Annotated in this window: 100 protein-coding genes and 4 pseudogenes (1 of these 104 running past the window's edge); 60 read left to right on the top strand and 44 right to left on the bottom strand. The window is 67.6% G+C overall.

Annotated elements, in window-relative coordinates; genetic code table 11:
• The 3 genes in view from MBENS4_RS06510 to MBENS4_RS06500 are tightly spaced (at most 30 nt apart) and all read right to left on the bottom strand, a layout consistent with a single transcriptional unit that may run on beyond the window.
• Positions 1-171 carry the beginning of an acyl-CoA dehydrogenase gene (locus tag MBENS4_RS06510; protein WP_039389553.1) on the bottom strand. Its footprint begins 2,034 nt before the window's first position, so only the first 171 of its 2,205 coding nucleotides appear in the window; its start codon is at positions 169-171; its stop codon lies beyond the left edge, outside the window.
• A 3-nt stretch (positions 172-174) separates the two neighbouring features.
• A complete protein-coding gene (locus MBENS4_RS06505) occupies positions 175-996 on the bottom strand; it encodes a coniferyl-alcohol dehydrogenase (RefSeq protein ID WP_039389551.1) in 822 nt (273 codons plus the stop codon).
• A 30-nt stretch (positions 997-1,026) separates the two neighbouring features.
• The gene (locus MBENS4_RS06500; protein ID WP_242404810.1) at positions 1,027-1,272 is read right to left on the bottom strand and encodes a ferredoxin; all 246 of its coding nucleotides are present in this window, start codon (positions 1,270-1,272) and stop codon (positions 1,027-1,029) included.
• A 223-nt stretch (positions 1,273-1,495) separates the two neighbouring features.
• Between MBENS4_RS06500 and MBENS4_RS06495 the strand changes: the two genes are divergently transcribed.
• The 6 genes from MBENS4_RS06495 to MBENS4_RS06475 all read left to right on the top strand — a co-directional run bounded on the left by MBENS4_RS06495 (position 1,496) and on the right by MBENS4_RS06475 (position 6,383).
• Positions 1,496-2,746, top strand: a complete 1,251-nt coding sequence (locus MBENS4_RS06495; protein ID WP_039389549.1) for a cytochrome P450 — start codon at positions 1,496-1,498, stop codon at positions 2,744-2,746.
• Positions 2,743-2,997 carry a Zn-ribbon domain-containing OB-fold protein gene (locus MBENS4_RS27280; RefSeq protein ID WP_304413559.1) on the top strand — a complete coding sequence of 85 codons (255 nt, stop codon included), beginning with the start codon at positions 2,743-2,745 and terminating at the stop codon, positions 2,995-2,997. Before MBENS4_RS06495 ends, MBENS4_RS27280 begins: the two co-directional genes overlap by 4 nt.
• 8 nt (positions 2,998-3,005) lie before the next feature.
• Positions 3,006-3,152, top strand: coding sequence for a hypothetical protein (locus tag MBENS4_RS26505; protein ID WP_304413558.1), 147 nt, complete (start codon positions 3,006-3,008; stop codon positions 3,150-3,152).
• On the top strand, positions 3,152-4,315 hold the full coding sequence (locus MBENS4_RS06485) for a thiolase family protein (protein WP_039389547.1): 1,164 nt from the start codon (positions 3,152-3,154) through the stop codon (positions 4,313-4,315). Before MBENS4_RS26505 ends, MBENS4_RS06485 begins: the two co-directional genes overlap by 1 nt.
• A complete protein-coding gene (locus MBENS4_RS06480) occupies positions 4,315-5,010 on the top strand; it encodes a DUF2889 domain-containing protein (protein ID WP_039389546.1) in 696 nt (231 codons plus the stop codon). The genes MBENS4_RS06485 and MBENS4_RS06480 overlap by 1 nt, the downstream gene beginning before the upstream one ends.
• Before the next feature lie 248 nt (positions 5,011-5,258).
• Positions 5,259-6,383, top strand: a complete 1,125-nt coding sequence (locus MBENS4_RS06475; protein WP_242404809.1) for an amidohydrolase family protein — start codon at positions 5,259-5,261, stop codon at positions 6,381-6,383.
• Positions 6,384-6,492: 109 nt separating this feature from the next.
• Here MBENS4_RS06475 and MBENS4_RS06470 read toward each other — a convergent pair whose 3' ends face one another.
• Positions 6,493-7,290: a helix-turn-helix domain-containing protein gene (locus MBENS4_RS06470; protein WP_039389544.1), complete on the bottom strand. Its 798-nt coding sequence runs from the start codon at positions 7,288-7,290 to the stop codon at positions 6,493-6,495.
• Positions 7,291-7,431: 141 nt separating this feature from the next.
• On the opposite strand from MBENS4_RS06470, the gene MBENS4_RS24640 reads away from it, so the two are divergent.
• A complete protein-coding gene (locus MBENS4_RS24640; RefSeq protein WP_242404808.1) occupies positions 7,432-8,397 on the top strand; it encodes an enoyl-CoA hydratase/isomerase family protein in 966 nt (321 codons plus the stop codon).
• Here MBENS4_RS24640 and MBENS4_RS06460 read toward each other — a convergent pair.
• The 5 genes from MBENS4_RS06460 to MBENS4_RS06440 all read right to left on the bottom strand — a co-directional run bounded on the left by MBENS4_RS06460 (position 8,317) and on the right by MBENS4_RS06440 (position 13,941).
• Positions 8,317-9,768 carry an amidohydrolase family protein gene (locus tag MBENS4_RS06460; protein ID WP_039389540.1) on the bottom strand — a complete coding sequence of 484 codons (1,452 nt, stop codon included), beginning with the start codon at positions 9,766-9,768 and terminating at the stop codon, positions 8,317-8,319. The two genes, MBENS4_RS24640 and MBENS4_RS06460, sit on opposite strands and share 81 nt — an antisense overlap.
• The gene (locus MBENS4_RS06455; protein ID WP_052322052.1) at positions 9,762-10,844 is read right to left on the bottom strand and encodes a CoA transferase; all 1,083 of its coding nucleotides are present in this window, start codon (positions 10,842-10,844) and stop codon (positions 9,762-9,764) included. The genes MBENS4_RS06460 and MBENS4_RS06455 overlap by 7 nt, the downstream gene beginning before the upstream one ends.
• A gap of 4 nt (positions 10,845-10,848) precedes the next feature.
• Positions 10,849-12,339: a class I adenylate-forming enzyme family protein gene (locus tag MBENS4_RS06450; protein WP_039389539.1), complete on the bottom strand. Its 1,491-nt coding sequence runs from the start codon at positions 12,337-12,339 to the stop codon at positions 10,849-10,851.
• Positions 12,340-12,357: 18 nt separating this feature from the next.
• Complete coding sequence (locus tag MBENS4_RS06445) at positions 12,358-12,645, bottom strand: hypothetical protein (RefSeq protein ID WP_039389536.1); 288 nt, start codon at positions 12,643-12,645, stop codon at positions 12,358-12,360.
• 66 nt (positions 12,646-12,711) lie between these two features.
• A complete protein-coding gene (locus MBENS4_RS06440) occupies positions 12,712-13,941 on the bottom strand; it encodes a CaiB/BaiF CoA transferase family protein (protein WP_039389533.1) in 1,230 nt (409 codons plus the stop codon).
• Positions 13,942-14,156: 215 nt separating this feature from the next.
• On the opposite strand from MBENS4_RS06440, the gene MBENS4_RS06435 reads away from it, so the two are divergent.
• Both MBENS4_RS06435 and MBENS4_RS23910 read left to right on the top strand, forming a co-directional pair.
• Complete coding sequence (locus tag MBENS4_RS06435; RefSeq protein WP_039389531.1) at positions 14,157-14,951, top strand: SDR family oxidoreductase; 795 nt, start codon at positions 14,157-14,159, stop codon at positions 14,949-14,951.
• A 257-nt stretch (positions 14,952-15,208) separates the two neighbouring features.
• Complete coding sequence (locus tag MBENS4_RS23910; RefSeq protein WP_144400861.1) at positions 15,209-15,553, top strand: hypothetical protein; 345 nt, start codon at positions 15,209-15,211, stop codon at positions 15,551-15,553.
• A 208-nt stretch (positions 15,554-15,761) separates the two neighbouring features.
• Here MBENS4_RS23910 and MBENS4_RS06425 read toward each other — a convergent pair whose 3' ends face one another.
• A complete protein-coding gene (locus MBENS4_RS06425) occupies positions 15,762-16,277 on the bottom strand; it encodes a MarR family winged helix-turn-helix transcriptional regulator (RefSeq protein WP_242404807.1) in 516 nt (171 codons plus the stop codon).
• Positions 16,274-17,530 (bottom strand): acetyl-CoA C-acetyltransferase, encoded by a 1,257-nt coding sequence (locus MBENS4_RS06420; RefSeq protein ID WP_039389529.1) that lies wholly within the window; start codon positions 17,528-17,530, stop codon positions 16,274-16,276. Before MBENS4_RS06420 ends, MBENS4_RS06425 begins: the two co-directional genes overlap by 4 nt.
• 253 nt (positions 17,531-17,783) lie before the next feature.
• Here MBENS4_RS06420 and MBENS4_RS06415 point away from each other — a divergent pair, with 253 nt between their 5' ends.
• The 9 genes from MBENS4_RS06415 (at position 17,784) to MBENS4_RS06375 (ending at position 28,803) form a co-directional block, all read left to right on the top strand.
• The gene (locus MBENS4_RS06415) at positions 17,784-19,496 is read left to right on the top strand and encodes an MFS transporter (RefSeq protein ID WP_242404806.1); all 1,713 of its coding nucleotides are present in this window, start codon (positions 17,784-17,786) and stop codon (positions 19,494-19,496) included.
• 89 nt (positions 19,497-19,585) lie between these two features.
• Positions 19,586-20,755: a cytochrome P450 gene (locus tag MBENS4_RS06410; RefSeq protein WP_039389528.1), complete on the top strand. Its 1,170-nt coding sequence runs from the start codon at positions 19,586-19,588 to the stop codon at positions 20,753-20,755.
• 149 nt (positions 20,756-20,904) lie between these two features.
• Entirely contained in the window at positions 20,905-23,097 is a 2,193-nt protein-coding gene (locus MBENS4_RS06405) for a TonB-dependent receptor (RefSeq protein WP_039389526.1), read from the top strand.
• A 5-nt stretch (positions 23,098-23,102) separates the two neighbouring features.
• Entirely contained in the window at positions 23,103-24,497 is a 1,395-nt protein-coding gene (locus MBENS4_RS06400; protein ID WP_052322050.1) for a spinster family MFS transporter, read from the top strand.
• The gene (locus MBENS4_RS06395) at positions 24,497-25,153 is read left to right on the top strand and encodes a carboxymuconolactone decarboxylase family protein (RefSeq protein WP_039389523.1); all 657 of its coding nucleotides are present in this window, start codon (positions 24,497-24,499) and stop codon (positions 25,151-25,153) included. Before MBENS4_RS06400 ends, MBENS4_RS06395 begins: the two co-directional genes overlap by 1 nt.
• 139 nt (positions 25,154-25,292) lie before the next feature.
• On the top strand, positions 25,293-25,523 hold the full coding sequence (locus MBENS4_RS06390; RefSeq protein ID WP_039389519.1) for a biotin/lipoyl-containing protein: 231 nt from the start codon (positions 25,293-25,295) through the stop codon (positions 25,521-25,523).
• A 10-nt stretch (positions 25,524-25,533) separates the two neighbouring features.
• Positions 25,534-26,661, top strand: a complete 1,128-nt coding sequence (locus tag MBENS4_RS06385; protein ID WP_039389517.1) for a Gfo/Idh/MocA family protein — start codon at positions 25,534-25,536, stop codon at positions 26,659-26,661.
• Between the two features lie 130 nt (positions 26,662-26,791).
• Positions 26,792-27,787, top strand: a complete 996-nt coding sequence (locus tag MBENS4_RS06380; protein ID WP_039389516.1) for a thiamine pyrophosphate-dependent dehydrogenase E1 component subunit alpha — start codon at positions 26,792-26,794, stop codon at positions 27,785-27,787.
• On the top strand, positions 27,784-28,803 hold the full coding sequence (locus MBENS4_RS06375) for an alpha-ketoacid dehydrogenase subunit beta (protein ID WP_052322049.1): 1,020 nt from the start codon (positions 27,784-27,786) through the stop codon (positions 28,801-28,803). Before MBENS4_RS06380 ends, MBENS4_RS06375 begins: the two co-directional genes overlap by 4 nt.
• Positions 28,804-28,919: 116 nt before the next feature.
• On the opposite strand, the gene MBENS4_RS06370 is transcribed toward MBENS4_RS06375, so the two are convergent.
• The 3 genes from MBENS4_RS06370 to MBENS4_RS06365 are packed head-to-tail and all read right to left on the bottom strand — an operon-like array spanning position 28,920 to position 31,076.
• The gene (locus tag MBENS4_RS06370; RefSeq protein WP_242404805.1) at positions 28,920-29,600 is read right to left on the bottom strand and encodes an acyl-CoA dehydrogenase family protein; all 681 of its coding nucleotides are present in this window, start codon (positions 29,598-29,600) and stop codon (positions 28,920-28,922) included.
• A complete protein-coding gene (locus MBENS4_RS26500) occupies positions 29,548-29,895 on the bottom strand; it encodes an acyl-CoA dehydrogenase family protein (RefSeq protein ID WP_242404804.1) in 348 nt (115 codons plus the stop codon). The genes MBENS4_RS06370 and MBENS4_RS26500 overlap by 53 nt, the downstream gene beginning before the upstream one ends.
• Positions 29,892-31,076, bottom strand: a complete 1,185-nt coding sequence (locus MBENS4_RS06365) for an acyl-CoA dehydrogenase family protein (protein WP_039389514.1) — start codon at positions 31,074-31,076, stop codon at positions 29,892-29,894. The genes MBENS4_RS26500 and MBENS4_RS06365 overlap by 4 nt, the downstream gene beginning before the upstream one ends.
• Positions 31,077-31,180: 104 nt before the next feature.
• Between MBENS4_RS06365 and MBENS4_RS06360 the strand changes: the two genes are divergently transcribed.
• The gene (locus MBENS4_RS06360; protein WP_039389513.1) at positions 31,181-32,326 is read left to right on the top strand and encodes an acyl-CoA dehydrogenase family protein; all 1,146 of its coding nucleotides are present in this window, start codon (positions 31,181-31,183) and stop codon (positions 32,324-32,326) included.
• Positions 32,326-33,237, top strand: coding sequence for an acyl-CoA dehydrogenase family protein (locus tag MBENS4_RS06355; protein WP_039389510.1), 912 nt, complete (start codon positions 32,326-32,328; stop codon positions 33,235-33,237). The genes MBENS4_RS06360 and MBENS4_RS06355 overlap by 1 nt, the downstream gene beginning before the upstream one ends.
• A 111-nt stretch (positions 33,238-33,348) precedes the next feature.
• Here MBENS4_RS06355 and MBENS4_RS06350 read toward each other — a convergent pair whose 3' ends face one another.
• The gene (locus MBENS4_RS06350; protein ID WP_039389507.1) at positions 33,349-34,572 is read right to left on the bottom strand and encodes an MFS transporter; all 1,224 of its coding nucleotides are present in this window, start codon (positions 34,570-34,572) and stop codon (positions 33,349-33,351) included.
• A 10-nt stretch (positions 34,573-34,582) separates the two neighbouring features.
• The gene (locus MBENS4_RS06345; protein WP_039389505.1) at positions 34,583-35,503 is read right to left on the bottom strand and encodes an SDR family NAD(P)-dependent oxidoreductase; all 921 of its coding nucleotides are present in this window, start codon (positions 35,501-35,503) and stop codon (positions 34,583-34,585) included.
• Between the two features lie 134 nt (positions 35,504-35,637).
• Between MBENS4_RS06345 and MBENS4_RS06340 the strand changes: the two genes are divergently transcribed.
• Positions 35,638-36,993: an aromatic ring-hydroxylating oxygenase subunit alpha gene (locus MBENS4_RS06340; protein WP_039389504.1), complete on the top strand. Its 1,356-nt coding sequence runs from the start codon at positions 35,638-35,640 to the stop codon at positions 36,991-36,993.
• Positions 36,994-37,179: 186 nt separating this feature from the next.
• On the opposite strand, the gene MBENS4_RS06335 is transcribed toward MBENS4_RS06340, so the two are convergent.
• Positions 37,180-38,025, bottom strand: a complete 846-nt coding sequence (locus MBENS4_RS06335; RefSeq protein WP_039389503.1) for a TauD/TfdA dioxygenase family protein — start codon at positions 38,023-38,025, stop codon at positions 37,180-37,182.
• 97 nt (positions 38,026-38,122) lie between these two features.
• Positions 38,123-38,869, bottom strand: a complete 747-nt coding sequence (locus MBENS4_RS06330; RefSeq protein WP_039389502.1) for an SDR family NAD(P)-dependent oxidoreductase — start codon at positions 38,867-38,869, stop codon at positions 38,123-38,125.
• A 169-nt stretch (positions 38,870-39,038) separates the two neighbouring features.
• Between MBENS4_RS06330 and MBENS4_RS06325 the strand changes: the two genes are divergently transcribed.
• From MBENS4_RS06325 to MBENS4_RS06310, 4 genes are all read left to right on the top strand, one after another.
• Positions 39,039-40,640 (top strand): AMP-binding protein, encoded by a 1,602-nt coding sequence (locus tag MBENS4_RS06325; protein WP_052322048.1) that lies wholly within the window; start codon positions 39,039-39,041, stop codon positions 40,638-40,640.
• Between the two features lie 95 nt (positions 40,641-40,735).
• Entirely contained in the window at positions 40,736-42,148 is a 1,413-nt protein-coding gene (locus MBENS4_RS06320) for an aromatic ring-hydroxylating oxygenase subunit alpha (protein ID WP_052322047.1), read from the top strand.
• 1 nt (position 42,149) lies between these two features.
• Positions 42,150-42,926 carry an SDR family NAD(P)-dependent oxidoreductase gene (locus tag MBENS4_RS06315; protein WP_039389501.1) on the top strand — a complete coding sequence of 259 codons (777 nt, stop codon included), beginning with the start codon at positions 42,150-42,152 and terminating at the stop codon, positions 42,924-42,926.
• A 29-nt stretch (positions 42,927-42,955) separates the two neighbouring features.
• Positions 42,956-44,455: a CoA-acylating methylmalonate-semialdehyde dehydrogenase gene (locus MBENS4_RS06310; RefSeq protein ID WP_039389500.1), complete on the top strand. Its 1,500-nt coding sequence runs from the start codon at positions 42,956-42,958 to the stop codon at positions 44,453-44,455.
• A gap of 161 nt (positions 44,456-44,616) precedes the next feature.
• Here the strand turns inward: MBENS4_RS06310 and MBENS4_RS06305 are convergent, their stop codons facing one another.
• The 7 genes and pseudogenes from MBENS4_RS06305 to MBENS4_RS06275 all read right to left on the bottom strand — a co-directional run bounded on the left by MBENS4_RS06305 (position 44,617) and on the right by MBENS4_RS06275 (position 52,025).
• Positions 44,617-45,711, bottom strand: a complete 1,095-nt coding sequence (locus MBENS4_RS06305; protein WP_052322046.1) for a CaiB/BaiF CoA transferase family protein — start codon at positions 45,709-45,711, stop codon at positions 44,617-44,619.
• Entirely contained in the window at positions 45,708-46,697 is a 990-nt protein-coding gene (locus tag MBENS4_RS06300) for an NAD(P)H-dependent flavin oxidoreductase (protein WP_039389499.1), read from the bottom strand. The genes MBENS4_RS06305 and MBENS4_RS06300 overlap by 4 nt, the downstream gene beginning before the upstream one ends.
• Positions 46,697-47,857: an acetyl-CoA C-acetyltransferase gene (locus MBENS4_RS06295; RefSeq protein WP_039389498.1), complete on the bottom strand. Its 1,161-nt coding sequence runs from the start codon at positions 47,855-47,857 to the stop codon at positions 46,697-46,699. The genes MBENS4_RS06300 and MBENS4_RS06295 overlap by 1 nt, the downstream gene beginning before the upstream one ends.
• Entirely contained in the window at positions 47,854-48,615 is a 762-nt protein-coding gene (locus MBENS4_RS06290) for an SDR family NAD(P)-dependent oxidoreductase (protein WP_039389497.1), read from the bottom strand. The genes MBENS4_RS06295 and MBENS4_RS06290 overlap by 4 nt, the downstream gene beginning before the upstream one ends.
• Positions 48,616-48,647: 32 nt before the next feature.
• Positions 48,648-49,779, bottom strand: a pseudogene (locus MBENS4_RS06285) (acyl-CoA dehydrogenase family protein).
• A gap of 285 nt (positions 49,780-50,064) precedes the next feature.
• Positions 50,065-50,862 (bottom strand): enoyl-CoA hydratase/isomerase family protein, encoded by a 798-nt coding sequence (locus tag MBENS4_RS06280; RefSeq protein ID WP_039389496.1) that lies wholly within the window; start codon positions 50,860-50,862, stop codon positions 50,065-50,067.
• Positions 50,859-52,025, bottom strand: a complete 1,167-nt coding sequence (locus MBENS4_RS06275; RefSeq protein WP_340140796.1) for a CaiB/BaiF CoA transferase family protein — start codon at positions 52,023-52,025, stop codon at positions 50,859-50,861. Before MBENS4_RS06275 ends, MBENS4_RS06280 begins: the two co-directional genes overlap by 4 nt.
• A gap of 182 nt (positions 52,026-52,207) precedes the next feature.
• On the opposite strand from MBENS4_RS06275, the gene MBENS4_RS06270 reads away from it, so the two are divergent.
• From MBENS4_RS06270 to MBENS4_RS06255, 5 genes are read left to right on the top strand one after another with little or no spacing between them, the layout of a single operon-like run.
• The gene (locus tag MBENS4_RS06270; protein ID WP_039389495.1) at positions 52,208-53,374 is read left to right on the top strand and encodes an acyl-CoA dehydrogenase family protein; all 1,167 of its coding nucleotides are present in this window, start codon (positions 52,208-52,210) and stop codon (positions 53,372-53,374) included.
• Positions 53,375-53,404: 30 nt separating this feature from the next.
• Positions 53,405-54,286, top strand: coding sequence for an HpcH/HpaI aldolase/citrate lyase family protein (locus tag MBENS4_RS06265; RefSeq protein WP_039389493.1), 882 nt, complete (start codon positions 53,405-53,407; stop codon positions 54,284-54,286).
• Complete coding sequence (locus MBENS4_RS26495) at positions 54,283-54,585, top strand: hypothetical protein (RefSeq protein WP_242404803.1); 303 nt, start codon at positions 54,283-54,285, stop codon at positions 54,583-54,585. Before MBENS4_RS06265 ends, MBENS4_RS26495 begins: the two co-directional genes overlap by 4 nt.
• Before the next feature lie 32 nt (positions 54,586-54,617).
• Positions 54,618-55,553, top strand: a complete 936-nt coding sequence (locus tag MBENS4_RS06260) for an acetyl-CoA hydrolase/transferase family protein (protein WP_242404802.1) — start codon at positions 54,618-54,620, stop codon at positions 55,551-55,553.
• A 2-nt stretch (positions 55,554-55,555) separates the two neighbouring features.
• Positions 55,556-56,326, top strand: a complete 771-nt coding sequence (locus tag MBENS4_RS06255) for an enoyl-CoA hydratase/isomerase family protein (protein ID WP_039389491.1) — start codon at positions 55,556-55,558, stop codon at positions 56,324-56,326.
• Between the two features lie 10 nt (positions 56,327-56,336).
• Here MBENS4_RS06255 and MBENS4_RS06250 read toward each other — a convergent pair whose 3' ends face one another.
• Positions 56,337-56,804: a MarR family winged helix-turn-helix transcriptional regulator gene (locus tag MBENS4_RS06250; protein ID WP_052322045.1), complete on the bottom strand. Its 468-nt coding sequence runs from the start codon at positions 56,802-56,804 to the stop codon at positions 56,337-56,339.
• A 284-nt stretch (positions 56,805-57,088) separates the two neighbouring features.
• On the opposite strand from MBENS4_RS06250, the gene MBENS4_RS06245 reads away from it, so the two are divergent.
• The 4 genes and pseudogenes from MBENS4_RS06245 to MBENS4_RS26490 all read left to right on the top strand — a co-directional run bounded on the left by MBENS4_RS06245 (position 57,089) and on the right by MBENS4_RS26490 (position 62,057).
• Positions 57,089-57,958: an SMP-30/gluconolactonase/LRE family protein gene (locus MBENS4_RS06245; protein ID WP_242404925.1), complete on the top strand. Its 870-nt coding sequence runs from the start codon at positions 57,089-57,091 to the stop codon at positions 57,956-57,958.
• Between the two features lie 126 nt (positions 57,959-58,084).
• Positions 58,085-59,935 (top strand): hydantoinase B/oxoprolinase family protein, encoded by a 1,851-nt coding sequence (locus MBENS4_RS06240; protein WP_039389487.1) that lies wholly within the window; start codon positions 58,085-58,087, stop codon positions 59,933-59,935.
• 47 nt (positions 59,936-59,982) lie between these two features.
• Positions 59,983-61,400: pseudogene (locus MBENS4_RS06235) on the top strand (hydantoinase/oxoprolinase family protein); the annotation flags it as partial.
• Positions 61,380-62,057 carry a hypothetical protein gene (locus MBENS4_RS26490; RefSeq protein ID WP_242404924.1) on the top strand — a complete coding sequence of 226 codons (678 nt, stop codon included), beginning with the start codon at positions 61,380-61,382 and terminating at the stop codon, positions 62,055-62,057. The pseudogene MBENS4_RS06235 and the gene MBENS4_RS26490, both read left to right, overlap by 21 nt.
• A 26-nt stretch (positions 62,058-62,083) precedes the next feature.
• Here MBENS4_RS26490 and MBENS4_RS06230 read toward each other — a convergent pair whose 3' ends face one another.
• Positions 62,084-63,142, bottom strand: coding sequence for a helix-turn-helix transcriptional regulator (locus MBENS4_RS06230; protein WP_039389485.1), 1,059 nt, complete (start codon positions 63,140-63,142; stop codon positions 62,084-62,086).
• Between the two features lie 135 nt (positions 63,143-63,277).
• Here MBENS4_RS06230 and MBENS4_RS06225 point away from each other — a divergent pair, with 135 nt between their 5' ends.
• The 7 genes from MBENS4_RS06225 to MBENS4_RS06200 all read left to right on the top strand — a co-directional run bounded on the left by MBENS4_RS06225 (position 63,278) and on the right by MBENS4_RS06200 (position 73,255).
• On the top strand, positions 63,278-64,264 hold the full coding sequence (locus MBENS4_RS06225; protein WP_039389484.1) for an enoyl-CoA hydratase/isomerase family protein: 987 nt from the start codon (positions 63,278-63,280) through the stop codon (positions 64,262-64,264).
• A 162-nt stretch (positions 64,265-64,426) separates the two neighbouring features.
• On the top strand, positions 64,427-65,458 hold the full coding sequence (locus MBENS4_RS06220) for a helix-turn-helix transcriptional regulator (protein ID WP_052322044.1): 1,032 nt from the start codon (positions 64,427-64,429) through the stop codon (positions 65,456-65,458).
• Between the two features lie 7 nt (positions 65,459-65,465).
• Entirely contained in the window at positions 65,466-68,957 is a 3,492-nt protein-coding gene (locus tag MBENS4_RS06215) for an indolepyruvate ferredoxin oxidoreductase family protein (RefSeq protein WP_039389481.1), read from the top strand.
• A gap of 41 nt (positions 68,958-68,998) precedes the next feature.
• Positions 68,999-69,352, top strand: a complete 354-nt coding sequence (locus MBENS4_RS26485; protein WP_242404801.1) for an aromatic ring-hydroxylating oxygenase subunit alpha — start codon at positions 68,999-69,001, stop codon at positions 69,350-69,352.
• On the top strand, positions 69,349-70,335 hold the full coding sequence (locus MBENS4_RS06210) for an SRPBCC family protein (protein WP_242404800.1): 987 nt from the start codon (positions 69,349-69,351) through the stop codon (positions 70,333-70,335). The genes MBENS4_RS26485 and MBENS4_RS06210 overlap by 4 nt, the downstream gene beginning before the upstream one ends.
• Before the next feature lie 11 nt (positions 70,336-70,346).
• Complete coding sequence (locus tag MBENS4_RS06205) at positions 70,347-71,543, top strand: MaoC family dehydratase (protein WP_039389480.1); 1,197 nt, start codon at positions 70,347-70,349, stop codon at positions 71,541-71,543.
• Positions 71,540-73,255, top strand: a complete 1,716-nt coding sequence (locus MBENS4_RS06200; RefSeq protein ID WP_052322043.1) for a class I adenylate-forming enzyme family protein — start codon at positions 71,540-71,542, stop codon at positions 73,253-73,255. Before MBENS4_RS06205 ends, MBENS4_RS06200 begins: the two co-directional genes overlap by 4 nt.
• Before the next feature lie 22 nt (positions 73,256-73,277).
• Here the strand turns inward: MBENS4_RS06200 and MBENS4_RS06195 are convergent, their stop codons facing one another.
• Positions 73,278-73,592 carry a Rieske (2Fe-2S) protein gene (locus MBENS4_RS06195; protein WP_039391863.1) on the bottom strand — a complete coding sequence of 105 codons (315 nt, stop codon included), beginning with the start codon at positions 73,590-73,592 and terminating at the stop codon, positions 73,278-73,280.
• Positions 73,593-73,730: 138 nt separating this feature from the next.
• On the opposite strand from MBENS4_RS06195, the gene MBENS4_RS06190 reads away from it, so the two are divergent.
• From MBENS4_RS06190 to MBENS4_RS06180, 4 genes and pseudogenes are all read left to right on the top strand, one after another.
• Positions 73,731-74,198 (top strand): VOC family protein, encoded by a 468-nt coding sequence (locus tag MBENS4_RS06190; protein ID WP_039389478.1) that lies wholly within the window; start codon positions 73,731-73,733, stop codon positions 74,196-74,198.
• A 53-nt stretch (positions 74,199-74,251) separates the two neighbouring features.
• Positions 74,252-75,064, top strand: a pseudogene (locus MBENS4_RS27155) (FAD-dependent oxidoreductase); the annotation flags it as partial.
• 95 nt (positions 75,065-75,159) lie between these two features.
• On the top strand, positions 75,160-75,957 hold the full coding sequence (locus tag MBENS4_RS27150; RefSeq protein WP_340140795.1) for an FAD-binding protein: 798 nt from the start codon (positions 75,160-75,162) through the stop codon (positions 75,955-75,957).
• The gene (locus MBENS4_RS06180) at positions 75,954-76,739 is read left to right on the top strand and encodes an SDR family NAD(P)-dependent oxidoreductase (RefSeq protein WP_039389476.1); all 786 of its coding nucleotides are present in this window, start codon (positions 75,954-75,956) and stop codon (positions 76,737-76,739) included. Before MBENS4_RS27150 ends, MBENS4_RS06180 begins: the two co-directional genes overlap by 4 nt.
• Positions 76,740-76,745: 6 nt before the next feature.
• Here MBENS4_RS06180 and MBENS4_RS06175 read toward each other — a convergent pair whose 3' ends face one another.
• The 4 genes from MBENS4_RS06175 to MBENS4_RS06160 are packed head-to-tail and all read right to left on the bottom strand — an operon-like array spanning position 76,746 to position 81,842.
• Positions 76,746-77,954 (bottom strand): CaiB/BaiF CoA transferase family protein, encoded by a 1,209-nt coding sequence (locus MBENS4_RS06175; RefSeq protein WP_039389474.1) that lies wholly within the window; start codon positions 77,952-77,954, stop codon positions 76,746-76,748.
• Positions 77,951-79,081 (bottom strand): CaiB/BaiF CoA transferase family protein, encoded by a 1,131-nt coding sequence (locus MBENS4_RS06170; protein WP_039389472.1) that lies wholly within the window; start codon positions 79,079-79,081, stop codon positions 77,951-77,953. The genes MBENS4_RS06175 and MBENS4_RS06170 overlap by 4 nt, the downstream gene beginning before the upstream one ends.
• Positions 79,082-79,105: 24 nt before the next feature.
• Entirely contained in the window at positions 79,106-80,530 is a 1,425-nt protein-coding gene (locus MBENS4_RS06165) for an aromatic ring-hydroxylating oxygenase subunit alpha (RefSeq protein ID WP_039389470.1), read from the bottom strand.
• Between the two features lie 25 nt (positions 80,531-80,555).
• On the bottom strand, positions 80,556-81,842 hold the full coding sequence (locus tag MBENS4_RS06160) for a metal-dependent hydrolase family protein (RefSeq protein ID WP_039389468.1): 1,287 nt from the start codon (positions 81,840-81,842) through the stop codon (positions 80,556-80,558).
• Between the two features lie 283 nt (positions 81,843-82,125).
• Between MBENS4_RS06160 and MBENS4_RS06155 the strand changes: the two genes are divergently transcribed.
• The 5 genes from MBENS4_RS06155 (at position 82,126) to MBENS4_RS06135 (ending at position 86,727) form a co-directional block, all read left to right on the top strand.
• The gene (locus MBENS4_RS06155) at positions 82,126-82,455 is read left to right on the top strand and encodes a 2Fe-2S iron-sulfur cluster-binding protein (RefSeq protein ID WP_039389466.1); all 330 of its coding nucleotides are present in this window, start codon (positions 82,126-82,128) and stop codon (positions 82,453-82,455) included.
• Between the two features lie 124 nt (positions 82,456-82,579).
• On the top strand, positions 82,580-83,902 hold the full coding sequence (locus tag MBENS4_RS06150) for a cytochrome P450 (protein ID WP_242404799.1): 1,323 nt from the start codon (positions 82,580-82,582) through the stop codon (positions 83,900-83,902).
• A gap of 2 nt (positions 83,903-83,904) precedes the next feature.
• A complete protein-coding gene (locus tag MBENS4_RS06145) occupies positions 83,905-84,744 on the top strand; it encodes an SDR family NAD(P)-dependent oxidoreductase (RefSeq protein WP_039389463.1) in 840 nt (279 codons plus the stop codon).
• Positions 84,745-84,772: 28 nt separating this feature from the next.
• Positions 84,773-85,927 (top strand): cytochrome P450, encoded by a 1,155-nt coding sequence (locus MBENS4_RS06140; protein ID WP_039389461.1) that lies wholly within the window; start codon positions 84,773-84,775, stop codon positions 85,925-85,927.
• Positions 85,928-86,046: 119 nt separating this feature from the next.
• The gene (locus MBENS4_RS06135) at positions 86,047-86,727 is read left to right on the top strand and encodes an SDR family oxidoreductase (protein ID WP_039389459.1); all 681 of its coding nucleotides are present in this window, start codon (positions 86,047-86,049) and stop codon (positions 86,725-86,727) included.
• 144 nt (positions 86,728-86,871) lie between these two features.
• Here the strand turns inward: MBENS4_RS06135 and MBENS4_RS06130 are convergent, their stop codons facing one another.
• Together MBENS4_RS06130 and MBENS4_RS06125 are read right to left on the bottom strand one after the other, a co-directional pair.
• A complete protein-coding gene (locus MBENS4_RS06130; RefSeq protein WP_052322042.1) occupies positions 86,872-88,284 on the bottom strand; it encodes a sensor histidine kinase in 1,413 nt (470 codons plus the stop codon).
• The gene (locus MBENS4_RS06125) at positions 88,274-88,939 is read right to left on the bottom strand and encodes a response regulator (RefSeq protein WP_039389457.1); all 666 of its coding nucleotides are present in this window, start codon (positions 88,937-88,939) and stop codon (positions 88,274-88,276) included. Before MBENS4_RS06125 ends, MBENS4_RS06130 begins: the two co-directional genes overlap by 11 nt.
• Before the next feature lie 351 nt (positions 88,940-89,290).
• Between MBENS4_RS06125 and MBENS4_RS06120 the strand changes: the two genes are divergently transcribed.
• Complete coding sequence (locus MBENS4_RS06120) at positions 89,291-90,790, top strand: OprO/OprP family phosphate-selective porin (RefSeq protein WP_039389455.1); 1,500 nt, start codon at positions 89,291-89,293, stop codon at positions 90,788-90,790.
• A gap of 135 nt (positions 90,791-90,925) precedes the next feature.
• On the opposite strand, the gene MBENS4_RS06115 is transcribed toward MBENS4_RS06120, so the two are convergent.
• A complete protein-coding gene (locus MBENS4_RS06115; protein WP_052322041.1) occupies positions 90,926-91,525 on the bottom strand; it encodes an MFS transporter in 600 nt (199 codons plus the stop codon).
• Here MBENS4_RS06115 and MBENS4_RS06110 point away from each other — a divergent pair.
• Positions 91,509-91,826: a hypothetical protein gene (locus MBENS4_RS06110; RefSeq protein WP_144400859.1), complete on the top strand. Its 318-nt coding sequence runs from the start codon at positions 91,509-91,511 to the stop codon at positions 91,824-91,826. The genes MBENS4_RS06115 and MBENS4_RS06110 overlap by 17 nt on opposite strands.
• An 82-nt stretch (positions 91,827-91,908) precedes the next feature.
• Here the strand turns inward: MBENS4_RS06110 and mqo are convergent, their stop codons facing one another.
• The 8 genes from mqo to MBENS4_RS06070 all read right to left on the bottom strand — a co-directional run bounded on the left by mqo (position 91,909) and on the right by MBENS4_RS06070 (position 101,537).
• Positions 91,909-93,597, bottom strand: coding sequence for a malate dehydrogenase (quinone) (gene mqo / locus MBENS4_RS06105; RefSeq protein ID WP_039389452.1), 1,689 nt, complete (start codon positions 93,595-93,597; stop codon positions 91,909-91,911).
• 302 nt (positions 93,598-93,899) lie between these two features.
• Entirely contained in the window at positions 93,900-94,907 is a 1,008-nt protein-coding gene (locus tag MBENS4_RS06100; protein WP_144400858.1) for an FAD:protein FMN transferase, read from the bottom strand.
• A gap of 5 nt (positions 94,908-94,912) precedes the next feature.
• Positions 94,913-95,770 carry a DUF4198 domain-containing protein gene (locus MBENS4_RS06095; RefSeq protein WP_039389449.1) on the bottom strand — a complete coding sequence of 286 codons (858 nt, stop codon included), beginning with the start codon at positions 95,768-95,770 and terminating at the stop codon, positions 94,913-94,915.
• A 64-nt stretch (positions 95,771-95,834) separates the two neighbouring features.
• Positions 95,835-96,332 (bottom strand): DUF2271 domain-containing protein, encoded by a 498-nt coding sequence (locus tag MBENS4_RS06090; protein ID WP_039389447.1) that lies wholly within the window; start codon positions 96,330-96,332, stop codon positions 95,835-95,837.
• A 24-nt stretch (positions 96,333-96,356) separates the two neighbouring features.
• Positions 96,357-97,043 carry a PepSY-associated TM helix domain-containing protein gene (locus tag MBENS4_RS06085; RefSeq protein ID WP_084591981.1) on the bottom strand — a complete coding sequence of 229 codons (687 nt, stop codon included), beginning with the start codon at positions 97,041-97,043 and terminating at the stop codon, positions 96,357-96,359.
• Positions 97,044-97,221: 178 nt separating this feature from the next.
• A complete protein-coding gene (locus MBENS4_RS06080) occupies positions 97,222-99,327 on the bottom strand; it encodes a TonB-dependent receptor domain-containing protein (RefSeq protein WP_039389443.1) in 2,106 nt (701 codons plus the stop codon).
• A 360-nt stretch (positions 99,328-99,687) separates the two neighbouring features.
• A complete protein-coding gene (locus tag MBENS4_RS06075; RefSeq protein ID WP_144400857.1) occupies positions 99,688-100,320 on the bottom strand; it encodes a hypothetical protein in 633 nt (210 codons plus the stop codon).
• Positions 100,321-100,493: 173 nt separating this feature from the next.
• Positions 100,494-101,537 carry a rod shape-determining protein gene (locus tag MBENS4_RS06070; protein ID WP_039389442.1) on the bottom strand — a complete coding sequence of 348 codons (1,044 nt, stop codon included), beginning with the start codon at positions 101,535-101,537 and terminating at the stop codon, positions 100,494-100,496.
• A 266-nt stretch (positions 101,538-101,803) separates the two neighbouring features.
• Here MBENS4_RS06070 and MBENS4_RS06065 point away from each other — a divergent pair, with 266 nt between their 5' ends.
• From MBENS4_RS06065 to MBENS4_RS06035, 8 genes and pseudogenes are all read left to right on the top strand, one after another.
• Positions 101,804-102,706: a 3'-5' exonuclease gene (locus MBENS4_RS06065; RefSeq protein ID WP_052322332.1), complete on the top strand. Its 903-nt coding sequence runs from the start codon at positions 101,804-101,806 to the stop codon at positions 102,704-102,706.
• Between the two features lie 159 nt (positions 102,707-102,865).
• A complete protein-coding gene (locus MBENS4_RS06060) occupies positions 102,866-104,971 on the top strand; it encodes a PQQ-dependent dehydrogenase, methanol/ethanol family (RefSeq protein WP_052322039.1) in 2,106 nt (701 codons plus the stop codon).
• Positions 104,972-105,026: 55 nt separating this feature from the next.
• Positions 105,027-106,352: a spinster family MFS transporter gene (locus tag MBENS4_RS06055; RefSeq protein ID WP_199904346.1), complete on the top strand. Its 1,326-nt coding sequence runs from the start codon at positions 105,027-105,029 to the stop codon at positions 106,350-106,352.
• A gap of 120 nt (positions 106,353-106,472) precedes the next feature.
• Complete coding sequence (locus tag MBENS4_RS06050; protein WP_039389438.1) at positions 106,473-107,564, top strand: NAD/NADP octopine/nopaline dehydrogenase family protein; 1,092 nt, start codon at positions 106,473-106,475, stop codon at positions 107,562-107,564.
• A 1-nt stretch (position 107,565) separates the two neighbouring features.
• Positions 107,566-108,116: pseudogene (locus tag MBENS4_RS26480) on the top strand (3-hydroxyacyl-CoA dehydrogenase NAD-binding domain-containing protein); the annotation flags it as partial.
• 99 nt (positions 108,117-108,215) lie between these two features.
• Entirely contained in the window at positions 108,216-108,593 is a 378-nt protein-coding gene (locus tag MBENS4_RS26475) for a 3-hydroxyacyl-CoA dehydrogenase family protein (RefSeq protein WP_242404923.1), read from the top strand.
• Positions 108,590-109,963, top strand: coding sequence for an FAD-binding oxidoreductase (locus tag MBENS4_RS06040; protein WP_039389436.1), 1,374 nt, complete (start codon positions 108,590-108,592; stop codon positions 109,961-109,963). The genes MBENS4_RS26475 and MBENS4_RS06040 overlap by 4 nt, the downstream gene beginning before the upstream one ends.
• Entirely contained in the window at positions 109,960-110,373 is a 414-nt protein-coding gene (locus tag MBENS4_RS06035; RefSeq protein ID WP_052322038.1) for a c-type cytochrome, read from the top strand. The genes MBENS4_RS06040 and MBENS4_RS06035 overlap by 4 nt, the downstream gene beginning before the upstream one ends.
• Positions 110,374-110,431: 58 nt before the next feature.
• Here the strand turns inward: MBENS4_RS06035 and MBENS4_RS06030 are convergent, their stop codons facing one another.
• Positions 110,432-111,385, bottom strand: coding sequence for an AraC family transcriptional regulator (locus MBENS4_RS06030; protein WP_052322037.1), 954 nt, complete (start codon positions 111,383-111,385; stop codon positions 110,432-110,434).
• Between the last annotated feature and the right edge of the window lie 30 nt (positions 111,386-111,415).

Raw genomic sequence — 111,415 nt, 5'->3', positions numbered from 1 at the left:
TTCGGGAACGCGCAGGAGGAAGGCGCCCAGCTCGGCCATCTCGCCCCACAGTGCAGCATCGAAGCCGACCTGTTCGTTGGCGCGCAGCCGTTCGGGCGTCAGGTGGTCATCGAACAGCCGCGCGAAGCTTTCGCGCATCATCTCCTGTTCGGCGGTGATCTCGAAGTTCATGGCCTATCCCTGCCGCTTGCCCATGAGCTTGGACATGTCGATCTGGCCGGTGGCGAGCGCCCCCATGAAGCCGCCGTCGACGGGCAGGACCACGCCGTTGATAATGGAGGCCAGCGCCGAGTTCAGGAGGACGAGGCCGCCCGCCTGTTCCTCGGGCGTCGAGTAGCGGCCCATCGGTTCGGCCGCAGCGTCGACCACGTCCTTGCCCGAGGCTTCGTGGAAGGTTTTCATCATCGGGGTCTGCGTGGGACTGGGCAGGGTGCAGTTGATGCGGATGCCCTGCTTGATGAGCTGCGCGCCCATGAACTGGGTCCACACGATCACGTTTTCCTTGGAGAAGGCATAGCCTTCCGCAACCGTTTCGGCGTTGGCCTCGCACCATGCGAGCGCGGCGTCCCAGCCCTTTGTCGTCACGAAGCCCATGTTGTCGGGAATGCGCCGGCTCCAGCCGAGCCCCCCGGTCGAGGCGATGTTGGCGATGGCGCTGCCCGCCTGCATCTTGGGCAGGAGCTGTTCGGTGAGGTGGCGAAGGCCAATGAAGTTCACCTTCATGATGTCCAGCGGCGGAAACGAGGTGGGCAGGCCTGCACAGTTGAACAGCGCGTCGATCGGTCCCTCGATGGCACCGGCGGCGGCCTCGATGGAGGCGGGGTCGCGCAGATCCTCGGTGTGGAAGCTGGCGAGCGGCAGGTCGCAGGCCTTGAAGTCCAGCCCGTGCACCTCGGCGCCAAGATCGAGCAGCAGCTTGGCCGTTGCATGCCCCATGCCGGAGAAGCAGCCCGAGACCACCACGCGCTTGCCCGCATAGCCCAGGAAATCGCTCATTTTCTTTCTATCCTCTCTTGCGCTGGGGAATCAGGATTTGACCGGCGGCCAGACCTGGCGCTCGGTGCCGTCGTCGTCCTCGAGAACGAAGATGATGCGTTCCGGGCAGGCCCGGGCGCCGTTGAGCGCGGCCTTTTCGTCTCCCGCAGAAACAGCAAAGCCCTCGGTGTCGATGTAGCCTTCCTCGTCGAGCGGGTAGAGCGCCGGAGCGATCGCCTGGCAGCGCGCGTTCCCGACACATTCGCCCTTCCTGATCCGCACTTTCATGGCAGCCATGGTCTCCTCTTCCAGCCTTCAGCTAGACCGCAAGACCCCTGGGCGATCAACGGTACGGGACGCCTCATCGCTCGCACGATAGGCGCGGAGGAAGGCGGGCAAGTGGGGATTCCCGCAAGGGCAATCGCGCGGGCGGTATCGGGCGGGGCCGTGCTGAAATTCCCAGCATGCCATGCAACATGACGGACAAACAGGTTCACACTGCACTTTGCGGAGAGTTTCGATGGCATCGCATCCGGTCAGCCCAGCTGTCGGCAAGCCCGACCATGTCCCCGACGCACTGGTCTACGATTTCGACTTCCACTACGACCCGGGCCTTCTCAGCGAAGGTCATGCGCGCATTGCCCAGATCGCGCGGGAGGCGCCGCCGGTCTTCTGGACCCCGCGCCAGGGCGGGCACTGGATCGTGGCCAGCCACGCGGCGGTCTACAGCGCGCAGCGCAGCCCCGAGATCTTCAGCAACGGACCTGTTCCCTACGAGATGATCGCGGCCCACAACGCGACGCTTCCCGACGAGAAGAAGTCTCTGATCCCGCTGCCGATCACGGTCGATCCGCCGGTGCACGATACCTACCGCAAGCCGCTCAACAAGACGTTCAGTCCCAAGAACATGCTGGCCCTGAAGGACCGCATCCGCGCGCTTGCCGCCGAGCTGGTCGCCAAGGTCAAGGACAAGGGCCACTGCGAATTCATGTCCGAGGTCGGCGAGCCGCTGCCAACCACGATCTTCCTCGACATCTTCGGAATGCCCCAGGACAAGCAGCGCGAATACCGCGACCTTGTCTCGCAGCACCTCCATTCGACCGACATGAACCCGGCCGCGGTGCAGCAGCGCCTGCGCGAAGTGGCCGATGTCATGCGCGAGACGATTCTCGCGCGCCGGGACGCGCCGCAGGGCGACGTGCTTTCGATGCTCTGGCAGTCCGAGTTCGACGGGCGCCCGGCCACGCTCCACGATATCGAGAACTACGCCGTCATGCTCTTCGTCGCCGGGCTCGACACGGTGATGAACGGGATGGGGCTGGGCGTGCGCCACCTCGCGATGAACCCTGACCTCCAGGCCCGCCTGCGCGCCGACATGGCGCTGGTGCCCGAGGCCGCCGACGAGATCCTGCGCCGCTATACTTTCACCGTCCCCCCGCGTTTCGTCCACCAGGACGCCGAGTTCGAGGGGGTCGCGATGAAGAAGGGGGAGATGGTTCTGATGTTCCTGCCCTCGGCCGACCTCGACCCCAAGGAGTTTCCCTCGCCCGAGGCGTACGATCTGGCGCGCGAGAACAAGGCGCACATCGCCTTTGGCACCGGGCCGCACCGATGCCTGGGCTCGCACCTCGCGCGCATCGAACTCCAGGTCCTCTACGAGGAAATGCTGAAGGCGCTGCCCGAATTCCGGCTCGATCCCGAACAGTCCGTCACCTTCCACGGCGGCAACGTGATCGGCCCCGACCAGCTCCACCTCGTCTGGGACGCATGAGCCTGGGCGTTCCCCGGCCCCGCCCACGTCTCGACCGCGACAACCGCGCGTTCTGGACCGGTGGGGGCGAAGGCCGGCTGATGATCTGCCGCTGCGGCGATTGCGGGCAGTGGCTTCATCCCCCGCAGCCGGTGTGCCGGGCCTGCTGGAGCGAGAACGTGGCGCCCCAGCCCGTCTCGGGGCGGGGCACCATCGATAGCTTCACGGTCAACCACCAGCCTGGATGCCGGGCCTGGCGGTGCCTTTCGTGATTGCCCGCGTGGCGTTGGAAGAAGAGCCCGCGATCTATCTCACCACCAATATCGTGGGCTGCCCGGTCGAGGACGTCGCGGTGGGCGATGCGGTTCATGTCACGTTCGAGGAAGAGGACGGCATCTTCTTCCCGCTGTTCGAGAAGGACGCCTGATGGCTCGCGGCGAAGCCTATATCACCGGGATCGGGATGTCCGAGGTCGGCGTCCGGCTTGAACGCCACCCGCTGCTCTTGACGCTTGATGCGGTGCGCGAGGCGCTGGCGGATGCCGGTCTGAAGCCGGAGCAGATCGACGGGGTCGCCACCTATCCGGGCAAGATGCCAAGCTTCCTCGGCTTCTCGCCGGTCTCCTCGGACGACGTGATCGAGGCGCTGGGCCTTACCACCCGCTGGCACTTGGGCGGGGCCGAGATGACCGCGCAACTGGGCGCGATCTCGGCGGCCGCCATGGCGGTGAAGGCCGGCCGCGCGCGCCACGTGCTGTGCTTCCGCACGGTCTACGAGGCCGCCGCGATGGCCAACCCGACAGACTATCCCCCGCCGCGCCGGACCGAACTGACCGGCGCTTCGCAGTGGACCGCCCCGTTCTTTGCGATCTCGGCCGCGACCTGGGTGGCGCAGTACGCGACGCGCCACATGGCCCGCTATGGCATGACTCGCGAGCAGTTGAGCGAGGTCGCTCTCAACGCCCACCGCAACGCCGCGCGCAACCCCCGTGCGCTGGTCAAGGAGCCGCTGAGCGCCGAGAAGTATTTCTCTGCGCGCATGATCTCTTCGCCTTTCTGCCTCTACGATTGCGACCGTTTCACCGATGCTGCGACCGTCATCATCGTCTCGGCGGGCGAAGCACTGGACGAAGTCACGGCCACCCCGATCCGGATTGCGGCGAGCGCCGGTTCGGTCGAGCGCTACAGCTGGGACCAGGCCGAGTGGCCGGGCTCCTATCCTACCGGAAAGGCGCTGTGGGAACACTGCGATTACGGACCTGCCGATATCGACGTCGCGCAGTTCTACGATGGCTTCGCGTTCCACCCGATCACCTGGCTCGAAGGGCTGGGCGTGTGCGGGATCGGTGAGGGGCACCGTTTCATCGAAGGCGGCACGCGCATTGCGCTCGATGGCGAACTGCCGCTCAACACGGGCGGCGGGCAGCTCGGGGCAGGGCGCCTCCACGGCTTCGGGTTCGCGCATGAAAGCGTGGTGCAGCTGCGCGGGGAAGGCGGCGAGAGACAGGTACCGGGCAGCCCCCGCGTGGCGGTGGCGACGAGCGGGGGCGGTCCGATGGCCGCCGCCCTGCTGCTGACGCGCGAAAGCTGATGGTCCGTCCGGCCTTCCACCGCGCCATCGTGATCCGGCCCGTGGCGGGGCAGGTGACCGCGCTGGTCGAGGATGACCTGCACCATATGCAGGTTACCCTCGTCCACGACGGGGAGGCCATTACCCGCGTCGAGAGTGAAATGATCCGTGCGCCCTGGTCGACCTGTCCGGGAGCCGTTCTGGCTCTTGCGCGCACCTTCACCGGCGCGGCGCTGGACACCGCAGCGGGTGTCGGCGCGAAGAAGCAGAACTGCACCCACCTTTTCGACATCGCCGTGCTGGCGGCGGCCCATGCCCGCGACACCGAGCCTACCCGCTATGATCTGTGCGTCGAGGATCCGGTCGACGGCGTGCGCCATATGGACATCGCGCGCGGCGGAAAGCTCTGCATGGCGTGGAGCGAAAAGGACAAGCGCTTCCTCGCGCCCGCCAGCATCGCGGGACTGGGCTACAAGGAGATGGGGCCCTGGATCGCCTCGCTCGGGCCTGCGGACGCGGAAATGGCGCGGCTCCTGCGCGGTGTGGCGGTGATCTCGCATGGACGGCAGATCCCGATGGAGAAGCAGTCCGATGCCACGCGCATCCCGCCCAATTGCCACACCTTTCAACCCGGGCAGCGCGAACATGCCGTGCGCGTCAGCGGGATCCACGATTTCACCACCGCGATCCATGGGCCGCTCGATGGGCTTCCCTGAGGGCGCGCGCTAGACTGCGACGAAACCATAAATACGTGCTGGAGAGATGGTCATGGAAATGAACGACATGGTGCTGATCAGCGTCGACGATCACATCAGCGAACCGCCCGACATGTTCAAGAATCACCTGTCGGCCAAGGACCTGGAGGACGCGCCGCGCTTCGTGACCGATGCGAACGGCAAGGCAGCCTGGGAGTACCAGGGGATGTACCTTCCCTCGGTCGGCCTCAACGCCGTGGTCGCGCCCGATGAACGAATACGGGATGGAGCCGACCGCGCTCGAACAGCTGCGCGAAGGCGTCTACGATGTTCACGCGCGTGTCGGCGACATGGACGTCAACGGCATCGCGGCCTCGGTCAATTTCGGCAGCGTGTTCGACTTTGCCGGTGGGCGCCTCCACCGCGCCAAGGACAAGGACCGCGCGCTGGTGCACCTGCGCGCCTATAACGACTGGCACAAGGACGAATGGTGCGATGCCTATCCGGCCCGCTTCATTCCCTGCGGCATCCTGCCGACTTGGGACATGGACGCCTGCGTCGCGGAGATCCATCGCCTTGCGAAGAAGGGCTTCAAGGCCGTTTCGGTCAGCGATGCGCCCACCGTCCAGGGCCTGCCCAGCATTCACAACGCATACTGGGAGCCGTTCTGGAAGGCGATCGTCGACACCGACCTCACCATCTGCTGCCATATCGGTGCGGGCAACCCGGCGCCCCACGCCTCGGAGGAAACCCCGATCGAGGCCTGGATCACGACCATGCCGATGTCGATTGCCTATGGCGCGGCGGACTGGCTCCAGCTCCAGGCTCTTCACAAGTACCCCAGCCTGCGCATCGCGCTGTCCGAGGGCGGGATCGGCTGGGTGCCCTATTTCCTGGAGCGGTCCGACTTTTCCAACTGGCGGCACAAGGCCTGGACCAATTCGGTGTTCCAGGACCTGAAGCCCAGCGAGATGTTCAGGCGTCACTTCCTCAACTGCTTCATCGACGACCAGTTCGGCCTGCAGAACATCGAGTACATCGGCGAGGACAACATCGCCTATGAGACCGATTACCCGCATTCCGACACGCTCTGGCCCGAGGTGCCCGAGCATCTCTACAAGTCGCTGCGGCATTTGACCGATGCGCAGATCGACAAGATCACGCACCAGAACGCGATGCGTTGGTTCAACTTCCCGCTCTTCGACCTGGGCCGCAAGGAGGACCTCACCGTGGGCGCGCTGCGCCAGCGGGCCGAGGACGCCGGGGTTGATACCGCGCCCAAGAGCTCGGGCGGCGATCGCCCGGTGGAAGAGGGTACCACGCGTCCGATCACCTCGGGCGATCTCATGCGCATGTTCTCCCAGCATGACCGCCGCAAGAAGGAGAGCGCCTGAGGGAGAGCGCCTCTGGGCGCCTCCTTTTACACCTGCTGGGCACGCCATGAAAAAGGGGCCGGGTCTTGCGATCCGGCCCCTTCTCGTTGGGACTGTAGAAAAGAAAGGGTCAGGCCGCCGCGACGAGCGGGGTAACCGAATGGTTGTCCTCGCGCTCCACCGCCTGGTTGATCGCATCCTTGAGCATGTCGCCCAGCGCTTCGACGTCGATATTGGCCGAAGGGCGGTAGACGAAGCCGATGGCCATGGGCTGGTCCACCGCGTAGGCCGGAAGCAGCGCGGCGCAGATCTCGGCCTCGATGCCGAAGCCCGCTTCGCCCACGACCATGCCCTTACGCTCGTACTGGTCGAGCAGGGTGAGCATGTCGGCATAGGGGATATGCTGTCCTTGCGCTTCGGCGTTGAGGCGGCGCACGATGCCTTCGCGGCGCGGACGCGACAGAGTGGACAGCAGCAGGCGGCCCACGGCGCTGTCGGTCAGGCGCTCGGTCTGGCCGCCGGTGAAGCTTTCGCAGAACATGCCGACACGGCGGTTGCCGGCCGAGCGGCAGTTGAAGACCTGCGCTTCCACGCCGACGAGGCCGAACAGCGCCACGGTCAGGCCCGACTGCGCCTGCAGGCGATCGAGCAGAACGGTAAGGCGGCCATCGCGGATGATCGGAGCCTGCGTCGAACCGCCCAGCATCGCGGCGCGCGGCGTCGGGCGGTACGAGCGGTTCTGGCCGTCCTTGTAGAGAATGCCCAGTTCGACGAGGCTCGAAAGCAGTTCCGAGGTGCTCGACTGCGGCCGGTCATAGCGCCGCACGATATCCATCACGGTCGCGTGGGGATGGGCCTCGTCGAAGAACTGCAGGACTTCGACAACACGACGCGCGATTTTCGCCTTATTCGATGATTGTGCCAGCATATCTCTCTCCTCAACTCTCTTATTGAACAGCAGTGTTGACTTGCTGGCGGGGGAAGTCAACAAAAATGACACCATATCGTTTTTGTGGCGCGGCGTGATCGGAAGAGTGGATCGAAAATGGCGGAAGAGCTAGGGTTCAGTGTGGATCACAGCGATTACAATTTTGACGTCGCCGCGCTCGCCGAAGGGGCCGGGCCGGTTCACAGCCCTGTCGTGGTGCTCGATCTTGACCGGATCGACCCTTGCGATCCGGCGTGTAGACGACTGTCCTTGCCGCCGTGTCCGGTCATTGGCCTGGGTGATTCGCGCCATCCACTCGCCGCGCAAGCCGATTGCCTGGTCGAACCGCCCGTGCGTTTGGACGGGCTCATCGCCGCGATCCGTGCGCGCCCGCTGGCGGCGAGCGTTCTCGTTCAGCTTCTGCGCCTGATCGAGGGCATGGACCCGGCCCGTGCGCTGGTGGCGGAATCCTTGGCCTATGCGACCTTGCAGGGCGGCGATGAGCACACTCGGTGGCTCGCCGAACGACGCACCGCTCCAAAAGATCATCCGGCAGGACGGCTCCACGTCACGCGCAAGGACGATGTGCTGCACCTGGAAATGGACCGGCCCGGGACCCACAACGCCATCGATGCCCCGCTGCGCGATGCCCTTCGCGAGGCGCTGGACCTGGCGGTTCTCGATCCCACCATCGCGCGCGTGGAGCTTCGCGGTGGGGGGCGCGCGTTCGGGGTGGGGGCGGATCTGGCCGAGTTCGGGACCACGCGCGATCCGGCCCGGGCCCATGCCATCCGGATGCAGACGCTGCCCGCCCTTGCGGCGGTGCGCTGCGGCGAGCGGCTGGTCAGTCGGGTGCAGGGCCTGTGCGTAGGCGCCTCGCTGGAACTTGCCGCCTTCGGGCGTATCGAGGCGCGCCGGGACGCGATCTTCCACTTGCCGGAACTGGCGATGGGGCTGCTGCCAGGAGCAGGCGGATGCGTGTCGCTGTCGCGCCGGATCGGCCGTCAGCGCACCGCGCTCATGGTCCTATCCGGCCGCCGCATCGGCGTGGAGACAGCGCTCGCCTGGGGCCTTGCCGACTCGTGTGTCGACGCGCTCGTGCACTAGTCGTCCGGCAATCAGGGTGGCGCGGACCATGGCGGTGTCGAGGACCTTGCGGGCAACTTGCCAGGGGCGATCGAGCAGGCACAGGTCAGCCGGGGCGCCCACGGTGATGCGACGCCTGCGCGCAAGGTCGGCCGGATCGGCCAGGAACAGGTCGAGCGCCTCTTCGGGAGAGAGGCGTTCGTCCAGGCTGAGGACCTTGCCCGCCCGGGTTTGCCGGCTACAGGCCGCACGCATGGCGGCCCAGGGGTCGAGCGTGCCGTAGGGGGCATCGCTTCCTGCCGCGAGGGTTACGCCTGCCTCGCGAAAGGCGCGCAGGCGGTAGAGGTGTGGCCAGTCGGACGCGGGGACGTCGGCGCGGTAGCGGTCGCCCCGCTCGGCAATGAAGGCGGGCTGGCTCACCACCTGCAGGCCCAGCTCGGCGATCTGCGCGATGAGCGGATCGGGCGCGATCCCGGCGTGTTCGATGCGGTCGCCAGGGCGCGCGCCGGCGCTGCGCAGAAGAGCGAGTGCGAAGACCAGTTCGACTTCGGTGGTGCAGTGGATCGCGACCGCCCGGCCGCGCGCGTGGGCGGCCCGCGCCGTCTCCGTCACCACATCCAGATCGGGCAGGGCGTTTTCGTGAAGGTGGAGCTTGACCGGGCCCAGGGTCAGCCCCGGAGGGAGCCGGATATCGCTCAGTTCCGGCGTTCCCGCGACCATGATCGCAGGGGCGAAACCGGTCGTGCGTGCGGCGTGCAGCCAGGCCACGGTGTCGCGCGCGTTGGCGGGCGACATGTCGGTCACGCCGGTGATGCCCCCCGCCGTCAGACGCGCGCCCAACGCGGTGAGGTCGGGGGGGCTGGCGGCAAGGGTGGTGCGAAGCCAGGAGTCTTCGTCGAAGAGGCGTCCTGTCCAGTTGCCGTCGATGCGCTCCAGACCCGGCGGCGGGGCGGCGCGCTCCAGGAGCTGCGCAAGCGCGGCGCTGTTGAGGAACCACATGCGCCCGGATCGGTGCTGGATGCGCACCGGACGGGTCGGCAGCCATGCGTCGAGCTGGTGGCGCGAGAGCATTCCGGCAACCGCCTCGTGGTAGCCGGTGCCGCGAAGCCAGTCGGAGCCCGGCGCGGCGCGAAGGACGCGCCGCAGGGTTGCGGCGTCGTCCACTTCGGGAGGGCCGCAAGGCACCGAGTGGACAGCCGCGGCACTTGCGGCAAGGTGGATGTGATGGTCGTGCAGGCCGGGCAGGAGCGCGCCGCCCTCGGCCTCGAGAATGGACTCGCCCGGCAGGGGAGAAAGGGCGCCGATGGCGGTGATCCGGCCGTCTGCGATACGGACATCGGCGCGCGGGCCATCGATGGGACCCGAGGCAATCCGGGCATTGCGGATCAGCATGGGACCGCCTCGGGCGCGAGGATCGGCTGGCCGCGTCGCGCGTTCCAGGCAACAAGGTCCTGCGATAGGTGCGGATCCTGGGCCACGGCCTCCCCGACAAGGCCACTCATGGCGACGATCAGGCGGCCGCCGTGTCCGGTGCGATAGCGTTCGAGCGCGGCGCGGGCGGCGAAGATGCCGGTGAGCGGATCGGCAATGGCATCGCCGACGAAGCCGACCTGGCCGGTCTGCGCGTGCAGCCGGGCCGAGAGGCCCCCGGCCACGCTGGTGTCGTCGCCAAAGCCCACCCAGTTGGTCGCCTCGCCCGCTATCCCGTGCCCGGTGATGGTCAGCCAGACGAGGCCGGGCCGCGCGCGCACGAGGGCCTCGGCGTCGAACCCAAGCTGGCGCAGCGCGCGCGGGCGGGCGGCCTCGATTACGATGTCAGCCTGTGCGATCAGCTGGGTGAGCAGGTCGCGGCCCGCAGCGGTGCGCAGGTCGAGCGCGACGGTGCGCTTGCCCTCGGCGAGGCGGGTGAAATGGCGGGGGTCGGTTTCGCGCAGGCGGTCCTCGCGGCCCCGGCTCTCGATGCGCGTGACCTCGCCGCCGCACAGGCGCAGGAGGCGCGCGGCGAGGGGACCGGCCCAGAGCGCGGAGAGGTCGAGCACGCGCGGCGGGCGATTTTGCGCCGGTCGGTCATGGCCCAACGCGCTGGGGGCAAGCGCGGGGGAGGCGGGGCGCTCGGAAAGGCCCGCGATGGCCATGCCCAGGAGACGCCCGCGTGCGACCGCCTCGGCCTCGTCCAGCAGCGCGAAGCCGGTGGCAAGGTCGATGGGGGCGTCCGTCTGGAAGAGCGCGGGCAGCAATTCCCGGTCGCTGGGCCGCGCGAGATTGAGCGCCACCCAACCATCGCGGGTGCGATGAAAGCGGCAGCCGCCCCGGCAGGACACCGCACCTGGTACCGTGAGGCCATGCAGCACGGCACGTTCGGCGAGCAGAGCTCCGGCCTCGGGCAGGTGCGCGGCCGGGCTCAAGGCGGCGAGGGCATCAAGCTGCCCCTGCGCCCAGCGCGTCAGCGGGATGGCGGGCGCGATCACGGCTTCACGCGCCGAACCAGCCCTTCACCTCGCGGCGCAGGAGCTTGCCCATCTCGTTGTAGGGGAGGGTGTCGACCACCAGCGTCCGCTCGGGCACGCGGCTGGAGCGCAATCGGGCGCGCACCAGCTGGCAGAGTTCGTCATGCGGCGGGCAGTCGCAATCAGGTGCGGTGACGATGGCGATCCCGACCGCTTCGCCCCATTCGAGGCTAGGCACGCCGGTCGCGCAGGCATCGGCAATTGCGGGGTGGGTGAGCAGGACGTCCTCGATCTCGCCGGGCGAGATGTTCTCGCCGCCGCGCACGATCACATCGTCCGCGCGGCCCGAGAGGAAGAGATAGCCCTCCTCGTCGAGATAGCCTGCATCGCGTGTCGGGAACCAGCCATCGGCGGTCAGCGCGGAGCGTTCCTTGTACTCGCCCGAAACCTGTTCGCCGCGCACGAAGATCTCGCCCGCCTGGTTGGGGCCCAGAACCGTGCCGTCCTCGTCGCGGATCTCCAGTTCGATGGTTGGGAGCGGGCGACCGACCGAGGCGAGCCGGGCGCGCACCTTGGGATCTTCGGAGGCTTTCGCCGCGCGGTGGTCTTCGGGGCCAAGCAGCGCGATGGTCGAACTCGTTTCGGTAAGCCCATAGGCGTTTGTGAAGGCGGTTTCGGGAAAGAGGTCCAGAGCGGCCTCGATGAGCTCGCGCGGCATCCTGCCTCCCCCATAGGAAAGCGCGCGCAGCGAGGACACATCGCCCGGCGCACCTGCGCGGATGGCCTCGACAACGCGGGCGAGCATGGTCGGCACGACGAACGCGTGGGTGACCTTCTCCTTCGCCACCAGATCAAGCCAGCTCTCGGGGGTGAAGGCGGGCAGGAGTACGATCCGACACTGCGCGTAGATCGAGGTCAGCAGGGCGGCAATCCCGGCAATATGGTAGGGCGGGACGGTGACGAGCCGGGCCATGTCCTCCTCGGCCGAACCGAACTCGACAGTGCCGATCACGTAACTCGACAAATTGGTGTGGCGCAGGATCGCGGCCTTGGGCGCTCCGGTCGTGCCGCTGGTGAAGAGCTGGACGGCAGCGCCGAGCCCCGGATCGGCGTCTTCCAAGGGCGGTGCCGCGCGCGCCCGGGTCACGAAATCCGCGCGTTCCAGCAGGGTATTGGCCGGGTCTTCGCAAAGCGTCCCAGCCCGCGCGGCATCGCCCACCAGCAGGCAGGGCGTGATCCGGGCGAGCAGCGCGGCAAGGTCGGGATCGGCCAAGCGATAGTTCAGCGGCACATAGGGCACGCCGGCCAGCGCCGCGCCGAAGAGCGCGAGCACGGCGGCCTCGCTCGATTCGTCGAGCAGCGCGACATATTCTGCGCCCGACTGGCGGATCGTGTTCGCCGCGCCTTGCGCAGCGGCGAAGAGTTCGGCGTAGGTGAAACGTGCGCCGTCGCACACCAGCGCGGTACGGTCGGGGGCGGCCTGCGCGGCCATCTCGAGGAAGAGGGCGATGTTCATCGCGCGGGGGCCTTTCGTTCAGTCCGAGGCCGGAAGGGGCTTCGCGTCCTTGGTGACGAGCGGCGTGCCGTCGACCGCGAGCGAACCCTTGCCCGGTTTCACGCAGAGCAGTTCAAAGGCGGCGTCGGCATCGACGTAGCGCTTGCCGATGAGTGTACCTCCCGCGTGATCGGCGGCAGGCTCGCCCACACTCTGCTTGTCCTCGGCCATGGGGGCACCGCCGCACTCGATGGTGCCTTGTCCGGCACGGATGACCATCACTTCGGTATCGCAGGTCGCGCTCTTGAGGCGGGTTCCGGGTTTCATGGCTTGTTCCTGTCGTGCTTGCTGCGCAAGGCCGCTGGCGGCCCGGCGTCGGGGGTGGGGCGGGGATCAGGCGATGGCGCCTGTCGCCTTCAACTGTTCGATGCGCTCCCATTCCAGGCCCAGTTCCATCAGCACCAGTTCGGTGTGCTCGCTGGGCTGGGGGGAGCGCGTGGTGGTGATGGGTTCGTGGTTCCACTCGACCGGACTGCGTGATAGCTTGAGCGGCTTGTTGCTGCCGTCGGCGGCCTCCACTTCGAGGATGTGGTCGTTGGCCTGAACCTGTTCCTCCTCGGCGAGTTCGAGGAGGTTGAGGATCGGCGCCCACTGGCCCTTCATCGTGCGCAGGTGCTCGCGCCAGTAGGCGAAGGGCTGCGCGGCGAAGGCTTCGACGAGGATCGCACTGGCTGCCGCGGCGTTCGTGATGAGGCTCAGGGGGTCGGCAAAGCGCGGGTCCTGAGCCGCCTCGGGGCAGCCGACGTGGGCGAAGGTATCCTCGATCAATCCGGTCGGGCTCACCATGCACAAGTTGATCGTGCGCCCGTCGCTCGTGCGGAAATTGCCCATGAAGGGATTGCGCGCGTTGCCGCCGGAACTGGGCATCGGGTTGCGGGTGATGATCCCGGTCTCAAGGGCCTGGGCCATGTTTGCGCCCGCCGCCCAGGTCGCGGTCGAGAGCAGCGAGACGTCGAGTTCCTTGGCTTCGCCCGTGCGTTCGCGGTGGAACAGCGCGGCCGAGATGCCGCCTGCGATGAACATGCCCCCGATCGAATCGCCGAAGGCCTGGATGCCCTGGCTGAGCGGGCCGTCCATCTCGGTGGGGGTCATGCAGTCGGCGATGCCGCTGCGGCTCCAGAAGGCGGTGCCGTCAAAACCGCCCAGTTCGCGTTCGGGCCCCTTGTCGCCCCAGGCGCTGCCGCGCGCGTAGATGATATTGGGGTTGGCCCGGCGGATGTGCTCGACATCGAAATTGTACTTGCGGCGGTGCTTGGGGAGGTAGTTCGTCAGGAACACGTCGCAGTGTTTCGCCAGTTCGTAGAGCACTTCCTGGCCCTCGGGCGTGGTGAAGTCGACGCCGACCGAGCGCTTGCCGCGGTTGGGATGCTCGAACAGGGTGTGGCGCTGCGGATCGAGAGTGACACCGCCCATGTTGAGGAAGCCGCGCTGCGTGTCGCCGCGCACCGGGTGCTCGATCTTGATGACGTCGGCCCCCCAGTCGGCGAGGACGGCTCCTGCCGCGGGGACGAACGTGAACTGCGCCACCTCGAGCACTCTCACACCTTCCATGACTCTCGCCATCTGCACGTCTCCCCGTTTCTGTCTTGGCTTCAGGGATAAGGCGGCGGCGGCGCAGCGTCACCCTTTCGGGGGGCTGCGAGGCGCGATCATCGCTCCAACGATAGCGCGGGCCGGGGCACGCGCCGTGGCGATATCCCGCCGCTCCGGTGGATTTCGCACAGTGGTCCCCGCAAGCAGGGCAGCAAAGGCAACATCCGGACGTGGGAGAGCAGCAGATGGAACTGGGCAGCGCGACGAGTGCGATCGTGACGGGCGGCGCTTCGGGGCTTGGCCGGGCAAGCGCGGAGGCGCTCGCGGCCAAGGGCGTGAAGGTGGCGATCTTCGACCTCAACGAAGAGGCGGGCGCTGAAGTCGCCGCGTCCATCGGCGGGACCTTCCACAAGGTCGACATCCTTGATGAGGACAGCGTGGAGGCGGGCTTTGCCGCCGCGCGCGCCGCGCACGGGCAGGAGCGCGTGCTGGTTCACTGCGCGATGGTCGCCAAGGGCGGCAAGACGGTGAGCCGGGACAAGGAAACCGGCGCCTGGAAGCGTCTCAGCACCCAGGACTATGCCTTCTCGGCCGAGGGTATCCTGGTCGCGAGCTACCGCGTGGCCTCGATCGCGGCGCTCGGCATGGCGGCAAGCGACCCGCTAGGCGAGGACGGCGAGCGCGGTGCGATCATCCTCACCTCCAGCGCGGCCGCGCAGGACGGGCAGGTCGGACAGGTCGCCTATGGCTCTCTCAAGGCGGGGGTGAACGGGCTTGTCCTGCCCATGGCGCGCGATCTCATGGACTTGGGGATCCGGGTCAATTCGATCATGCCGGGCATCTTCGCGACGCCTCCGATGCTGCGCTTCAAGGACTTCAACGCCAAGATGTGGGACGCGCTCAACGCGTCTGTTCCCTTCCCCAAGCGGCTGGGGCGGCCCGAGGAATTTGCCAGTCTCGTCGTCGAGATTGCCGGGAACAGCTACCTCAACGGGCAAGGATTTCGCATCGACGGCGCGATCCGGATGCCGCCGCGCTGACCCGGTCGGGGAGGCGCAGGCGCTCGTTTCCCGATTTCATTTCAGAACGTTGCGAGCTTCTTTCTCGGTGTCCGCTTTGGGTTCACTAAGCCGGTTTGCGAAAATTGCATTCGCAGTTGCACAAAGAAATACTAAGCTAGGTTGACATTTCGCCTCGTTTGATACTAACCTTGCTTAGCTTTTCGGGGCGAGGCGCCAGACAGATCTCGCTACCAGATCCCAACGCGGACCAGCAGGTCCAAACCAAAGTGAGGTCCATGATGAACACCAAGATGCTCGCATCGCTCTGCGCCGCCGCTGCGTTCCTGCCGCTCAGCGCGCAGGCCGCCACCTCCCAGGAAGAGGCCACCACCAGCGCCGCCGCGATCGTTCAGGTCGCGCAGGGCACGCAGGCCCAGGCTCCGGCGGTCGAGGCGCGCAAGGGCTCGATGATCTACAGCGATGGCAAGCGTATCGGCCAGGTCTTCCGCGTGCGCGAGAACGGCGATGCGCAGGTTGTCATCAATGGCCAGAGCCACATCGTTCCTGCCGAGACGCTGATCGAGAAGGACGGCAAGCTCGCCACCACGCTCAGCCGCTCGCAGGTCGTGTCCGGCCGTTAAGAATCTTCTCCCGTGGGGCCTTGCTGACGCCCCCGAGAATCCGCGCAGGCGGATATGGGCTGCCGATCCTTCGGCAGCCCCTTTTCGTGTCGATCCCAAAGACGGCTATCTCGCTCGGTTAGGCCAAGGCTGCGTGCGAATGGTGCGCCAGACAGTTCGGGGAGCCCGAGGGCGATGGCCCGTGAGGACGGCTCTTCTTTCCGACTTGCTACTGGATGTTCCCGAGGTTCGCCGAGATCGCCTCGAGCGTGGCATTGATCTGTCGCAGTTGCTCGTCGGACAGGCCGGCAAAGGTCGCCTCTTCGCTGAGCGTCGCAACATCGCTCAGCGTGCCGGTCAGTTCCTGGCCCTTGGGCGTCAGGTAGATGGCATGGGCGCGGCGGTCGTCGTGCTTGCGTTTGCGTTCGACCATGCCCTCGGCGATCAACCGGTCGACCAGGCGCCCGGCGGAGACTTCGGAAATTTCCAGTGCTTCGGCGATGACTCGCTGGGTGGCCCCGGGGCGCGAGGAGACGACGGCAATGACCGTCCATTGCGAGCGGGTGACGCCCAGTTCGGCAATTGCCTCGTCGAAGTGTTTGCGCATGAGCCGCGAGACGATCGCCATCTTGAGCGCCACGTCGCGCTTGAGCGTGTCGGGCGCGGCCTTGCGGCCGTCCGTCCCGGACGTATCCGGAAGGCCCGGGCAGGTGGCCGAGGCCGAAGCGGGCAGCGAGCCGCTCACACCCTTTCGATGATGATCGCGGGGGCCATGCCGCCAGCCGCGCACATCGTGACGAGGGCGTAGCGTCCGCCGGTGCGTTCCAGTTCGTCGAGCGCGGTGCCGAGGAGGACCGCGCCCGTCGCCCCGATGGGGTGGCCCAGCGCGATAGCGCCGCCATTGGGGTTCACCTTCTCGCGCGCAAGGCCAAGATCGCGGATGAACTTCTCGACGACGACCGCGAAGGCCTCGTTCACTTCCCACACGTCGATGTCGTCCGGGGTGAGCCCGGCGCGGGCAAGCGCCTTGCGCGCGGCAGGCACCGGCCCGTTCAGCATCAGGGTGGGATCATCGCCGATGTTGACCGCCGTTACCACCCGCGCACGCGGTGTGAGGTCATGGGCCCTGGCGTATCCGGACGAGGCGAGGAGCAGCGCGGCGGCCCCGTCGACCACGCCCGAGGACGTGCCGACATGGTGGACGGGCGTGAACTCGAGATCGGGATAGCGCCTGCTGATCTGGCCGGCAAAGCTGGTGCCTTCGCGCGTGGCGGGCAGATCGTAGAACATGGCAAAGGCGGGTTTCAGCTCGGCAAGCCCCTCGGCGGTGGTCTGGGGGCGAGGGTACTCCTCGTGGTCGAGCAGGACCTTTCCGTCTGCGTCGGTCACGAAGGCGAGCGAGCCGTCAAAGCGGCCTTGTGCGACGGCCTGTGCCGCGCGGCGCTGGCTTTCGAGCCCGAAGGCGTCGAGCTCGGCGCGCGAGATCCCTTCCATCGCGGCAATGGCATCGGCGGCAACGCCCTGGTTGGTCTGGGGGTGGCGGGCATCGAGCGAGGGGTTGTTGGTGCCAAGCCCCCCGGCAATGTGCACCTTCTTCTCGCGCAGCATCGTGCCGTAGTCGACGACATGGCTCATCATCTCGCTGCCCCCGGCAACCACGCAGTCTTCCAGGCCCGCCATGATCTGGCCCGCCGCAAGGCTGGTGGCGGTGAGGCCCGAGGCGCAGAAGCGGTCAAGCGTGACGCCGCTGACCGTCACGTCGTAGCCCGCATCGAGCGCGGCCATGCGGCCCAGGTCGCCGCCCTGCAGGCCCATCTGCGCGCTGGTGCCCCAGATCACGTCGTCGATAGTGGCGGTGTCGAGGCTGTTGCGCGCGCGCAGCGCGGCCAGCACCGTGCGGGCGAGGTGCTGGGGGTGCAGGCCCGAATAGGCGCCCTTGCCGGTCTTCCCGATGGCGCGCGGCGTGCGCACCGCGTCGATGATGTAGGCCTCGGCCATGCAAGCTCTCCCCTGGCAATTGGCGGTCCCTGCCGCGCGCCCCTTTTCCGCTGGACGGACTGCAGGCGCGTGCATCTTGGTCTGGCACCACAGGCGGGATAGGCCAAGGCTCGGGCGCGTGTGCGGGGCACATCTCCGCCCGGGCGATGGCGCGTCGAATATGGCTGGACCTGTCAGGCACAGGGCCGGATCATCGCGGGATCAAACAAGAATGCGCACCAGGGATGGGCGAGCTGGAAATGGGGCAGGGGTGATGGCTGAGGACGCGAAGGACGTGCAGGGGACAGCGCCCGGCGCCATGGCAGGTACCGTGAGCGCGTCTCAGGCGCCGCCCGGGACATTCGCGCCGCTGGCCGTGGCACCCTTCCGGCGTATCTGGTCGAGCAGCGTGTGTTCCAACCTCGGGCACCAGATCCTGGGCGTGGCGGCGGCCTGGGAAATGACCCGACTCACCGATTCGCCGGCCATGGTGGCTGGGGTGCAGACAGCGCTCATGCTGCCGCTCATGCTGGTGGCGCTGCCGGCGGGCGCGCTCGCGGACATGTTCGACAGGCGCGTCGTGGCCATGTGCGGCCTGGCCTTTGCGTGCCTTGGCGGCAGCGTCATGGCGCTGTGTGGGCTTCTGGGGCTGGTCACGCCCTGGCTGATGCTGGGCCTCATCTTCGCAATCGGCTCGGGCGTTGCGCTCTTCGGTCCGGCCTGGCAGGCCTCGATCAGCGAACTGGTCCCGCCCCGCCTCCTGCCTCCTGCAGTCGCGCTGGGTTCGGTCAGCTTCAACCTGGCGCGCTCGGTTGGCCCTGCCATCGGTGGCTTCCTGGTGCTGGCCGCGGGCGCGCACGTGGCCTTCGGGGCCAATGCGCTGGGGTACATTCCCTTCCTCCTCGCCTTCTATTTCTGGAAGCGCGAGCAACCCGCCTCGCGCCTGCCACCTGAAAGCCTGGGGCGTGCGCTCGTCTCGGGCATGCGCTTCGCACTGCACGCAGGCGGCGTGCGCAACGCCATCGTGCGCGTCTTCCTCTTCGGCTTCTGCGTGGCGACGGCCTCTGCGCTCGCCCCGCTGATCGCGCGCGACCAGCTCGCGGGCGACGCGGCGTCCTATGGTGTCCTTCTGGGCGCGGGCGGTGTCGGTGCGATCCTGGGCTCGCTCTCGACCGCGACCCTGCGCGCGCGGCTGGGACCCGAGCTCGCCATCCGGATCGGCACGCTGGTGACCGCGGGCGCGCTTGTCGGCATTGCCTATAGCCGCTCGATCTGGGTCGCGGCACCGTGCTTCCTGCTCCAGGGCATGGGGACGATGATGGTGCTTGCGATGCTCAACGTGGCTGTCCAGCTTTCGGCGCCGCGCTGGGTCACGGCGCGCGCGCTCTCGCTCTATTCCTCGGCGGTGACGGGGGGCATCGCGCTGGGCTCGATCGGCTGGGGCGCGATCAGCAACGGGCTCGGCCTCCAGACGACGGTGCTGGTCTCGGGCCTTGCGCTGGCGGCGACGGTGGCGCTGGGCTTCGTCCTGCCCATGGCGCATGAGGGCGAGGACCGCCGCGCACCGGTGTCGCTGGGCAAGAGCCCCGAGGTGGCGCTGGGACTGACCGCGCGCTCCGGGCCGGTCGAGATCGAGATCGACTACCGGGTGGAGCCTGCGAATGCGCGTGAATTCTTCCGCCTGATGCAGGACGTGGGCAAGGCGCGGCGGCGCAACGGCGGCTTCGCCTGGTCGCTCGCGCGCGATATCGCGGACACGCAGCTGTGGATCGAGCGCTACGAATGCCCGACCTGGGGCGACTATCTGCACATGCGCAACCGCTTCACCCAGGCCGACCTCGATCTTCAGGAAAAGGTGGAGACTTTCAATACGCTGCGCGAGGGGGCGCGGCTGCGTCGGCGGTTGATGCGGCCTTTCGGATCGGTGCGTTGGCGCGCCGAGGTCCCCGATCCCGGCCCCGATCAGCCCCGCCCCTTCAGCTACTGAGGCGCGCCTCGTAGCTTCCCCGATCTTGACGGGCCTTCGTCTCGATATGATACTTTGCGCATCATAATAAAGAGCGAGGAGAGGGGACGATGGAGGCACAGGCTCTTGCGGACCATCGCAAGTCGGCCGCCGTGGCGCGGGAGGGGTTTCGTCTCGACGCCAAGGCGCGACGGCTGGCGAGCTTGCGTGAATCGCGCGCCGCGCTGCGCAGCGCCGGCCTGCTGCAGGACGGCCCGGGATCGGAGGATGTGGCTGGGGGCAACCCTGAACACGTCCCTGTCTTCTATCTGGATGGGCCCGCGCACGCGCAGCGTCGTGCGGCCATCGCCCGCTTCTTCACGCCCAAGGCGATCCAGACCCGCTACCGCTCGATCATGGAGGAGACGACCGCGCGCCTGCTCGATGATCTGCGCGCGGCAGGTACGGCCCGGCTCGACCGCATCGCCTTTGAACTGACGGTGGCGGTGGCCGCCAACATCGTGGGTTTGACCGAGACCTCGCCCAGCCGGATGGCGCCGCGCCTCCAGTGCCTGCTGCGCACCGCGTTCAGTCCGGCGACGGGACTGGGCAAGTTGCGCGACCGGATCATCCGCAGCATCTATGGCGTCTGGTTCTACCACGCCGATGTGCGCCCGGCCGTGGTGCGGCGGCGGTCCGAGCCGGGCGATGACATCATCTCGCAGTGCCTTGCCAAGGGCTATTCGGACAAGGCGATCCTGATCGAGTGCATGACCTATGCGACGGCGGGCATGGTCACGACGCGCGAGTTCATCGTGATGGTCGCCTGGCACCTGTTCGACAATCCCGAGCTGCGCGGCCAATTCCTCGATGGGGACGAGGAGGCGCAGATGGCGATCCTGCTGGAAATCCTGAGGCTCGAGCCGATTGCCTCGGTGCTCTACCGCCGCGCGGGGGCAGGCGTGTGCGACCAGGCGCTGGGCGAGGTTGCGGGCGGCGAACGGCTCGCGATCGATCTTCGCGCGGTCCATGGCGATGCGCAGTCGGTGGGCGCCTGTCCCCATGCGATCGATGCCGAGCGTGCCCGGCGCGAAGGGCAGAAGGCCGAATTCCTCAGCTTCGGCGATGGACCGCACCACTGTCCCGGCTGGCAGGTGGCGCTGCATGAGACCCGGACCTTCATCGATCAGCTGCTGCGCGTGCCGGGCATAGCAATGGCCCGCGCGCCCGACATCATCTGGAACTCGCAGCTGATGAGTTACGAACTGCGCGACGCCCAGCTTACCTGCACCGTTACCTGACAGGGCGGTGTGATCGCCGGAGCGAACTTTGCCCTTTCCTTGTGACAGGCCACGGGGGCCGCTCTAACCTCGCGTCCTGAGAGAGTGCATGGACGTGAAGGCGCCTGCCGCGCGCCGGTTATGAGTCGTGCCCGAAAGGGGAGAAGGGTGTGAGGACCCGAAGGGCTTTTCTGGCAACAGCTTCGTGCCTGCCGCTTGCGCTGGCCGCCGCGCCCGTGGCCGCGCAGGATGCGGACGTGCAGGCCGAGCGGGTCATCGTCGTGACCGCGCAGCGCCGCGCCGAGGCGCAGGTCGACGTGCCGATCTCGATCACCGCGCTCGATGCCGGGATGCTGGAAACCGCCAACGCGAATGAGCTTTCGGGCATCCAGAGCATGGTTCCTGCGCTGCGCTTTGATCGCCAGAGCCAGTTCGTCCAACCCACTATCCGCGGTGTGGGAACCAGCATCACCACCTCGGGCGGCGGCTCGAATGTCGGGATCTATGTCGACGGCTTCTATTCGCCCAACCCGGCCGAGGCCGACTTCGACCTTCTTCGGGTGCGCAGCGTGCAGGTCCTCAAAGGGCCTCAAGGGACGCTTTTTGGCCGCAACACCACGGGCGGGGCGATCCTGGTCGAGACCGCCGATCCCAGTGTCGATCCGGCGATGGAATTTCGCGCCTCGCTCGCCAGTTTCGAGGCAATCCGCGCGCAAGGCTACGTCACGACAGGGCTGACCGATGCCCTCGCGCTCGACCTTGAAGGCAACTACGCGACCGGCAAGGCTTTCCAGCGCAACATCGCAAGCGGCGCGCGTGACCGGCGCTACCGCAACTGGCAGGTGCGCACGGGGCTGAAGCTCGATCTGGGGGATGTCACCGCCAAGCTGCGCTACCAGCATGTCGAGACCGACGACCCGCGCCCGCTGCTCTACAACATCTTTGTCGACGATGTGCTGGGCATAGGGGCGCCCAGCTTCGCGCCGCCCGCCACCTACACCACCGACCCCGACTATTACGCGCCGGGGCCGGATCGCAGTTTCATCACGACCAACAACGACATCGTGCAGCTGACGCTCGAGGCGGACCTTGGTTTTGCCGAGCTCGCCTCCTTCACCCAGTACCGCGACCAGGACGTCGATGCCTCGCTCGATCTCGACAAGACCGCGCTGACGATCTTCCAGTACGGCCTGCCGGTCTTCAACCGCACCTTCACGCAGGAATTCCTGCTGACCTCCAGGCCCGGCCCGGCGCTGCAATATACCGCGGGGCTGTTCTACCTGTTCAACTCGGACCGCTACAAGACGTACGCGGACAACGCCGTGCCGCTGGGCTTTGGCCGGGTGCGCCTGGGCGGTTCGGACGCGCCCACGCGCAGCATCGCGGCCTTCGTCGACCTCACCTATGAAGTCACGCCCAGCCTCTTCGTGACGGGCGGCCTGCGCTATGCCCACGACACGATCACCAACGCGTTCTACAACGTGGGGGAGGAGGCCTTCGACGTCGCCGACGTGAAGAGTGACCGCTTCACCCCGCGCCTCGTCGTGCGGTACAAGCCGAGCGATACGACCAGCCTCTACGCCTCCTATGCGCGCGGCTACAAGGCGGCGATTCTCGATGTCGGCGGCTCGTGCCAGAACCCGCCCGATTTCGTCTGCAACGATGTCTCGCCCGAGACCATCGATGCCTTCGAGATCGGCTTCAAGACCGAGAGCGCACTGCTCAGCTTCGAGGCGGCGGCCTTCTACTACGACTACCGCAACCTGCAGGTCTCGCTCTTTACCGATGGCCGGGCCGAGATCATCAACGCCGCCAAGGCCGAGATCTACGGCGCGGAAGCTGCGTTTGCCTTGCGGCTGGGCGGAGGATTTTCGATCACCGCGGGCGGCGCCTATGTCCATGGCCGCTACACCGACTTCCCGGGCGCCCCGGTCTACATGCCCTGCGCCGATTTCGGACCGGATGTCGCGGCCGCGTGCGCGGGTAGCGGCGTCTCCTATCTCAACGTGCCAGTCGATCTGAAGAACGTCGACATGCAGCGCACGCCCGAGTTCACCGGCAATCTGGGCGCGCGCTGGGAGGTGGGGCTGGCCGGCGGCGAACTCGCGCTGTCGGGCAACTTCTACTACACGTCCTCGTTCTTCTTCGGCCCGTCGGGCACCCAGTTCCAGGGCGGTGACTATGAGACCCTCGCGCTGCGCGCGCAGTGGGACGACCCTGAAAGCCGCTTCTTCCTCGCCGTCTTCGGCGACAACGTGACCGACAGCCGTTACGTCAACCAGGTCCAGTACAACAACTTCGGTTTCGGCGCGACCTGGAGCCAGCCCCGCACCTGGGGTGTCGAGATCGGCTACAGGTACTGACGCACATGCTGACCGACACCTCCATCGCCGAGAGCGAGGTTGCGACCGGAGAGGGGGCCGTTGCCACTAGCGCGCCGCCCGAGCTTCCGGGCATGGCCTACCGCGCCTATGTTCTCACTCTCCTGACGCTGATTTCGGCGCTGAGCGCGGTGGACCGGCAGATCCTCGACATTCTGGTCGAGCCGATCCGCGCCGATTTCGGACTGTCCGATGGCCAGCTCGGGGCGCTGAACGGCATCGCCTATGCCGGTGTCTACGCGCTGGCCGTGATCCCGCTTGCGCGTCTGGCGGATCGCTATCCGCGCAAGATCGTGATTGCAGCCGGCATCGTCATCTGGAGCCTCGCCACGACCGCCTCCAGCCTTGCCCGCAATTTCACCCACCTGTTCGTCGCGCGCATGGGCGTGGGATTGGGCGAGGGGGGGCTCAGTTCGCCCGGCCCTGCGCTCCTGTCCGACCTGTTCCCGCGTCACCAGCGCGGTACGGTAACCTCGATCTACATGACCGGCCCCGCCATCGGCATGGGCCTCGCTTACGCAATCGGCGGCTACGTGGTCGCCGCCTATGGCTGGCGTGCGGCGTTCCTGGTTGCCGGGCTTCCCGGTCTGGTGCTGGCGGCCTTGTTCTACCTCACCGTGCGCAACGTGCCCAAGGGCCTGGCGGACGGGTTGCGCGCCGATCCTCCGCAGCCGGGGCTGGGGCGCACGCTCAAGGCCATCGCGGCCTTGCGCACGATCCTCTGGATGATCGTCGCGCTCGCCTGCCTCGCGCTCATGGTCAACGGGTTGCTGCGCTGGATTCCGGCCTATCTTACCCGCACGCAGGGGCTCGCGCCGGTCGAGTTCGGGGCCTGGCTCGGGGCTGCGGTGGGGACGGGCAGTTTCGTCGGCCACCTTGTCGGCGGGCCGCTCGCCGATTGGGTGGGGCGCCGCGATCCGCGCCGCCAGATGGGCATTGGTATCGCCGCCAGCCTGGGCGCCGCGCTCACCATCGTCGTGCTCTTCAACGCACCTTCGATGGGGGTCTTCTATGGCCTTGCGGGCATCCTGTCGTTCACCGGCGGGATCTTCGCGGCCCCGCTCATCATGGTCTGCACCACGCTGCCGCCCGTCTGGGCTCGCGCGACGACGGCGGCGATGACGTTGATGGCGGTCTACCTCGTGGGCTATGGCTTCGGGCCGGCGCTGCTGGGCGTTCTCAGCGATGCGCTCGCTCCATCGTTTGGAGAGGATGCGCTGCGCATCGCGCTCCTCTCCAGCACGGTCCTGGCGCTTCCCGCCACGTTCAGCTTCGCCATGGCCGCGCGCCACTACCGTGCCGACCTTGCCCAGAGCGAACGCCAGCTCGCCCGCGATGCCGGACGGACCGACACCCCCCATCCCGACAGGGAGACCCCGTGATGACGACTCCGCCCCGCCGCCTGCCCAACCTCCCGCGTGAGGAATGGACCGAGCCTGCACGCGATGTCTTCGCCTTCTGGGGCGAGCCCAATGCGCGCGAGGAAGGCTCGCGCACCAACATCATGATGGTGCTCGCCAACCACCCGGACATGGCCATGCCCTACAACCATTGGGCCAGGCACCTCCTGATGACCAACACGCTGCCCACCCGCGCGCTCGAACTGCTGATCCTGCGCGTCGCCTGGCGGGTGAAGAGCGCGTACGAATGGCACAACCATGTCGGCTACGGCCTCAACGCCGGGCTCACCCTCGAGGATATCGCCGCGATCCGCGACTACCCCGAAGGCGCGGGGCGCTGGGGCGAGGCGGACCGGCTGGTGCTCGATGCGGTCGATGATCTTATGGACCGGCACATCGTTTCGGAGGCGACCTGGGAGGGCCTCGCGCGCCATTACGACCGGCGCCAGATGATGGATCTGGTCATGTCGATTGGCCACTACGTGATGACAAGCTGGGCGCTGTCCTCCTTCGGCGTGCCGATAGAGGGCGATGTCGATCCCATCGGCTTTGATCTCAAGACCGCCTCGGGCGCGGGGCCAGCCCGTACCTTCAAGCCGGGTGAAGTCGACGATTGGGCGACGCGCAACCAGGCCTGAGCGCGCATCCCCGGCCCGCGCGCCATCGCCGGGCCGATAGAATGACGGGCAGGCAAACGCGCAATTGCAGCCGGTCGGGTGCGGGGTCAGAACAGATCCCGACATCACTTCACGAACATGAGGGCGGAGGCAGAGCAGCATGGCAACCGAGATCATCTTTCCCAAGATCGGCTTCTCGATGACCGAGGGGCAGATCGCGGAGTGGACCTTTGGCGAGGGCGAGGAAGTGACCGAGGGCGAGTGCCTGTTCCTGCTTGAAGCCGACAAGTCCACCAACGAGGTGGAGGCCCCGGCCTCCGGTATTCTGCGCATCGCCGTGCCCGAGGGCGAGACGGTCCAGGTCGGCACCATCGTCGGCATGATCGAATAAGGCGCAGCCGATGACGCTCAAGGTCGGTATTGTCGGCGCTGCCTGGGGCGGCATGGCCCATCTTCCCGCCTGGCGCGCGGTGCCCGGCGTCGAGGTGACCGCGATCTGCACCTCGCGCGAGGAGACCGCGCGCGCGGCCGCGCAGAAGCTGGGGGTGGAACGCGCCTTCTGGGACGCCCACGAAATGTGCCGTGATCCCGATATCGACATCGTGGACCTGGGCACCCGGCCCAATTTCCGCCAGCCCTGGCTCGAGACCGCGCTCGCCCATGGCAAGCACGTCTACAACGCCTCGCCCCACGCGCCGGGATGGGAAGGCGCCAAGGCCATCGACGCGGCCTGGCAGGCCTCGGGCGCGGTGGGCGTGGTCGATGCCTTCATCGAATACGTGCCCGCCGTGCGCCGCCAGATCGAACTGGTGCACGAAGGTTATATCGGCACGCCCATCGGCGGGACCTGCCATCTCAACATCTCGCTGTTCAACCGCGCCTCGAAGCAGTTTCCCTACAACTGGTTCGCGCGTGGCGACGCGGGGGTTTCGGGCCTGCGCAACAATGGCAGCCACGCGCTCTACCCGCTTCTGGCCATGCTGGGACCTGTCGAGGAGGTGGTGGCCGACGATCGCCAGGTCCTTTCCGAATGGGTCTATGAGGACGGAGAGCGGGTCACGCCCGAGACAACCGACACCGGCAACGCGCTGCTGCGCTTTGCGAACGGGCCCATCGTGCAGCTCCAGGCGGGCTGGGCGATGACGATGCACGATGGCTGGCTGCTCGACATCTACGGGACGCAAGGGCGACTGGTTACCCGCGCGCCCACCTTTCCCAGCGCGCAGGACTGCACGCTGTGGGGCCTGAGGGCGCAGGACAAGCCCAACCCGCACGCGCCGAGTGACCTGCAGGCGCTCGACATCCCCGAGGCGTACCGGGTGGACCCGGACCTGGCCATTGATGCCAGCTTTCCGATCCCCCCCTGCTTCCCGATGGCGCTGGCCATGCAGCGCATGGTCGCCGCGATTGGAGGCAAGGGCACCGCGGCGCCCGACTTCGCCCGCGCGCTGGAAGTCGAGCGCTGCCAGGAGGCGATGTCCCGCGCGCAGGCGGAGAGACGCTGGATTGCGTTGTCCGAGGTTGCCTGAATAGGCCTGTTTTAGAGGTGGTTGATCGAGGCGTTTCCGAGATATCGCCGTGGCGCAGCGGCTCTCGTTGACCTTGCCCGCGTGGCCCCTGACAGTTCCCCTCGACGCCTGAAGCGAGCGAGGTTTTCCCATGACCCAACCCAGTAACGCCCCCCAGCCGGATTCCGCCGCGCTGACCGACATCTTCCGCCGGATGCTGCGGATCGAGCGCAACGACGACGCGATCCTCTCTACCATCCGCAAGGGGCGCCTGCAGATGCCCTACTACTCCGCGCGCGGGCAGGAGGTGATCCCGGCGACGATCTCCCACTTCCTCACCGACGAGGACCAGATCTGCACGATCTACCGCGGCATCCAGGACATGGTCGCCAAGGACATGCCGCTCAAACCCCTCTGGGCCGAGATCGCGGGCCGCGTCGATGGCACCTGCAAGGGGAAGGGCGGCCCGATGCACCTCACCCACCCGCCGACAGGCGTGATGGTGACGACGGGCGTCGTGGGCTCCTCGATGCCGATTGCCAACGGCCTTGCCTGGGCGGCCAAGCTCGACGGTTCGCGGCGCGTGGTCATTGCCTATTTCGGCGATGGCGCCTCCAATATCGGGGCCTTCCACGAGTCGCTCAACCTGGCCTCGCTCTGGAAGCTGCCGGTCATCTTCGTGTGCCCCAACAATGGCTTTGCCGAACACACCCGCTTCGAGAACGGCACTTCGGTCGACCAAATCTCCAAGCGCGCGATCGGCTACGGCATGCCCGGCTTCACGGTCGACGGAAACGACCCCTGGGAGATGTACGCGCAGGTCTCCACCGCGATTGCGCGGGCGCGCGACGGAGAGGGGCCAACCCTGCTCGAATGCACGACCTTCCGCTTCCTCGGGCACGTCCTGGGCGATGACAACAAGTACATGGCCGAGGGCGAGCTGGCCGCGGCGAAAGAGAAGGACCCGCTGCCCCTCTTCCGCCAGCGCCTGCTCGACGAAGGCCACGTGGACGAGGCGACGCTTGCCGCGATGCAGGCGAAGATCGAGGCGGAGGTGGCCGAGGCCCGTGACTTCGGCCTCGCCAGCGAACTTCCGTCGGTGGACGAGATCCGCCGCGATGTCTTTGCCCAGGAGATGATGGCATGAGCACGACGACGACCAGCGCGGCCAAGCCCGCCGGCACGAGCAAGATGAACAGCCTCCAGGCCGTGAACGCGGCGCTGCACCAAGCCATGGCCGCCGACGACAAGGTGCTTGTGCTTGGCGAGGACATCGCCGACCCCGAAGGCGGCGGCGTGACCGGCGCGACGGCGGGCCTTTCGACAAAGTTCGGGGGCGAGCGCGTGCGCTCCACCCCGATCTCGGAGCAGGCCATCATCGGCGCGGCCATTGGCGCTGCGCTTGCCGGGTACAAGCCGGTGGCCGAGATCATGCTGATGAACTTCACCACGGTCGCGATGGACATGATCTTCAACCACGCGGCCAAGCTGCGCTTCATGTCGGGCGGGCAGACCTCGGTGCCGATCACCATTCGCACGCTGACGGGCGCGGGCTGGCAGACCGCGGGCCAGCACGCCGACCACCTTGAAGGCTGGTACGCCCACGCGGCCGGGATCAAGGTCGTCGCGCCGTCCAACCCGGTCGACTACAAGGGCCTGCTGCTCTCGTGCATTGACGATCCCGACCCGTGCATCTTCATCGAGAGCGCGGGCTCGCTGTTCGTGCCCGCCGAAGTCCCGGACGACCAGGGGCCGATCCCGCTCGGCAAGGCGCGTATCGTGCAGGAGGGCTCGGACCTTACCATCGTCACCTGGTCGAGCCAGACCGTGCGCGCACAGATGGCGCTCCCCGCGCTGGCCGAGGCGGGCCTGTCGGTTGAACTCATCGACCTACGCACCATCTCGCCCTGGGACCGCGAAACCGTGCTCGCCTCGGTGCGCAAGACCGGGCGGCTCCTTGTCGCGCACGAGGCCGTGCGCGATTTTGGGCCCGGCGCGGAAATCGCCGCGACTGTTTCGGAAGAGCTGTTCGGCGTTCTCAAGGCCCCGGTTCGCCGCCTCGGCGCGCCCAAGTGCCCGGTGCCCTTCGCGAAGGTCCTGGAAGACGCCTACATCGTTCAGCCTGACCAGATGGTTGCCGCTGCGCAGGCGCTGATGGGCTGAGAGAATAAGTTGATTCAAGGGGCCATCGCCCCTTGACCCCCAAATGGGCGACCTCGCCAGTCTCGGCCAAGGCGGCGCGGGTAAGGTGAGGTTGCCCGTTCGGAATTCCTTCCTGACTATCCCGCAGACGTCCGTTCCAGCACCGCATCGCCTGCGCTCTCGTTCCAGAACGCCGCGCTGCCACCCAGCGCGCGGTTCAGGAACGCGCGTTTCAGGAACAGGTGGACCGGATACTCGACGGTGAGGCCGATCCCGCCGTGGAACTGCACCGCCTCTTCGGCGACCTGCTTGTAGACCTCGCAGCAGTGGGCTTTCATTGCGCCGAGCGCGAGGGGAGCGGCCTCGCTACTGGCCTCATAAAGCGCGGTTGCGGTTTCCAGTGCGACCTTGAGGTCGGCGGCGCGATGCTTGAGCGCCTGGAACATCGCGAGCGGCCGGTCGAACTGGCGACGCGTGCCGAGGTACTCGATCGCCATGGCCAGGACAGCTTCGGCTCCGCCCAGCGCATCGCCCGCAAGGGCAAGGCACAGAAGGCCGTCGAGCCGTTCGGTCAGGGCCGCGGCTTCGGCACCCGCCGCCAGCAGGATGCGGGGGGCATCGGGCGCCAGTTCGACGCTGAACAGGCGGCGCGAGCGATCCCAGGTGGAAAAGTGCGTGATCTTTGCGCCTGCAAGGTCGACCAGGGTCACCTCGTCGGCGCTGCGCACAAGGATACGGTCCGCCGTATCGGCATCGGGCACGGCGCTAAGGCCATCTCCGGCGATGGTGAGTGAGGTCGTGATCGCCGCGCCCGCCATGGCGTTTTCCAGCAGCTCCTCGCGACCGGGGAAGTCCGGGGGCCTGGACCAGGGCCTCAAGCGCGAGGAACTGGGCCAGGGCCGGCCCGGGCATGCGTGCGCGGCCCATCTCGGTGAAGATCACGGCCAGGTCGCGGCGTTCGAGGCCAAGGCCGCCCAGCGCTTCGGGCACACCGGCCATGAACCAGCCGAGCTCGGCCATCTGCGTCCAGGAGCCTGCGGCGTCCTGCGCGGCCTGCCAGTCGGGAAAGACCTTGCGGGCGTTGTCTTCCAGTTCGCGGCGCAGGGCGCTCATGGCCTGGCCTCCGTGACCCAGTTCTTCGGTTCGCGGGGCATGCCCAGCATGCGTTCGGCAATGATGTTGCGCTGCACTTCGTCGCTCCCGCCCGCGATGGTCCAGGCATAGCTGTTCATGAAATCGGCCATCCAGTTGCCGCTGTTGAGATCGCCAAAGGTGATCGGCGCGTGCAACTGTCCGGCAAGGTCCGCCAGTTCGACGCCAAGGTCCGTCCAGGCGCGCAGGCAGCGCGAATAGGCGAGCTTGACGATGGAGGCATCGCCCACGCGTTCGTCCTCGTCCATGCGCTTCTGCAGGAAGCGGTCGGCCAGCGCGCAGACCGCATCGACCCGTGTCGCGAGCGCGCCAAGCTTGCGCAGGACACCGGCATCGCAGGTGCGCCCGGCGGCGTGGACAGCCTCGCTCAGCCGCACCATCGCGCCGCGCATCCGGTACGAGAGTTCCATCAGCGTCAGCCCGCGTTCGGAGGCGAGTGTCGCCTGCGCGACGGCCCAGCCTGCGCCTTCCTCGCCCACGCGCTGGGAGACCGGGATTTCGACCTCGTCGAGGAAGATCTCGGCGAATTCCTCGTCGCCCTGGATCTGGTGGATCGGGCGCACGCTGACACCCGGCAGGCGCATGTCCATCAGGAGGTAGGTGAGCCCTGCCTGCTTGGGGCCGTCGGCCGAGGTGCGCACCAGCAGCAGGCACATGTCGGCGTACTGGGCCATGGTCGACCAGACCTTCTGGCCCGAGACGACATAGACATCGCCGCGCCGTTCGGCCCGGCTGCGGATCGCGGCCAGGTCGGACCCCGCGCCGGGCTCGGAAAAGCCCTGACACCAGGTCTCGCCCTCGAGAATGCGCGGCAGGTAGTGGCTGCGCTGCTGTGCGCTCGCGCATTCGGCCAGCGTTGCAAAGGCGTGGTAGGTCGACACGAACGAGAGGAGGAGGCGCGGCGTGTCGGCGCGCGCCAGCTCTTCGTAGATGATCTTCTGTTCGGCCAGCGACCGCCCGCCACCGGGCCATTCCCTCGGCCAGTGCGGCACGGCGTAACCCGCGCCCACCAGCTTGGCGAACCAGGAACGCTGCGAAGCGACGAAGGCTTCGTGCGTGGAGGCCGTGCGCCAGTCCCGGGGCGCTTCGCGCGCGATCCAGTCGCGGATTTCGCGTCTCAGGGCGTCGTCTTCTTGCGTCATGGAGCAAGCTAGGCCCCATTGTGCGCGCGACCTTCAAGCTCGCCGCCGCGATATCGGGCGCACGATGCTACCGCGCGGGGGTGGGGCGGGGTAGGCCCCTGTGCATGGACTTTGACTGGACGCCCGACGAGCAGGCCTTCCGCGAGCGCCTGCGCGATCTTCTCGACACGACCCTGCCGGACGACTGGGAGCGCTTTGCGCAGCATGGCCCGGCCTCGCCGGACCTGACCCGTTATGCGCAGACCTTCTGCGGCAAGCTGGCCGAGGAAGACCTGCTCATCCCGCACTGGCCGGTCGAGATCGGCGGGCAGGGGCAGGACCCCTGGCACCAGACGATCCTGGCCGAGGAAATGTGGATCGCGGGCGAGCCGCGCGGCGGGCAGTACATGAACGTCAACTGGATCGGCCCGACGCTGATCCGCTACGGGACACCCGAGCAGCAGGCGCGCTATCTTCCGCCGATTGCGCAGGGAAAGGCGCTGTGGTGTCAGGGTTTTTCCGAACCGGGTTCCGGCTCCGACCTTGCCTCGCTGCGCACGCGCGCGGTGGCCGATGGCGGTGACTACGTGGTCAACGGGCAGAAGATCTGGACCAGCTATGCCGGACTTGCCGACACCTGCTTCCTCCTGTGCCGGACGAGCGAGGATCGAAAGCGGGGCATCACCATCCTGCTCGTGCCGATGGATACGCCCGGCATCACCGTGCGCCAGATCCCCTCGATCATTGGGGAGGGGGACATCCACGAGGTCTTCTTCGACGACATGCGCGTGCCCGCCAGCGCCCGGCTGGGCGAGGAAGGGCAGGCCTGGGAAATCATCGCCTATTCGCTGCGCAACGAGCGGCTGGGCATTCCACGTTATGCCCTGGCGCGAAGCGCGCTCGACCGCGCCGTGTCGATCCTGCAGGAGCGGGGTGACTTCGTGCGCGAGGCGGTGCGGATCGAGGCGGCAGGTGCGGCTGCGCTGTGCGAGGCAGCCCGCCTCGCCAGCTATGCGATCGTCACCCGCCGCGCCGAAGGCGAGACGATCGGGCAGGAAAGTTCCTCGGCGCGCTACGCCACGGTCATGTGCGAGCGGCGGGTGTGCGAATTCATCGTCGAGCACCTGCCCGAGGCGCTGGCCGACGCGCACCCCTATCTCAAGATGCACCACCAGCGCGGCATCGTCGCGGGGATCGCGGCGGGCGCCGCCGAGATCCAGCTCAACATCATCGCCAGCGACGTGCTGGGCCTGCCACGGGAGGCGCGCTGATGCAGGTTGCCCTCAACGAGGACCAGCGCGCCATCCGCGACGCGCTCGATGCTCTGGCCCGCCCCTTCGAGGAGGCGCCGATGCACGAAGCGCCGTTGGTGCCGGCCAGCCCGGACTTTGCGCGGGCGCTGGCCGAAAGCGGCTTTCTCGATGTGGCCTGCGACCCGGACTTGGGCACCGCGACGGCGGGCGTGGTGGTGGAACGCCTCGCCCGTCTGCCTTTCGCCGTGGAAGCGGCAACGCGCGCCTTCTTTGCGCCATTGCTGGAGGGGGTGTCCGGGCCGGTCTGTCTGGTCGAAGGGACACGCACGCCCCGGCTCGTGCGCTTTCTGGAGCCGGGGGCCTGCGTGATCGTGGTGGAGGAGCAGGGTGTTTCCTGTTTCACCGCAGGGGAAGGCCAGTTGCAGCCTGAGCCTGACAGTCTCTTCGCCTATCCCATGGCGAGCCTGCTGGAGATTCCCGAGGACCGCACGGCGCTGCCGATCACGCCGAGCGAGGCGCGCACACGTGCCCGCGCGGCGCTGGCGGCCGAGGCGGCCGGATTGATGGCCGCCGCGCTTGCCAGCGTGTGCGCGCATCTCTCCGAGCGCACGCAGTTCGGCCGCAAGCTCGCGACCTTCCAGGCCTTGCGCCATCGCCTCGCCGAAGCGCAGGTGCGCACCAGCGGCGTCTACTGGATGGCGATGAAGGCGGCGGCCACGCGTGATCCGGCGGATGCCGCGCTCGCGGCCTGGCACGCGCAGGAATCGGCGACTTCGACGGTCTACGACTTTCACCAGTTCCTTGGCGCCATGGGGATGACGCTCGAACATCCGCTGCACTTCTGGACCTACCGTCTGAAGGCCCTGATCGGGGAACTGGGCGGGCGCGGAGCAAGCGCGGCGGCGGCAGCGGATGCGCTCTGGGGGTGAGGGCGGCTCCCCGAACCCGTCGACCTCACCTTGCGCAGGCTGCCTTAGCTGAGAGAGGTGAAGTCGCCCATTCCGGGGTCAAGGGGCGATGGCCCCTTGAAATTGGACTTCTTACTCATGCCCGAACGCGGGCCGGGGCAGGCTGAACAGCGCGAGGCTGGCTGCAACCATGAGGACGAGGGTCGTGAGCAAAAACATGTCGTATCCCCCGGTCCGGTCGTAGACCGCCGAGGCCGCAAGCGGCCCGAGTGCCGTGCCGACGGAGAGAGCGACGAGCAGCCCTCCGTAAAGCGCACCGAAGGCCTTGAGGCCGAAGTGGCGCGTCGCGAGGTAGACGATCACGTCGACCTCGGCGCCCAGTGTCAGTCCGATCAGCACGGCGACGGGAACCGCGCCTTGCGCGCCCGCGCCCAGCAGGATGAGCCCGCTCGCCACGGGAAGGAGGAAGATGACGGCGCCCACGTAAGCCGCAGGAAAGCGGTCGAGGAGGAGGCCCGTGCCCAGCCGTCCGGCGATGGAGAAAAGCCCGATGAGCGAGGCCAGCGCGGCGGCTCGGGCGGGAGGAAGTCCCGCGTCGGTGAGGATGGGCACGAAATGGACGACGAGGGCCAGCACGGTGAAGGTGAACAGCAGGCTCGCGACGAGGAGGCGCAGGTAGACAGGTGAGCGCAGGCCTTCGAAGAAGCTCACGCCTTCGGGGGCGGGCGTGGGGAGGACGGGCGCATCGTCCTTTGCCGGGGGCGGCGTGCGTCCTGTGCGGAACAGGACGAGGATCACCGGCCAGGCCAGCGCCATCCAGGCGAGGCCTTGCCAGGCCATCGCGCTTTGCCAGCCATAGGCGGCGATGAGGCGCGCGCCGAGCCAGGGGAACAGCGCGGCGGCAACCGAGGCTCCGCATAAGGTGATCGCGAAGGCAAGGCCGCGCGAACGGGCAAAGCGGCTGGCGACCGCGGCCGTCCAGACCGTCGCCTGCACCGGCAGCGTGGCCAGCGCCATGAGGGTCCACAGCGCGTACCATTGCCACGCACTGCCGCTTGCGGTCCCGAGCAGGGCAAAAGCCGCGCAGGTGAGCGGAATGCCGATGACGGCCAGGATACGCGGGCCGATCTTGTCGACGAGCATCCCGATGGGCACCCCGAACACGGCCTGGATCAGCGTGGCGATGGTCATGCCGAAAGTGGTGGTTGCGCGCGACCAGCCGAAGCTCTCGCTGATCGGCTCGATATAGACGCCAAGGCCATAGATATGAATGACGCTGGTGGCGTAGCCAAGGGCGCCGGCCAGCGGCACGCCCCAGTGCGCCTTCCACTCCGCGCGGGCGGTCACAGGGTGCACCTTCCGCTTCCTATTCGGCGGGAAGGCGGCCGTTCCTGGCCATCTCGAAACTCTGCCCCAGGTGCGCGCGGTAGCCATGGAGGCCGAGGTCGGCGTACGTCGCCGGATCGGCGATTTCCTCCATGCGCGCGGCGACTTGCTCGATGGTCCAGTGCGGCTGGAAGACGCCGTGGGTCTCGAGCATGTCGATCTTGGCCATGCGCCCCCCGATCGCGACCAGCGCTTCACCCGAGAGTGCGCAGTCCTCGTGCGCCAGCCAGCCCACCATGGGCGCGACGAGTTCGGGGCCGAGGGGGGGATACTGCGAGGTGTCGAGCCCGTCGGCCATGCGCGTCATGGCGCCGGGCAGGATGAGATTGCTGCGGATACCGTGCTCTTCGCCCTCCAGCGCGATCACGTTGGAGAGGCCGATCATGCCCGACTTGGAGACCGCGTAGTTCACGCAGGCCTGGTTGCCATAGAAGCCGCCGATGGAGGAGGTAAGGACGACGCGTCCGTAGTTCTGCGCCTTCATGTGCGGGAAGGCCGCGCGCACGAGGTAGAACGCGCCGATCAGATGCACGTCGAGCACCGAGTGGAAGTCCTCGACCGCGATCTCGTCGAGCGCGCCGTAGCGCACGTTGCCCGCGTTGTGGATGAGGATGTCGACGCGCCCGAAGGCGTTGAGCGCGCTCTGGACGATGGCGCTCGCCCCTTCGCAGGTGGCGACGCTGTCGACAGAGGCGAGCGCCTCGCCGCCCGCCGCTTCGATCTCGCGCACGACCTGCTGCGCCGGGCCTTCGTCCTCCCCTTCGCCCAGGATCGCGCTGCCGTTGTCGTTGACGACGACTTTCGCGCCCCTGTTGGCGAGCAGGAGCGCATAGGCCCGTCCCAGGCCCCGCCCGGCGCCGCTGATCACGGCCACGCGGCCATCGAAGCGCAATTCGTCCATCGTCCTCTCCTTCTGACCCGCCTTGGCTAGGCTCCGCTCGCGGTGTGGCGCAACGCGGCTCACGAGCTTTCGCCGGGGCGATGAAAGGGAGGCAACCTTGTGGGTGGCTGGAGGTCGGGCGCAAGAATCCGGCCATGGCACACGAACCCCAGATCGCGCCCGCAGCCGACCTTGCAAAGTCGGTCCTTGTCCCCGCCAAGGCCTATGTCTCGCCCGAGTATGCCCGCGCCGAGCAGGATCGCTTGTGGCGCAAGGTCTGGCTCCAGGCGGGTCGGGTCGAGGACCTGGCCGCGACCGGTGATTTCATCACCTATGACATCGGCCCGGATTCGGTGGTTATCGTGCGCACGGGTCCTGACAGCCTGAGGGCGCACCACAACGTCTGCCCCCATCGCGGGCGGCGGCTGGTCGACACGCCGCCGGGCGCGCGCAATGCGCAAGGGCAGGCGCGCGGGTTCATCTGCGGCTACCACGGCTGGAGCTTTGGCCTTGATGGTGCGAACACCCACGTGCCGCAGGAGGACGACTGGCAGGGGGCCTTGTGCAACGGGCGCGCCGATCTGACGCCGGTGCGCGTGGACACCTGGGGCGGCTGGATCTGGATCAGCCTCGATCCCGAGGGCGAGAGTCTGGAAGCCTACCTTGGCGTGCTCCCGGAGATGCTCGATCCCTATCGCCTGCAGGACATGCGCGCGCGCTGGCGCAAGTGGATCGTGTTCGAGTGCAACTGGAAGGTGGCGATGGAGGCCTTCTGCGAGACCTACCATGTCGCCACGACCCACCCCGAGTTCAACGCCTTCGGCCAGTTCCGGGGCTGGGCGCGCCAGGAGGGGCTCCATTCGCACATTGGCTATGAGGCGGCGAAGGATAGGGAGGAGGACGCGGGCAAATTGCGCGTGGGGACCGGCGATGCCCGGCTCTCGACCGCCGAGATGCAGCGCTTCACCTGGGAGAATGCGAATACCAACACGACCATGACGATGGTGCGCGCGGCCGAACGGCTGGCGCAGGAGCTGCCCGAAGGAACGCCGCCGGCACAGGTTTCCGCCCACTGGATCGCGGCCTCGCGCCGGGACGATGCCGCGCGCGGGGTCGACTGGCCGGTGGTCGCCCCCGCGCACACGGCAAAGGCGGGGACGGCCTGGCAGGTCTTTCCCAACTTCCAGATCGGGCAGGCGGTGAACAACATGCTGTGCTACGCCGCGCGCCCCTATGGAAGCGACCCGGACAGATGCATCTTCGAGGCGGCGGTCTATGAACTCTACCCGGAAGGGGAGGCGCCCGAGACAGCGTGGACCTACACCGAGCCCCACGAATGGCCGCCGGTGCTGCAACAGGATTTCGGCAACATGGCCGCCGTCCAGCAGGGCATGAAGAGTGCGGGGTTCCGCGGTGCCCAACCCAATCCCTACATGGAGCGCGCGGTGGCCAGCCTGCACACGAACCTCGCCCGGTACATGCAGGCGGGGATGCCCGAAGCGCAGGACTGAGCGGAGCCGTTGGCTGCGCGGGGATGCCGAGTAAAAGAAGTAATCTTTCCAAGGGGCCATCGCCCCTTGACCCCCAAACTGTCGACCTCACCTTTCTCAGCCAGGTTGGCGCGCGCAAGGTGAGGTCTCCAGTTCGGGGAGCCCGAGGGCGATGGCCCTCGGAACTCTTTTACTGTCTGCCCTGCCTCAGGCGAAGGGCTCCTCGCCCTCCAGCTTGGTGCGCACCATCAGGCGGCCGCTGGTCACATCGTACCACTCGGCGCGGTGCATGGTCCCGGTGTTGTCCCAGATGACGAGGTCGCCCTCGGACCATTCGTGGCTGTAGGTGAATTCCTCGCGGGTGGCCCATTCGCGCAGTTCGTTGAGCAGCAGGCGCCCTTCCATCACGTCCATGTCGACCACGGTGTGCGCGGTGTTGCCGATCACCAGCGATTTGCGGCCCGACTTGTGCGTCCAGACCAGCGGCAGGGTGTTGTCGCCGATTGCCTGCATGCCCTTGAGCATCGCGACGGGCGGTTCGGGGTTGTAGAAGAACAGCGTCGCCCAGGCACCGTGGCGCACCTTGAGACCTTCGATCCGGTCCTTCTCCTCTTGGGGGAGCGCATCGTAGGCGGCGTAGGTGTTGGAAAAGCCGGTGTTGCCCGTGCCCTTGGGCGAGGGCTTCTTGCACGAAAGGATGGAGGCGAGGATCGGCACCTCCTGCATGGTCCCGTCGATGTGCCAGTAGAGCGAGCCCTTGAGATACTCCGCGGTCGGCCCGGCGATGGCAGGGTCGATGCTGATCTTGGTGACCTCTTCCTCATCGCCCTTGCGTTCAGGCGCGTAGGTGCCCAGCGTCTTGGTGAAGGCGATCTGCTCTTCGTTGGTGAAGCCGATCTTCGGGAAGACGAGCACGCCGCGCTCTTCCAGAAGCTCGCGCAGCGCATCACCGAGCGACCCGGAAAGAAGTTCTTCCTTGGAATTCAGGACGTAGGCGCCGATCTTGTCCTTGATGGTCTCGTGCGTGAGCGTCGTCTGGGTCTCGACGGCCATGGCAAATCCTCCCTTGTTCTGGGGCTGAATATAGTTCGCCGGGGCGCGTGGATGAAGCACGCCCCGGCGATATCGGGTGGCAGGGCCGGGGTGCGTGTCAGGCCGAGCCCATGTAGCGCCCGCCGTTCACGCTGATCGTCTGGCCGGTCACGTAGCTCGCGCCCTCGCTGGCCAGGAACACGCAGGCCGCCGCGATCTCGTCAGGCTGGCCCACGCGCTTCATCGGCAGGGTCTGCGAAAAGGTGTCGATGTCGACCGGGGCGGCGCGCAGCGCGGGCGTATCGACGAAGCCGGGCGGTACCATGTTGAAGGTGACGCCGCTCGCGGCAAATTCCAGCGCGAGGGCCTTGGTCATGCCGAGCACACCGCCCTTGGAGGTGACGTAGTGGACCTGTGCGAAGGAGCCGCTCTGCACCGAGGAGGAGGTGATGTTGACCACGCGTCCCCAGCCCGCCTCCAGCATCGCGGGCAGCATCTCGCGGATGCACAGGTGCGGGCCCTTGAGGTTGATGTCCATGATCTGGTCCCACTGCGCGTCGGTGATCTGGGCGTAGGGCACGAAGGGGGCGATCCCGGCGTTGTTGACCAGGATCTGGATCTTCCCGAAGGCGTCGCGCGTGGCCTTGGCGGCCGCGGCGATCTCGGTCGCATCGGCGCAGTTGGCGGTGCAGGCGATCGCCGTGCCGCCCGCCTGCGTGATCGCCTCGACCGTCTGGGCCACGCCCTCGCCGTTGAGGTCCCAGGCGCCCACCTGTGCGCCCTCGCGGGCAAAGCGCTGGGCGATCGCGCGGCCAATTCCCGAGCCCGCGCCGGTGACGACGGCGACCTTGCCTTCAAGCTGCATTCTCTTCCTCCGGGTCTGCTTTTGGCCGGGACATAGCGCGAAGCGCGCGCGAGGCCTGCGCATCGCCTTGCGGTATCACCCGCGCGATGAGTGACATCGCCCTGTGCCTTGCCGGTTGCCTTCGCGTGCGCGCCTGCCTTGACTGCGCGCAACAAGGAGGTGGGGTGAAATGACGCGCCGCGAGATCGAAGGCTGGAGCCTGCGCTGGGACGAGGAGCGCGCGCAGGCCGCGCGCCGCGAGGGATGGTGGCGCGACGAGACGCTTGCCGATCTCGTGCCGCGCCTTGCCGCCGCCGAGCCGGACCGGCTGATGCTGGTGGAAGGCGAGGTGCGGCTGAGCGTGGGCGAACTGCACGAACGCGCGCTGCGTCTGGGCACCTGGCTGGGCGAGCGTGTCGCGCCGGGCGGTGTCGTCTCCTTCATGCTGCCCAACTGGCACGAGGCCGCGACGATCTACCTTGCCGCGACTTACGCCGGCCTCGTCGCGAACCCGATCCTGCCCTCGTTGCGCACGCGCGACACCACCTTCATCCTGCGCGACTGCAAGAGCCGCGTGGTCTTCGTGCCCGAGACTTTCCGCCGTTTCGACTACGCCGCGATGCTGACCGCCATTGCCGCGGAGATGGAGCACGGCCCCGAGATCGTCGTCGTGCGCGGCACAGGCCCGGTCGCGGGAACGCAGGACTATGCGGCGATCCTGGAGGCGAGCGCGCCCCGTACCATCCGTCATCCCGATCCCGACGCGGTGCGCATGGTGATGTACACCTCGGGCACGACCGGGCGGCCCAAGGGCGTGCTCCACACCCACAATTCATTGGGGGCGCTGCTGCACCAGATCGGCGCCTACTGGCACGTTGCGCCGGGGGATCGCTTTCTCGTTGCCTCGCCGATCAGCCATATCGGCGGTTCGATCTACGCCTTCGAGGGGCCGGTGCTGCTGGGCAGCGTGGCCGTGCTGCTCGACCAGTGGAACGCGCAGGAGGCGCTGCGCCGGATGCAGGAGGAAAGGATCACCCACATGGCGGGCGCGACCCCGTTCCTCGAACAGATCCTGCGTGCGGCGCAGGCGCAGGGAGACCATCTGGACGCGCTCAAGGTCTTTATCTGCGGAGGAGCGTCGGTGCCGCCCGCGCTGATCGAGGAGGCGAACGCCTGGTTCACGAACGCCCGCGTCAGCCGGGTCTACGGCAGCACCGAGGTGCCGGTCACGACGGTCGGATCTCTGGATGAAAAGGGCATGCCCGAGGCCGCGCAGACCGACGGCAAGGCGGGAATAGCGCAGGTCATCCTGGCTCCCGACGGCGAGATCCGCGCGCGCGGCCCCCAGATGCTGGCGGGCTATATCCGGCAGGAAGACGAGGAGGGCGCGTTCGATGCCGCAGGCTTCTACCGCAGCGGCGATCAGGGCGCGCTTGATGCAGGTGGCTTTCTCACCGTCACCGGACGGATCAAGGACCTCATCATCCGCAACGGGGAGAACATCGCGCCCAAGGAGATCGAGGATCTGCTCTCCGGCCACCCCGCGATTGCCGACATCGCCATTGTCGGCCTGCCCGACCCGCGCACAGGCGAGCGCGCCTGCGCGGTCATCGTGCCGAGCGACGGCGCCATTCCCGACGTGCCGATGCTGGCGGACTACCTGTCGGCGGCTGGCGTCACCCGCTTCAAGTATCCCGAGCAGGTGGTCCTGCGCGAGGCCCTGCCGCGCAACGAGGCGGGCAAGGTCCTGAAGCACGTCCTGCGCGCCGAACTGGCCGAAATGGCCGTCTGACATCGCCCGAGCGGTGGCTGGGGCGGGCGCCTTCGTGATCGGAGGGGCGGGCGTTAAGCATCGCTGCAAACATGTTCGAGAGAGGATCCTTCGCCATGGCCGAGGCCGACCCTGCCGCCCGCTTCGATGTGCCCCATCTCGTCACCAACCCGGAACGTATCCCGGCGGCGCGCTACTACGACGAGACCTTCTACCGCGCGGAAACCGAGCGGCTCTGGCCCCATGTCTGGCAGATGGCGACGCGCCTCGAACTGATCCCCAACGTGGGCGACTGGATCGAGTACAGCAATCTGGGCCAATCGGTGATCGTCGTGCGCACCGGAGAGGGGAGCGAGGGCGTCAAGGCCTACCACAACGCCTGTCGCCACCGCGGCGTGCCCATCGCCGAGCCGGGCGGGCAGGGCAACTGCAAGAGTGCGGGCTTCATCTGCCCCTTCCACGGCTGGCGCTGGAACATGGAGGGCGACAACACCTTCGTCTACGGCAAGCACTTCTTCTCCGACGAGCAGCTTGACGCGGCCGACCTGGCGCTGCGTCCCTGCCGCGTGGAAACCGCAATCGGCTGCGCCTTCGTTAACTTCGACGACGCGGCCCCGTCGCTGCGCGAAAGTCTGGGCCCCGTGCTCGAAGCGCTGGAAATGCGCGGGTTCGACGATCTCAAGGCCGAGTGGTGGTACGCCACGAAGCTGCCGGCGAACTGGAAGATCGCGATGGAGGCCTTCATGGAAGGCTACCACGTGATGAAGACGCACCCGCAGCTCCAGCACAAGCTGCCCCAGCTCTACAACACGATGTACGGCATGGACACAGGGGGCATCGGCCTGCCGATCAACCCCGGCCTCACCGTGCGCGAGAACGTCCAGGCCCAGTTCGAGCACATGAAGCTCCTGAACGAGGGCATGGCGGGCATGGTCCACGCCAAGGAAGTGGAGATCGCCAGCCACCTCCTCGATGTCGAACTGCCCGAGGACCCGGCCCAGGCCATCCCGATGTGGTACGGCATCGTCCAGCACCAGGTGGTCGAGCAGCTGCGCGCGCGCGGCGAGGACATTCCCGACCTCAACACGCTGGCCCAGACCCACCCGGTTCAGGCGGTGGAGTTCCTCTTTCCGCACTATTTCCTGCTGCCCACGATGAGCAGCGCGTCGGCCTACCGCATCCGTCCGCTCGGCCCCGAGGAGTGCCTGTTCGAGCTGTGGTCGCTCACCCATTTCGCGCCCGAGGACAACCACCAGAGAGTCACCGAGCCGACCCTGCTGCCCTACGACAGCGAGGAGTTCCCGCCGATCCCGCGCCAGGACTATGGCAATATCCCGATCCAGCAGCAGGGCCTTCACGCGCAAGGCTTTGACTACATGCGGCTCGGGCGCGGTGTGGAGGGTCTTATCAGCAACTACAACCGCGTGATCGACGGGCACTTGAAGGGCATCGATGGCGAGCGGCTGAGCGCGGCGACGCGCAAGCTGCAGCACAATTTCGATGGCCAGATCGAAGATCTGGGTTTCTGAGATGGCGCGCACCAGCATCATCACGGGGGCAGGCAGCGGCATTGGTCTTGCTACGGCCAAGGCCCTGCATGCGGCGGGCGATGCCATCGTCGGCATCGGGCGCAGCGCCGACAAGCTGGCGGGGCTCGCCGAGGCTCTGGGCACCGAGGAGCGCCTGGCCACACTGGCGCTCGACATCACCCATGCGGATGCTCCGCACGCCATCGTCGACTTCGCGCTGGAGCGCTTCGGGCACATCGACACGCTGGTCAACAATGCGGGGCTCGGCAGCCCGACCCCGCTGCATGAGACCGACGATGCCACGCTTGATCTCTTCCTCGACGTCATGCTGCGCGCGCCCTTTCGCCTTTGCCGCGAGGCCATCGCGCACATGGGCGAGGGCGGCTGCGTGGTGAACGTCACCAGCACCTTCGCGATGATCGGCGGCAAGCGCGGCGGGCCCTATTCGGCGGCCAAGGGCGGGCTTCGCTCGCTGACCGAGCACATGGCGGTCGAATACGGGCCGCACGGCATTCGCAGCAATTGCGTCGCGCCCGGCGTTACCATGACCGACATGGTCCGGCACCGTTTCGAGGATGAGACGTTCAAGCGGGTGAACGTGGAGACCACACCCTATCCCCGCCTTGCCGAGGCCGAGGATCTGGCGAACGTCATTGCGTTCCTGTGCTCACCGGGGGGCGAGATGATCAACGGCCAGTCGATCGTGGTCGATGGCGGGTGGACGCGGACCAAGTACCTCTCACCCCGCGCGCTGACCAGCGACTGGGTCGAGAGCTAGAACACGAAACGCGAGAAACGGGAACGGATATGCGCACCATCGATCACTTCATCTGCGGCGAAAGTTCGGGCACCGGCTCTGGCGCCCGTGTCCACCAGGTCTGGAATCCCTCCACCGGGGAAGTGCAGGCGGAAGTTCCGCTGGGCGATGCGGCTCTGCTCGACCGCGCGGTGGAAACCGCAAGCCGGGTCCAGATCGAATGGGCGGCCACCAACCCGCAGCGCCGTGCACGCGTCATGTTCCGCTTCAAGCAGCTCCTGGAAGAGAACATGCAGGCACTTGCCGAACTCCTGGCGAGCGAGCACGGCAAGGTCGTCGACGATGCCAAGGGCGACATCCAGCGCGGGCTCGAGGTGATCGAGTTCGCCTGTGGCATTCCCCATGCCCAGAAAGGCGAATACACGGTCGGCGCGGGCAGCGGGATCGATGTCTACTCGATGCGCCAGCCGCTTGGCGTGGGCGCAGGCATCACCCCGTTCAACTTCCCCGCGATGATCCCGATGTGGATGTTCGGCATGGCGATCGCGTGTGGCAACGCCTTCATCCTGAAGCCCAGCGAACGCGATCCCAGCGTGCCGGTGCGCCTGGCCGAGCTCTTCGTCGAGGCGGGCGCGCCCGAGGGCCTGCTCCAGGTTGTCCACGGTGACAAGGAGATGGTCGATGCCATTCTCGATCATCCCGGCATCGCGGCGGTCAGCTTCGTAGGCTCGTCCGACATCGCCCAGTACGTCTATTCGCGCGGTGTCGCGGCGGGCAAGCGCGTCCAGGCGATGGGCGGGGCCAAGAACCACGGCATCGTCATGCCCGATGCTGATCTCGATCAGGTGGTGAACGACTTGTGCGGTGCGGCCTTCGGCTCCGCAGGTGAGCGTTGCATGGCGCTTCCCGTGGTGGTGCCGGTGGGCGAGGATACGGCCGAGCGCCTGCGCGAAAAGCTGATCCCCGCGATCAACGCGCTGCGCGTGGGCGTCTCGCACGATCCCGACGCGCACTATGGCCCAGTCGTCACGCCCGAGCACAAGGCGCGCATCGTCCAGTGGATCGGGACCGCCGTCGACGAAGGCTCCGAACTGGTCATCGACGGGCGCGACTTCACCCTTCAGGGGCACGAAAAGGGCTTCTTCCTGGGCCCCACGCTGCTCGACCGGGTGACGACGGGCATGAAGAGCTACCACGAGGAAATCTTCGGCCCGGTCCTTCAGATCGTGCGCGCGGCCGATTTCGAGGAAGCCGTTGCCCTGCCCAGCAAGCACCAGTACGGCAATGGCGTCGCCATCTTCACGCGCAACGGCCACGCCGCGCGTGAGTTCGCCGCGCGCGTCAACGTCGGCATGGTGGGCGTGAACGTGCCGATCCCGGTGCCGGTCAGCTACCACAGCTTCGGTGGCTGGAAACGCAGCGCCTTTGGCGACACCAACCAGTACGGCATGGAAGGCATGCGCTTCTGGACCAAGGTGAAGACCGTCACCCAGCGCTGGCCTGATGGCGGAGGCGATGGCTCCAATGCCTTCCTGATCCCGACGCTGTAATTGGCAAGAACTGAAGAAAAAAGGAACAGGTCCGAGGGCCATTGCCCTCGGGCTCCCCATAATGTCGACCTCAAGGCTCTCGCGCACTCGTAGCCGAGAGAGGTGAGCAGGACGGTTATGGGGTCAAGGGGTAATAACCCCTTGAATGGTATTTTCTGTCTTCACGCCTCCCGCCAGCGCGCAATCATCGCCGCGCCATCTTCACCGGCATCGCTTCGCGCGGCCCCGGGCGTGCGGGAGAAGCGCGGCGAGGGCGCGGCCTGTGGCAGGCCATTGCATTCGACATAGGTTTCCCGGGCGCAAAGGTGCGGGTGCGCTTTGGCTTCCGCGAGGGTGAGGACCGGGGCCACGCAGGCATCGCTTCCCTCGAAGACACCTATCCAGTGGGCCTGGTCATGCTCGGCAAAGCGTGCGGTGAGGGCGGCTTCGAGCGCGGCCCAGCGTTGCGGGGCTTGTCCGTCGGCGAATTGGGGCAGGTCGAGCCGGGCGATCAGTTCGGCGAAGAAGGGGGGCTCCAGTGCGCCCACGCTCATCTCGCGCCCGTCGCGGCACAGGTAGGTGCGGTAGTAGGGGGCGGCGCCTCCCAGGAGGTTGTCCGTGCGGTCGAGCGAGAGCTGGCCTGTCGCGGTCAGCCCGTCGAAGAAGGACATCATCGTCGTTACCCCGTCGAGGATCGCGGCATCGACGACCTGGCCCTTCCCGGACGTCGTGCGTTCGAAGAGCGCAGCCAGGATCCCTGTGACCAGCAGCATCGAACCGCCCCCGAAATCGCCGACGAGATTGAGCGGGATCGCGGCGGGCTCTCCGGGACGCCCCATGGCCGCAAGCGCGCCCGAGAGCGCGATGTAGTTGATGTCGTGCCCGGCGGTGCGGGCGAGCGGGCCCTCCTGCCCCCAGCCCGTCATGCGCGCATAGACGAGGCGGGGGTTGCGCGGCGCGATATCGTCGGGCCCCAGGCCCAGGCGCTCCATGACGCCCGGGCGGAAGCCTTCGATCAGGACATCGGCGCTATCGAGCACCTCAAGGCACTGCAGGCGTCCGGCCTTGCTGCGAATGTCGATCTCGATCTCGGCGCGGCCCCGGTCATTGACCGGGTTGGGCCAGCCGTTGCCACCCTTGCGGGTGATCCGGAGGACCTCGGCCCCGAGGTCGGCGAGCATCATCGCCGCCTGTGGTCCGGGGCCGATGCCCAGGAACTCGACGACGCGCAGACCCTTGAGCGGGCCTTGCGCGCCCTGCGGGGCTGGCGCGTTCACGCGACCGGTTCGGCCAGCATTGCCCCCAGACGCGAGGCGATGATGCTTTCGGCCTCGGACACCATCCGGGCGAGAAGCTGCGCGCAGCTGGGAACGTCGCGGATCAGGCCCTGTACCTGTCCGGCCCAGACCAGTCCGGCTTCGGTATCGCCGGTTTCGAGTGCGGTGCGCCCCCGCGCCCCAGAGACGAGCGGCTGGACGTCCTGAAACTGCGCGCCGGGGACTTGCGCGATTGTCACCACCTCGTCGGAGATGCTGTTCTTCGCCACGCGTCCGGTGTTGCGGAACTGGCGGAAGATGAGGTTGGTCGCGCGCTCGTCGTTTTCGACGAGGAAGCGCTTGATGTTGTCGTGGATCGGCGCCTCCTTCGTGGCGCAGAAGCGGGTGCCCATATTGACGCCTTCGGCGCCCAGCGCGAGCGCGGCGGCAAGCCCACGGCCATCGCCGATGCCGCCGCTCGCCAACATGGGGATCTTCACCTGGTCGGCGGCGGCGGGGATCAGGACAAGGCCGGGAATGTCGTCCTCGCCGGGATGCCCGGCGCATTCGAAGCCGTCGATCGAAATGACGTCGACGCCCATACGTTCGGCCGAGAGCGCGTGGCGAACCGCGGTGCACTTGTGCAGCACGGTGATGCCGTGGCTCTTGAAATCCTCGACGTGCTCGCGCGGGCCGCTGCCCGCCGTCTCGACGATGCGCACCCCGCTCTCGATGATCGCCTTCCTGTATTCGGCGTAAGGGGGCGGGTTTACCGAGGGCAGGATGGTGAGGTTCACGCCGAAGGGCTTGTCGGTCATCGACCGGCAGCGGTCGATCTCGCGCCGCAGGTCATCGGGCGTAGGCTGGGTGAGGGCGGTCAGGATGCCGAGGCCACCCGCGTTCGAGACCGCGCTTGCCAGTTCGGCGCGGCCCACCCACATCATGCCGCCCTGGACGATGGGGTGTTCGATCCCCAGAAGCTGCGTAATCCGTGTCTTGAGAGCCATTACATCGCCTCCACGATCATCACGTTGGCCATGCCGCCGCCCTCGCACATGGTCTGGAGGCCATAGCGGCCCCCGCGTGCCTTCAGGGCGTGGATGAGGGTTGTCATCAGCTTGGTGCCGCTCGCCCCCAGCGGATGACCGAGCGCGATGGCGCCGCCGTTGACGTTGAGTTTGGCCGGATCCGCCTCCAGCGCTTTTGCCCAGGCCATCGGGATCGAGGCAAAGGCCTCGTTGACTTCGTAAAGGTCCATGTCCGCGAGCGAGAGGCCGGTCCTAGCCAGGAGCTTGCGCGTGCCTGGCAGCGGTTCCTCGAGCATGACCACGGGATCGCCCGCACTGACGCCAAAGGCGTGGATGCGTGCAAGCGGGGTCAGGCCATGGGTCTTGAGTGCTTCCTCGCTGGCGACCAGTACGCCCGAGGCGCCGTCGGTCATCTGGCTGGCATTGCCCGCCGTGATCGTGCCGCCCTCGGTGAGCGGATCGAGCGCACCGATGCCTTCCAGCGTGGCGTCGAAGCGCACGCCTTCGTCCTGCGCGAAGGTGCCGTTGGCGGTGGCGACAGGGACGATCTCGGCATCGAACGCGCCGCTTTCGATGGCCGCGGCGGCCTTGCGGTGGCTGTCGAGCGCGAAGCGGTCCATCGCTTCGCGGGTGAGGCCGTGGCGGTCGGCGACCATCTGCGCGCCGGTGAACTGGCTGAAGGCGGGGACGCCGTAGCGCTCCTGGATCGAGGGCGCGAAGGGACCTGTGCCGATGCCCATCTTCTCGTAGACCGACATGTTCGAGAACATCGGCACGCGGGTCATGCTCTCGGTCCCGGCGGCGATGACGAGGTCCTGCGTGCCGGACATGACGGCCTGCGCGGCGAACTGCAGCGCCTGTTGCGAGGAACCGCACTGCCGGTCTATCGTGACGGAGGGCACGCTGTCGGGAAGGCCCGAGGCCAGCACGCAGTTGCGTCCGAAGGCAAAGGCCTGTTCGCCCCCTTGCGTGACACAGCCCATGAGCACGTCCTCGATTGTCGCGGGATCGATCCCCGCGCGCGTGACAAGCGCGTCGAGCACGGTCGCACCAAGGTCGGCGGGATGGACGCCGGCGAGAGCGCCCTTGCGGCGGCCCCCGGCGGTGCGCACCGCCTCGACGATATAGGCCGCGCTCACTTCGGCGACATCCGGATCGCGCCGTCGAGGCGGATCGTCTCGCCGTTGAGCATCGGGTTGGTAACGATGGATTCGACCAGCTGCGCGTATTCGTCAGGATGCCCCAGGCGGCTGGGGAAAGGCACCTGTGCGCCCAGCGAGTCCTGCACTTCCTTGGGAAAGCTCTCCATCAATGGGGTGAGGAAGAGACCCGGCGCGATGGTCATTACGCGAATGCCGTAGCGCGCCAGTTCGCGCGCGACGGGCAGCGTCATGCCCACGACCCCGCCCTTCGAGGCGGAGTAGGCGGCCTGTCCGATCTGGCCTTCGAAGGCCGCGACGCTTGCCGTGCTGATGGCAACGCCGCGCTCGCCCTCTATTTCTTCCGCATCGTGGAGGCGGCTGGCGAACTTGGACAGCACGTTGAAGCTGCCGATGAGGTTGATGTTGACGATCTTTGCGAAGTCGCCGAGCGGGATCGGGCTCCCATCGCGGTCAAGCACCTTGCGCGGCGGGCCGATCCCGGCGCAGTTGACGAGGATGCGGGCCTTGCCGTTGACGGCCTCGGCCTCTTCGAGGGCCTGTGCGACACCGGCTTCGTCGGTCACGTCCACCTTGGCGAAGCGCCCACCAATCCGTTCGGCATGGGCCGTGCCCATCTCCTCGTTGAGGTCGAACAGGGTCACTTTCGCGCCCAGCCCGGCAAGGCGCGCCGCCGTGGCACCGCCCAAACCCGATGCGCCGCCTGTCACGACGGCCGCCAGCCCTTCCACCTTCATCCCTTGTATCCCTTCCCTGATATTGTGTGCCGTCACGCGGCCTGAAGTGCGCGCGCGATGACCATGCGCTGGATGTCGGACGTGCCTTCGTAGATCTGGCAGACCCGCACATCGCGGTAGATCTTGGCGACGCCGAACTCCTCCAGGTAGCCGTAGCCACCCAGCGTCTGGATCGCGCCCGAGACCACCTGCTCGGCGGTTTCGGAGGCGACGAGCTTGGCCATCGAGGCCTCCTTGAGACAGGGGAGCCCCGCGTCCTTGAGGCTGGCCGCATGAAGCACCAGATGGCGCGCGGCCTCCAGCTTCGCGGCAAGGTCGGCAAGACGGAAACCTACGGCCTGGTGTTCGAGGATGGGCTTGCCGAAGCTGGTGCGTTCGCGCGCGTAAGCGACCGCGATCTCCAGTGCGGCCTGCGCCATGCCGATGCACTGCGCGGCGATGCCGATGCGGCCGACCTCCAGGTTCGAGAGGGCCAGGCCATAGCCCGCACCCTCTGCGCCAAGGCGCAGGTCCTCGGGCACGAAGAGGTTGTCGAAGCGGATCGCGCAGGTGTCGGACGCGCCCTGGCCCAGCTTGTGCTCGACCTTGTCGACGCTGTAGCCTTCGCTGTCGGTGGGTACGAGAAAGCCCGTGATGCCGCGTTTTCCGGCGTCGGGATCGGTGACGGCATAGACGATCGTCAGCCCGGCGATCTTGCCTGAGGTGATGAACTGCTTGGCGCCGTCAAGAACGTAGCCGCCCTCCACTTTGCGGGCGCGGGTGCGGATCGCCGAGGCGTCCGAGCCCGCGTCGGTCTCGGTCAGGGCAAAGGCTCCGATCATGCGGCCCGCGATGAGATCGGGCAGGAAGCGGGCCTGCTGTTCGGCGCTGCCGTCTTTGATGAGGCTGGAGACGATGAGGCTGTTCTGGATCGAGACGATGGTCGAGAGTGCCCCGTCGGCCGCGGCAATCTCGATCAGGGCCAGCGCGTAGGACACGAAATCGGCCTCTGCGCCCCCGAAGCTCTCGGGAGCGGTCATGCCCATCAGGCCAAGGCCCGCCAGCTCCTCGAACAGCGCGGGCGGATAGCCGCCCGCGGCCTCGAACGCGGCGCTCCTGGGCCGTATCTGCTCCGAAGGCGCGCACGGCCTCGCGGATGGCCTCCTGGGTTTCGGTGAAGATCATGCCCCATCCCGATCGTGATCTGTGGTTTTCGGACGTGAGCGTATCAGCGCGAAGGCGTGCGGCAAGGAAGCCGGGGGGCAAGGCAACCGATATCGCGGTGGCGGGGCTTCGCGGAGGTTGAAAGCACGAAGAAGGGAAAACGGATTCAAGGGGTTATTACCCCTTGACCCCCAAAACAGTCGACCTCGCCCATTGCGCGCAAGGTTGCTTGCCAATCGTGAGCTAGACGGTTTCGGGAGCCCGAGGGCAATGGCCCTCGGAATCATCACTTTTTCTGCGTGACCTTCACTCCCCTTTGAACCGGGGCGCCCGCCGTTCCCTCAGCGCGGCGAGCCCCTCGCGGTGGTCGGCGGTGCGCACGCTGAGCGCTTCGTAGGCGATCCCGGCATCGAGCAGGGCGGTGCCTGCGCGGCGCAGTTCGAGGTTGGTCAGCACCTTGGTCCAGCGCAGCGCCTGTGGCGCGCCGCCGGTGAGCTTGCGGCAGTAGTCATCGACCACGGCATCGAGTTCGTCTGCAGGCACGCAGCGGTTGATGAGGCCGATGCGCTGCGCTTCGGCGGCGGGGAGCAGCTCGCCTGTCAGCAGGAATTCCTTGGCGCGGGTGAGGCCGATGCGCGCGGCCCAGATCAGCGCGCCGCCATCGCCCGCGACAAGGCCGATGCCGACATGGGGGTCGCCGATCTTCGCGCCGTCTGCCGCGACGATGATGTCGCCCATGAGCGCAATCGTCGCGCCAAGGCCCACGGCGTGGCCGTTCATGCGCACCACCAGCGGCTTTTCGAGGGTGAGCAGGGCCTCGACGATCCGTTTGGCCTGCCGGGCTTCATGGTCGAAAAGGTGGGGTTCGCGCGCGTTGCGCTCCATGTGGTCGATGTCGCCGCCCGCCGAAAAGGCGCGGCCAGCCCCTGTCAGCAGCACGACGTCGCTGCCCGGATCGGACGCGATGAAGGCAAGCGCCTCGGGCAGTTCATCGTGGAGCACGAGGTTCACCGCATTGAGCGCCTCGGGCCGGTTGAGCGTGAGCACGAGCAGGCGTTCGCGCCGCTCCAGGATCAGCGTTGTGAAGGAGGGTAGCGGGGTCATGACCGGACCTGCGCCTCACGGGTCATCGCGTCGCACGGCTCCTCGTCCGCTTCGCCCAGCGCGGGAGGCGGCCCGGCGATGCGTCCGGGCGTGCGCGAGAAGTCGACCGGGATGCCCGGATAGCGAATGTCTCCCCAGCGCGAGGGGACGGTCTGGAAGAAGCCGCTCTCGACAAGGTGGGGGTCGTGGAGGAGGTCATCGGTCGTGCGCAGCGGCGCGGCGGGAATGCCCAGCTCCAGCAGCAGGTCGAGCCACTCCTGCGTGGTGCGGGTGAGGAAGGTCTCGGCCAGAAGCCCGTAGATCGTGTCGATCTGCGTGGCGCGCTGGGCCAGCGTCGCCATGCCGTCTGTCACCCATTCGGGCTTCACGGCCTGCGTGAACAGGCGCCAGTGCTTGTCGTTGTAGATGAGCGCGGCGACGTGGCCGTCGCGCGTGCGGTAGGGGCGGCGGTTGCGCGCGACGGCGCGGGGATAATACGCCGGGCCGAGCGGGGGATCGAACAGCGCGCCGTTGGCGTGCTCGACCAGCATGAAGGCGCTCATCGTCTCGAACATGGGGACCTCGACCTCCTGCCCCTCGCCGGTGCGTTCGCGGTGGAAGAGCGCCATGACGGTGGCGTAGAGCGCGGTCATCCCGGCGATCTTGTCGGCCATGATCGAGCCGACGAAGCCTGGTTCGCCATTCAGCAGTTCCTGCACCGAAGTCAGACCGCACTCGGCCTGGATGGTGTCGTCGTAGGCGGCCTGGTCGCGGTAGCGGCCCTTGCGCCCGTAGCCGTAGCAGTTGGTATAGACGATGCCCGGATTGACCCTGGACACCGCCGCGTAGTCGAGCCCGAGGCGGGCAATCGCCCGCCGCCGCATCGAGTGGATGAAGACGTCGGCTTCAGCGATCATGTCGAGCAGCTGGGCGCGGACGGCTTCCTGCGACAGGTCCATCACGTGGCTGCGCTTGCCCCGGTTCACATGCGCGAAGACGCCGCCCATGCCCGGTTCCGGGCCGACCGAGATGAAGCGCGTGCCATCGCCCTCAGGGGGCTCGATCTTGATCACCTGCGCGCCCATGTCGGCCATGATCTGCGTCGCGTAGGGCCCCATGACCATGGCGGTAAGGTCGATGACCTTGATGCCGGCCAGGGGGCCTTGCCTGCCGTGTTCGGACACCTGTGCTTCCTCCCGTTCTGCAAGGGAAGCTAACCGCCTCGCGGGGCGCTGTCCTCTCGCGCCGATTTGGATCGCCCGAGCGAATATGCGCGGGCGCCAATTTGCGCTGTCCGGCTTGTTTGCTAGCCCGATTGCGCATTTCGGCGCGAAGGCGCGCGATGGAACGGGACGAGGCACGGGCAATGGATTTCACGTTCTCGGCGGACCAGCAGGAAATCCGGGACACGATCCTGAAACGCTGCGCCGCCTACGATGACGACTACTGGCTGGAGCGCGACCGCGCGGGCACCTTTCCCGAGGAGTTCTATCGCACCATGGCCGACGAGGGGTGGCTGGGCATCGCCATGCCCGAGGAATACGGCGGGGCGGGGCTGGGCATTGCCGAGGCCGCGATCATGATGCAGGCCATCGCGGAATCGGGGGCAGGCATGACTGGCGCCTCCTCGATCCATATCAACATCTTCGGGCTTCAGCCGATGATCTTGTTCGGCACGAAGGAGCAGTGCGCGCGCCACATCCCGCGCATCATCTCGGGCGAGGACAAGGCCTGCTTCGGCGTGACCGAGCCCAACGCCGGGCTCAACACCACGCGCATTACTACCCGTGCGCAGAAGGTCGACGGCGGCTACCGCGTCTCGGGCGAGAAGATCTGGATTTCCACCGCGCAGGTCGCGAACAAGATCCTGCTGCTCGCGCGTACCACTCCGCTGGAGGAGGTGACCAGCAAGACCGGCGGCCTCTCGCTGTTCTACACCGACCTCGACCGCTCCAGGATCGACGTGCGCCTGATTCACAAGATGGGGCGCCATGCGGTCGATTCGAACATGCTCTTCATCGAGGACCTGTTCATTCCTGACGAGGACCTCATCGGTGCCGAGGGCGAGGGCTTTCGCATCATCCTGCACGGGCTCAATCCCGAACGCGCGCTGCTCGCGGCCGAGGCCATCGGACTGGGCCGCGCCGCGATCCGCCGCGCCAGCGACTATGCGCGCGAGCGTGTCGTGTTCGACCGCCCGATCGGCCAGAACCAGGCGATTCAGCATCCGCTGGCCAAGTGCTGGGCCCAGCTCGAGGCGGCGAACCTGATGACGATGAAGGCGGCGAGCCTGTTCGACGCCGGCGCGGAGTGCGGGGTGGAGGCCAACACGGCCAAGTACCTCGCCGGGGAATTCGCCTTCGAGGCCTGCCACACCGCGATGCTGACGCTGGGCGGCATGGGCTATGCGCAGGAATACCATGTCGAGCGCTACCTGCGCGAAGTGCTGATCCCGCGCACCGCGCCGGTCAGCCCGCACATGATCCTCAACTTTCTTGCTGAAAAGGTTCTGGAACAACCGCGTTCCTACTAAGCTGTATCGCAAAAGAGGCGGAGAGAGACCATGCCTGAGACCCTGCCCATGCGCTCCTGGCTGTTCGCGCCGGGCGATGCGGCGCGCAAGATGGAGAAGTGTGCGGACAGCGCCGCCGACATTGCGCTGTTCGATCTGGAAGATGCCGTCACGGTGGAGCAGAAGCCCAGGGCCCGCACCCTGGTGCGCGAGTTCCTGGAGGGGCGCGGGGATGACCACGCCCGCCTCTGGGTGCGCATCAACCCGGTCGACGGGCCCTTCGCGGTCGAGGACCTGGCCGCCGTCATGCCGGGGCGCCCCGGCGGGATCATGCTGCCCAAGGCGCGCGGGCGCGGCGATGTCGAGCTGCTCGACCACTACCTGACCGCGCTCGAGGCCGCGAATGGGATCGAACAGGGCACTACGAAGGTCATCGCGCTCGTCACCGAGGCGGCCGAGGCGATGTTCACGACTGGCGACTATCGCGGCGCGCCGCGCCTCGTGGGCATGACCTGGGGGGCAGAGGACCTCGCCGATGCGCTCGGCGCCAGCACCAACCGCGAGGCCGATGGCGACTATGCCTTCACCTACAAGCTGGCGCGCAGCCTGTGCCTGATCGGCGCGGCGAGCGCGGGGGTTCTCCCCATCGAGACCATCCACGGCGATTTTCGCGACCTCGACGGCCTGCGCGCGCGCGCCGAGAAGGTGCGCGCCGAGGGCTATCGCGGGATGCTCGCGATCCATCCTGCACAGGTCGAAATCATCAACGCCGCCTTCACACCGAGCGAGCAGGAAATTGCCGAGGCACAGGAGATCGTGGCGATCTTTGCCGCCAATCCCGGCGTCGGGGCCATCGGCTACAAGGGCGGCATGCTTGACCGGCCCTATCTCGCCCGAGCGGAAACCGTCCTGCGTCTGGCAGGCCGCGCATGAGCGTTACCGTTTCGCCCGACGATCTTGACCTTGCACGCTACCTGCGGCGCGGCGACAGCATCGTCATCGGCCAGGCTTGCGGCGAGCCGACCACGCTGGTCGAGGCGCTGCTGGAGCAGGCCAGCGCCATCGGCGATCTCAAGGTCTTCATCGCGACGAGCTTTTCCGGGCTGTTCCGGCCGGAACGCAGCCAGGCCATCGCGCTTTCCAGCATGGGCGCCATCGGGGCGTTGCGCGCGATGAGCAAGGCGAACCGCCTCTCGGTCATCCCGGTCCACGTCGGCAGGTCGGCGCGCTGATCGCCTCGGGGGTGATCGGCTGCGATGTCGCCATGCTGCAGCTGAGCACGCCGGATGAACATGGCCTTCACAGCTGCGGGCTCATCGCCGACCATGTGCGTGCGGCGGCCGACAGGGCACGCGTGGTCCTGGCCGAAGTCAACGCGCAGGTGCCCTACACGGCGGGCGAGGCGATCCCCGCCGCCGAGATCGACGTCGCCGTGCCGGTTGCGCGCACGCCGGTCGAGGTCGCCCCCGCCGCGATCACCGAGACCGACCGTGCCATTGCCGGGCATGCCGCGCGGTACATCCGCGACGGCGCCGTGATCCAGACCGGCGTGGGCGCGATCCCCGATGCGATCCTGCGCCAGCTGACCGACCGCCGCGACCTGGGCGTCCATTCGGGCATGCTGGGCGATGGCCTTGTCGACCTGATCGAAGCGGGTGTCGTCACCAACGCGTGCAAGGCGATCGACCGGGGCGTCTCGGTCAATGGCGCGCTGATCGGGACCGAGCGGCTCTACCGCTGGGCGCACCGCAACCCGGCCCTGCGCATGTGTCCGGGCACCTATACCCATGCCGATGCCGTGCTCGCGCAGATCGAGGGGCTCGTCTCGATCAATTCCGCATTGGAAGTGGACCTCACCGGACAGGTCAACGCCGAGCAGAGCGGGCAAAGCTATCTTGGCGGAACGGGCGGCCAGGTCGATTTCGTGCGCGCGGGTGCCCGTTCGGCGGGCGGCCATGCGCTGATGGTCTTGCCGGCCACGGCGCGCGGCGGCACGATCAGCCGGATCACGGCGAACCTTTCCGGCCCGGTTACGACCGCGCGCAGCGAGGTGGACGTGATCGTCACCGAGTTCGGCGCCGCGGAGCTGAAGGGCCAGCCGCTCGCCGAACGGGCGCGGCGCCTGTGCGCCATCGCCCACCCCGATTTTCGCGAGGCCCTCGAACGCGAGGCCCACGCCATAAGCCAGAGAGGTTTCTGACGATGTCCGATGCGGTCACCCTGACCAGCCCCGAGCCGGGGATTGCCCTCATCACCATCAATCGTCCCGAGCAGCGCAACGCGCTTTCGGCCGAGGTGCGGGCCGGGCTCTACGCGGCCTGGGACGCCTTCGAGACGACCCCGGACTACCGCATCGCGATCCTCACCGGCGCGGGCGAGAAGGCCTTTTGCGCGGGCGGAGACCTCAAGGAGATGGTCGAGACCGGGCTCCAGGTGCCCCCGCGCGACATGTTCCCGGTGCCCTACGACACGGTGCAGCTGAGCAAGCCGACCATCGCGGCGGTCAATGGCGTCGCCTTCGCGGGCGGCTGGATGATCGCGCAGGGTTGTGATCTGTGCGTGGCGAGCCGGGCCGCGCGCTTTGCCATTACCGAGGTCAAGGTCGGGCGCAGCTCGCCCTGGGCCGCGCCGCTCATCCACATGATTCCCCAGCGCATCATGATGGAGATCATCCTGACCGGAAAACCGATTGACGCTGAGCGGGCCTATGAGATCGGCCTCGTCAACCGTCTGGCGGAGCCCGGTGAGACGCTGGAGGTCGCGCTCGAACTGGCGCGCGAGGTGCTGCAGGGCGCGCCGCAATCGGTCCGGGCGGGGCGCGAGACGGTGATGCTGGCCACGCAGATGGGCCGCAGCGCCGCGCTGGAAGCCGCGCGCCATGCCTCGGAATGCACCTACCGCTGCGAGGACGCGCAGGAAGGTCCGCGCGCCTTTGCCGAAAAACGCGCGCCCGTCTGGACGTCGTTCGACTGAGGGAGCGGCGTTAGCCGTCCGTCTCCACAGGCGACCCGAGATTGGCGTGGAGGCGGCCGAGCAGTGCGTTCATCGTGGCCATTTCGTCCGCGTTGAAGCCTTGCCAGGCGGCCTCCTCGGCGTGCGCGGCGATCCGGTCCAGCTCGCGGGTGATGCCCCGGCCCGCCTCGGTCATGTGGATCGCCTGGACCCGGCCGTCCTGTTCCTGACGGCGGCGCTCGACGAGGTTTTCGGCCACCAGCCGGTCGACGATCCGCCCGGCTGAGGCATCGGAAATCTCCAGTTTCTGCGCGATTCTTCTCTGGGCAATGCCTTCCTCCTGCGCGACCACGACGAGCGCGCCCCATTGCGAACGGGTGACGCCCAGGTCCGCCACCATCTCGTCGAAGCGGGCGCGCAGCAGGCGGGCGAGCACGGTGATCCGTACCGACGCCGTGCGGCGCGGGTCCTCGAAATCCCTGAGCGGTGTACCGTCCAATTCCCTCTCCTTGCGCATCGGTGCCGGCGCTTGTCCCGCAAACGCGCGCGATCCGCAACGTCGTGTCACCCGCTCGTGCGCCGCCGTGGCCGAGATAAGGTGAGATCGTCGATTCCGGGGTCCAAGGGGCGATGGCCCCTTGAATCCATTATTTCCTGCTTACGACTTCTCTTCAGGCCCAGTTTCACCGCGAAGGCGATGCCCGGGACCTGCGCTTGACCCCGAGCGGAGGCAGGGAGAGGGATGGGCCGTTGCCACAATCAGGGGAGGACCTCGTGAACACCATGCGTTGCTGCTGGGAGGTGCCCGGGGCCCATCTTCAGGCGCCGGTCTGGCTGGACGGGGCGGACATGCTCGTGCTCGCCGACAGGGCGCACGGGACACTTCGCTATTTCGCGCCGGAAACCGGTGAGAGCGGGGACATCGCGGTACCGGGGCATCCCGGTTTCGCGGTGCCGACACAGGAAGGAAGTCTCCTTGTCGGGACCGCGCGCGAACTGCTGCTGCTGGACCGTGAGGGAAGGGCGTCGCGCGAGTTTCTTCTCGAACCCGGCGCGCAGCAGACGGGCCACGTCCATGTCGATGCGCGCGGGCGGGTGTGGTTCACCATGGAGGCAGCGGGGGAGGCTGCGGGGGAGGCGGCCGGGCAGGCCGGGCTCGTGCGTTACCACGACGAACGGTTGGTGCGCATGGTCTTCGACATGCCGGATGCGGGAGGAATGGCGCTCGATCCCGAGGCGCGCGAGTTGCTGCTCGCCGATGGTGGGGCTCGCCGCGTGCGGCGCTACCGGGTCAGCCGGGCCGGGAGCCTCTGGGAAGAGGCGCCGTTCCTCGATCTGGCGGGGGACAATAGGCGTCCCGCCGCGCTTGCACGCGACAGCGAAGGCGGCGTGTGGCTGAGCTTTGCAGGCCGCGCAGACCTGAGTCACTACGCCGTGGATGGAACGCTGCGCGCGCAGGTGGACGTCCCCGGAGAGGAGATCACGGGGCTCGGCTTTGGCGGGCGCGGGGCGGACATCCTCTACATCTGCGCCCGTACCGCGCAGGGCGCCGCGCTCTACGCGCATGATCTTGCCGTACCGGGACCGCCTACTTGCGCGGTGCGCACAGGGCACGCCGACATCGGCCTGATCAGCGAGGACGACCACCACTGAACCGGGGCGCTCCTGCGCCATCGGCACAGCGCCTTGCGCCTCCTGTCGAGAAGCGCAGCGCCTGTGCGCCCTAGCGTGCGTGGGAAAGACAGGGCGCGAACCGGCGCCGGAGAGGAGCTCCCAGCCATGACCGCGTCTGCCATAGCCCCTGCCTTCGCGCTGCGCCGCGAGTTGGCGAAGAAACCCGCGGCCCTGCCCACGAGCGTCACCATCGACCCGGTCAGCGCCGATATCATCCGGGGCGCCTTCGAGACGATCTGCTTCGAGGTGGCGACGCACCTGGGTCGGGCGGCTTCCTCGCCGATCATCAACCAGTCGAACGAGCGCAACGCGGCCATTGTCGATGCCCACGGGCGCCTTGCCATGGGCTCGATCGGCACGCCGCACCTCACCTTCGTCTCGCAGCTGACGGTGCGCTACGGGCTCTTGCAGCAGGCGAAGTACGACTGGGGCGCGGGCGACGTGTTCCTGGGCAACGATCCCGATGCCGGGGGCGGGCATCTTCCCGACTACAACGTCTATGCCCCGGTCTACGACGATGCGGGCGAACTCGTCACCTGCATCGCGCTCCAGGCGCATCAGGGGGATACCGGAGGCAAGGACCCGGGCGGCTTCACGCTGGAGGCCACCGACATCTTCACCGAGGGCCTGGCGATCCCCTGCGTCAAGCTCGTCCATCGCGGGGCGAAGCGCGTCGATGTCATCGACATGATCGTGCGCAACAACCGCTTTGCAACCTTTGCAGGAGACCTGGCCGCCATGATCAGCGCGGTCGAGAAGGGCGCACGGCGGATCGAGGCCCTGATCGCGCGCCATGGCGCGGACCATGTGCGCGCGGCGATCAACCACGCCATCGACGAGACCGAGCGCCAGTTCCGCCGCGAAATTGCCGCCTGGCCCGATGGTACCTATCCCGCCACCGTCTTTATCGACCACGACACCGCCGGGACGAAGGACGTGAAGGTTCATGTGGAGGTCACCGTTTCCGGAGAGGACCTGACGGTCGATCTCACCGGCACCGACGACCGCACGAACCTGACCGGCGTGTGGAACACCTTTGCCAATTCGCGCGGCTACGTGATGGTCCAGCTCGCGGCCATGATCGACCCGGCCATCGTCAAGAACGAGGGGCTCTTCCAGGCGGTCGAGATCGTCATTCCCGAAGGCTGCATCGCCAACCCGCCGCCCAACAAGCCCGCGGCGCTCGGCAGTTTCCACCCCGCCTGCGAGATTACCGAGGCGGTCTGCGTGGCGCTTTCGGGTATCGTGCCCGCCCGCGCGCAGCCACAGGTCTACAAGATCGGCATGCCCAATGCCGTGATCGGCTTCGATGCCTCGGGGCAGATGTACATGGACCAGGGCGTCGATTGTCGCTCGATGGATGTTTCCGCGGTTGCCGGGCTCGATGGGTGGGGGGCGTGTCCGTCCAGTCTGGGCAATCTCCTGCTTGGCCAGGCCGAGGATGCGGAAAGCCGCTTTCCCGTGCTCAACATCGCGCGCGAACTGACCACCGACACGGGCGGGGCAGGGCAATGGCGCGGGATGCCGGGCAGCTGCAACGTCAAGCAGGTCCTGCAACCGATGATGGCAACCGCCTGGATGGTGAGCCACGACCACCCGATCAGCGGCATGGGCGGCGGCGATCCGGGATCGCCCTATGTCAATTGCTTCGAGGTCGGCTCGCCCAACGAGCGGCGCATCGCGCTGGCCGAGCAGGCGATGCTCCCGGCGGGCGCGGTCATGGCCTACCAGCACGGCGGCGGCGGCGGCTTCGGCCTCCCCACCGCGCGCGATCCCGAGGCGGTGAAGGAAGATGTCCTCGACGAACTCGTCAGCGAGGAAGCCGCGCGCACACGCTATGGGGTCGTCCTCACGGGGGCCCTCGAAGACTATGACCTTGCCGTTGATGCCGAGGCCACGCGACGCCTGCGCGCCGAGATGGCCGAGGCCGACACGGGACTTGTCGTGGCCGAATAGCTGGCGGCGGGCAGAGAACAGACACAGCACGAAAGACGGGGGACGGGATGGCCTACAGGGTCGGCATCGATATCGGCGGGACTTTCACGGACTTCGCGCTCCTGGGCAGCGCGCACGAGGACGTGCGCCTCTACAAGAACCTGACGACGCCCGAGGACCGCTCGCTGGGCGTGATGCAGGGGCTCGAGCGTCTGGCGCAGATGGAGGGGCTGGACCTTGGCGCCTTTCTCGGCGCCTGCGACATGATCGTCCACGGCACGACCGTCGCTGACAACGCGCTGATCGAGATGGACGGGGCGACCACGGGGCTCCTGTGCACCGAGGGTTTTCGCGACGAAATGGAATACCGGCGCGGCTTCAAGGAGGATATCTGGGACCCGACGCTGCGCCCGCCGCCGCAGATCGTGCCGCGCCGCCGCCGCCGTGCGGTGCGCGAGCGGATCATGGCGGACGGTTCGGTGCACCTCGCGCTCGACGAAGACGGCGTGCGCGAGGAATGCGCGCGGTTGCGCAAGCAGGGCGTCGATTCGGTCGCCATCGCCATGCTGTTCAGCTTCCTCAATCCCGAGCATGAGCGCCGCACGGCCGAGATCGTGGCCGAGGAAATGCCCGGCGCGCGCATCTCGATGAGCCACCGCGTCCTGCCCCGTGCGCCCGAATACGATCGGACCAGCACGACCGTGGTCAATGCTTTCGTCGCCCCGCGCGTTGCGGACTATCTGGAACGGCTGGTCACGCGTCTGGAAGAGGCGGGCTACGCCAACCGCCTGATGGTGATGCAGGCGTCCGGGGGGGTGATGAGCGTCGACTATATCGAGGGCGCGCCGGTGCGTGTGCTCGCCTCAGGCCCGGCGGGCGGGGTCATCGGCTCGGCCCATGTCGGTGCGGCCAAAGGCTACCGCGACCTTCTGTGCGTGGACATGGGCGGGACCTCCTACGACATGAGCCTCGTGCAGGACGGCGCCGCGCCCGCCGAGGCGGGCTGGAACATGCACCACCGTTATCTCGTCGGCGTGCCGATGGTGAAGGTGGAGACGCTGGGGGCGGGCGGCGGCTCGATCGTTGCCGTCACAGGCGGTGTCCTGCGCGTAGGGCCCGAGAGCGCGGGCTCGGTGCCGGGGCCGATCTGCTATGGCAGGGGCGGCACGCGCCCGACCGTCACCGACGCGCTCCTTCTGCTCGGCATCCTCTCGGACGAGGAGGGCTTTGCAGGCGGCGATTTCGCGCTGCGGCGGGCCGGTGTCGAGGAGCTTTCGCCGCGCTGGGCCGTGAACTGGGCAAGAGTGCGCAGGAGACCGCCTACGACGCCTTCCGCCTCGTCAACGCGAACATGGTCAACGGTATCCGCCGCACGACGGCGAGCAAGGGCGTCGATCCGGCCGGGCTTACCATGCTGGCCTATGGCGGCAACGGGCCGGCCTTCGCCGCGATCCAGGCGGGAGAACTGGGCATTGCCCGCGTCCTGATCCCGCGCGCAAGCCCGACCTTCTCCGCGCTCGGCACGCTGGTTGCCGATCCCACGGTCGATGAGGAGCGCTCGCTCATCGCGCCGGTCGAGGACCTGCCGCTGGAACGCCTGCGCGCGCTCTGGGAGGAGCTGGCGGCCCGTGCGCGCGAAAGCCTTCAGGCCGCCGGGTTCGCCGAGGATGAGGTTACCGCCTCCTGGCAGCTCAACATGCGGTATCCGGGCCAGAACTTCGCGCTTACCTTCGATGTTGCGCACGGGACGCTCAGCGATCTTGCGTGGCTCGACGGGAACCTGGGGCAGAGTGCGCTGGCGCTGTTCAACGCCCGCCACACCGAGGAATACGGCCATATCCGCGAGCATGAACTGCCCGAGGTGACCGGCGTGCGCCTCGTCAGCCGGGCGGCCACGCCAAGTCCGCCCGTCCGGGAGGGGGCTGCACCGTCCCCGCGCGCGGCGATGATCGCGAGCACACGGCCGGTCCAGCTGGGCGAGGGCTATGACGAGACGCCGATCGTGGCAGGGGCTGCGCTCAAGCCGGGCGACTACGTGGCAGGGCCCGCGGTCATCGCCGAGACGTTCACCACCATTGTCGTTCCCACCGGCTGGCGGGCCGAGGTCGATGCGGCGGGCGACTACATGCTGGTGCGGTGCTGATCGGCCGGTGGGGCGCGATGTTGCATTCAGACCTTGAGGTCCTGCCGGTATTTTTGCGGCGTGGTTCCGGTCCAGCGCTTGAAGGCCCGGCCGAAGCTGGTCTGCTCGCCATAACCCAGCCACTCGGCAATCTCGTCGAGGCTGGCGTCGGGGCGGCGCAGGTAGCTTTGCGCAAGCGTGCGGCGCACGTCCTCGACCATTGCGCTGAACGAGGTCTGTTCCTCGGCAAGGCGGCCCTGGAGCGTGCGGACCGAGACCGCGAAGCGCTCGGCGGCGCGCTCTATCGTGCAGTGCCCCTTGGGCAGGTCGCCGCGGATGTAGTCGCGCACCCGCTGGGTGAAAGTGATCCGGTTCGCAGAGCGCACGCGGTCGAGATACCCCCCGAGCAGGCGGTAGAGAAGCCGGTTGCTGCTGGCGAGCGGCAGGTCGAGATGGGCGCGCTGAAAGCCGATGGCGTTGACCGGCGCGCGCACGTGCAGGCGGCAGCCGACCACGCGCTCGATTTCCGCCACGTCACAAGGGCGCGGATCGATGGCAAGCTGGACATAGCGCGGCGAGAAGTCCGCTCCGCCCAGTTGGCGCAGCAGCTTCATCTGCAGCACCACGGCCTGCAGGTTGGCCTGGTCGTTGACGCCAAGGTCATGGACGACGCCCCAGCGCAGTTCCGCGCTGCGCTCGCCCTCGACCAGTTCGGGGGCGGCCTCGGGCGAGTGGATGATGGGGAGGTAGCTGACAAGCGCGTCGATGGCGGTGCGCAGGTCTGCTGCGGCGCGGGCAAGTGCGGTGATGCAGCCGAACACTTCGGCGTCCTGGCCTTGCGCGAAGTGCAGCCCGAACAGCGGATCCTCGAACAGGGTGCTGCAGTATTCGAAGGTGTCGACCAGCGCTTGCGCGCCGACGTGGCTGTCGGGATCGCCCAGCGCGCGCATGTCGATCCCGGTGCGTTCCAGAATGGCGCGCGCATCGCGCCCGCGCCCGCGCGCGAAATCGGAGAAGCCGCGCAGGTTCGCCGCGCGCATCTGGCCCTTGCCGGGCACCGCATCGAGCGGGCCTTCGAGGCCGTAGAAGATCGCATCCTCGCTCATCGAGCGTGCAATTCTACGCCGCCTGGTGCGCAAGGTCCAACACCGATGACACTGCACGGGCGATGAGTTGGTGTGCTGCTGGGCAGCCGGATACGGCGCTGGCAGCGTGGCGCCACGTGAACGGGAGAGAGCCCAATGGCCGAAATGAAGACACCCCAGGAACACCGCGAGGCCGCGCGCGCCTACGTGCGCTACGAAAAAGACACCGAGCGCCGCATCGCGACGCTGACGCTGGTGCGTCCGGCGCGCGGCAACGCGACCACGATCGGCATGCGCATGCTCTATGCCGACTATGTCCACCGCGCCAATGTCGACGATGAGGTGAAGGTGCTCGTCATTCGCGGCGAGGGGGAGGACCTGGGCACCGGGGGCGACCTGGATGAGCACGGTGACATGTACCTCAACCCCAAGGACGGGGAGAGCTTCCTGCCCGACCTGGAGATTGACCCGGACGAGGACGTCGCCTGGCCGCCGCCGGGGTCCTACCGCCACCTCCACTCGCTGACCGACTATTACACGCGCGCGGCCGCAGGGCAGCGCCCGCTCCAGGAATTCAAGAAGATCAGCATCGTCGAGGCCAAGGGCTATTGCTACGGCTGGCATTTCTACCAGTGCGGCGATGCCGACATGGTGATTGCCTCGGACGACGCGCTCTTCGGGCACCCCTCGTTCCGCTATGCGGGCTGGGGGCCGCGCATGTGGAGCTGGCTGGAGACGATGGGCTACCGCAAGTTCGTCGAGATGGTCTTTACGGGGCGCCCCTTCACGGCCGATGAGATGGCGGACTGCAACTTCGTCAACTCGGTCGTACCGCGCGAAGACCTCGAGGCCGAGGTCGCCAAGTACGCCGATGCCTGTTCGCGCTCGCGCCCGCTTGACGTGGTGGTTGCGCAAAAGACCTTTTTCGAGGCCTACAAGCAGTACCGGGGCGAGTACCTGGGAAGCCTGCTTACCGGCTGGCTGGAGGGGATGTTGCCCGCCATGAAGCCCGACCGCGAGACGAGCGTGGACCTGGGCGGTGATGCCTTTGCAGGCGGCATAGCCAGGACGGTCAAGAACAACGACCTCAACTATCCTCCTGAATGGCGGCTCAGCCGCAAGGGGCGCGCGGCCAAGGAATGATCGGCGCAGTTCCGGGCGCTTCGCTCCGCTGGTTTGGTACGCGATCTTGCGCAGATTGTCGAAGCCCTTGCGCCTGCGGTCAGGCGCTGCCTTGCAGGCGTGGCCTAGGGTGCAGGGCAGTGGACCAGGGCGCCAAGACCCGGTCCCGATGGGAGAACGGGTATGCCCGAGACGCTCTTTGCGCTCGATGCGGACAACTACCGCGACTGCCAGAACATGTTTCGCGGCCCAGGTCGCAGCGAATACTACGAAGGCGACTTCTGGATAGATGAGACCATGCCGGTCGAGGTGTGCGCCCGCAAGCGCACGAGCGGCAGTTGCACGATCATCGAAACGCGCGCGGCAACGCGCCAGTTCTTTCGCCGCACCCAGCGCCATATCCGCACGAACGCCAGCGATCTCAGTGTCCTGTGGTTCGTACGCAAGGGAGGTCTCAAGTACTCCAACCGGCAGGGGCGCCTGACCGTCGCGCCGGGTGGGTTCCTGCTCACCCGGTCGATGTCGCCGTTCTTCATCGAACTCGAACCGCAGGCAGGCGAAGGGCTCGACGTCCTGCACATGACCGTGCCGACCCATGTCCTGCGTGGCTTCCTGCGCGGCGAAGTGGAGGATTGCGCGGCCCTGGATGCCGAATGCCGCGCGGTCGCAAGTGCGGGTTCAATCCTCGCGCAGGTCTTTGAGGAGGGCGATGCCCTTGGCGAAGACGCCATGCAGCTCCTGACCGAAACCGCCTGCCGCCTGATCGGACTTGCCCTCGACGAAGAGGCCAGGGCGCGTCCGCCGCGCCGCACGCTCAGCGAGCAGCGGCTGGACGATGTCCTGCGCTTCATCGAGATCCACCTTTCCGACCCGAACTTGTGCATGGCCATGGTCGGCGAGGGCTGCGCGCTCAGCCCGCGCTATCTCTCGCTCCTGCTCCAGGGCACCGGGCAGACATTTTCCGAACTGGTTTGGTCGAAGCGGCTGGAGATGGCGAAGGAATGGCTGGGCCGCAGCGATCCGCGCGCGGTTGCGATCAGCGAGGTTGCCTACGGGGTCGGCTTCAAGAGCACCGCCCATTTCAGCCGCAAGTTCAAGCAGGTCTTCGGCCTTAACCCGCGCGACTACCGGGAGCGCGAAGGTGCGGGGCGCTCGGCGCGTGCAGGGGCTTCCCACAAGCCGCCTCGCCTTGCTGTCGGGGCAATGCTGCAGTGAGGCAGGCTTGACCAAGACGGTCACCACGCTCACCGACAAGTATGTCGAGGAGAGCGGGCGCATCCAGATCGGCGCCTTGCAGGCCTATGTGCGCCTCCTCCTCGACCAGGCGCGGCGTGACCGGGCCGAGGGGGTGGCGAGTGCGGGTTATGTGACCGGCTATCGCGGCTCGCCGGTGACGACGCTCGACGCGCAGCTCTGGGGCGCGGGCGAACTGCTGGCCGAACACGACATCCGCTTCGAGCCGGGCCTCAACGAGGAACTGGCCGCGACTTCACTGCGCGGCACGCAGCAATTGGGCTGGTTCGGTACGCCACGTGTCGAGGGGGTCTTCGCGCTGTGGTACGCCAAGGGCATCGGCGTCGACCGCGCGCATGAGGCGCTCAAGCTGGGCAACCTGGAAGGCGCGGCGCACCGGGGCGGCGTGCTCCTGCTGGCGGGCGATGACCATGCGGCAAAAAGCTCGGCCAGCGCGCACCAGTCCGACCAGAATCTGGCGGCGGCCTTCGTGCCCACGCTCTATCCCGCCACCAACGCCGAGATCTTGTCCTATGGGCAGTACGGTTGGGCGCTGTCGCGTTACTCCGGCCTGTACTGCGGCATGAAGGCGGTGACCGATACGCTGGACCTGACGGCAAGTGTCGACCTGCCGGGCTGGACCTTCCCCATTCACACCCCCAACGCGCCCGGCCCGGCCCGCAATTTGCGCGAAGGCATGTCCGCGCTGGAACAGGAGGCGCTGACGGTGCGTCACCGCCTGCCCGCAGCGCAGGCCTTCGTGCGCGCGAACCGGCTCGACCGGGTGACGCATGGACGCGCCGACACGCGCGGAGGGCTCGTCATCGTGACGGCGGGCAAGGCCTGGCTCGACACCGCGCAGGCGCTGCTCGATCTTGGCCTCGATGCGGAGCGGTGCCGGGAACTGGGCATCACCGTCCTGAAACTGGCGCTGACCTGGCCGGTTGACCCCGAGATCGTGAAGCAGGTCTGCACACCTGCGCGCGAAGTCCTGGTGATCGAGGAAAAGCGCGGCTGGATCGAGGACCAGATCGCCCGGATCCTCTACGGTGTGTCGCCAGCTCCGGCGCTTTCGGGCAAGACCGATCCGCAGGGCAGGCCGCTGCTGCGCGCCGAAGGCGTTCTGGACCCGGCCGAGGTGCGCGAGGCCATCGTATCGCGACTGCGCGCTCTGGGGCGCAGCGATCCGCAACTGGACGCGCAGGCGGAGGCCCGGGAGGCGGCCGACGGGCGCGCGCAGGGCCTGTCGATGGTCGCGGCGCGCCCGGCCTACTTCTGCTCGGGCTGTCCCCACAACCGCAGCACCCAAGTTCCCGAGGGCAGTTCGGCGATGGGGGCGACCGGATGCCACGGCCTTGCCCACTACATGCCCGGTCGCCGCACGATGCAGACGGTGGGTATGGGAAGCGAGGGCACGCCCTGGATTGCTGCGCAGCATTTCGTCGACACGCCGCACTATTTCCAGAACCTGGGCGATGGCACTTATACCCATTCCGGGCTTCTGGCGATCCGCGCCTCGGTCGCGGCGAAGAGCGCGGTCACCTACAAGATCCTCTACAACGATGCCGTCGCGATGACCGGGGGGCAGCCGATGGAAGGCGGGCTCACGCCCCAGCAGATCGTGCGCGAACTGGTGACCGAGGGGGTCGATCCCGTCGTGGTCGTGAGCGAAGCGCCCGAGGCTTTCGCGCGCGAGGGTCTGCCCGGCAAGGTGCGTGTCCTGCACCGCGACGAGCTGGAACGCGTGCAGCGTGACCTGCGCGAGGTGAAGGGTACCTCGGCGATCCTCTACGAGCAGACCTGCGCCAACGAGAAGCGCCGCCGCCGCAAGCGCGGCCAGCTCGCCGATCCCGATAGACGCCTCTTCATCAACGCGGCCGTGTGCGAGGGCTGCGGCGATTGCTCGGTTCAGTCCAACTGCCTCAGCATCGAACCGGTCGACACCCAATGTGGCCGCAAGCGCCGCATCAACCAGTCGACCTGCAACAAGGATTTCAGCTGCATCAAGGGCTTCTGCCCCTCCTTCGTGACCGTGGAGGGCGGACGCCCGGCGCGGCGCATGGCGGACCTCGCCGCGCTTGAGGGCGACCTAGCCACCCTGCCCGAACCAGCGGGCGTGTCGTGCGCGCAGGGCTTCAACATGCTCGTCACTGGAATTGGCGGGACGGGGGTGCTTACTGTCGGCGCGGTGCTGGCGATGGCCGCGCAGATCGAGGGCAAGGCGGCGAGCCTGCTCGACATGACGGGCATGGCGCAAAAGGGCGGGGCGGTCGTCAGCCACCTGCGCATCGCGCCCGAGCCTGCGCAGATCCCCTGCGCGCGGGTCGGCACAGAGCAGGCCGACGTCATCCTCGCCTGTGATCTCGTCGTGGCGAGTGCGCCGGACGTGCGGCGCGCGCAAGGGCCCGGGACCACGCTGGTCGCCAACGAGGACGTCGCGCCCACGGCCGAATTCCAGACCAACTCCGGCCTCGACCTGTCGGCGGCGCGTTTCCTCTCCGCGCTGGAGCCGCGGGGCGATCCCGCGCGCGCTTTTGCGGTGCACGCGGGCGAACTGGCGAGCGCGCTTCTGGGCGACGCGATCTTCACCAATTTCCTCATGGTCGGCTATGCGGCGCAGAAGGGCCTCCTGCCTGTCTCCTTGGCTGCGATCGAGGAGGCGCTGGCCCTGAATGGTACGGCGGTTGCGGCCAATCACAAGGCGCTGGCGCTGGGCCGGTTGGCCGCGCACGATCCGGGCCGTCTGGAGCGTCTGGCCGGGCTGGCGGACACGGGTGGTGTCGAGCCGGAGACGCTGGAAGGCGTGCTCGACAAGAACGCAGCGCATCTCGAGGCCTATCAGGATGCGGCCTACGCGCGCGCCTATCGGGAGCAGATGGCGAACCTGCGCGCCGCGATTTCGCCGGAGGCCGGGGACGCAGGGGACAGGTTCCTGCGCACGGCCGCACGCCAGCTTGCCCGGCTCATGGCTTACAAGGACGAGTACGAGGTGGCGCGGCTCTACACCCGGCCCGAATTTGCGCGCTCTGTGACCACCGCGTTCGACGGGGACGTGCGCATTGCGCTCAACCTGGCGCCGCCCTTCCTGCCGCTGGGCCGTGACCGCAAGACCGGACGTCCGCGCAAGATCCGCTTCGGGGCCTGGATATTCCCGCCCCTGCGTCTGCTGGCGCGAGGCAAACGCCTGCGCGGTGGGCCTTTCGATCCCTTCGGCTACAGCGCCGAGCGGCGAGCCGAACGCGCTCTGGTGCAGGAGTACGCGGCACTCCTGCTCGAATTGGCGAAGGGGCTGAACGCGCAGAATGCCGCGCGTGCCATCGAGATCGCCCAGAGCGTGAGCCAGGTGCGTGGCTACGGCCCGGTGAAGGAGGAGAGCATGGCCGCGTGGCGCGCGCTCGTCGCCCGTGAGCTGCCTGAGTTCAGGGATCGGGCGAGCGATGCTTGCGCTCCGGGCGAGGCCATTGGCGAAGTCATCGCCTAGGTTCGGCAGGACCCGGAGACGAAAACCGGAGAGGAATTGCGATGAGTGTGCAGGCAAGCGTCGAGAAGCGGTTGATCGACCGCGCGGTCCGCATCGGGAACGAGGCCTATGTCTCCCCCGACTACGCGCGGGCCGAGGCCGAGCGGCTCTGGCCGCGGGTCTGGCAGATCGCCTGCCGCGAGGAGGAGATCGCGGCGCCCGGGGACTATGTCACCTATGACATCGCCGAGAATTCGGTGATCGTCGTGCGCGGGCAGGACGGGGAGGTCCGCGCCTTCCACAACCTGTGCCGCCACCGTGGGCGACGCCTGACCGAAGGTTGCGGGAACAGGAAGGGCTTTACCTGTCCCTTCCACGCCTGGAGCTGGGACCTGTCCGGCGCGTGCTTGGCATGACGCGGGGCGAGGCCTGGGACGGGGCGCTCGGCAAGGAGGATGTGCCGCTGCTGAACGTGCGCGCGGCGACCTGGGGCGGGTGGGTTTTCGTGACGATGGACGAGGATGCGCCGCCGCTTGCCGATTACCTGGGCGAGGTGGCGACCAATCTGGCTCCCTTCGAGTTTGGCAAGATGCGCTATCGCTGGCGCCAGTACCTCACCTTTCCCTGCAACTGGAAAGTCGCCATCGAGGCCTTCAACGAGGGGTACCATGTCGCGGGCACCCACCCGCAACTGACTAAGTTCTCGGTCAAGCCGACCTGGAGCGATGCCTGGGGCCTGCACGGGGTGTTCGGCTCGGCCGCCCGCGAGGGTTCAGGCGGGGCGAGCAGCGGGGCGGCCGGTGCGGCGGACATGCGCGAGGGGCTCAAACATTCGCTCAACCAGCTGTGGGAGGAAGTGAACGCGACGACCACGCAGACCATGGTTGATGTCGCCAATCTCCTGCCCAGCGAACTGCCCGAGGGTACACCGCCAGCCGAGGTGCAGATGCACCTCATGAAGCGCACGATCGAGGAGGACGCCAAGCGCGGCGTGCTCTGGCCCCAGATCGACCCGGCCCATTTCGCCAAGGTCGGCAATGTCCTGCACATCTTTCCCAACACGGTGATCGTGCACGGGCCGGTCTTCGCGCTGTGCTACCGCGCGCGGCCCTGCGGCGAGGACCCCAACCGCTGCATCTTCGAGGTCTACACGCTCGAGAAGTTCCCCGAAGGCGCAGAGCCGCGGCCCGAAAATCTCTACCGCCCCGAGATGACCGAGGCGAACTGGCGCAAGGTCCTGTGCCAGGATTTCTCGAACATGGAGGCGGTCCAGCAGGGCCTGCGTTCGCGCGCCTTTGCAGGGATCTACCCCAGCCCCATCGAGGAAAGGGCGATCGTCAACTTCCACCGCGTGCTCGCCGACTATGTCGGGCGCGGCGCTCCTGAACCCATCGATTGAAGGCACTGACCATGGCGCAGACCAGCCCCGAGACCGACCTCATCCTCGATACCCGCGATGTCGACCGCTACGTCGGCAAACAGGTCGTCTTTGCCGAGATGTGGGACCCTGCCAGTGCGACGGAAATCCGCCGCTGGGTCCAGGCGCTCGATTACGCGAACCCGCTCCATTACGACGAGGAAGCCGCGCGCGCCTCGCGCTTTGGCGGGATCATCGCCCCGCAAAGCTTCACCGTCGCGATGGACTATGGCCATGGATGCCATCCCTCGTGCATCGGCAACGTGCCGGGCACCCACCTCATCTTCGGGGGCGAGGAATGGTGGTTTTACGGCGGGCGCATCCGCCCCGGCGACTTCCTGCGCCAGGAACGCTTCTTTGCCGGTTACAAGGTCACCGACACCAGCTTTGCCGGGCCGACCATGTTCTCGGACGGCGATACCTACCACTACCGCGAGGACGGCACGCTCTTTGCCAAGGAACGCGCGACCTCGATCCGCTACTTGCGCGAGGAGGCCAACCGGCGCGGGGTCTATGGCAAGGAAAGCCGTGGCGTGAAAAGCTGGACCGCCGCCGAGATGGAGGAGATCGACCGCATCCGGCTCGACTGGATCCTCTCCAACCGTGAAGGCGCAACGCCCAACTGGCATGCGGTGAAGGTCGGCGACACGCTCCCGCGCCGGGTGATCGGCCCGCACACGCCGCTCACCTTCGGCTTTGAGTACCGCGCGCACCGCCAGAACATCTGGGGCACCTGGCGTTGGAACCCGCCCGAGGGATATCGCGATCCGGCCAAGGAGAACGCCGGGTTCGACAAGGACATGACCTATGATTTCGAGGCGCAGAAGATCGATCCGCGCCAGAAGGACGGGCTCTACTACGGCCCCTCCAGCGGCCACCTGAACCCGGCCAAGGCCGAGAAGATCGGCATGGGCGGGACCTATGGTTACGGCGCCTCGATGAATGCGTGGCATCTTGACTACGTGGCCTACTGGGCCGGGCACGGGGGCTATGTCTGGCATTCCAAGACGCAGTTTCGCAAGCCCGCCTTCGAAGGCGACGTCACCTTCTTCGAGGGCGAGGTCGTCGACAAGTTCGAGACCAGCGAATTCGGCATGCCGACCGTGCGCATCAAGACCCGCCTGACCACGCAGGACGGCGACACGATCCTGACCGGCAGCGCCGATGTCGCGCTGCCCCACGTGCGATGAGCGTGCTCTCCGATCTGGTGCGCGAGGCGCCCGGTGACAGCGGCCTCTCGCGCGTTGTCGCGATCCCGCTGGCTGAGGAGCCCGGCATTGGCGCGCGCACCATCGGGGGCTATCTGCGCGAGGTGAGGGGGCGCTTTGGCCCGGCCGAAGCGGTCGTCTTCAACGAGGGGGGCGAGCGGCTTTCCTGGACCTATGACGCGCTCTGGGACGAGGCCAGGACTACGGCCCGCGCGCTCCTGGCGCAGGGGATGGAGCCGGGCGCACGAATCCGCATCCTGATGACCAACCGGCCCGAGTTTCTTTCCTCCTTCTTCGGCATCGCGCTTGCGGGCGGTGTCGCGGTGGCGCTCTCCACCTTTTCCACGCCGGAGGAACTGGCGCACCTGATCACGGCGTCCGAAATCCGCACGCTGCTTCTCGAGGCGCGCGTCCTCAAGACCGACTTCGTGGCCATGCTGGAGGACCTGGAGCCCGCGCTGGCGGCGACCTCGCCCGAAACCTTTGCCTCGGCCCGTTTCCCCACCTTGCGCAGGCTTGTGGCTCTTGGCGGGGCGCCGCGCGGGGCCATTCGCGACTGGGCGGCGTGGCGTGCGGGCGGGAAGGGTGTGTCCGCAGGGGACGTCGATGCGCGTCTTGCCCAGGTTACGCCGGAGGATCCGGGCGGCATCTTCTTCTCCTCGGGTACGACCAGCCTGCCCAAGGGCATCGCGCATAGCCAGCAGGCCTTCGCGATCCAGTGGTGGCGCTGGCCGCGCCTGTTCGGAATGACAGAGCCCGTGCGCGCGTGGACGGGCAACGGCTTCTTCTGGTCGGGCAATATTTCGATGGTGGTCGGCACCGGCCTTTCGACCGGAGGCTGCGTGGTCCTCCAGCGCTATTTCGACGCGGACGAGGCGCTGCGTGTGATTGCGGCGGAGAAGGTCACGTTTGCCAATGGCCGCCCGCACCAGTGGGCACGCCTCCAGGCCTCGCCGAACTGGGACGAGGCGGACCTGTCCTCGCTGCGCCATGTGCCGCGCGGCGAACTGGTCTACGCCCATCCCACCTGTTCGGCGGACTGGGAGGTGCCACAGACCTTCGGGACGACCGAGACCATGTCGCTGTGCACCTCGATCGGCCATCATGCCAGCGAAGAGGACTACGCCGGCAGCTACGGCGTGCCCCTGCCCGGCAACGAACTCAAGATCGTCGATCCCGAGACGCGCGGTGTCGTGCCCGTGGGCGCGCATGGGGAAATGTGCATCAAGGGCCCGACGCTGATGAGCGGGTACCTGGGCAAGCGACCCGAGGACTGCTTCGATGCCCAGGGCTTCTATTGCACCGGCGATGGCGGACGCGTCGATGCGCAGGGGCGCTTCTTCTGGGAAGGGCGGCTGACCGCGATGATCAAGACCGGCGGGGCCAATGTCGCGCCCGAGGAGATCGACGAGTTGGTCGCCAACTGGCCCGGCGTGAAGCGTGCGCAGACCGTGGGGGTGGCCGATCCGCTGCTGGGCGAGCGGGTGGTGACCTGCCTTGTGCCCATCGCGGGCGCGGTGATCGACGAGGACGCGCTGATTACGCATCTCAAGGCAAGGCTCGCCAGCTTCAAGGTGCCCCGCCAGGTCCTGGTCTGCCGCGAGGAGGACTTTGCGATCACGGGCAACGAGAAGGTGAAGCCCGCCGCGATCCGCACCCTTGCCGAGCGCCTTCTGGCGCAGGGTGCGGCCTAGGAAGGGGCTGCGTTCAGTGGGCTCAGATCTTCACCTCGATCATGCCTTCGACGACCCGCACCGGGAAGGTCTGGATCGGCTCGGTCGCGGGCGGGTTCATCGCCTCGCCGGTTTCGAGGCGGAAGCGCGCGCCGTGTGCGGGGCACGCAATCCAGCCGCTGCGCATGCGCCCGCAGGCCAGTTCCTCGTCGGCGTGGCTGCACTTGTTGCGCACCGCGAAGACCTGTCCCTTGCTGCGGCACAGGAGGATCGAGATTCCGTCGATCTCAATCTTGGCAACGCCGCCTTCGGGCAGCGAATCGAGCGGGGCGGCGGCCGTGTAGCTGGTGTCGGTCATGCCCTTGGGCATGCCGCGCGAGGGGCCCGGCGCGCAATTCGCCCGCGCGATCAATGGCAACACGGCCGTGAAACCGGCCGCGCACAGGTATTCTAACAGGGCGGCTGAACCGCCAGGCACGAACATCGGGAGAGAGCGATGGCGCAGCAGGACTATTATCAATTCGCCTATGTCACGACCGACTGGCGGCGCGCGCTGGAGGAACTGGGCGCGCAGCACGACATTGCCACGTGGATGGAAATGCCCGAGGCCGAGTTCGATACAGGGCCCGGCACGAAGGCGGTCTGCCACTTCGCGCTGGCCTTCAAGGGGGACCTGCAGTTCGAGGTGATCGAGCCGGTCGCAGGCGATTGCGCGGTCTACCGCGCCGGCCTTCCTGAAACGGGCTATGCCAAGCGCTTCCACCACCTGGGCCGGCACTTCGCGCAGCGCGCGGACTTCGACCGCCAGCTGGAGGCCGCAAAGGCGCGTTACGCCAGGCCCGTCGCCGCCGAGACGATGGGCGGCGAATACGCCTACTTCGATGCGCGCGCGGAAACCGGCCATTTCCTTGAATACTTCATCTTCCCCCCCGGCTCGCACCTTGAGGGAGTGCCCCGCTCGTGAGTGCTGAGGAGAGCTTCGATGTCGTCGTCGTGGGATCGGGCGCTGCGGGCGCGATGGCGGCGCTGCGCGCGGCGGAGCGCGGCCTTTCGGTCCTCATCGTCGAGAAGGAGCGCAAGTTCGGCGGGACTTCGGCGGTCTCGGGCGGGGTCATGTGGGTCCCCAATCACGGCCTTGATGGCGAGGTCGGCGACTCCCGCGAGGCGGCGCTCGAATATCTGCGCGCGATCATCTCGGTGCCGGTGAACGCGGCGCGCCTCGAGGCCTACGTGGACATGGCGCCCGCGATGCTCTCGTTCCTGACCACCGTCGGGGTGCCCGTCGTCTCCGGCGTCTGGCCGGACTATTTTCCCGACCGGCCCGGCGCGCGCAGCGATCGCTCGCTTGTGGTGCCCACCTTTGACGGACGGCGGCTGGGCGACAGCGTCTACCCGGCGATGCGCGAGCAGTACAACCGCTTCAAGCTGTTCGGGCGCTACGCCATGGATCTCACCGAGACGTTCACGCTGATGATGCAGGCCAAGGGCTGGCGGCGCACCGTTGCCCATATCCTGCGCCGCTACTGGCTCGACCGGGAGACGCGCGCGGTGGGGCGGCGCGACCGGCGCTTCACGCAAGGCGCTGCGCTGATGGGCGAAATCTACGAAAAGGTGCTGGCGCGCGGGGTGGAACTGCGCACCGAGACCGCGCTCGTCGAATTGCAGACCGATGCGCAAGGCCGGGTCTGCGCGCTGGAGGTCGACACCTATGGCCGCCGTTACACCATCGCCGCGCGCCACGGCGTGGTGCTGGCCGCGGGCGGGTTCGAGTGGAACCAGGAACTGCGCGAGCGTTTCTACCCCGTCCCCGGCCGCACTCGCCACAGCTCCACCCCGGAGGACGCCAACCGCGGCGAGGCGCTGATCGCGGGCGAGAAGATCGGGGCGAGCACCGAGCACACCGAACAGGCTGGTGGATTCCGACCATGCAGCTGCCGATGCCCCGGGCCTCCAACTTCCACGAGATCCACCAGGCCGCCTTCGATGTCGGGCGCCCGCATAGCCTCTGCGTCAACCGCAAGGGCGTGCGCTTCGTCAACGAGGCGACGGGCTACGACCGCTTCGGGCAGGCCATGGTCGCCGACCACCTGGCGACGGGCGCGAACTGCCCGTGCTGGCTCGTCTTCGATGCGACCTTCCGCGAAAAATTCAGCGCAGGCGGCCTCATGCCCAACGTGCTGATGCCCGACGCCAAGGTGCCCGGCGACTGGTGGGGACACTACCTTTTCCGCGCCGAGAGCCTGGCCGACCTTGCCCGCCAGATCCATGTGCCTGTCGATGCACTGGAGAAGAGCGTTGCCAGGATGAACGCCCACGCGGCGAGCGGGACCGATCCCGAGTTCGGGCGCGGGGGCAATGCCTATGACCGGATGTTCGGCGATCCGACCGTCGCGCCCAACCCGTGCCTTGGGGCCATTGCGAAGGCGCCCTTCTACGCGGTGCCGATTAACAACGGGGACCTGGGCACCAAGGGAGGGCTGCGCTGCGACGAACGTGCGCGCGTGCTCGATGGGGCAGGCGTTCCGATCGGCAATCTCTACGCGGCGGGCAACTGCGCGGGATCGCCCTTCGGGGACTGCTATCCGGGCGCCGGGGCAACCATCGGACCTGCGCTCACCTTCGGGTTCGTCGCGGCCAACGACATTGCCGAGCGGGCGGGAAACAGCGCGTCCGCCCGCGGGGACGAAGACCAATCGGCACATGAAGGGGAGATCGTGGCATGAGCATGCGCAAGGTGGCCATCGTGACGGGCGCGGCCGGTGGGATTGGCGAGGCAATCGTGCGGCGTTTCGGCGAAGAGGGCGTCGCGGTCCTGGGAACGGGGCGCACCGAGGCCGCACTCGCTGATCTCAAGGCGCGGCTCGAGGGCGAGATGGAGTTCTACTACGCGGTGGCCGATCTTGCCGCCGATGCGGGGCCCGCTGCGGTAGTGGCCCGCGCCATGGAGCGCTTCGGCCGGATCGATTTTGTCGTCAACAACGCGGGCTCCTTCAACATCGGTCCGGTCGATGCGACCACCGATGCCATGCTTGACGAAGTGCTCGGCATTTCGTTGCGCGCCCCGTTCCGCCTGTGCCGCGAGGCGCTGGCGCACATGGGGGCCGACGGCATGGGCGGGGCGGTGATCTTCATCGGCTCGACCTGGGGGCTCTATGGCACGTGCGGCGGCGGGGCCTACAGCGCGGTCAAGGCCGGGCAGATCGGGCTCATGCAGACAATGGCGGCGGAATACGGACCGCGCGGCATCCGCAGCAATTATGTGGCACCCACTGTCGTGAAGACGGGCATGACCGAAAGCTTCTGGGAGGCCGACGCGTTCCGGCGGATCAACCACGAGTTCACCCCGCTGACCCGCGACTGCACCGCGCAGGACATTGCCGAAATGGTGGTCTTCCTGTGTTCGGACCGGGCCGGGTTCGTCAACGGCCAGACCATCGCGGTCGATGGCGGAATTTCTTCCACCCGCTACCTCGCGCCCGAGGCGCTGGGGGCGACGCGGCTGTGAGGCGGCTTAGCTGATCGCGCCATTGGCCTTGAGGCGGTCGTACTCGGCCTCTTCAAGGCCGAGAAGCTCGCGGTAGACATAGTCGTCGTGCTGGCCGAGCGTCGGGGCGCCGTTGGCAATTTCGGCCTCGTCCGGTGTCATGCGCCAGCTTGGCCCGACCACGGGGCGCGCATCGCCGTTGCCGTTGAGGACGGTGCGGTAGGTGCCGTTGCTCCAGAAGGTGTCGCTCGCCATGAGGTCGAGAGAGGAGGCGGCCGGATAGGCCGCGACCCCTGCCGCGCGCAGCCGCGCGCCAAGGTCGTAGGCCTCGTGTGCAGTGGTCAATGCGGCGAGCTCGCTCTCCAGCTCGGCGCGATGGGTCCGACGCTGGGAGAGGCTTGCAAAGCGCGGGTCCTTTGCCAGGCTCGGGCTGTCGAGCCCATCGCACAGGGCCTGCCAGTCGCGCTCCTCCTCGCAGGCAATCGAGATCCAGCCGTTCCGGGCGCAGGGAAAGAAGCCGTGCGGGGCGAGGGCGTCGTGGGCATTGCCCCTGTGGCGCGGGACGTCTCCGGTCAGGGCGTATTCCAGGAGACGGTCGCCGACGAGGCTCGACATCGTCTCGACGGCGGAGAGGTCGACCTGCTGGCCCTCGCCGGTGCGTTCGCGGTGGTGCAGCGCGGCGACGGCGGCAAAGGCGGCGGCCGCGCCCGCGCTGGTATCGCCGAAGCGGATGTTCATGCCTTCGGGCACGCCGCCTTCGTGACCGACGAGCCCGGTGACACCGCCGATTGCGCCGAAACTGGGAGCATAGCCGGTCTGCGGCCCAAGCGGGCCTTCGCTTCCGTACATCTTGATCGAGACGTGGATGATGTCGGGCCGGATCGCCTGCATCTCGGCAAAGGACAGGCCGAGCTTGGCCATCGCGCCCGGGCGCAGGTTGTCGAGCACGATGTCGCTGATCGCGATCATGTCCTTTAGCCGGGCGAGCCCTTCGGCGCTCTTCATGTTGACGCGCACGCTCAGCGCTTCGGTGTTCTGGCTGAGGAAATAGGGCGCGTGCTCGATGTCGAGCCCACCGTAGGCGCGCATCTCGTCGAGCGAGGAGGTGCTTTCCACCTTGAGGACCTCGGCACCGAGCTGGCCGAGGAGCTTGGCGGTGTAGGGTCCGGCCCAGACCTTGGCGATGGCGAGCACCCGGATCCCGGCGAGCGGCCCGCCGCGTGCATGTCCGCTCATGCCGCGACCTCCCGGTCATCGGCGCCGGGTTCGGGCGCAGGACGGGTGAGTCGGGGCGGCGAGGCGGTCATGCGGTAGGGCGCGGCGGGATATTCGCTTCCATCCAGCGCCTGGAAGAAGCCGCGATGGCGGTACTGCGGATTGGCGAAGAGATCGGGGGCCAGGTTGACAGGAGCGAGCATGACGCCGCGCCGGTGCGCCTCGTGCGTGATCGCATCGCGCGGCTTGTCCGCGACCCAGCTTCGGAAATGATCGCGAAAGGTCGCCACCCGTTCGGGCGTGCAGTGAAATTCGAGCCAGTCCTCAGGGAACTCCTGGCCCCAGGCGGGATCGCCCATCAGGTCCAGCAGGCCGCGCCAGTGGCGCGCGGTGGTCATGATGAGATGGACGTGCCCGTCTGCGCAGGCAAAGACGCGGCCCGGCCCGCCCATGTCGTAGCGGCGGCGCGACTGGCTGGGCTCGTCGTCTCCTGCGAGTACCCGGCCCAGCACCACGTCGGCGCGGCTCAGCTGCACGGCGACTTCGCTGAGGTCGATGGCCTGTCCTTCGCCGGTGCGGCGCTGGTGGAGAAGGCTGGCGGCAGTGGCCAGCGCGGCGTCGTAGCCGGTGTCGAAGTCGGGCATGAAGGGGCTGGCCCCCATCAGCGGGGGATCACGGTCGCCGCTTTCGCTCGGGGTATGCCAGGCCCAGCCGCCTGCGGCCGCGATGTTGATCGGAAAGGCACGGGCCATGTCCTTGGGCGCATCCTGCCCGAAGGGGGTGATGTGGCAGTGGACGAGCCGGGGGAAGCGGGCCGAAAGGTCCGCAGGCGCCAGGTTTCGGCTTTCACACCAGGCCGGGGTATGGTCGTCGATCAGGGCATCGGCGCGCGCGAGCAGGCCTTCGAGCGCGGCGCGGCCTTCGGGTGTTTCCAGGTCGAGCACCACCGACTTCTTGCTGGTGTTGGCATAGGCAAAGACGGCGCAGGCGCCGTTGGCCACGGGCGGGCCGAAGCGGCGCGTGGGCGAGCCTCCCGGCCGCTCGACCTTGATGACCTCGGCGCCGAAATCGGCAAGCAGCCGCGCCGTCCATTCGCCGCACACGCGCTCGGCGGTCTCGACGATGGTGGTGCCGGAAAGCGCGGTCATGGCCTGTGTCCCTCTGTTGTCATGTCAGGGCTGGAGGTCCTCGAGTTTTGCCGAGAAGGGGGGCATCGCCATGTAGCGATCGACCGTCTGCTCGAAGTGGCGCACGCGGATTTCCTGGTAGTCGGCAAGGGTCAGGCCCGCCTTGGCGCTGGCTTCCAGCCCCTCCTGCTGGGCGTGGAGATTGTCGGTGTCCTGATCGAGAATACGGCCGAAACCCGGGTCCATGCCCTGTGCCTCGGCAAAGGACTGGTGGTCTTGCAGGACCTGGACCTCGGCGGTCTCGAAGTCGCCGCTGCGCGGCTTGGGGCGCATGAACATGACCTCGTAGATGGTGCGCCGATGGTCGCGCGCGTCGGGCCGGAAGCGGTAGATCATCGGCAGCGAGATGCCGGGGAAAAGGAACAGGTTGGGGAAGAAGGTGTAGCTGTAGGTGTCGAGCAGTTCGGTGTCCGAGACGTGCGAGAGATCGGTGTCGCTCGCGCTTTCGAACATTTCGCGGAACATGTCGGCCATGACCTGGCGGGCACGCTCGCCCTCCTTCAGTTCCGGCCGCGCGCCGCCCAGCGCCGAACTGTCGCCCAGCGTGAAGTTGGCGATGATGTCGGCCTCGCTGTAGCGCTCGCGCAGCTTGGGGCTGACCACGCCCAAGGTCGAGATGAAGCGGTCGACGTGCTCGCCATAGACATCGTACTGCGAATTGACGTCGCCATTGGCGGGCGCGACCTGGGGGTGCGTGTCGCCCACGTGGTAGGCCTCCATGAAGGCCTCCATGGTGAGCTTCCAGTTGGCCGGATAGCTCTTCTGGACGTGGAGGTAGATGAAGCGGTCCTCCAGCTTCCAGGCCGTGAGATGGGCGAGGGCTTCGGGGCCGAGGTAGTCCTCGAGCGAGGGGGCGGCCGGGTCCATGTTGACCCACACGAAGCCGCCGAGCCGGGCGACGCGGGCCTGGGGCAGGCACATCCGGCGCGTCCTGGTATGGGCGAAATCCCACTTCTCCGGGATGTCGGCCAGCGTGCCGTCGAGATTCCAGGTCCAGCCGTGGAACGGGCACTTGAGGTTCATGGCAAAGCCCTCGGTCGCCGAGGGCTTGAGCTTGGTGCCGCGGTGCAGGCACGCGTTGTAGTGCGCCTTGATCTCGTCCTCGGCGCTGCGCACGACGATGAAGCTGTAGGACCCGAGGTCATAGACATAGTAGTCGCCCACTTCGGGAATGTGGTCCTCGCGGCAGGCCATCTGCCAGGTGCGCGGCCAGAGGCGCGCGAACTCGCCGTCTGCGAATTCGGCCCTGGTGTAGCGGTCCTTCGAGACGTCTTCGCTGCCCAGGTACGTGTAGCTGACATCGCGGGCCCATCCGGGCGCCGTGTTGCGGTCACGCGCGATGATGTCCTGCGTGCTCTCGGCAGGGTGGCGGGCTTCGCCGGGGCGCAAGGGGCCGGTTTCGACGTTCATCGTGGGGGTCTCCTCAAGGGGAATGTCAGGGCGTCACCGCTTCGGGCGCGGCGCGCTGCCCGGCCGGGACGAGGGGAAGGGTGGTCTTGCACAGCGCCCCGTCCTTCATGACGAGGGCGATGTGGCCGGGGCCCTGCAGCAGGCGCGGATCGGCAAGCGGATCGCCGTCGACAAGAATGAGATCGGCAAGCTTGCCCGGTTGCAGGGTGCCCAGAGTGCCATCGCCCATCATCGCCAGGCCCCCGTTCGCCGTGGCGCAGACCAGCGCGCCTTGCGGGGAGTAGCCGTAGTAGTCGATGAAGAACTCGATATCGCGGCCTTGCGTGCCCTGCGGGCTCCAGCCGAAGCCGTAGTCGCCCCCGATCAGGTGGCGCACGCCGCGCTTGCGCAGTTCGGTGTGGGTGCGGCAGCTGTTTTCGAGCAGCTCGGGGATGTTCATGTAGCCCCCGACCTCGGCCGAGAGGCCGTGGCCGGCCGCCTCGCCCGCCATGATCTGGTGGAACAGGCCGACCGTGGGGACGACGAAGATGCGCTCCTTCGCCTCTTCCATCAGATCGAGCAGCTCCTCGTCGGCGTACTCGCAGTGGAACAGCGCATCGACGCCCGCCCGCACGCAGCGCTTGGAGCCTTCGATCGAGCGGGTGTGGGCGTTGATCCGGCGTCCGTAGGCGTGCGCGGTCTCGGCCGCGACGCGCACTTCCTCGAAGGTCATGGGCGTCGTGTGCCCGGGCGTGCCGGGGTAGAACGGGTCGCCCGAGACGTCGATCTTGATGTTGTCGACGCCCTCACGGCAATGGAGGCGCACCATCTTGCGCATCTCTTCGACGCCATCCACGATGCTGGAGGGGCCGGTGCGCGGATCGTGCAGGCGCGCCTCGTCCCCCATCGCGCCGGTGACGCTGATCTCCAGACCCCCGGCGCGGATGCGCGGGCCGGGCAGGCGTCCGGCGTTGACTTCCTCGCGCACCGCGACGGCGAGACGCAGGCGCGCTTCGGAGGCGCCATAGGCGCTGGTAAAGCCGGCCTCCAGCAGGGCTGCGGCGCTGCGCGCGGTGGCAAAGCACTGCGCCTCGGGCGTGGGCTTGATGAGGTCCTCGGTCGCGCAGACGTTCTCGAACGAGAGGTGGGCGTGGCCCTCGACCATGCCGGGCATCAGGAAGCGCCCGCCCACATCGATCACCGTGTCGCCTGCGTGCGGCTCGAGGGCGCCGATCTCGGCGATGCGGTTGCCCTCCACGCGCAGCGCGCCAGGAAAGGGGTTCACGCCGGTGCCATCGAAGATGCGCGCGTTGCAGATCAGCGTTGCCGTCATGCCGTTTCGGTTCCTTTCCCGCATGTTCGTGCCGCGCATCGCCGCGCGCGTCCTGAGGGCAGAGCCTAGACCTGCGCAGGGCTGGGCCGAATGACTGCAGCGGCAAGCCCACTTGGCCGCAGAGGCTGCCCCTTTGCGAGATCTCGCGGAAAGGCGGGCCTGGCGGCAAATGCGAAGCGTACAATTCGGCCCGGCGATGTTCGCAGCGGACGTGCTCTCGCGCCTTTCGCCAAGACCCGCCATGGGCTTATCTCGCGGAAAGCCATTTGGGAGGGCGAACCGCATGGGCGAGATTTGCGTCACGCTGACCGACGTCGAGGGATCGGTTGTAGAGATCAGGGACGGGGCCGAAGGGGAGACTCTGATGGAACTGGCCCGCCGCCACGACGTGAAGGGCATCATCGCCGAATGCGGCGGCGCGTGTTCGTGCGCGACCTGCCATGTCTACATCGATGCGGCGTGGAGCGCGGCGGTGGGTGCACCCGATCCGGTCGAGGAGGACATGCTCGACATGGTCGAGGATATCCGCCGCCCGACGAGCCGCCTGTCCTGCCAGATCACACTGCATCCAGGGCTCGACGGTCTGGCCGTCGAGGTCGCGCCCGAACTTTGAGCGTGGCGGCATTGCCCGCAGGGACAAGTGCGGGGCGGGCTGCAGGCATGGTGCAAGGGTACTCCTGGGCGCACTGTGCAAGGGCCAGCAATCCGAGAGTGAACACGAGGATTGGGGAGAGGACATGACTATCGTGCGAGACGCGGCGAACGACGACACGCAGGCCAGACCGGGCATGGAAGGGGAGGATGCGCGCCTGGTCGCAGAGGCCACCCTGCTCGACCCGGTCGTGCACAAGCAGCCGCGCCGCTTTTACGCGGCCATGCGCAAGCTCGATCCGGTGCACTATGACGCCGCGCTCGACATGTACCTCGTCTCGCGCTGGGAGGATATCCAGACGGTGCAGCGCGATCCGCTCACCTTCTCGGTCAACAAGGGCTACCATACCCAGCAGGCCAAGGGCTTTGCCGAGGAATTCCAGCAGATCCTGCGCGAGAAGGGCGGAGGCTACTTTCCCGACGCGATCATGTCCGATCCGCCCTACCATACGCGCGTGCGCAAGCTCATGGAAAGCGCCTTCACCGCGCACCGCGTGAAGGACCTGGAGCCGCGTATCGAGGCGGTCGTTGACGGATTGCTCGCGGAGCTGGCGGACAAGGGCACGATGGACGCCGTCACCGATTTTGCGCAGCCGCTGACCATCCGCATCATCTGCGAGCAGTTGGGGCTGGACTGGTCGATCAAGGACAGGATCGCGCGCTGGTCGACCGCCGTGACGGCCCAGATCGGGCGCATGCAGGACCGGGAGGAAATGCTGGGACACGCCGCGCAGATCTGTGATCTGCAGCAGTACCTTATCGCCAAGATGCGCGAGCGCGAGGCCGATCCGCGCGAGGACATGATCTCGGACATCGTCCATGCCCGCGACGGTGAGGGGGAAGGCTCGGTGCTGACTTTCGAGGAGGCGGTCTCGCTCATCCGTGCGCTCCTGATCGCGGGCAACGAGACCACCGCGACCGCGCTTTCCAACCTCGTCCTGATCCTTGCGACCGAGCCCGATGTTGCGCAAATGCTGCGCGCCTCGGCCGATGACGACCGGCTGATGAACCGCTTCGTCGAGGAACTCCTGCGCATCGAGCCGCCGGTGCGCGGGCTCAGCCGGATGACGACGAAGGAGGTCGAACTGGGCGGGCGCGTGCTGCCCGAAGGGGCGCACCTCCTGCTGCTCTACGCCTCGGCCAACGACGAGCCCGAGATCTTTCCCGAACCGCGCCGCTTCGACATGGAGCGCAAGAACATCATGAAGCACGTGAGCTTCGGGGGCGGGGTGCACAAGTGCGTCGGGCTGGCGCTCGCGCGCATGGAAATCAAGGTCGCCGCACGGCTGCTCGTGCGCAAGTTTGCCGACGTACGCCTGGCGATTGCCGAGGAGGACATCGCCTACCTGCCCACCGTGGCGACACGCTCGATGGAGAGCCTGCCCGTCACCTTCACCTTGCGCGACTGACCATGGCCGGGGAACTGGACGGTAAGGTCGCCATCGTCACCGGCGGGGCGGGCGGAATCGGCAAGGCCACTGTCGACCTGTTCGTGGCCGAGGGCGCGCGCGTGGTTGTCGCCGATGTCGACACGGATGCGGGCGAAAGCCTGTGCGCGAAGCTGGGTTCGGCGGCGGTTTTCCGCCGGGTGAACGTGGCGCAAAAGGGCGAGGTGGAGGCACTCGTCGACTTCGCGGTGGAGCGTTTCGGGCGGCTCGATGTCATGTTCAACAACGCGGGGATCGCCTGCGGTGCCTTTCCCGATTTTCTCGACGACACGCTGGAGGACTTCGCCAAGGTCGTGGGCGTCAACCTGTTCGGGCCGATGGTGGGCACGCAGGCCGCTGCACGCGCGATGAAGCGGCAGGGCGGGGGCGGCGCGATCCTCAACAACGCCTCGATCGCGGGCGTACTGGCAGGGCAGGCGATGATGACCTACCGCGCCTCGAAGGCGGGGCTCATCCATTTCAGCAAGTCGGCCGCGATTGACCTCGCGCGCCACGGCATCCGGGTGAACTGCCTGGTCCCGGGCCATATCCGCACACCGCTCAGTGCGTTCGAGGAAGGCTCCGGGGCGGACAATCTGGCGCAGCTGAGCCAGGAAATCGACGCGATCTACCTCTCGAACCAGCCGCTCAAGCGCCGCGGCTGCCCCGAGGACGTCGCGCAGGCCGCGCTGTTCCTCGCCAGTGACCGCGCCGCACAGATTACCGGCATCGCGCTCCCGGTCGAAGGCGGGGTCACCACCGGTGATCCGGTCAATCATCTCGCAGACATTCTGGAGGCCCGCAGCCGGGTTCTGGGCGCATGAGCGGGTTACGCGAAGGGAGAAGGTGGTGATGGAAGCCCAAGTGGACGAGCGCAAGTCGGCGGCGCTGGCCGAGGCGAACCTGCGTGTCGAGGACGGTGCGCAGAAAGTGACGACTTTTGCCGCGGCGCGCGAGATGCTGCGCCACACGCAGGTCCTGCAGGATGGGGCCGGCGCGGACGAGGTGGACGTGGGCGATCCCGAACAGGTCCCGGTCTTCTATCTCGACGGCAAGCCGCACAAGACCCGGCGCGCGGCCATTGCGCGCTTCTTTACCCCGCGCGCGATTTCCGAGCGGTATCAGGCGGTGATGGAAGCCACCACCGACCGTCTTCTCGCGGATTTTCGGGCGCGGGGCGAGGCCCGGCTCGACGAGATCAGCTTCGAGCTGGCGGTCGCCGTCGCCTCCAAGATCGTCGGGCTCTCGCAAAGCGATCCGCACGACATGGCGCCGCGTATCGCGGTGCTGCTGCGCGCTTCGTTCACCAACGCCAAGGGATTGGCGCGCTGGAAGAACCTGCTGCTGCGTTCGTGGTACGGGTACCGCTTCTACGTGAAGGACGTGCGTCCGGCCGTGCGGGTACGGCGTGAGGAACCGGGCGAGGACATCATCTCGCAGTGCCTCGCCAAGGGCTATTCCGACAAGGCGATCATGATCGAGTGCATGACTTACGCCACGGCCGGTATGGTCACCACACGCGAGTTCATCGTGATGGTCGCCTGGTACATGTTCGAGCGCGACGAATTGCGCGCGGACTTCCTTGCTGCCGACGAGGAGAGGCAGTTCGCCATTCTGCTGGAGATCCTGCGCCTCGAACCGATTGCCGCGCTGCTCTATCGCCGTTCGGCGCAGGACCTTCCCGAGACCTGCCTGGGCGCCTTGCGCGAAGGGGCGCGCTTCGTGGTCGACATGCGCGCGGTCAATGCGGACGAAGCGGCGGTCGGGGCCTGCCCCCATGCGCTCGATCCCGACCGTGCCAGGGGGCAGCAGGGCACCTTCATGAGCTTTGGCGATGGCGCGCACCACTGTCCGGGCTGGCAGGTGGCGCTCCACGAGACGCGCATCTTCATTGACCGCCTGCTGCGCGTACCCGGTGTCGCGATGGTGAAACCGCCCGAAATGCTCTGGAACGCGCCCCTGATGAGCTACGAACTGCGCGACGCACAGGTGCGCTGCACACCCTGATCGACGGGCGATATCGGCGCTGCGATACGCCTTACGCTTGTTCCCGGTCCCCCGCCGTGGCTACCACGGGGGCAGACGTGGTGCGCCGTCCGGCGCCGGACAGGCAGGGAGAAACGCAGATGGCAGGCAGATATATCGTCACCGGCGGCTTCGGGGTGCTGGGCCGCGCCGTCTGCGCACAGCTCCGCCGTGAAGGCCACCGCGTCGGCGTGATCGACATGGCACCCTGTCCGGATGGCTACGAAGGTCCCGCCGAGGGGGGCATCGATCTTGCCGAGGCGGCAGCGGTCGGGCCTGCTGTGGCGCGGCTGGTCACGGATCTGGGCGGGCTCGATGGTCTCGTCAATGTTGCGGGCGGTTTCGTGTGGGAGCCGTTGGGGCCGGGTTCTCCGGCCACGTTCGAGCGGATGTACCGCACCAACCTGCACACCGCGACCACGGCGTGCGAGGCGGTGCTGGATACGCTCGCGCCGGGTGGGGCCATCGTCAACATCGGCGCGGCGGCGGCCCGCGCTGCGGGCGAGGGCATGGGCGCCTACGCGGCGTCCAAGGCCGGGGTCCTGGCGCTGACGCAGGCGCTCGCCGCGCAGCTGCGGCCCCGGGGCATCCGCGTGAACGCGGTCCTGCCCACCGTACTCGACACGCCCACCAACCGCGCCGACATGCCCGATGCCGATCCTGGCGAATGGATTGCTCCTGCCGCCGCGGCGCAGGTTATCGCCTGGCTGCTTTCGCCTGCGGCATCTTGCGTGACCGGAGAGGGGATCGCGCTTTCGATGGGGCAGGGAAAAGACAATTGAAGAAGACCATCCAGGGGGCCATCGCCCCTTGACCCCCAAATGGGCGACCTCACCATTCCAAGCCACGGTGGCGCGCGAAAGGTGAGGTGGACAGTTTGGGGAGCCCGAGGGCGATGGCCCTCGGATATGTCTTCCTGAAACCCTTTAGCTCCCTTCGGGAAAGATGAGAGTGACGCACAGGCCAGGGTGCGCGTTGGCGACCTCGACCTGCGCCTCCATGCGCCGCGCGGCCGAGCGCACGATCGCAAAGCCCAGGCCACTGCCGCGCGTGCCCACGCTGCTCTCCAGCCGCACGAAGCGCGCGCCGAGCCGGGCAAGGTCGGTTTCCGAGAGGCCCGGGCCGGTGTCGCGCACCGAGATCGTGCCCGGCGTGGTGATCGCGACGGTGATTGTCCCGCTCCCATCCCGTGCGCCGTAGCGGATCGCGTTGTCGATCAGGTTGGCGAGGATCTCGAAGACGAGCGTACGGTAGCCGGATACGCACACCGCGCCCGCCTGCGGGGCTTCCAGCACGAGGTCGATGCCCGCATCGATGGCCTGGCCGATGTGGCGATTGACGACCGCAATGGCCACTTCGCGCAGGTTCACCCGTTCGCGTGGCGTGGGGACGCCCGCCTCCTCGGCCCGGGCCAGCACCAGCAGCTGGGTCATCAGGTGTTCGAGCCGCTCGGTCGCATCGGCGATGGCGGCAAGGGCCCTGGCATCGCCGCGCCGGGCGAGTGCGACCTGGACTTTCAGGGCCGAGAGGGGCGTGCGCATCTGGTGCGAGGCATCGGCGGTGAAGCGCCGGATACCGGCAGTGGCCGTGTCGAGACGTGCAAGAAGGCTGTCGAAGGCTTCGGCAAGAGGGCGCAGCTCGCGCGGGAGAGGCCCGGCATCGAGAGGGGAGAGGTCGGGCGCGCCATGTGCCTTGCGCCGGGCGACGGCATCGCGAAGGCGTGCGAGCGGGCGCAGGCTCCAGCTGAGGGCAGGACGCAGGAGGAGGACGGCAAGGCCCACCAGCACGGCTTCGCCCAGGACCAGCGCGGCAATGAGACGGTGGCGCAGGGCCTGGCGGTGTCCCAGCGTCTCACCCACCTGGACAAGGACCGGGGTGGAGAGGCCAGGGAGCGGACGGCGCATCTCGGCAAGGCGCAGGCGCAGGCCCTGATAGGTGACGTAGCGGAAGGCCGGTTCGCTGCGCGGCAGGGCGGCGATGTCCTCGGGAGCGGGCAGGTCGCGGCGCCCGGACAGCGTGCGCGCGCCCAGGGCAAGGCGGTAGTAGACGGTATCGCCCTGGGGCGTCTCCAGCATGGCCAAGGCGGCCGGGTGGAGGGGAAACAGGAGCAGCTTGCCATGTTCGACCTGCACGCTTTCGGCAATTGCGGCGAGCGCGCCGCCCAGCACGCGGTCATTGCCGGTGCGCACCACGCGCGTGACGATGACCGCGCCGATCAGGGCAAGGACGATGGCGACGCCCGCCATCGGGGCGATCATTGCGAGCAGCAGGCGGCTGCGCAAGGCAGGTGTTCGCGCGTCGGCAGGGGCGCCGGCTTCGCGGTGCAGCTCAGCGGGCATCGAGCATATAGCCGATCCCGCGCACGGTGCGGATGCGCGGGCCTTCGGGCCCCAGCTTGGCGCGCAGGCGCGTGACGTAGACTTCCAGCGCGTTCTGCCCGACCGGTTCGTCGAAGCCGAAGACCTCGCCCTGCAGGATTTCGCGGACCACGATCTGCCCGGCCCGGGTGGCCAGGGCATCGAGCACGGCGGCCTCCCGGCGGCGCAGGTCGAGTGGCCGCCCAGCGAGGCTCGCCTCGCCGGTGGAGCGGTTGACACGCAGCGTGCCGATGGTGACTTCGGGGGTCGGATCGCCGCCGCGCCGACGACCAAGAGCGCGCACGCGCGCCTCCAGTTCCTCGGGCGCGAAGGGCTTGCGCAGGTAGTCGTCGGCGCCCAGGTCCAGTCCGCGCACCCGGTCGTCCAGCCCATCGCGCGCGGTCAGCATCAGCACCGGCACGCGCGCGCCGCGGCGGCGGAGCGTGCGCAGCACCTCGAAGCCGTCGATGTCGGGCAGGCCTACATCAAGGATCAGCGCGGCGTAGGGCTCGTGGGTGACGAAGAGGAGCGCGTCCTCGCCGCAGGTGACATGATCGACGGCATGGCCAGCCCCGCGCAGCAGGTCGCACAGGCTGCGGGCGAGCAGATCATCGTCTTCGACCAGCATGATACGCACGCGGTGGGTTCTTTCCGTGAAAGGTTCGCGACAGGCTGGGGACTTAGCGCAAGCGGCTCTGGAGCCCGGCCCTTTTGGCGTGTGCGGGCGGGAGGAGTGTCAGCCTTGCGTCCATACCTGCGTCTGTTCCGGTCCTTGCGTCCTTCGCGGGAGGGCGCGCGCCCTTGCGCGCAAGTCCTCGACAGGCGCGCTCTTAGCGTGCGCCTGGCCGTGCACGAAGCGGAATATCTCCCTGATTGCGCGGCCTTGCGTGCCTTTCCTGCAAGCGTGCGGATGCGCCTTGTCTCCCTCTTCCAGGCGCCCGCTGTGTCACCTGCGCGGCGCCGTTTCAGTCCAAGGAACCCTCTCCCCATGCGAATGCTGAAATGCGGTTGTGCGCTCGTTGCTATTGTGGCGGCGAGCCCGGTTCTCGCCCAGACCGCGCCCACGCCCCCCACCAACGAGACCCTGGCAGACCTCGTGCGGCGCCAGGCCGCCGAGATCGCCGATCTGCGCGCCCGGGTCGAGCAGCTGGAAGGCCATGGGGCTGCCAGTACTTCCGATGAAGCCCCGGATTCGGTCATTGTCGTGTCGGCCGAGGAGAAGGACAGCGGCCTGGGCGCGAACGCGCGCGTCGTCACGCTGCCCTATGCTCCCCAGCTCATCACGCCGACCCCGGTCGAGCGGGACATCGTACGCGCGCAGGCGGCAAAGGATGCGGGTGTCACCACCGAATGGGGGGCGGGGCTTCCCGTGTTCCACTCGGCCGACGGGCAGTTCAGCTTCAAGCCGCGTGGGCGCATCCTCAGCGATGTCGGCACGACCTTCGGCTCGGACCACGATGCGCGCAACATCACCACCACGGGCATGCGTTCGCTGCGGCTGGGCTTCGAGGGCGGGGTGGGCACGCACCTGTTCTACCAGCTTGAAGCGGAGCTGGGGCAGAGCAAGGTGCAGATCATGGCCGCCTCGCTGGGCTGGCGCGACAACATCAGCGCGAAGACCAGCTTCGACGTGCAGGCGGGCAACCTCTTCAACGACCGGTCCTTCGATGGCTCGACCGGCTCGGATTCCACGCCCTTCATGGAGCGCAGCGTGGTTGCCGATGCGATCGCGCCGGAGCGGGGCTACTTCGGCATGGGCGCGATGGGGCGGCTGTACTTCCCGGCAGGCCACCTTGCGGTGACGGTGACGGGCGACACCGTCGATGCCGATCATACGCAGAGCGACAGCCGCACCGCGATGGCGCGCCTGCATCTTAATCCGCTGCATTCGGATCGGGGATTGCTGCACGTTGCGGCCTGGGGCTTCGACGAAGCGCTCAACGGTTCCTCGCGCACGCTTACCCCGAGTACCTTCGTCGACACCCGCTTCAACGGGGCGCTACGCGTCCAGAGCGGCGCGCTGACAGGGGCGACGGGCACCACCGGCTACGGCTTTGAACTGGGCGGATACCAGGGGCCGGTCTGGTTCATGGCCGAAGGGGGCGAGCGGCGCGCGCGGCTCGACGATGGGCGGCCCGATTTCCGCACACGGGCCTACAGTCTCTCGGCCGGGTGGTTCGTGACGGGAGAACTGCCGCCCTACAACCCGCGCGTGGGCAGTTTCGGGCGCCCGCATGTCCTTTCGCCGGTCTTCGATGGCGGACCGGGCGCCATCGAGCTCACCACCCGCTACGAGCAGGTCTCCTTCCGCAACCTGCCCGACCCCGCCGACGGCTGGTCCGAGACGCTGGGCGCCAACTGGTACCTCAACAGCTTCACGCGCATCCAGCTCAACGCCGTCTACTGGAGCGTGACCGACGCGCTGCCCGCCTATGCCGGCACCGACAAGGGCGAGACACTTGCCGCGCGCTTTGGCGTTACATTCTGAAACATGGCTATCGCCTGTTGAACACGCGTCTTTCAAGAAATTGACAGGCGAGGGGCCCTCTTGACCTAATCGCGTTCAGGTCAGGGAGCCCCACCCGTGTTTCGACGCCCACCTGCTCATGTCCGACTTTCCGCTTCAACCGGCTGCCGCGGCGGCCGTCCCCTCGCTGTCGAGGCCGACGTCCTGCGCGGCAAGCGGCGCTTCGGCGACGGTTTCGACAAGGTCGGGCTCGGTCAGGGTGTAGCCGCGCAGCAGGAAGATGCTGAGGAGCGGGGCAAGGGCGGGAATGATGGCAAAGCAGATGCGGATCGCAAAGACCGCGCTCGTGCTCTGGGCCTGCGCGGCGCCCGTGCTCGAGGCGGCGTAGCCCATCGCCGAGAGCGTGGCGCCCATGATCATCAGGCCGCCCGCGTTCGAGATCTTGTCGACAAAGCTCATGAAGCCCGAGAAGGCCCCCTCGCGCCGCTGGCCCGAACAGATGAAGTCGTAGCGCACGGCGTCGGTCAGCATCGAGGCGGCGAGCAGGACCACCCCGCTCATCGCCGCGCCGATCACGGTGGTGCGCAGGCCAAGCACGATCAGGCTCTCGTGGGGGCCGGCCACGGCCCAGGTCAGCACCGCGAAGCCGTAGACGGCGAGCGCGGCGATATAGGCGTTCTTCTTGTCGAAGCGGCGCGAAATCCGCAGCCAGGCGGGCAGGGCGAGGATGTTGCCCGCCGTGGCCGGAGTGGGCATTGCCGGGCTGATCCTCTCGCAGCAGATCCGCGCGAACGCGCTTTCCTGGTTTCCCGCCGAGCGGGTCGAGGAGGTCGTCAGCCAGGGCGCGGTGCTGGCGCGCACGCTGGGCCCGGAAGGTCTCTCCCGCCTTGCGCAGGTCTACGAGAACGCCTTCCTTGTGAACTTCGCGATGGGCGGCGCGCTGACGGTGCTGGCCGCGCTGGTCGCCACGCGTATCCCCCAGATACGTCTGTCCGAGCGGATCGGGGGCGGCCCCGCGCCGGCCCGTACGCCCGAAGCTCCGGTCGCGGCACGCTGATCCCCCATCCCCCTGCGCGCGCGAAAAAGCCCGGAAGGATCTCTCCTTCCGGGCTTTCCCGTGGGTGACTGGTGTTGGTGCCTTAGAGCGCCTGCATCTCGGAGTTGAGATTGCCCGAGGCGGGGGCGTTGTCGTTGGCCGGGGCCTTCGCGTCCCGGGCGCCCTTCAGGTCTTCCGGGACCGTGATGTAGGGCAGCTTGAGCGCGTCGCTGGTGGTCTTGCGGATGCGGTTCACCAGCGCGGGATCATCATTGAGGACCTTGTCCTGCGCGGGATAGATCGCGTCGAGCTTGCCCTTCCAGCGGCCTGCAACCTGGTCCGGGAAGACCTTCTTGAGCACGTTGTAGGCAATCGAGGGCGAGGTCGAGGCGCCGGGCGAGGCACCCAGCAGTGCGGCGATCGAGGCGTCCTTGGCCGAGACGATCTCGGTGCCGAACTGCAGGATCGCGCCCTTTTCGGGATCGTTCTTGATGATCTGCACGCGCTGGCCCGCGGTGATCAGCTTCCAGTCGGAACGCTGGGCCTTGGGGAAGTACTGCGCGAGCTGCTTCTGGCGGTCCTCGTCGGTGAGGGCGGCCTGGTCGGCAAGGTAGGAGACCAGGTTGAAGTTGTCCGCGCCCACCTTGAGCATGGTGCCCACGTTGTTGTCGTAGACCGAGGAGAACAGGTCCCACCACGAGCCGTTCTTGAGGAACTTGGTGCTCTGCAGGGCGAAGGGGCCGAACAGGACGTAGTTCTTGCCATCGATCCGGCGCGCATCGATGTGCGGGACCGACATCGGCGGCGAGCCTTCGTCGGCCATGCCGTAGGCCTTGACGTTGTGGCGGTCGGCGATCCTGGGATCGTCCATCACCAGGAACTGGCCGCCAACCGGGAAGCCGCCGTAGATCTTGCCCTCGGGGATGCCCGAAAGCTGCAGCAGCTTGAGCGCCGCGCCGCCGGCCCCGATGAAGACGAAGCGCGACTTGATCGTGTGGTCCTCGTTCGCGGCGAGATCGTGCACGGTCACGTTCCAGGTCTTGTCCGCGTTCTGGTGCAGGCCGCGGACCTCGTTGGAGAGGTGCATGTGGAAGCGCGGGTTGCGGCGCAGACCATCGGCGAGGCCGCGCGTGATCGCGCCGTAGTTGACGTCGGTGCCCAGCGGCATGAACGTCGCGCCGACCTTCTCGGCCGGGTCGCGCCCGTCCATCAGAATCGGGGCCCACTCGGCGATCTGCTTGGGGTCGGTGCTGAACTCCATGCCATAGAACATCGGGTTCGCGGTCAGCGCTTCCCAGCGCTTGCGCAGGAATTCGATGCGCTTCTCGCCGAAGACGACGGCCATGTGCGGCGTGGGGTTGATGAAGGTGGAGGGCTCGGGAAGGTTGCCCAGCTCCACTTCATGCGCCCAGAACTGGCGCGAGTTCTCGAAGTCGCTGACCGTCTTGACGGCCTTGTCGATGTTGATCGAGCCGTCGGGCATCTCGGGGGTGTAGTTCATCTCGGCGTAGCCCGAGTGGCCGGTGCCCGCGTTGTTCCACCCGTTCGAGCTTTCCTCGGCGACCTGGTCGAGGCGTTCGTAGAGGTGCACGTCCCAGGTCGGTTCGAGCTCCTGCAGGTAGGTGGCGAGCGTCACGCTCATGATGCCCCCCCCGATCAGGACGACGTCGACCGGCTCTTCGTTCTCGGCCTCGGGGGTGCCGCCCCAGCTGACCGGGCGCAGCAGGAACACGGCTGCGGCCACAAGGCAGACGGCCACGACGCCGCCGACGATCTTGAGAGCTTTTTTCATGCGCGCCTCGCTGCGGGCTGTGCCCGCTTCGAGGAGGCGATGGGGGGCGTGGTGAACATCGTGTCTCTTCTCTGCTGACCCTGGGATGGGGAATGCCTGGTGCGCGGTGTGAGCGTCCCGGGACGTTCGCCGCGTGTGATGGCTGCCCTATCCCCATCGCGTTGAATGGGATCAAGCCGATTCGATATTCAATCAAGTATCTGTAAATAGGTGATTTTATTAGATAGGCGGGGCGCTAGTGTGCATATTTTGTGCGCAAACTTTCGAAGGTGCGTCAAAATTTGCACATGTGCGCCCCGGTGTCATTCCATCATGCGGGCAAGGGCCGGGCTGATCCACTCGACGATTTCCTCGCGACGCCGGACGAGCGCGCGGACCGCGAGGGCTTCGCGCGTGGCGAGCGCCTCGATTTCGGGCAGGGGCAGGACGCCGAGCGCGGTAGCCCAGCCATCCGCGCGCATCGTCGTTGCGTCGATTACGCTAAGCGCAAGGACATGGTGGACGGGCTGGCCATCGCGCGGGTCGATCGTGTGGCACCCGCGCACGTAGTCGCCCGAGGTGGCGACGGCCTGTCCGCACAGCGCCAGCCGCAAGGGGGCGATGCCGTGCAAGAGGGCTGGCGGCGGGGTCTCGAGTTCGACCCACCAGGGGTCGCCATCGGGGCGCAGGCCGCGCCCGGCAAACTCGCCGCCGATCTCGACGAGGAAGTGGCGCAGGCCCGCCTCTTCCAGCGTCTGGGCAAGCGCATCGACGCCATATCCCTTGGCAATGCCTGAGAAGTCGAGGTGCAGCCCGCCGGGCTGGCGCAGCCGGGACGTCTGCGCGTCCCAGTCCAGCCGCGCCCAGCCCGAGATGGCGAGCGCGTCGGCTATGGCGTCCCGCGATGGCGGCTGGTGCGGGGCGGGACGCGGCCCGAACCCGTGCAGGTTCACGAGCACCCCGATGGCGGGGTCGAAGGTACCTTCGCTGCGCGCGGCCAGGTCCAGCGCGGTGGCCATGACCTGCGCGAAATCGGGTTCGAGGGTGTGCCAGCTTCCCGCCTCGGCGCGGTTGAAGCGGGTGATCGCGCTGTCGCGTTCCCAGTGGCTGAGCTGGTCGATGAGCGTGTCGAGCCGGGCGTGCAGAAGCGCGGCGATCGTCGCAGGCGCGACACCTTCGGGCAGCAGGGTCTTCAGGCTCCAGCGCGTGCCCATGGTCTCGCCGTCCAGGGCATGGACCGGCGCGCCCTCGCGCCATCCGGTGAGGATGTCGGGCGAGATGTCGAGGGGGACGGCGGTACGCGCGCCGTCCTCCCCGGCGGTGTCGGTCATGGCGCTCAGGGGGCGACCACTTCGGCGGTGAAGGTGTAGCCCATGCGGCGCTTTGTCGCGCGCGGCTCGGCCGGGTTGGCGTCCTCGGCCTGGGCGTCGATCCAGTACATGCCCGGCGTCGGCCAGGCGATCGTGGCGATGCCGTCCGCGCCGGTCTCGACCGTGGTCACCATCTCGCTTGAACGGTACTGCTTGGAGCCCGGAACTGCAGTGACCTTGACCCCGGCGGCGGGCTTGCCGTCGATGAGAAAGCGGAAGCGGCCCGGCTCGTTCGCAACGAGGTCATCGGGGTGCGTCAGCGGCTGGAGCTCAAGGCCCTTGCCCGTCGGCGTGAAGGCGTCGGTGTCGGGAATGCCCGAGGTCACGAAGGTGCCGTTGGTGCTGAGGTTCTCTGTCAGGTCGATATCGCTGGCGCCTTCGGGAATCGCGTCGACGCCGTCCACGCGCTTGTCGCCGGGACGCGGGCGCCCGCGTCCACCTACGCGCCATTCCTCACCGTTCAGCTTGAACGAGCCGAAGTAGCCCTGGCGCGTGACGCCCACCCACCAGGTGCCTTCCTGGTCGATGGCGACATCGAAGGTGCTGCGGTGGCGCGCCTTGGCGGCGTTGAGCATCTCGCCCTGGCTGCCGTCGGGCTTGACGATGGTGAGGATCTCGAGCGGCATGGCCACGTGATCGGGGTTGAACAGGTCGTTCGAGATCGCCCCGTCGAAGGAGATCGTCTGGTCGGTGCCCGAAAGCGTCGTGGCCGAGGGCACCAGCCAGAAGCGGTGCGCCGAAGCCGGGCTGGTCGTCAGCGCGAGCGAGGCCAGCGACAGCCCCGAGGCGAGCGCGAGGCGCGAGAAGAGAGTGCGGGAGTTCATGGCAGAACCTTTCTGGGCCCTTTTTCCGGGCCGGTACATGACAGGAAATGGGAAGCGGACGACTTCAGCGGATGGTGACAGCGCCAAGCTCGGTCTTGCCTGAGGCCGTGCCCTTGGCGCCCGGTACGGTGATCGGCAGCGAGACGATCTCGCGCCCCCCGGTCTCACGCGCCGCCTCGACCTTGAGGACGTAGGCGCCCTTGGGAAGATTGGCGGGAAGGGGAATGTCGTAGGAGCCGGGCGTGCGGGTCGCGCCGCTGACGCCGTCCGCCGGGAGCTTCAGGCGCCGACCGCCCTTGCGCCACCAGGTGCGCAGGTCCGTCAGCCACTTGGTGCCCGGTTCCGCACCCTTCTTCTTGATATCGTACCACACGAAGATCGTGCGCGCCGCGCCGCCCGCCTCGGGTTCGAGCCAGGCCGCGACATAGGGCGCGTGGTACTCGGCGACCTTGATGCGGGGAATGGTGACGCGGATCGTCTCGGCGTTCGCCGGGACGGCAAGGGCGCTGGCCGCGCCTGCGATAAGGGCGGTGGCGCCGGTGGTGGTTGCAAGCCGTGGCATCGTGCAGAAGACCTTTCGCTCGGATCAGTGGATGAAGAGAAGCGCAACCGCGAGCGGGATCACGAGGCCCAGGCCGGTCAGCGGCCAGGTCAGCGGGCGGTTGCGCGCGTGGAGTTGCAGGAGGACGAGGCCGGTCAGGGTGAAGACCAGGCACGCGAAGGCGAAGAGGTCGATGAACCAGCCCCAGGCCGAGCCGGTGTTGCGGCCCTTGTGGAGATCGTTGAGGTAGGAGAGCCAGCCCCTGTCGGTGCGTTCGGCCAGGACCTCGCCGGTTTCGGTGTCGATGCTGACCCAGGCGTCGCTGCCGGGGCCGGGCATGGCAAGGTAGATCTCGCCCGGCGCGCTCCAGTCGGCTTCGATCCCGGCGGTGGCGAGGCCGGTGATGTCGCGCACGGCGGCTGCGACGGGCGGGGGCAGCGGGCGGGCCTGGGTGTCTTCGGTGTCCAGCAGGCGCAGCGTCTGGCCGGAGAGGGCGCCCTCCATCTCGGCGCGCACGGGCTCGGCCGGGATGTCGGCGGCGTGGTTGAGGGTGAAGCCGGTGACGGTAAAGAGCAGCATGCCCACGAGCGAGAGCGCGGCGCTGATCCAGTGCCAGGTGTGGAGCTGCTTCATCCAGAAGGCGCGGGCCTTGCGAGGGCGACGTGCCGTACCCGGGGTTGGGGCCGGAGCTGTGTGGCGCGTGCCTTTCGCCTCGCTGGTCCTTGCGTGCATGGGGGTCCTTCCGGTGCGGTGTGATGGTCCTGTCGGGGGAAGGACTATCATTTATTGCGAATATTTCGCAATAGCGAGTGCAGCCGATGGGCATCGGGTGCAACCCTCAAGAATGAATACCCCGTATTCAGGGAGCGTATCCCGGTCCGCGTGCCCCGGGATACGCCCCTGCGTGCTCTTAGAAGTCCACCATCAGCGAAGCGCTGAAGCGGCGGCCGTCGAGGACATAGGCAAAGCCGTCCTCGGGCGTGACCTGCTTGTTGGTGACGTTGTAGACGCCCAGGTTCACGCGCAGGCCGTCCTTGGGCTCGATGTTGAAGCCCAGATTGTAGAAGGTGTAGGGCGCGTAGGTGAAGCCGTTGGTCTGCGACCCGCTCGAGTTGGTCGAGCGGCCCGAGGTACGCCCACGGTAGTTGAGCTGGCCCCAAGCGCGGATCATGTCGTTGAGATCCCAGTCCAGCGAGGCGTTGAACATGTGCTTGGGAATGTCGTTGAGCGGACGTCCCTCGTTGTCGCCCGAGGTCTGCTCGGTGTGGGAGTAGGTGTAGCTGTGGCGGTAGCGCAGGCCGTCGATCACGCGCCAGTCCAGCGTCCATTCGACACCCTTGAGTTCGGCGGTGTCGACGTTGATGTAGCTGGTGTAGCCGAACTGGTGCGCGGGGTAGGTCGTGCCGTTGTATTCGCAGACCTGGTCGGCCTCGCAGATGCGGCCCGTGCGCATCAGCTTGTCCTTGAAGTTGCTCTGGTAGGCCGTGACGCTGGAGGAAACGCCGAGGTCGTGGTTCACGTAGCTGACGCCCGCCTCGTAGTTCACCGTCTTCTCGGGCATCAGGTCGGGGTTGCCGATGATAACGCCTCCGCGCGAGATCGAGCCGAAATCGGTCGCCGCGCGGCGCAGGCTCGGCACCTTGTAGCCGGTGGTCACGCCCCCCTTGATGGTGAGGTTGCCGGTGGCCCGGAACACGGCGTAGGCCTTGGGGCTGAAGCGCGTGCCGAAGGCGCCGCTGTGGTCGACGCGCCCGCTCAGGAGGATCGAGAGGTCATCGATGATCTCCCAGTTGTCCTCCAGGAACGCGGCGTACTGGTTGCGGGTCATTGAGACGATGTCGGTCGGCACGACCATTCCGGGCAGGTTGAGGCCGTTGGTGGCGCCATCTTCCAGGCTTTCGTGGAAGTAGTTGACGCCGGCCACGATCTTGTGGCGCTCCAGGCTGATTGCCACCTGTGAATTGGCCACCAGCGTGTCGAAATCGACGCCGTTGCCCGTCTCCGCGTTGGTGCGGGTGGGGTTGGAGGACTTGTCGTAGGTGACGTAGGAGTTCCAGATGAGGTCGCCGTAGGTGCCCTCGTGCGTGGCGAAGAAGTTGTCGCGCAGGGTCTTGGTGAAGGTCAGGTCGTCGTCCTCGGCCAGGCTCTTGCCCGGCGTCGAGGTGCGCTCCTGGATGGTGTGGGTGCCCCCTGCCGTGAAAGTGTTGTCATCGTCGAGGCGCAGGCTGAGCTTGGCGCCGACATTGCGGCGCTTGAATTCGGGATCGGCCGCGGCGCTGTCTCCCCCGCCCACGAAGTCGGATTCGTCCTGGTAGCGCACGCCGCCGGTGAACTGGACCGAGAGGCGGTCACGGATCAGGGGGACGTTGAGCGCGAGGCTGGCGTTGATCCCGTCGTTGGTGACGTCATTGCCGGGACCTGCCTTGATGTACTCGGTGGAGAAGCTGCCGCCGAATTCGTTGATGACCTTCTTGGTGATGACGTTGATGACGCCGCCGATGGCGTCCGAGCCGTAGAGCGAGGAGGCCGGGCCGCGGATGACCTCGATGCGCTCGATCGAATCGAGCGGGGGCAGGAAGTTGATCGGGGTGCCTGCCTGCTGGCCGTTGAGGCCGAAGGCCTGGTTGTCCTGCACGCGGCGTCCATCGATCAGGAACAGCGTGTAGTCCGCGCTCATGCCGCGGATCATCACCGACTGCTCGACACCGCCGCCCTGGATGTGGACCCCCGGCACGTTCATCAGCACGTCGGTGATGTCGGTGTAGGAGCGCTGCTTGATCTCGTCGGCGGTGATGACCGAAATGGTCGCAGGCGCATCCTGGACATTGAGTTCATAGCCCGTGGCCGAGACCACGATGTCCGCCGGGGCGGCCTCGTCCCGGTTCATGCCTACCGACTGCGCATTGGCTGCGGTCGCGGCGTCCGCAGCGGCATCGGCCGCATGGCCCTGCGCAGGCATCAGCGCCAGCGCGAGCAGCGAGGCGGTGGAAAGGATGTGGCGGTTGGTCTTCGGCATGGGGCCCCCCTGGATACGAATGCGCCGCAAGGGCGCGCCACCCGGCAGGCCGCAGGTGCAGCCTCTTGGCGGATGGTCTTTGCGAAAGCGGGTGGAAGCCCCTCGACGCCCACGCTGTGATATTGCGAATTATTCGCACCAGCTATCGCGAGTCATTCGCATGTGCAACAATCCAGGATGAATAGAGCAAATCCATTTTTGCACGGGGCGTGCCCGGTCTGCGGCAAGAGGGCGTGAGGCTGCGGGCCGCCCCTGCTCAAATCGACTCGTGCGGCAGCCGGGACAAATCAGCCCAGGCAAGGGGCGAGGAGGAAATGGATCGCGGGCCGGGACCCCTTGGTCGCGCCGGCCTATGCGGTCTTACCGATAGGTGCGATTGGCCTCGTAGGCTTCGACTTCAAGCGGCATCCTGGCATGGCCGTACTCGCGCAGTTCGCGCATGTAGCGCTGCACGTAGGTATCGAAACTCGCACTGCGTTCAATCTGGGCCACGTGCACCAGTTCATGCGCCAGACTGGGCCGATCCAGCGTGAACCCGTCGCGCACCCAGATGGTATACCCGAAGGCCTGCGCGTTGTTGGTAATGCCGGGTCCGATGAAGCCGAGGCTTTCGCCCATCTTGAGCATGGCCTCGTCCTGCGTCGGGAAAGGCACGGCCTCGACAGGAACGAGACGGACCTTTTCGGGGTGCGCGATGCCGATCTGCCTCGCCATTTCGATCTGCTCGGCTGTCAGCGGTGTCCCGCGCGCCTGCCCCTCGGCTTCGATGCCTTTCGCCCATGCGGCGTACCTGCCGAGAAATTCAGCGAGGGCGACGGTCTGTTCGCCCGATACCTGCGCCTGGTCCTTCGTGTCTGCTGCAAAGGCGGGCGTATGGGCCGCGCAAAGGATACCTGCCGTGATCACGCCGCAGGCGGACGCCATCGTGCGCAGCGTGGCCGTGCGCATCTGACGAGTGGACGTGATCCTGTGGCTCTTGCCAAGCGTCGTCACGGGCCAATTCCTCCTGCTGTCCTTGCCCCGAGCCCCCATCGGCGGGGCCGCACTTGGTAGCGGACAGACGCAGTTCCTCAAGCGACCTGACCGAAATTTCCAGACAGGTGGCGCAAGCCCGAGGGCGATGGTCCGGGACGTATCCTTCTGACTTCGCGTGCGTGCCAGCGCGCTCAGGCCTCGTTGAGGACGCCCTGGTAGACCGTTTCCTCCAGCGCGCGTCCTGCGCCCTCGGCCACGCAGAAGAGGGCGTTCTCGGCCACCACCACGGGAAGGCCCGTCGCCTGTGAGAGGGTCTCGGCGAGATCGGTGAGGAGCGCGCCGCCGCCCGTCATCACGATGCCCTGCTCGATGATGTCGGCGGCAAGTTCAGGCGCGGTGTTCTCCAGCGCGTTGAGCACGGCCTCGACGATCTGGTTGACCGGCTCGGAGATCGCCTCGGCGACTTCGGCCTGGCTGATCTCGATCTCGGCGGGCACGCCGCGCACCAGGTCGCGGCCCTTGCACTGCATCGTGCGGCCCCGGCCCTCGGCGGACGTGCGGGCGGTGCCGATCTGGATCTTGATGCGCTCGGCGGTCACTTCGCCAACCATCAGGTTGTGCTTGCGGCGGATGGCCAGCGCGATCGAATCGTCGAGCGTGTCGCCGCCCACGCGCACCGAGGTGCTGTAGGCAAGACCGCTGAGCGAGAGGATGGCGACTTCGGTCGTGCCCCCGCCGATGTCGACGACCATGCCGCCGATGGGCTCGGTCACGGGCATCCCCGCGCCGATGGCGGCGGCCATCGATTCCTCGATGATCCAGACCCGGGAGGCGCCCGCCGACTGGGCTGCATGGCGGATCGCGCGGCGCTCGACCGGGGTGGAGCCGGCGGGCACGCAGATCGCCACGGCCGGGCGGCGCGGCAGGCGCCCCGGGCGGCCGTGGGCCTTGCTCATGAAGTGCTTGATCATCTGTTCGGCCACTTCGATGTCGGCGATCACGCCGTCACGCAAGGGGCGGATCGTCTCGACGTTTTCCGGGGTCTTGCCCATCATCAGCTTGGCGTCAGAGCCGATCGCGCGCACGCGGCGGATGCCGCCGCGCGTCTCCAGCGCCACCACCGAGGGTTCGTTGAGGACGATGCCCTTGCCGCGGACATAGACAAGCGTGTTCACGGTTCCCAGGTCGATGGCCATGTCGTGCGAGGGAAAGGCAAACAGATCTGATAGGCGCATTCGGGTGATCAATCTTCCACAAGGGGTGCCACACGTACGGGCACAGCGGCTGCAGGCAGGTTCCGGTCGGCGGTTCCGGAGCGAAGCGCCGCTGGTGGGTGGGCGCAACGACGGCGTCAACGCCCCTTGCGTCCGACCGTCCGCTGGACGCGACCACTGGCCTGTCCGCCTGTCCGGGACCACAGGGTATGGCTCACGTCCGGCCTGATCCGCTTCGGCGCAAGAGAGCCTTTCCTCGCGGCATGGGGGGCGCTATCGCCCCGGCGATGTCCAGTTCTGCGCTCCTGTCGTCCCAGACCGAATTCGAGCGGGCCGCCCGCTTTCTCGAGACGAGCCCCGACTACCGCGTCTTGCGCAAGCTGCAGACCGTGCGGGGCTTTCACGCGCCCCGGCCCGGCGTGGAGACGCGCGTGGGCGTGGCGGTCGATGTCGAGACGACCGGCCTTGACCACGAGAGCGAGGTCATCATCGAACTGGCCGTGCAGCGCTTCCGCTTCGATGCCGAGGGGCGCATCGTCCAGGTCGGCCAGCCGCGTGTTTGGCGCGAGGATCCGGGCCGCGCGCTCGACCCGCGCATCACCCAGCTTACCGGGCTGACCAACGCGGTTCTCAAGGACGAGGCGATCGACGAGGAAACGGCGGTCGAGATCCTGGGCTCGGCGGACCTCATCGTCGCGCACAACGCCGCCTTCGACCGCCCCTTCGTCGACAAGCGCCTTCCCGCGCTGGCGGGCAAGGCCTGGGCCTGTTCGATGGCCGAGCCGGACTGGCTGGAGCTGGGCTTCGATGGCCGCGCGCTGGCGCATCTCGTCTTCCAGTGCGGCTGGTTCTACGAAGGCCACCGCGCGGAGAACGACATCCTCGCGTTGATCTACCTCCTCGCGCACGATCTGCCCGAGGGGCGCACTGTCCTTGCCGATCTGGTCGCGCGCTCCGAGGCGCCCAGCTACCGGGTCAACGCGGTGGACGCGCCCTTCGAGTCCAAGGACAGGCTCAAGGCGCGCGGCTACCGCTGGAATGCGGTGCTGCGCTTCTGGTCGCGGGAAATTCCCGAGGCGGAGCGGGCCGAGGAGGAAGCCTGGCTGCGCGCCGAGGTCTACACCACCGGGCGCGGGAGCCCGGCCTTCTTCCCGGTCACCGCGAACGAGCGCTATACGCCCTCCAGCTGACCCCGGCCTGCCGGATCAGCCTGTCGGTTTCATGCCAATACCGGCTTTGCGCTTCGCCTTGCGCATAGTTCGCCCCGGGCCTTGCGGCCTAGCCTCGCTCCCTTGCGGCATGGGGCCGCGACAGGGCAGCGAGCGGGAGTGCGCGTGGGGCAGGACAGGGTGCGAAGCAGGGCAAAGGTATGGGGCAGCGGTCTGGCAGCAGGAGCGGCAGCATCGCTCCTTGCCGCGCTGGCCGGATGCAGCTTGCAGGGCAGAACGCCCGGCTACGTGAACTGGGCCAGCCACGGGCTCAATGGGGGGGAGACCCGCTTCAGTCCGCTCGATGCCATCACCCCGGACAACATTGCAGACTTGGGCGTTGCCTGGTTCGCCGATTTCGACACGCGCACCTTGCGCGGGGTCGAGGGCACGCCGCTCGTCGTCGATGGCGTGATGTACGCGACGGGGGCGTGGAGCAAGGTGCTTGCGCTTGATGCGGTGACCGGGCGCAGGCTCTGGGAATACGATCCCGAGGTGCCCGGCAGCGCCGCGCGCGAGGGCTGCTGCGGTGTCGTCAACCGGGGCGTCGCCTACCATGAGGGGCGAATCTATCTGGGCAGCTTCGACGGGCGGCTCATTGCACTGGACGCAGCAACCGGCGCCGTGGTCTGGCAGGTCGACACCACCGAGGGGGACAGGCCCTATACGATTACCGGCGCGCCGCGCGTGGTGAAAGGGCGCATCGTGATCGGCAATGGCGGCGCGGAATATGGCGTGCGCGGCTATGTCAGCGCCTACGATGCCGCGACGGGGGAGCGGGCCTGGCGCATCTACACCGTGCCCGGAGACCCGGCGAAGGGCTTTGAAAGTCCCGCCATGGAAATGGCCGCGAAGACCTGGAGTGGGGAATGGTGGAAATATGGCGGGGGCGGCACGGCCTGGGATTCGATGGTCTACGATCCCGAGCTCGACCTGCTTTACATCGGCGTGGGCAACGGTGGGCCGTGGAGCCGCAAGGTGCGCTCGCAAGGTGAGGGGGACAACCTCTTCGTCTCCTCGATCCTGGCGGTGCGGCCCGAGACCGGCGAATATGTCTGGCATTTCCAGGAAGTGCCCGGCGATGAATGGGACTACACCGCGACCCAGCACATGATCCTTGCGGACATGGAATGGGAGGGACGCCCCCGCAAGGTCTTGATGCAGGCGCCCAAGAACGGCTTCTTCTACGTGCTCGACCGCGAGACCGGGGAGTTTCTTTCGGGGACGCCTTACGTTCCCGTTACCTGGACCAGGGGGCTCGATCCTGAAACGGGACGCCCGGACATCGTGCCCGCCGCGCGCTACAGCGAGGAAGGCGCGCCGTTCCTGGGCATGCCCTCGCCCGCGGGCGGGCACAGCTGGCAGCCGATGAGCTACAATGCCGCGACCGGCCTCGTCTATTTCCCGACCGCCGAGATCCCCTATGGCTATGTGGCCGGGGACGCGGGGGCTTTCACGTTCGATCCGCGCGGCTGGAACACCGGGCAGGACGAGGCGAAGAGCTCGATGCCCGAGGATCCCGAGGTACGAAAGCAGATTGCCGCCATGATGAAGGGCGCGCTTGTCGCCTGGGATCCGGTCAAGGGCGAGCGGGCCTGGTCGGTGCCGATGGATACGCCCTGGAACGGGGGCGTCCTCTCCACGGCCGGTGGCCTTGTCTTCCAAGGCAATGCGAGCGGCGAATTCGTCGCCTACGCTGCGCAAGACGGGCGCAGGCTGTGGGCGCGCCAGATGGGCTCGGGCATCGTCGCGCCGCCGGTGACTTACGCGGTGGACGGCGTGCAGTACGTGTCGGTCGCGGTGGGCTGGGGCGGTATCCTGCCGCTCAACCTGGGCGTGGCGCTGAAGGATGCGATGCGCCCGCTCGTCAACCGGGTGGTGACTTTCCGGCTGGGCGCACACGGCGAGCTGCCGATCCCGGCACCCGCGCCCGAAGCCCCCATCGCGCGCATTGCATCGGACGCCAGCGAGGCGATGGTCGCGCAGGGACGCCAGCTCTACCATGTGCGCTGCTGGATGTGCCACGGCGACACCGTGGTCAATCGCGGCGGTATCCCGGACCTGCGCGCCTCGCCTGCGATTACCGACGCGGGTGTCTTTGCGGCCTTCGTGCGCGAGGGCGTGGCCGAGCTGCGCGGCATGCCCGACTTCGGGAAGGAACTGGACGCGCAGGAGACCGAGGCGATCCGCGCCTATGTCATCAAGCGCGCCAACGACCGTGCGGGTGCACCCGCGGTTGGTCGCTGAAGCCGAACCATAACGCGCCCCCGACAGGGGCGAAGCACACGAGGGGGATAGGGGCATGGCAAGCATCGGCGAAGACGGCGCGCATTCGGCGGCGAGGGGACAACCGGCTCAGAACGGCTGGTACGTCGTGGGGATCTGCATGGTGGCCTATGTCCTCTCTTTCGTGGACCGGCAGATCCTGGCGCTGATGATCGGGCCGATCCAGGCGGACCTGGGCATCTCGGACACCCAGTTCGGCCTGCTCCATGGCCTGGCCTTCGCGATCTTCTACGCGACCATGGGTATTCCGCTGGCCAGCCTTGCCGACCGCGTGTCGCGCACTCTCGTCATCTCGGTCGGGATCGCGGTGTGGAGCGCGGCGACGCTCATGTGCGGGCTGGCGCGGGGGTTCGCCCAGCTGTTCATCGCGCGCATCTTCGTGGGTGCGGGCGAGGCGGGTCTTTCGCCTGCAACCTATTCGCTCATCAGCGACCTGTTTCCCAGGGAGCGGCTGGGGCGGGCCTATGCGGTCTACTCGATGGGCTCGTTCCTGGGGGCCGGGCTGGCCTTCCTGGCGGGCGGCGCGGTCATCGCGGCGGTCGGCGGGATCGGCGAGGTATCTCTGCTGGGCCATCCCCTGCGCGCCTGGCAATTGGTCTTCCTGATTGTCGGCGCGCCTGGGTTCCTCCTTGCCGCGATCATGGCGCTGAGCGTGCGCGATCCGGGCCGTTCGGGCGGGGCGGCACAGGTGCCCGGCCTGCTGCGGGTGCTTGGCCACATGGCCGCGCACCGGGCGATCTATATTCCCCATGTCGTGGGCTACACCTTTGCGGCGATGGCCCTGTTTGCGCTGCTCGGCTGGGCGCCCGCCTTGCTCATGCGCACGCAACATCTGAGCCCGGGCGAGGCGGGCGGCTGGCTTGGCATGATCGCGCTTGTCTTCGGGGTGGGCGGTGTGCTCGCCAGCGGCTGGATCATGGACGCGCTGACCCGCAAGGGGCATCTCGCCTCGCCCTTCACGACCGGCATCGTGGGCGCGGTGGGCACGCTGGTCTTCGCAGCTCTTCTATCCTTTGCCGACGGCTTCGCGGCGCTGATCGCGGCGCTGTGCGGGCTGATGTTCTTCGCCTCCTTTCCCATGCCGCCCTCCACCACGGTCATGCAGATGGCTGCACCCCCTGCGATGCGCTCGCGCGTCTCGGCGATCTTCCTGTGCAGCAATTCGCTGATCGGATCGACGCTGGGGGCGCTCTTCGTCGGCCTGCTCAATGACCGGGTGTTCGCGGGGCAGGGGGCTGGCGTGGCCGCCTCGCTTGGCTGCGTGACGGGCGGTGCGGCGCTGGTCTGCGCGCTTGTGCTGAGCCGTGGCTGCGCGCCTTTTGCCCGTCTTGTGCGCCGTTGAGAGAGCCCTTGCGCGACGCCCTTTGCTGCGGATTTCGCACCCCGCCTGCCGATAGCGAATAGAGCCCGCAAGGACCTTCGCCCAAGATCGCTCCTGTAAGCGATCAGGAAGGAAATACGAATGCGCGTTGCCGTTCTGGGCGGGGGGCACGGGTGCTATGCCGCCGCCGTCGAAATGAGCGAAATGGGCCACGAGGTCTGGTTCTGGAGGCGCGATGCCGAGGCCTTCGGGCCGGTGCTGGAAACCGGTGCGATCAGGGTGAAGGACCACAAGGGCACGCGCGAGGTGGTCATCGCCCATCCCACGACCTCGCTCGAGGAGGCGATCAGCCAGGCCGAAGTGGTGATCATCCCGCTGCCCGCGACGACCCACGAGAACCTCGCCGAGGCTTGCGCGCCCTACTGGAAGGACGGCCAGATCGTGTTCCTGCCGCCCGGCACGCTGGGCTCTCTCGTCTTTGCCCAGGCCGCGCGCGCGGCGGGCAATCGGGCCGATGTCAGCTTTGCCGAGACCGGCACGCTGCCCTATCTCGTGCGCAAGCACGGGCCCGCCGAAATCGTCATCAGCGTTTACGCCACGCGTCTGCCGACAGGCGTGTTCCCCGCCCGCAACGCCGCGCGCGCCATTGCCCTGTTGCAACAGGTCTACCCTGCGGTCGAGCCGATCGAGGATGCGCTTTCGGGCGGGTTGATGAATGCAGGGCCGATCATCCACCCCCCGCTGATCCTGATGAACGCGGGGCCGCTGGAGCATTTCCCGGCCTGGGACATCCACAACGAGGGAACCCAGCCCTCGATCCGCGCGGTGACGAGCGCGCTCGATGCCGAGCGCATGGCCCTGCGTGAGGCGCTGGGCTACGGCGCGCCGCACTTTCCGCTCGCTGACCATTACCACGCCGGGCCGCAGGACGGCGAGGAGTGGATGTACGGCTATGCCGCGCATGAGAAACTGACCGACAGCGGTGACTGGCGCGAGAAGATCGACCTGCAGAGCCACCGCTACATGGTCGAGGATACGCGCCTTGGCCTCAGCATGATCACCTCGATCGCGCGCTGGGCCGGACACGAGGCGCCGCTTGCTTCCGGCCTGCTGGCGATGGCGAGCGCGATTACGGGCCGCGATCTCTACGCCGAGGGGCGTACCCTGGAGCGCCTGGGCCTCGCCCAGTTCGACCGCGCGGCGATGACCGCCTACCTGCGCGAGGGGATCTGACATGGCAGGCGAGCACAGCGCCCCGCTTTCTCCGGCCACCATCGGGCCGGTTGCCGCGGTGGGGGCCGGGCGCATGGGGCGGGGCATCGCCATCGCCTTTGCGGCCATCGGCGTGCCGGTGACGCTGGTCGATGCCAAGCCCCGCGACGCCGAGGCTCTGGATACCCTGCGTACAGCGGCGATGGCCGAGATCGAGGCGGACCTTGCGTTCCTGGTCGCGCTGGGCCTCATTGACCGGGCGGGCGCGGAAGGCGCGCTGGAGCGCGTCGCCTTTGCCGGGCGCGACGCGGCGGCCGAAGCCCTGTCGGTCGCGACCATCGTCTTTGAGGGCGTGCCCGAGACGCTGGAGGCCAAGCGCGAGGCTTCGCCTTCATCTGCGCGCACGTGGCGCCCGACTGCATCATCGCCTCGACCACATCGACCATCGATCCCGAGGATCTGGTCGGCATGGTCGAGGGGCCGGGGCGCTTCCTCAACGCGCACTGGCTCAACCCGGCCTATCTCATGCCGCTGGTTGAACTTGCGCCGTCCTCGGTCACCGATCCGGATGTGGTTTCGCGCCTGAAGGCCGTGCTCAGCGCGGCGGGCAAGGTGCCCATCGTCTGCCGCAACGCGCCGGGCTACATCGTCCCGCGCATCCAGGCCTTGGCGATGAACGAGGCGGCGCGCATCGTCGAGGAAGGCATTGCCAGTGCCGAGGATGTGGACCTGGCCGTGCGCACGGGCTTTGGCGTGCGCTTGGCGGTGCTGGGCCTCCTCGAATTCATCGACTGGGGCGGGGGCGACATCCTGTTCCACGCCAGCAACTACCTCTCCGAGAAGGTCGACGCGCAGCGCTTTGCGGCCCCCGAGATCGTTTCGCGCAACATGGCCGAGGAACGCCGGGGCCTGCGCGATGGGGCAGGCTTCTACGACTACGCGGGCGTGAACGCGCAGGCCTACCGCGCCGGGCGGCTGGGCGATTTTGCCGCGCTCCTGCGTCTGCGCGGGCTGGTGCCGCCCTTCGTGCACGGAACCTTGCCCGCATGATCCTGGCAGCCCTCCGCGCGGCGCTGGGCGAAGCTCAGGTGCTGGGCCCGGACGCCATTGCCCCGCGCTATTTCGATGACGAGACGGGCGGCACACATGGCGCGCCGGTGGGGCTGGTCCGTCCCGGCTCCACCCAGGAGGTGTCCGAGGTCCTGCGGCTGTGCCACGCGGCGGGGCAGGCCGTGGTGGTGCAGGGTGGGCGCACCGGGCTGACCCGTGCGGCGCTGCCGCGAACGGGCGAACTGGTGCTCTCGCTCGAACGGTTGAACCGGATCGAGGACGTGGATGCGACAAGCGGCACGTTGACGCTGGGCGCAGGCACCGTGCTGCAGGTGGCGCAGGAGGCGGCGGCAGAGGCCGGCTGGCGCCTTGCGGTCGATATCGGCGCGCGCGGCAGTTGCACCATCGGCGGGATGATCGCGACCAATGCGGGCGGGCACCAGGTATTCCGCCACGGCATGATGCGCGCCCACGTGCTCGGCCTGGAGGCGGTTCTGGCCGACGGCAGCGTGGTCAGCGCCATGCAGCCCATGCTCAAGAACAACACCGGCTACGACTGGAAGCATCTCCTGATCGGGGCGGAGGGTACGCTGGGCGTGGTGACGCGCGCGCTCCTGCGTCTGCAACCGGGCGTTGCGGGCCATGAGACCGCGCTTTGCGCGCTTCCCGATTACACAGCGCTGGTACGCCTTCTGGCGTTGCTGCAGGTGCGTCTGGGCCCGCGTCTCGCCTCGTTCGAGGCGATGTGGGATGACTTTCTGGCGCAGGCCGTTGCCGTCTCGGACCTGCGCGCGCCTTTTGAACAGGCTTGGCCCTGCTGCGTCCTGGTCGAGACCGAGGGGCCCGAGGACGGCGCGCTGGGCGCCGCGCTCGAAGAGGCATGGGCACAGGGCCTCCTGGGCGATGCCCTGCTGGCGCAGTCGGGTCCCGAGCGCGCCCGGTTCTGGGCCTATCGCGACGCCATCGGCGAGATCACCCGTGCCATGGCGCTGTTTGAGCCGTTCGATGTCGGCGCGCCAACCGCGCAGATCGGCGCGCTGGTGGCAACGATCCGGCTACGCTTGGCGCAGGAACTGGGCCTCATGCGCATGGTCTGCTTTGGCCATGTCGCCGATGGCAATCTGCACATTGCGCTCGAGCTGGCGCGCGAGGACCAGCGCCACGCCGCCGAGGCCGTGATCTATGCCGCTGTGCGCGCGGCCGGAGGAACCGTCTCGGCCGAGCACGGCATCGGCCTCCTCAAGCGCGGCTGGCTGGGGCACACGCGCAGCGCCGACGAGATCGCGCTGATGCGGCGCCTGCGCGGCGCGCTCGACCCGCACGCCATTCTCAATCCCGGACGTATTTTCGACATGGAGACCCCGCGATGATGAAGCCCTCCCTTTCGTCTCTGCCCCGCCGTGCGCCTGCTTTCGGCCTTGCGTTCGCGGCGTTGTGGCTGTCCGCCGGTCCGGCCCAGGCGGGTGAGGATACCCTGGCGGCGGGCAAGGCGCTGTTCGGCGCGCGCGCCTGTTCGGCCTGCCACTCGCTTGAAGCGGGGCGCAATCTCAATGGGCCTTCGCTTGCCGGTGTTGTCGGGCGTCCGGTCGGCTCGGTGGAGGGTTACCGCTACTCATCGGGCCTGGCCGAAGCCAAGGGGGCCTGGGACAAGGCGCGCCTGGATGCCTGGCTTGCCGATCCGCGCGCGATGGTGCCGGGCACCCGCATGGCGGTGAAGGTCCCTTCGCCCCAGGAACGCGCGAAGATCATCGCCTACCTTGCGGCGGTCACAGGGCGCTGAGCGCAAGGTCAGGTCGGTCCGGCACGAACACGGACCGACCTGACCTTGCGCACAATCCTCAGACGCGGTGGTTGCGCAGCGTTTCGGACGGGCTGCATCCGTACTGCTGGCGGTAGTACTGGGCATAGCGCCCGAAATTGACGATGCCGCAGTCGAGCATCATCTCGGTCACGCTGCCTTTCGGATTGCCGGTGGCAAGTGTCGCGTGCAGCTTTTCCAGCCGGTGGCGGCGCACGTATTCGATCGGGGTCTGGCCCAGGAACTGGCGAAATCCGGTCTGGAGGCTGCGCACGCTGACCCCGACCTGGATGGCGAGGTCGGCGACCGAGATCGTCTCCTCGATCGAATCGTGAATGATCTCGCGCGCGCGGCGCACGTGCCAGGGCGCGACGTCGTTGCCGTGCAGCGCAATCTGGTCGGAATAGGTGTTGCAGTAGTGGTTGAGCAGCATCTCCACCATCAGCATCGCGTACTGGCGCTGGGTGTGCCGCACCGACATCAGCCCGGGGGCGAGCTCCATCTGCAGGATCAGATGCTGCAGCAGGTTGCGCCAGACCTGGGGCAGTTCGCGGCCTTTCTGGTTTCCGGGATGGAACAGCACCGGACGGTTGACCGGAATGTGCAGACACTTGGTGAGGTAATCCTCGAAGGCGCTGGCCGCGATGCGCACGGTCAGGTTGCGCGATTCCTCGGTCATGTGGATGCGCGTCGTGTGCCCGGGGCAGGTGATGTAGAGGTTGTCGGGCTGGATGATGCCATGGACGCCTTCGGACCAGACCGAGGTGTGGCCCTGAATCGCGGCGTGAATCAGGAAATGGGAATCGAGATCGATCGGGTCGATCACGACTTCGGACCCGTACTGGATGTCGACCAGCTGCGTCTCGGCCACGTTCATGCAGCGAAGCCGCACGTTCATGGCGCCTGGATTGCTGATGTCCAGGTCGTGCGGCGCGAGTCTTTTTCCTACGAAGTCAATAATCTCGTCTTTGTCTTTGGATCTGAAGTCGCGCATCGCGGCGCGCTCTGAAATGCCAGTCGAACT

This window comes from Novosphingobium sp. MBES04, from assembly GCF_000813185.1.
Lineage (GTDB): Bacteria > Pseudomonadota > Alphaproteobacteria > Sphingomonadales > Sphingomonadaceae > Novosphingobium > Novosphingobium decolorationis.
The sequence above is the reverse complement of the archived record's forward strand: the minus strand, read 5'-3'. Positions and strand labels throughout refer to the sequence as shown.

What these genes read in the sequence shown, in the direction of transcription:
- MBENS4_RS06505 (WP_039389551.1), bottom strand. Translation starts at nt 996, where the DNA reads ATGAGCGATTTCCTGGGCTATGCGGGCAAGCGCGTGGTGGTCTCGGGC.
- MBENS4_RS06500 (WP_242404810.1), bottom strand. Translation starts at nt 1,272, where the DNA reads ATGGCTGCCATGAAAGTGCGGATCAGGAAGGGCGAATGTGTCGGGAAC.
- MBENS4_RS06495 (WP_039389549.1), top strand. Translation starts at nt 1,496, where the DNA reads ATGGCATCGCATCCGGTCAGCCCAGCTGTCGGCAAGCCCGACCATGTC.
- MBENS4_RS27280 (WP_304413559.1), top strand. Translation starts at nt 2,743, where the DNA reads ATGAGCCTGGGCGTTCCCCGGCCCCGCCCACGTCTCGACCGCGACAAC.
- MBENS4_RS06485 (WP_039389547.1), top strand. Translation starts at nt 3,152, where the DNA reads ATGGCTCGCGGCGAAGCCTATATCACCGGGATCGGGATGTCCGAGGTC.
- MBENS4_RS06480 (WP_039389546.1), top strand. Translation starts at nt 4,315, where the DNA reads ATGGTCCGTCCGGCCTTCCACCGCGCCATCGTGATCCGGCCCGTGGCG.
- MBENS4_RS06475 (WP_242404809.1), top strand. Translation starts at nt 5,259, where the DNA reads ATGAACGAATACGGGATGGAGCCGACCGCGCTCGAACAGCTGCGCGAA.
- MBENS4_RS06470 (WP_039389544.1), bottom strand. Translation starts at nt 7,290, where the DNA reads ATGCTGGCACAATCATCGAATAAGGCGAAAATCGCGCGTCGTGTTGTC.
- MBENS4_RS06460 (WP_039389540.1), bottom strand. Translation starts at nt 9,768, where the DNA reads ATGCTGATCCGCAATGCCCGGATTGCCTCGGGTCCCATCGATGGCCCG.
- MBENS4_RS06450 (WP_039389539.1), bottom strand. Translation starts at nt 12,339, where the DNA reads ATGAACATCGCCCTCTTCCTCGAGATGGCCGCGCAGGCCGCCCCCGAC.
- MBENS4_RS06445 (WP_039389536.1), bottom strand. Translation starts at nt 12,645, where the DNA reads ATGAAACCCGGAACCCGCCTCAAGAGCGCGACCTGCGATACCGAAGTG.
- MBENS4_RS06440 (WP_039389533.1), bottom strand. Translation starts at nt 13,941, where the DNA reads ATGGCGAGAGTCATGGAAGGTGTGAGAGTGCTCGAGGTGGCGCAGTTC.
- MBENS4_RS06435 (WP_039389531.1), top strand. Translation starts at nt 14,157, where the DNA reads ATGGAACTGGGCAGCGCGACGAGTGCGATCGTGACGGGCGGCGCTTCG.
- MBENS4_RS23910 (WP_144400861.1), top strand. Translation starts at nt 15,209, where the DNA reads ATGATGAACACCAAGATGCTCGCATCGCTCTGCGCCGCCGCTGCGTTC.
- MBENS4_RS06420 (WP_039389529.1), bottom strand. Translation starts at nt 17,530, where the DNA reads ATGGCCGAGGCCTACATCATCGACGCGGTGCGCACGCCGCGCGCCATC.
- MBENS4_RS06415 (WP_242404806.1), top strand. Translation starts at nt 17,784, where the DNA reads ATGGCTGAGGACGCGAAGGACGTGCAGGGGACAGCGCCCGGCGCCATG.
- MBENS4_RS06410 (WP_039389528.1), top strand. Translation starts at nt 19,586, where the DNA reads ATGGAGGCACAGGCTCTTGCGGACCATCGCAAGTCGGCCGCCGTGGCG.
- MBENS4_RS06400 (WP_052322050.1), top strand. Translation starts at nt 23,103, where the DNA reads ATGCTGACCGACACCTCCATCGCCGAGAGCGAGGTTGCGACCGGAGAG.
- MBENS4_RS06395 (WP_039389523.1), top strand. Translation starts at nt 24,497, where the DNA reads ATGACGACTCCGCCCCGCCGCCTGCCCAACCTCCCGCGTGAGGAATGG.
- MBENS4_RS06390 (WP_039389519.1), top strand. Translation starts at nt 25,293, where the DNA reads ATGGCAACCGAGATCATCTTTCCCAAGATCGGCTTCTCGATGACCGAG.
- MBENS4_RS06385 (WP_039389517.1), top strand. Translation starts at nt 25,534, where the DNA reads ATGACGCTCAAGGTCGGTATTGTCGGCGCTGCCTGGGGCGGCATGGCC.
- MBENS4_RS06380 (WP_039389516.1), top strand. Translation starts at nt 26,792, where the DNA reads ATGACCCAACCCAGTAACGCCCCCCAGCCGGATTCCGCCGCGCTGACC.
- MBENS4_RS06375 (WP_052322049.1), top strand. Translation starts at nt 27,784, where the DNA reads ATGAGCACGACGACGACCAGCGCGGCCAAGCCCGCCGGCACGAGCAAG.
- MBENS4_RS06370 (WP_242404805.1), bottom strand. Translation starts at nt 29,600, where the DNA reads ATGGCGGGCGCGGCGATCACGACCTCACTCACCATCGCCGGAGATGGC.
- MBENS4_RS26500 (WP_242404804.1), bottom strand. Translation starts at nt 29,895, where the DNA reads ATGAGCGCCCTGCGCCGCGAACTGGAAGACAACGCCCGCAAGGTCTTT.
- MBENS4_RS06365 (WP_039389514.1), bottom strand. Translation starts at nt 31,076, where the DNA reads ATGACGCAAGAAGACGACGCCCTGAGACGCGAAATCCGCGACTGGATC.
- MBENS4_RS06360 (WP_039389513.1), top strand. Translation starts at nt 31,181, where the DNA reads ATGGACTTTGACTGGACGCCCGACGAGCAGGCCTTCCGCGAGCGCCTG.
- MBENS4_RS06355 (WP_039389510.1), top strand. Translation starts at nt 32,326, where the DNA reads ATGCAGGTTGCCCTCAACGAGGACCAGCGCGCCATCCGCGACGCGCTC.
- MBENS4_RS06345 (WP_039389505.1), bottom strand. Translation starts at nt 35,503, where the DNA reads ATGGACGAATTGCGCTTCGATGGCCGCGTGGCCGTGATCAGCGGCGCC.
- MBENS4_RS06340 (WP_039389504.1), top strand. Translation starts at nt 35,638, where the DNA reads ATGGCACACGAACCCCAGATCGCGCCCGCAGCCGACCTTGCAAAGTCG.
- MBENS4_RS06335 (WP_039389503.1), bottom strand. Translation starts at nt 38,025, where the DNA reads ATGGCCGTCGAGACCCAGACGACGCTCACGCACGAGACCATCAAGGAC.
- MBENS4_RS06330 (WP_039389502.1), bottom strand. Translation starts at nt 38,869, where the DNA reads ATGCAGCTTGAAGGCAAGGTCGCCGTCGTCACCGGCGCGGGCTCGGGA.
- MBENS4_RS06325 (WP_052322048.1), top strand. Translation starts at nt 39,039, where the DNA reads ATGACGCGCCGCGAGATCGAAGGCTGGAGCCTGCGCTGGGACGAGGAG.
- MBENS4_RS06320 (WP_052322047.1), top strand. Translation starts at nt 40,736, where the DNA reads ATGGCCGAGGCCGACCCTGCCGCCCGCTTCGATGTGCCCCATCTCGTC.
- MBENS4_RS06315 (WP_039389501.1), top strand. Translation starts at nt 42,150, where the DNA reads ATGGCGCGCACCAGCATCATCACGGGGGCAGGCAGCGGCATTGGTCTT.
- MBENS4_RS06310 (WP_039389500.1), top strand. Translation starts at nt 42,956, where the DNA reads ATGCGCACCATCGATCACTTCATCTGCGGCGAAAGTTCGGGCACCGGC.
- MBENS4_RS06300 (WP_039389499.1), bottom strand. Translation starts at nt 46,697, where the DNA reads ATGGCTCTCAAGACACGGATTACGCAGCTTCTGGGGATCGAACACCCC.
- MBENS4_RS06290 (WP_039389497.1), bottom strand. Translation starts at nt 48,615, where the DNA reads ATGAAGGTGGAAGGGCTGGCGGCCGTCGTGACAGGCGGCGCATCGGGT.
- MBENS4_RS06280 (WP_039389496.1), bottom strand. Translation starts at nt 50,862, where the DNA reads ATGACCCCGCTACCCTCCTTCACAACGCTGATCCTGGAGCGGCGCGAA.
- MBENS4_RS06270 (WP_039389495.1), top strand. Translation starts at nt 52,208, where the DNA reads ATGGATTTCACGTTCTCGGCGGACCAGCAGGAAATCCGGGACACGATC.
- MBENS4_RS06265 (WP_039389493.1), top strand. Translation starts at nt 53,405, where the DNA reads ATGCCTGAGACCCTGCCCATGCGCTCCTGGCTGTTCGCGCCGGGCGAT.
- MBENS4_RS26495 (WP_242404803.1), top strand. Translation starts at nt 54,283, where the DNA reads ATGAGCGTTACCGTTTCGCCCGACGATCTTGACCTTGCACGCTACCTG.
- MBENS4_RS06260 (WP_242404802.1), top strand. Translation starts at nt 54,618, where the DNA reads ATGCTGCAGCTGAGCACGCCGGATGAACATGGCCTTCACAGCTGCGGG.
- MBENS4_RS06255 (WP_039389491.1), top strand. Translation starts at nt 55,556, where the DNA reads ATGTCCGATGCGGTCACCCTGACCAGCCCCGAGCCGGGGATTGCCCTC.
- MBENS4_RS06245 (WP_242404925.1), top strand. Translation starts at nt 57,089, where the DNA reads ATGCGTTGCTGCTGGGAGGTGCCCGGGGCCCATCTTCAGGCGCCGGTC.
- MBENS4_RS06240 (WP_039389487.1), top strand. Translation starts at nt 58,085, where the DNA reads ATGACCGCGTCTGCCATAGCCCCTGCCTTCGCGCTGCGCCGCGAGTTG.
- MBENS4_RS06230 (WP_039389485.1), bottom strand. Translation starts at nt 63,142, where the DNA reads ATGAGCGAGGATGCGATCTTCTACGGCCTCGAAGGCCCGCTCGATGCG.
- MBENS4_RS06225 (WP_039389484.1), top strand. Translation starts at nt 63,278, where the DNA reads ATGGCCGAAATGAAGACACCCCAGGAACACCGCGAGGCCGCGCGCGCC.
- MBENS4_RS06220 (WP_052322044.1), top strand. Translation starts at nt 64,427, where the DNA reads ATGCCCGAGACGCTCTTTGCGCTCGATGCGGACAACTACCGCGACTGC.
- MBENS4_RS26485 (WP_242404801.1), top strand. Translation starts at nt 68,999, where the DNA reads ATGAGTGTGCAGGCAAGCGTCGAGAAGCGGTTGATCGACCGCGCGGTC.
- MBENS4_RS06210 (WP_242404800.1), top strand. Translation starts at nt 69,349, where the DNA reads ATGACGCGGGGCGAGGCCTGGGACGGGGCGCTCGGCAAGGAGGATGTG.
- MBENS4_RS06205 (WP_039389480.1), top strand. Translation starts at nt 70,347, where the DNA reads ATGGCGCAGACCAGCCCCGAGACCGACCTCATCCTCGATACCCGCGAT.
- MBENS4_RS06200 (WP_052322043.1), top strand. Translation starts at nt 71,540, where the DNA reads ATGAGCGTGCTCTCCGATCTGGTGCGCGAGGCGCCCGGTGACAGCGGC.
- MBENS4_RS06195 (WP_039391863.1), bottom strand. Translation starts at nt 73,592, where the DNA reads ATGACCGACACCAGCTACACGGCCGCCGCCCCGCTCGATTCGCTGCCC.
- MBENS4_RS06190 (WP_039389478.1), top strand. Translation starts at nt 73,731, where the DNA reads ATGGCGCAGCAGGACTATTATCAATTCGCCTATGTCACGACCGACTGG.
- MBENS4_RS27150 (WP_340140795.1), top strand. Translation starts at nt 75,160, where the DNA reads ATGCAGCTGCCGATGCCCCGGGCCTCCAACTTCCACGAGATCCACCAG.
- MBENS4_RS06180 (WP_039389476.1), top strand. Translation starts at nt 75,954, where the DNA reads ATGAGCATGCGCAAGGTGGCCATCGTGACGGGCGCGGCCGGTGGGATT.
- MBENS4_RS06175 (WP_039389474.1), bottom strand. Translation starts at nt 77,954, where the DNA reads ATGAGCGGACATGCACGCGGCGGGCCGCTCGCCGGGATCCGGGTGCTC.
- MBENS4_RS06170 (WP_039389472.1), bottom strand. Translation starts at nt 79,081, where the DNA reads ATGACCGCGCTTTCCGGCACCACCATCGTCGAGACCGCCGAGCGCGTG.
- MBENS4_RS06165 (WP_039389470.1), bottom strand. Translation starts at nt 80,530, where the DNA reads ATGAACGTCGAAACCGGCCCCTTGCGCCCCGGCGAAGCCCGCCACCCT.
- MBENS4_RS06160 (WP_039389468.1), bottom strand. Translation starts at nt 81,842, where the DNA reads ATGACGGCAACGCTGATCTGCAACGCGCGCATCTTCGATGGCACCGGC.
- MBENS4_RS06155 (WP_039389466.1), top strand. Translation starts at nt 82,126, where the DNA reads ATGGGCGAGATTTGCGTCACGCTGACCGACGTCGAGGGATCGGTTGTA.
- MBENS4_RS06150 (WP_242404799.1), top strand. Translation starts at nt 82,580, where the DNA reads ATGACTATCGTGCGAGACGCGGCGAACGACGACACGCAGGCCAGACCG.
- MBENS4_RS06145 (WP_039389463.1), top strand. Translation starts at nt 83,905, where the DNA reads ATGGCCGGGGAACTGGACGGTAAGGTCGCCATCGTCACCGGCGGGGCG.
- MBENS4_RS06140 (WP_039389461.1), top strand. Translation starts at nt 84,773, where the DNA reads ATGGAAGCCCAAGTGGACGAGCGCAAGTCGGCGGCGCTGGCCGAGGCG.
- MBENS4_RS06135 (WP_039389459.1), top strand. Translation starts at nt 86,047, where the DNA reads ATGGCAGGCAGATATATCGTCACCGGCGGCTTCGGGGTGCTGGGCCGC.
- MBENS4_RS06130 (WP_052322042.1), bottom strand. Translation starts at nt 88,284, where the DNA reads ATGCCCGCTGAGCTGCACCGCGAAGCCGGCGCCCCTGCCGACGCGCGA.
- MBENS4_RS06120 (WP_039389455.1), top strand. Translation starts at nt 89,291, where the DNA reads ATGCGAATGCTGAAATGCGGTTGTGCGCTCGTTGCTATTGTGGCGGCG.
- MBENS4_RS06115 (WP_052322041.1), bottom strand. Translation starts at nt 91,525, where the DNA reads ATGCCCACTCCGGCCACGGCGGGCAACATCCTCGCCCTGCCCGCCTGG.
- mqo (WP_039389452.1), bottom strand. Translation starts at nt 93,597, where the DNA reads ATGAAAAAAGCTCTCAAGATCGTCGGCGGCGTCGTGGCCGTCTGCCTT.
- MBENS4_RS06100 (WP_144400858.1), bottom strand. Translation starts at nt 94,907, where the DNA reads ATGACCGACACCGCCGGGGAGGACGGCGCGCGTACCGCCGTCCCCCTC.
- MBENS4_RS06095 (WP_039389449.1), bottom strand. Translation starts at nt 95,770, where the DNA reads ATGAACTCCCGCACTCTCTTCTCGCGCCTCGCGCTCGCCTCGGGGCTG.
- MBENS4_RS06090 (WP_039389447.1), bottom strand. Translation starts at nt 96,332, where the DNA reads ATGCCACGGCTTGCAACCACCACCGGCGCCACCGCCCTTATCGCAGGC.
- MBENS4_RS06085 (WP_084591981.1), bottom strand. Translation starts at nt 97,043, where the DNA reads ATGCACGCAAGGACCAGCGAGGCGAAAGGCACGCGCCACACAGCTCCG.
- MBENS4_RS06080 (WP_039389443.1), bottom strand. Translation starts at nt 99,327, where the DNA reads ATGCCGAAGACCAACCGCCACATCCTTTCCACCGCCTCGCTGCTCGCG.
- MBENS4_RS06070 (WP_039389442.1), bottom strand. Translation starts at nt 101,537, where the DNA reads ATGCGCCTATCAGATCTGTTTGCCTTTCCCTCGCACGACATGGCCATC.
- MBENS4_RS06065 (WP_052322332.1), top strand. Translation starts at nt 101,804, where the DNA reads ATGTCCAGTTCTGCGCTCCTGTCGTCCCAGACCGAATTCGAGCGGGCC.
- MBENS4_RS06055 (WP_199904346.1), top strand. Translation starts at nt 105,027, where the DNA reads ATGGCAAGCATCGGCGAAGACGGCGCGCATTCGGCGGCGAGGGGACAA.
- MBENS4_RS06050 (WP_039389438.1), top strand. Translation starts at nt 106,473, where the DNA reads ATGCGCGTTGCCGTTCTGGGCGGGGGGCACGGGTGCTATGCCGCCGCC.
- MBENS4_RS26475 (WP_242404923.1), top strand. Translation starts at nt 108,216, where the DNA reads ATGAACGAGGCGGCGCGCATCGTCGAGGAAGGCATTGCCAGTGCCGAG.
- MBENS4_RS06040 (WP_039389436.1), top strand. Translation starts at nt 108,590, where the DNA reads ATGATCCTGGCAGCCCTCCGCGCGGCGCTGGGCGAAGCTCAGGTGCTG.
- MBENS4_RS06035 (WP_052322038.1), top strand. Translation starts at nt 109,960, where the DNA reads ATGATGAAGCCCTCCCTTTCGTCTCTGCCCCGCCGTGCGCCTGCTTTC.
- MBENS4_RS06030 (WP_052322037.1), bottom strand. Translation starts at nt 111,385, where the DNA reads ATGCGCGACTTCAGATCCAAAGACAAAGACGAGATTATTGACTTCGTA.